Origin of the sequence: Actinomycetospora flava, from assembly GCF_037400335.1 — a bacterium.
GTDB lineage: Bacteria > Actinomycetota > Actinomycetes > Mycobacteriales > Pseudonocardiaceae > Actinomycetospora > Actinomycetospora flava.
Window position 1 is genome coordinate 1 of the sequence record NZ_JBBEGM010000014.1, and the last position, 112654, is coordinate 112654.

The 112654-nt window shown below is 74.6% G+C and carries 115 protein-coding genes and 2 pseudogenes (1 of these 117 cut by a window edge); 42 read left to right on the top strand and 75 right to left on the bottom strand.

Annotated features, from left to right (window positions below; translation table 11 throughout):
* Positions 1 to 37: 37 nt before the first annotated feature.
* The 6 genes from WCD58_RS26960 to WCD58_RS26985 all read right to left on the bottom strand — a co-directional run bounded on the left by WCD58_RS26960 (position 38) and on the right by WCD58_RS26985 (position 6168).
* A complete protein-coding gene (locus tag WCD58_RS26960) occupies positions 38 to 1162 on the bottom strand; it encodes an MSMEG_0565 family glycosyltransferase (RefSeq protein WP_337706198.1) in 1125 nt (374 codons plus the stop codon).
* Between the two features lie 51 nt (positions 1163 to 1213).
* On the bottom strand, positions 1214 to 2053 hold the full coding sequence (locus WCD58_RS26965; RefSeq protein ID WP_337706199.1) for a carbon-nitrogen hydrolase family protein: 840 nt from the start codon (positions 2051 to 2053) through the stop codon (positions 1214 to 1216).
* Positions 2054 to 2062: 9 nt separating this feature from the next.
* Positions 2063 to 2947 (bottom strand): carbon-nitrogen hydrolase family protein, encoded by an 885-nt coding sequence (locus WCD58_RS26970; RefSeq protein WP_337706200.1) that lies wholly within the window; start codon positions 2945 to 2947, stop codon positions 2063 to 2065.
* Positions 2944 to 4470, bottom strand: coding sequence for an MSMEG_0567/sll0787 family protein (locus tag WCD58_RS26975; RefSeq protein ID WP_337706201.1), 1527 nt, complete (start codon positions 4468 to 4470; stop codon positions 2944 to 2946). The genes WCD58_RS26970 and WCD58_RS26975 overlap by 4 nt, the downstream gene beginning before the upstream one ends.
* Complete coding sequence (locus WCD58_RS26980; protein WP_337706202.1) at positions 4431 to 5537, bottom strand: MSMEG_0568 family radical SAM protein; 1107 nt, start codon at positions 5535 to 5537, stop codon at positions 4431 to 4433. Before WCD58_RS26980 ends, WCD58_RS26975 begins: the two co-directional genes overlap by 40 nt.
* 112 nt (positions 5538 to 5649) lie before the next feature.
* Positions 5650 to 6168, bottom strand: coding sequence for an MSMEG_0572/Sll0783 family nitrogen starvation response protein (locus tag WCD58_RS26985; RefSeq protein ID WP_337706203.1), 519 nt, complete (start codon positions 6166 to 6168; stop codon positions 5650 to 5652).
* Between the two features lie 349 nt (positions 6169 to 6517).
* On the opposite strand from WCD58_RS26985, the gene WCD58_RS26990 reads away from it, so the two are divergent.
* Positions 6518 to 7489, top strand: coding sequence for a hypothetical protein (locus tag WCD58_RS26990; RefSeq protein WP_337706204.1), 972 nt, complete (start codon positions 6518 to 6520; stop codon positions 7487 to 7489).
* Positions 7490 to 7596: 107 nt separating this feature from the next.
* Here WCD58_RS26990 and WCD58_RS26995 read toward each other — a convergent pair whose 3' ends face one another.
* From WCD58_RS26995 to WCD58_RS27040, 10 genes are all read right to left on the bottom strand, one after another.
* Positions 7597 to 7854: a hypothetical protein gene (locus WCD58_RS26995; protein ID WP_337706205.1), complete on the bottom strand. Its 258-nt coding sequence runs from the start codon at positions 7852 to 7854 to the stop codon at positions 7597 to 7599.
* Between the two features lie 49 nt (positions 7855 to 7903).
* On the bottom strand, positions 7904 to 8254 hold the full coding sequence (locus WCD58_RS27000) for a hypothetical protein (protein WP_337706206.1): 351 nt from the start codon (positions 8252 to 8254) through the stop codon (positions 7904 to 7906).
* The gene (locus WCD58_RS27005; protein ID WP_337706207.1) at positions 8251 to 8934 is read right to left on the bottom strand and encodes a sirohydrochlorin chelatase; all 684 of its coding nucleotides are present in this window, start codon (positions 8932 to 8934) and stop codon (positions 8251 to 8253) included. Before WCD58_RS27005 ends, WCD58_RS27000 begins: the two co-directional genes overlap by 4 nt.
* The gene (locus tag WCD58_RS27010) at positions 8931 to 9767 is read right to left on the bottom strand and encodes a uroporphyrinogen-III synthase (protein WP_337706208.1); all 837 of its coding nucleotides are present in this window, start codon (positions 9765 to 9767) and stop codon (positions 8931 to 8933) included. Before WCD58_RS27010 ends, WCD58_RS27005 begins: the two co-directional genes overlap by 4 nt.
* A complete protein-coding gene (gene nirD, locus WCD58_RS27015) occupies positions 9764 to 10105 on the bottom strand; it encodes a nitrite reductase small subunit NirD (RefSeq protein ID WP_337706209.1) in 342 nt (113 codons plus the stop codon). Before nirD ends, WCD58_RS27010 begins: the two co-directional genes overlap by 4 nt.
* A complete protein-coding gene (gene nirB, locus WCD58_RS27020; RefSeq protein WP_337706210.1) occupies positions 10102 to 12738 on the bottom strand; it encodes a nitrite reductase large subunit NirB in 2637 nt (878 codons plus the stop codon). Before nirB ends, nirD begins: the two co-directional genes overlap by 4 nt.
* Positions 12739 to 12740: 2 nt before the next feature.
* The gene (locus WCD58_RS27025; protein WP_337706211.1) at positions 12741 to 14123 is read right to left on the bottom strand and encodes a nitrate/nitrite transporter; all 1383 of its coding nucleotides are present in this window, start codon (positions 14121 to 14123) and stop codon (positions 12741 to 12743) included.
* A 214-nt stretch (positions 14124 to 14337) separates the two neighbouring features.
* A complete protein-coding gene (locus WCD58_RS27030) occupies positions 14338 to 15258 on the bottom strand; it encodes a TIGR02569 family protein (RefSeq protein ID WP_337706212.1) in 921 nt (306 codons plus the stop codon).
* 76 nt (positions 15259 to 15334) lie between these two features.
* Positions 15335 to 15787, bottom strand: a complete 453-nt coding sequence (gene cynS / locus WCD58_RS27035; RefSeq protein ID WP_337706213.1) for a cyanase — start codon at positions 15785 to 15787, stop codon at positions 15335 to 15337.
* Positions 15784 to 16761 (bottom strand): o-succinylbenzoate synthase, encoded by a 978-nt coding sequence (locus WCD58_RS27040; protein WP_373696298.1) that lies wholly within the window; start codon positions 16759 to 16761, stop codon positions 15784 to 15786. The genes cynS and WCD58_RS27040 overlap by 4 nt, the downstream gene beginning before the upstream one ends.
* Positions 16762 to 16798: 37 nt before the next feature.
* Between WCD58_RS27040 and menE the strand changes: the two genes are divergently transcribed.
* Both menE and WCD58_RS27050 read left to right on the top strand, forming a co-directional pair.
* Positions 16799 to 17926: an o-succinylbenzoate--CoA ligase gene (menE, locus tag WCD58_RS27045; protein ID WP_337706373.1), complete on the top strand. Its 1128-nt coding sequence runs from the start codon at positions 16799 to 16801 to the stop codon at positions 17924 to 17926.
* Complete coding sequence (locus WCD58_RS27050) at positions 17923 to 19059, top strand: FAD-dependent oxidoreductase (RefSeq protein WP_337706215.1); 1137 nt, start codon at positions 17923 to 17925, stop codon at positions 19057 to 19059. The genes menE and WCD58_RS27050 overlap by 4 nt, the downstream gene beginning before the upstream one ends.
* Here WCD58_RS27050 and WCD58_RS27055 read toward each other — a convergent pair.
* Both WCD58_RS27055 and WCD58_RS27060 read right to left on the bottom strand, forming a co-directional pair.
* The gene (locus WCD58_RS27055) at positions 19045 to 19374 is read right to left on the bottom strand and encodes a TfoX/Sxy family protein (protein WP_337706216.1); all 330 of its coding nucleotides are present in this window, start codon (positions 19372 to 19374) and stop codon (positions 19045 to 19047) included. The two genes, WCD58_RS27050 and WCD58_RS27055, sit on opposite strands and share 15 nt — an antisense overlap.
* A 72-nt stretch (positions 19375 to 19446) precedes the next feature.
* Positions 19447 to 20976, bottom strand: a complete 1530-nt coding sequence (locus WCD58_RS27060) for an HNH endonuclease signature motif containing protein (protein ID WP_337706217.1) — start codon at positions 20974 to 20976, stop codon at positions 19447 to 19449.
* Between the two features lie 253 nt (positions 20977 to 21229).
* On the opposite strand from WCD58_RS27060, the gene WCD58_RS27065 reads away from it, so the two are divergent.
* The 3 genes from WCD58_RS27065 to WCD58_RS27075 all read left to right on the top strand — a co-directional run bounded on the left by WCD58_RS27065 (position 21230) and on the right by WCD58_RS27075 (position 23412).
* Positions 21230 to 22141: a 1,4-dihydroxy-2-naphthoyl-CoA synthase gene (locus WCD58_RS27065; protein WP_337706218.1), complete on the top strand. Its 912-nt coding sequence runs from the start codon at positions 21230 to 21232 to the stop codon at positions 22139 to 22141.
* Between the two features lie 4 nt (positions 22142 to 22145).
* The gene (locus WCD58_RS27070) at positions 22146 to 22988 is read left to right on the top strand and encodes an SDR family oxidoreductase (protein WP_337706219.1); all 843 of its coding nucleotides are present in this window, start codon (positions 22146 to 22148) and stop codon (positions 22986 to 22988) included.
* Between the two features lie 70 nt (positions 22989 to 23058).
* Positions 23059 to 23412, top strand: a complete 354-nt coding sequence (locus WCD58_RS27075; protein WP_337706220.1) for an iron chaperone — start codon at positions 23059 to 23061, stop codon at positions 23410 to 23412.
* 6 nt (positions 23413 to 23418) lie between these two features.
* On the opposite strand, the gene WCD58_RS27080 is transcribed toward WCD58_RS27075, so the two are convergent.
* Positions 23419 to 27378, bottom strand: a complete 3960-nt coding sequence (locus tag WCD58_RS27080) for a glycosyltransferase (protein WP_337706221.1) — start codon at positions 27376 to 27378, stop codon at positions 23419 to 23421.
* Between the two features lie 449 nt (positions 27379 to 27827).
* Here WCD58_RS27080 and WCD58_RS27085 point away from each other — a divergent pair, with 449 nt between their 5' ends.
* Complete coding sequence (locus tag WCD58_RS27085) at positions 27828 to 29483, top strand: sensor histidine kinase (RefSeq protein WP_337706222.1); 1656 nt, start codon at positions 27828 to 27830, stop codon at positions 29481 to 29483.
* Here the strand turns inward: WCD58_RS27085 and WCD58_RS27090 are convergent.
* Complete coding sequence (locus WCD58_RS27090; protein WP_337706223.1) at positions 29456 to 30154, bottom strand: response regulator transcription factor; 699 nt, start codon at positions 30152 to 30154, stop codon at positions 29456 to 29458. The genes WCD58_RS27085 and WCD58_RS27090 overlap by 28 nt on opposite strands.
* A 142-nt stretch (positions 30155 to 30296) precedes the next feature.
* Here WCD58_RS27090 and WCD58_RS27095 point away from each other — a divergent pair, with 142 nt between their 5' ends.
* Positions 30297 to 31733: a cation:dicarboxylate symporter family transporter gene (locus WCD58_RS27095; protein WP_337706224.1), complete on the top strand. Its 1437-nt coding sequence runs from the start codon at positions 30297 to 30299 to the stop codon at positions 31731 to 31733.
* Positions 31734 to 31848: 115 nt separating this feature from the next.
* Here WCD58_RS27095 and moeZ read toward each other — a convergent pair whose 3' ends face one another.
* The 3 genes from moeZ to WCD58_RS27110 form a co-directional block, all read right to left on the bottom strand.
* Positions 31849 to 33024 (bottom strand): adenylyltransferase/sulfurtransferase MoeZ, encoded by a 1176-nt coding sequence (moeZ, locus tag WCD58_RS27100; RefSeq protein ID WP_337706225.1) that lies wholly within the window; start codon positions 33022 to 33024, stop codon positions 31849 to 31851.
* Between the two features lie 93 nt (positions 33025 to 33117).
* The gene (locus WCD58_RS27105) at positions 33118 to 33957 is read right to left on the bottom strand and encodes a DUF3152 domain-containing protein (protein ID WP_337706226.1); all 840 of its coding nucleotides are present in this window, start codon (positions 33955 to 33957) and stop codon (positions 33118 to 33120) included.
* Between the two features lie 264 nt (positions 33958 to 34221).
* Complete coding sequence (locus WCD58_RS27110; protein WP_373696295.1) at positions 34222 to 35394, bottom strand: alpha/beta fold hydrolase; 1173 nt, start codon at positions 35392 to 35394, stop codon at positions 34222 to 34224.
* A gap of 176 nt (positions 35395 to 35570) precedes the next feature.
* Here WCD58_RS27110 and WCD58_RS27115 point away from each other — a divergent pair, with 176 nt between their 5' ends.
* On the top strand, positions 35571 to 36209 hold the full coding sequence (locus tag WCD58_RS27115; protein ID WP_337706228.1) for a TetR/AcrR family transcriptional regulator: 639 nt from the start codon (positions 35571 to 35573) through the stop codon (positions 36207 to 36209).
* 64 nt (positions 36210 to 36273) lie between these two features.
* Here WCD58_RS27115 and WCD58_RS27120 read toward each other — a convergent pair whose 3' ends face one another.
* Both WCD58_RS27120 and WCD58_RS27125 read right to left on the bottom strand, forming a co-directional pair.
* Positions 36274 to 36504 carry a DUF3107 domain-containing protein gene (locus WCD58_RS27120; protein WP_337706229.1) on the bottom strand — a complete coding sequence of 77 codons (231 nt, stop codon included), beginning with the start codon at positions 36502 to 36504 and terminating at the stop codon, positions 36274 to 36276.
* Between the two features lie 69 nt (positions 36505 to 36573).
* Positions 36574 to 37233, bottom strand: coding sequence for a ferritin-like fold-containing protein (locus WCD58_RS27125; protein ID WP_337706230.1), 660 nt, complete (start codon positions 37231 to 37233; stop codon positions 36574 to 36576).
* Between the two features lie 393 nt (positions 37234 to 37626).
* Here WCD58_RS27125 and WCD58_RS27130 point away from each other — a divergent pair, with 393 nt between their 5' ends.
* The 4 genes from WCD58_RS27130 to WCD58_RS27145 are packed head-to-tail and all read left to right on the top strand — an operon-like array spanning position 37627 to position 42564.
* The gene (locus tag WCD58_RS27130) at positions 37627 to 39300 is read left to right on the top strand and encodes a DEAD/DEAH box helicase (RefSeq protein WP_373696296.1); all 1674 of its coding nucleotides are present in this window, start codon (positions 37627 to 37629) and stop codon (positions 39298 to 39300) included.
* Between the two features lie 10 nt (positions 39301 to 39310).
* On the top strand, positions 39311 to 40675 hold the full coding sequence (locus tag WCD58_RS27135) for an Rv3212 family protein (protein WP_337706231.1): 1365 nt from the start codon (positions 39311 to 39313) through the stop codon (positions 40673 to 40675).
* Between the two features lie 57 nt (positions 40676 to 40732).
* Positions 40733 to 41743: an alpha/beta hydrolase gene (locus WCD58_RS27140; RefSeq protein WP_337706232.1), complete on the top strand. Its 1011-nt coding sequence runs from the start codon at positions 40733 to 40735 to the stop codon at positions 41741 to 41743.
* A 50-nt stretch (positions 41744 to 41793) separates the two neighbouring features.
* On the top strand, positions 41794 to 42564 hold the full coding sequence (locus WCD58_RS27145) for an oxygenase MpaB family protein (protein WP_337706233.1): 771 nt from the start codon (positions 41794 to 41796) through the stop codon (positions 42562 to 42564).
* Between the two features lie 127 nt (positions 42565 to 42691).
* On the opposite strand, the gene WCD58_RS27150 is transcribed toward WCD58_RS27145, so the two are convergent.
* The 6 genes from WCD58_RS27150 to WCD58_RS27175 all read right to left on the bottom strand — a co-directional run bounded on the left by WCD58_RS27150 (position 42692) and on the right by WCD58_RS27175 (position 46643).
* Complete coding sequence (locus WCD58_RS27150; protein ID WP_337706234.1) at positions 42692 to 43357, bottom strand: hypothetical protein; 666 nt, start codon at positions 43355 to 43357, stop codon at positions 42692 to 42694.
* Positions 43358 to 43613: 256 nt separating this feature from the next.
* Positions 43614 to 44168, bottom strand: a complete 555-nt coding sequence (locus tag WCD58_RS27155; protein WP_337706235.1) for a hypothetical protein — start codon at positions 44166 to 44168, stop codon at positions 43614 to 43616.
* A complete protein-coding gene (locus WCD58_RS27160) occupies positions 44165 to 45019 on the bottom strand; it encodes a RecB family exonuclease (protein ID WP_337706236.1) in 855 nt (284 codons plus the stop codon). The genes WCD58_RS27155 and WCD58_RS27160 overlap by 4 nt, the downstream gene beginning before the upstream one ends.
* Positions 45020 to 45048: 29 nt before the next feature.
* Positions 45049 to 45906 (bottom strand): PHP domain-containing protein, encoded by an 858-nt coding sequence (locus WCD58_RS27165; RefSeq protein ID WP_337706237.1) that lies wholly within the window; start codon positions 45904 to 45906, stop codon positions 45049 to 45051.
* A gap of 10 nt (positions 45907 to 45916) precedes the next feature.
* Entirely contained in the window at positions 45917 to 46468 is a 552-nt protein-coding gene (locus WCD58_RS27170) for a PH domain-containing protein (protein WP_133827329.1), read from the bottom strand.
* Positions 46469 to 46484: 16 nt separating this feature from the next.
* Complete coding sequence (locus WCD58_RS27175) at positions 46485 to 46643, bottom strand: hypothetical protein (RefSeq protein ID WP_337706238.1); 159 nt, start codon at positions 46641 to 46643, stop codon at positions 46485 to 46487.
* Positions 46644 to 46750: 107 nt separating this feature from the next.
* Between WCD58_RS27175 and WCD58_RS27180 the strand changes: the two genes are divergently transcribed.
* Positions 46751 to 47221 (top strand): NUDIX domain-containing protein, encoded by a 471-nt coding sequence (locus tag WCD58_RS27180; RefSeq protein WP_337706239.1) that lies wholly within the window; start codon positions 46751 to 46753, stop codon positions 47219 to 47221.
* Here WCD58_RS27180 and WCD58_RS27185 read toward each other — a convergent pair.
* Positions 47218 to 47733: a MaoC family dehydratase gene (locus WCD58_RS27185; RefSeq protein WP_337706240.1), complete on the bottom strand. Its 516-nt coding sequence runs from the start codon at positions 47731 to 47733 to the stop codon at positions 47218 to 47220. The genes WCD58_RS27180 and WCD58_RS27185 overlap by 4 nt on opposite strands.
* A gap of 313 nt (positions 47734 to 48046) precedes the next feature.
* Here WCD58_RS27185 and WCD58_RS27190 point away from each other — a divergent pair, with 313 nt between their 5' ends.
* The 3 genes from WCD58_RS27190 to WCD58_RS27200 all read left to right on the top strand — a co-directional run bounded on the left by WCD58_RS27190 (position 48047) and on the right by WCD58_RS27200 (position 50878).
* A complete protein-coding gene (locus WCD58_RS27190; RefSeq protein ID WP_337706241.1) occupies positions 48047 to 49168 on the top strand; it encodes a magnesium and cobalt transport protein CorA in 1122 nt (373 codons plus the stop codon).
* Positions 49169 to 49232: 64 nt separating this feature from the next.
* Positions 49233 to 49835 (top strand): hypothetical protein, encoded by a 603-nt coding sequence (locus WCD58_RS27195; protein WP_337706242.1) that lies wholly within the window; start codon positions 49233 to 49235, stop codon positions 49833 to 49835.
* Positions 49832 to 50878 carry a helix-turn-helix domain-containing protein gene (locus tag WCD58_RS27200; protein ID WP_337706243.1) on the top strand — a complete coding sequence of 349 codons (1047 nt, stop codon included), beginning with the start codon at positions 49832 to 49834 and terminating at the stop codon, positions 50876 to 50878. Before WCD58_RS27195 ends, WCD58_RS27200 begins: the two co-directional genes overlap by 4 nt.
* Positions 50879 to 51219: 341 nt before the next feature.
* Here WCD58_RS27200 and WCD58_RS27205 read toward each other — a convergent pair whose 3' ends face one another.
* The 3 genes from WCD58_RS27205 to WCD58_RS27215 form a co-directional block, all read right to left on the bottom strand.
* On the bottom strand, positions 51220 to 51750 hold the full coding sequence (locus tag WCD58_RS27205) for a YflT domain-containing protein (protein ID WP_337706375.1): 531 nt from the start codon (positions 51748 to 51750) through the stop codon (positions 51220 to 51222).
* Between the two features lie 102 nt (positions 51751 to 51852).
* Positions 51853 to 53046 carry an acyl-CoA dehydrogenase family protein gene (locus WCD58_RS27210; protein ID WP_337706244.1) on the bottom strand — a complete coding sequence of 398 codons (1194 nt, stop codon included), beginning with the start codon at positions 53044 to 53046 and terminating at the stop codon, positions 51853 to 51855.
* A 44-nt stretch (positions 53047 to 53090) separates the two neighbouring features.
* Positions 53091 to 54050, bottom strand: a complete 960-nt coding sequence (locus WCD58_RS27215) for an HpcH/HpaI aldolase/citrate lyase family protein (protein ID WP_337706245.1) — start codon at positions 54048 to 54050, stop codon at positions 53091 to 53093.
* Between the two features lie 148 nt (positions 54051 to 54198).
* Between WCD58_RS27215 and WCD58_RS27220 the strand changes: the two genes are divergently transcribed.
* The 3 genes and pseudogenes from WCD58_RS27220 to WCD58_RS27230 all read left to right on the top strand — a co-directional run bounded on the left by WCD58_RS27220 (position 54199) and on the right by WCD58_RS27230 (position 57442).
* On the top strand, positions 54199 to 55485 hold the full coding sequence (locus tag WCD58_RS27220; protein ID WP_337706376.1) for a magnesium transporter MgtE N-terminal domain-containing protein: 1287 nt from the start codon (positions 54199 to 54201) through the stop codon (positions 55483 to 55485).
* Positions 55478 to 55927, top strand: a pseudogene (locus WCD58_RS27225) (DUF1003 domain-containing protein); the annotation flags it as partial. The gene WCD58_RS27220 and the pseudogene WCD58_RS27225, both read left to right, overlap by 8 nt.
* A gap of 378 nt (positions 55928 to 56305) precedes the next feature.
* The gene (locus WCD58_RS27230) at positions 56306 to 57442 is read left to right on the top strand and encodes an Mrp/NBP35 family ATP-binding protein (protein ID WP_337706247.1); all 1137 of its coding nucleotides are present in this window, start codon (positions 56306 to 56308) and stop codon (positions 57440 to 57442) included.
* A 10-nt stretch (positions 57443 to 57452) separates the two neighbouring features.
* Here WCD58_RS27230 and rsgA read toward each other — a convergent pair whose 3' ends face one another.
* Positions 57453 to 58508, bottom strand: coding sequence for a ribosome small subunit-dependent GTPase A (gene rsgA / locus WCD58_RS27235; RefSeq protein WP_337706248.1), 1056 nt, complete (start codon positions 58506 to 58508; stop codon positions 57453 to 57455).
* A 205-nt stretch (positions 58509 to 58713) separates the two neighbouring features.
* Positions 58714 to 59586, bottom strand: coding sequence for a dioxygenase family protein (locus tag WCD58_RS27240; protein ID WP_337706249.1), 873 nt, complete (start codon positions 59584 to 59586; stop codon positions 58714 to 58716).
* 81 nt (positions 59587 to 59667) lie between these two features.
* On the opposite strand from WCD58_RS27240, the gene WCD58_RS27245 reads away from it, so the two are divergent.
* Positions 59668 to 60195 (top strand): MarR family winged helix-turn-helix transcriptional regulator, encoded by a 528-nt coding sequence (locus WCD58_RS27245; protein WP_337706250.1) that lies wholly within the window; start codon positions 59668 to 59670, stop codon positions 60193 to 60195.
* Here the strand turns inward: WCD58_RS27245 and WCD58_RS27250 are convergent.
* From WCD58_RS27250 to sigE, 5 genes are all read right to left on the bottom strand, one after another.
* The gene (locus tag WCD58_RS27250; RefSeq protein WP_337706251.1) at positions 60146 to 60919 is read right to left on the bottom strand and encodes an adenylate/guanylate cyclase domain-containing protein; all 774 of its coding nucleotides are present in this window, start codon (positions 60917 to 60919) and stop codon (positions 60146 to 60148) included. The genes WCD58_RS27245 and WCD58_RS27250 overlap by 50 nt on opposite strands.
* 97 nt (positions 60920 to 61016) lie before the next feature.
* Entirely contained in the window at positions 61017 to 61445 is a 429-nt protein-coding gene (gene tatB / locus WCD58_RS27255) for a Sec-independent protein translocase protein TatB (RefSeq protein ID WP_337706252.1), read from the bottom strand.
* A gap of 10 nt (positions 61446 to 61455) precedes the next feature.
* Complete coding sequence (locus tag WCD58_RS27260; protein ID WP_337706253.1) at positions 61456 to 63126, bottom strand: S1C family serine protease; 1671 nt, start codon at positions 63124 to 63126, stop codon at positions 61456 to 61458.
* Positions 63127 to 63255: 129 nt separating this feature from the next.
* Entirely contained in the window at positions 63256 to 63870 is a 615-nt protein-coding gene (locus WCD58_RS27265) for a zf-HC2 domain-containing protein (RefSeq protein WP_337706254.1), read from the bottom strand.
* On the bottom strand, positions 63867 to 64547 hold the full coding sequence (gene sigE / locus WCD58_RS27270) for an RNA polymerase sigma factor SigE (RefSeq protein ID WP_337706255.1): 681 nt from the start codon (positions 64545 to 64547) through the stop codon (positions 63867 to 63869). Before sigE ends, WCD58_RS27265 begins: the two co-directional genes overlap by 4 nt.
* Positions 64548 to 64765: 218 nt before the next feature.
* Here sigE and WCD58_RS27275 point away from each other — a divergent pair, with 218 nt between their 5' ends.
* The gene (locus tag WCD58_RS27275) at positions 64766 to 65557 is read left to right on the top strand and encodes an O-methyltransferase (RefSeq protein WP_337706256.1); all 792 of its coding nucleotides are present in this window, start codon (positions 64766 to 64768) and stop codon (positions 65555 to 65557) included.
* Here the strand turns inward: WCD58_RS27275 and WCD58_RS27280 are convergent.
* The 6 genes and pseudogenes from WCD58_RS27280 to WCD58_RS27305 form a co-directional block, all read right to left on the bottom strand.
* Positions 65546 to 67123 (bottom strand): leucyl aminopeptidase family protein, encoded by a 1578-nt coding sequence (locus WCD58_RS27280; protein ID WP_337706257.1) that lies wholly within the window; start codon positions 67121 to 67123, stop codon positions 65546 to 65548. The two genes, WCD58_RS27275 and WCD58_RS27280, sit on opposite strands and share 12 nt — an antisense overlap.
* 14 nt (positions 67124 to 67137) lie before the next feature.
* Complete coding sequence (locus WCD58_RS27285) at positions 67138 to 67305, bottom strand: DUF3117 domain-containing protein (RefSeq protein ID WP_133827309.1); 168 nt, start codon at positions 67303 to 67305, stop codon at positions 67138 to 67140.
* 152 nt (positions 67306 to 67457) lie between these two features.
* Positions 67458 to 68075: a DNA-3-methyladenine glycosylase I gene (locus WCD58_RS27290; protein ID WP_337706258.1), complete on the bottom strand. Its 618-nt coding sequence runs from the start codon at positions 68073 to 68075 to the stop codon at positions 67458 to 67460.
* Complete coding sequence (locus WCD58_RS27295; RefSeq protein WP_337706259.1) at positions 68072 to 68533, bottom strand: SRPBCC family protein; 462 nt, start codon at positions 68531 to 68533, stop codon at positions 68072 to 68074. The genes WCD58_RS27290 and WCD58_RS27295 overlap by 4 nt, the downstream gene beginning before the upstream one ends.
* A gap of 239 nt (positions 68534 to 68772) precedes the next feature.
* Positions 68773 to 69051 (bottom strand): annotated as a pseudogene (locus WCD58_RS27300) (DivIVA domain-containing protein); the annotation flags it as partial.
* 36 nt (positions 69052 to 69087) lie between these two features.
* On the bottom strand, positions 69088 to 70020 hold the full coding sequence (locus WCD58_RS27305; RefSeq protein ID WP_337706260.1) for a glucosyl-3-phosphoglycerate synthase: 933 nt from the start codon (positions 70018 to 70020) through the stop codon (positions 69088 to 69090).
* 53 nt (positions 70021 to 70073) lie between these two features.
* Between WCD58_RS27305 and folP the strand changes: the two genes are divergently transcribed.
* Both folP and WCD58_RS27315 read left to right on the top strand, forming a co-directional pair.
* The gene (gene folP / locus WCD58_RS27310) at positions 70074 to 70964 is read left to right on the top strand and encodes a dihydropteroate synthase (RefSeq protein WP_337706261.1); all 891 of its coding nucleotides are present in this window, start codon (positions 70074 to 70076) and stop codon (positions 70962 to 70964) included.
* Positions 70964 to 71716, top strand: coding sequence for a dihydrofolate reductase family protein (locus WCD58_RS27315; RefSeq protein ID WP_337706262.1), 753 nt, complete (start codon positions 70964 to 70966; stop codon positions 71714 to 71716). The genes folP and WCD58_RS27315 overlap by 1 nt, the downstream gene beginning before the upstream one ends.
* Here the strand turns inward: WCD58_RS27315 and WCD58_RS27320 are convergent.
* Positions 71663 to 72244, bottom strand: coding sequence for an LOG family protein (locus WCD58_RS27320; RefSeq protein WP_337706263.1), 582 nt, complete (start codon positions 72242 to 72244; stop codon positions 71663 to 71665). The genes WCD58_RS27315 and WCD58_RS27320 overlap by 54 nt on opposite strands.
* Complete coding sequence (locus WCD58_RS27325; RefSeq protein WP_337706264.1) at positions 72241 to 73020, bottom strand: LOG family protein; 780 nt, start codon at positions 73018 to 73020, stop codon at positions 72241 to 72243. Before WCD58_RS27325 ends, WCD58_RS27320 begins: the two co-directional genes overlap by 4 nt.
* A 123-nt stretch (positions 73021 to 73143) precedes the next feature.
* Here WCD58_RS27325 and wrbA point away from each other — a divergent pair, with 123 nt between their 5' ends.
* A complete protein-coding gene (gene wrbA, locus WCD58_RS27330) occupies positions 73144 to 73776 on the top strand; it encodes an NAD(P)H:quinone oxidoreductase (RefSeq protein ID WP_337706265.1) in 633 nt (210 codons plus the stop codon).
* A gap of 52 nt (positions 73777 to 73828) precedes the next feature.
* Here wrbA and dapE read toward each other — a convergent pair whose 3' ends face one another.
* Both dapE and WCD58_RS27340 read right to left on the bottom strand, forming a co-directional pair.
* Complete coding sequence (gene dapE, locus WCD58_RS27335) at positions 73829 to 74908, bottom strand: succinyl-diaminopimelate desuccinylase (RefSeq protein ID WP_337706266.1); 1080 nt, start codon at positions 74906 to 74908, stop codon at positions 73829 to 73831.
* A 49-nt stretch (positions 74909 to 74957) separates the two neighbouring features.
* Positions 74958 to 75593 (bottom strand): DUF1275 family protein, encoded by a 636-nt coding sequence (locus WCD58_RS27340; RefSeq protein ID WP_337706267.1) that lies wholly within the window; start codon positions 75591 to 75593, stop codon positions 74958 to 74960.
* Positions 75594 to 75633: 40 nt separating this feature from the next.
* Between WCD58_RS27340 and dapD the strand changes: the two genes are divergently transcribed.
* Entirely contained in the window at positions 75634 to 76620 is a 987-nt protein-coding gene (dapD, locus tag WCD58_RS27345; protein ID WP_337706268.1) for a 2,3,4,5-tetrahydropyridine-2,6-dicarboxylate N-succinyltransferase, read from the top strand.
* 209 nt (positions 76621 to 76829) lie between these two features.
* On the opposite strand, the gene WCD58_RS27350 is transcribed toward dapD, so the two are convergent.
* Positions 76830 to 79010, bottom strand: a complete 2181-nt coding sequence (locus tag WCD58_RS27350; protein WP_337706269.1) for an HNH endonuclease signature motif containing protein — start codon at positions 79008 to 79010, stop codon at positions 76830 to 76832.
* 366 nt (positions 79011 to 79376) lie between these two features.
* Here WCD58_RS27350 and WCD58_RS27355 point away from each other — a divergent pair, with 366 nt between their 5' ends.
* Together WCD58_RS27355 and WCD58_RS27360 are read left to right on the top strand one after the other, a co-directional pair.
* On the top strand, positions 79377 to 79859 hold the full coding sequence (locus WCD58_RS27355; RefSeq protein WP_337706270.1) for a cation:proton antiporter regulatory subunit: 483 nt from the start codon (positions 79377 to 79379) through the stop codon (positions 79857 to 79859).
* A 7-nt stretch (positions 79860 to 79866) separates the two neighbouring features.
* On the top strand, positions 79867 to 81045 hold the full coding sequence (locus tag WCD58_RS27360; RefSeq protein WP_337706271.1) for a cation:proton antiporter: 1179 nt from the start codon (positions 79867 to 79869) through the stop codon (positions 81043 to 81045).
* On the opposite strand, the gene WCD58_RS27365 is transcribed toward WCD58_RS27360, so the two are convergent.
* Together WCD58_RS27365 and WCD58_RS27370 are read right to left on the bottom strand one after the other, a co-directional pair.
* Complete coding sequence (locus tag WCD58_RS27365) at positions 81014 to 82636, bottom strand: AMP-binding protein (RefSeq protein ID WP_337706272.1); 1623 nt, start codon at positions 82634 to 82636, stop codon at positions 81014 to 81016. The genes WCD58_RS27360 and WCD58_RS27365 overlap by 32 nt on opposite strands.
* Before the next feature lie 100 nt (positions 82637 to 82736).
* Positions 82737 to 83426, bottom strand: a complete 690-nt coding sequence (locus tag WCD58_RS27370; protein WP_337706273.1) for a hypothetical protein — start codon at positions 83424 to 83426, stop codon at positions 82737 to 82739.
* Positions 83427 to 83558: 132 nt separating this feature from the next.
* Here WCD58_RS27370 and WCD58_RS27375 point away from each other — a divergent pair, with 132 nt between their 5' ends.
* Entirely contained in the window at positions 83559 to 85541 is a 1983-nt protein-coding gene (locus WCD58_RS27375) for a sensor histidine kinase (RefSeq protein WP_337706274.1), read from the top strand.
* A 10-nt stretch (positions 85542 to 85551) separates the two neighbouring features.
* The gene (locus WCD58_RS27380; RefSeq protein ID WP_337706276.1) at positions 85552 to 86199 is read left to right on the top strand and encodes a response regulator; all 648 of its coding nucleotides are present in this window, start codon (positions 85552 to 85554) and stop codon (positions 86197 to 86199) included.
* Positions 86200 to 86302: 103 nt separating this feature from the next.
* Here the strand turns inward: WCD58_RS27380 and dapC are convergent, their stop codons facing one another.
* The 5 genes from dapC to mshB form a co-directional block, all read right to left on the bottom strand.
* Positions 86303 to 87409, bottom strand: coding sequence for a succinyldiaminopimelate transaminase (dapC, locus tag WCD58_RS27385; RefSeq protein WP_337706377.1), 1107 nt, complete (start codon positions 87407 to 87409; stop codon positions 86303 to 86305).
* A 14-nt stretch (positions 87410 to 87423) separates the two neighbouring features.
* Positions 87424 to 87744 (bottom strand): ferredoxin, encoded by a 321-nt coding sequence (gene fdxA, locus WCD58_RS27390; protein WP_133827292.1) that lies wholly within the window; start codon positions 87742 to 87744, stop codon positions 87424 to 87426.
* 195 nt (positions 87745 to 87939) lie between these two features.
* Positions 87940 to 88764: a hypothetical protein gene (locus WCD58_RS27395; RefSeq protein ID WP_337706277.1), complete on the bottom strand. Its 825-nt coding sequence runs from the start codon at positions 88762 to 88764 to the stop codon at positions 87940 to 87942.
* A 29-nt stretch (positions 88765 to 88793) separates the two neighbouring features.
* Complete coding sequence (locus WCD58_RS27400; protein ID WP_337706278.1) at positions 88794 to 89258, bottom strand: hypothetical protein; 465 nt, start codon at positions 89256 to 89258, stop codon at positions 88794 to 88796.
* Positions 89255 to 90115 (bottom strand): N-acetyl-1-D-myo-inositol-2-amino-2-deoxy-alpha-D-glucopyranoside deacetylase, encoded by an 861-nt coding sequence (mshB, locus tag WCD58_RS27405; RefSeq protein ID WP_337706279.1) that lies wholly within the window; start codon positions 90113 to 90115, stop codon positions 89255 to 89257. The genes WCD58_RS27400 and mshB overlap by 4 nt, the downstream gene beginning before the upstream one ends.
* A 57-nt stretch (positions 90116 to 90172) precedes the next feature.
* Here mshB and WCD58_RS27410 point away from each other — a divergent pair, with 57 nt between their 5' ends.
* On the top strand, positions 90173 to 90730 hold the full coding sequence (locus WCD58_RS27410) for a GNAT family N-acetyltransferase (protein ID WP_337706280.1): 558 nt from the start codon (positions 90173 to 90175) through the stop codon (positions 90728 to 90730).
* A gap of 79 nt (positions 90731 to 90809) precedes the next feature.
* On the opposite strand, the gene WCD58_RS27415 is transcribed toward WCD58_RS27410, so the two are convergent.
* The 6 genes from WCD58_RS27415 to WCD58_RS27440 all read right to left on the bottom strand — a co-directional run bounded on the left by WCD58_RS27415 (position 90810) and on the right by WCD58_RS27440 (position 98727).
* A complete protein-coding gene (locus WCD58_RS27415) occupies positions 90810 to 91817 on the bottom strand; it encodes an ABC transporter ATP-binding protein (RefSeq protein WP_337706281.1) in 1008 nt (335 codons plus the stop codon).
* Positions 91814 to 92845 (bottom strand): ABC transporter ATP-binding protein, encoded by a 1032-nt coding sequence (locus WCD58_RS27420; RefSeq protein ID WP_337706282.1) that lies wholly within the window; start codon positions 92843 to 92845, stop codon positions 91814 to 91816. The genes WCD58_RS27415 and WCD58_RS27420 overlap by 4 nt, the downstream gene beginning before the upstream one ends.
* Positions 92845 to 93783, bottom strand: a complete 939-nt coding sequence (locus tag WCD58_RS27425; protein WP_337706283.1) for an ABC transporter permease — start codon at positions 93781 to 93783, stop codon at positions 92845 to 92847. The genes WCD58_RS27420 and WCD58_RS27425 overlap by 1 nt, the downstream gene beginning before the upstream one ends.
* Positions 93776 to 94702, bottom strand: coding sequence for an ABC transporter permease (locus tag WCD58_RS27430; protein ID WP_337706284.1), 927 nt, complete (start codon positions 94700 to 94702; stop codon positions 93776 to 93778). The genes WCD58_RS27425 and WCD58_RS27430 overlap by 8 nt, the downstream gene beginning before the upstream one ends.
* A gap of 108 nt (positions 94703 to 94810) precedes the next feature.
* Entirely contained in the window at positions 94811 to 96400 is a 1590-nt protein-coding gene (locus WCD58_RS27435) for a peptide ABC transporter substrate-binding protein (RefSeq protein ID WP_337706285.1), read from the bottom strand.
* Positions 96401 to 96597: 197 nt separating this feature from the next.
* Positions 96598 to 98727 (bottom strand): ABC transporter family substrate-binding protein, encoded by a 2130-nt coding sequence (locus WCD58_RS27440; RefSeq protein ID WP_337706286.1) that lies wholly within the window; start codon positions 98725 to 98727, stop codon positions 96598 to 96600.
* A gap of 213 nt (positions 98728 to 98940) precedes the next feature.
* Between WCD58_RS27440 and WCD58_RS27445 the strand changes: the two genes are divergently transcribed.
* On the top strand, positions 98941 to 99201 hold the full coding sequence (locus WCD58_RS27445) for a hypothetical protein (protein WP_337706287.1): 261 nt from the start codon (positions 98941 to 98943) through the stop codon (positions 99199 to 99201).
* Here WCD58_RS27445 and WCD58_RS27450 read toward each other — a convergent pair.
* Positions 99167 to 99577, bottom strand: a complete 411-nt coding sequence (locus tag WCD58_RS27450; protein WP_337706288.1) for a (deoxy)nucleoside triphosphate pyrophosphohydrolase — start codon at positions 99575 to 99577, stop codon at positions 99167 to 99169. The two genes, WCD58_RS27445 and WCD58_RS27450, sit on opposite strands and share 35 nt — an antisense overlap.
* Positions 99578 to 99620: 43 nt before the next feature.
* Here WCD58_RS27450 and WCD58_RS27455 point away from each other — a divergent pair, with 43 nt between their 5' ends.
* From WCD58_RS27455 to WCD58_RS27465, 3 genes are all read left to right on the top strand, one after another.
* Positions 99621 to 99923, top strand: coding sequence for a 4a-hydroxytetrahydrobiopterin dehydratase (locus tag WCD58_RS27455; protein ID WP_337706289.1), 303 nt, complete (start codon positions 99621 to 99623; stop codon positions 99921 to 99923).
* Entirely contained in the window at positions 99920 to 101092 is a 1173-nt protein-coding gene (locus WCD58_RS27460; protein ID WP_337706378.1) for an MFS transporter, read from the top strand. Before WCD58_RS27455 ends, WCD58_RS27460 begins: the two co-directional genes overlap by 4 nt.
* A 450-nt stretch (positions 101093 to 101542) precedes the next feature.
* Complete coding sequence (locus WCD58_RS27465; protein ID WP_337706290.1) at positions 101543 to 102094, top strand: hypothetical protein; 552 nt, start codon at positions 101543 to 101545, stop codon at positions 102092 to 102094.
* A gap of 3 nt (positions 102095 to 102097) precedes the next feature.
* Here the strand turns inward: WCD58_RS27465 and WCD58_RS27470 are convergent, their stop codons facing one another.
* On the bottom strand, positions 102098 to 102709 hold the full coding sequence (locus WCD58_RS27470) for a hypothetical protein (protein ID WP_337706291.1): 612 nt from the start codon (positions 102707 to 102709) through the stop codon (positions 102098 to 102100).
* A 126-nt stretch (positions 102710 to 102835) separates the two neighbouring features.
* The gene (locus tag WCD58_RS27475) at positions 102836 to 103546 is read right to left on the bottom strand and encodes a GPP34 family phosphoprotein (RefSeq protein ID WP_337706292.1); all 711 of its coding nucleotides are present in this window, start codon (positions 103544 to 103546) and stop codon (positions 102836 to 102838) included.
* A gap of 222 nt (positions 103547 to 103768) precedes the next feature.
* On the opposite strand from WCD58_RS27475, the gene WCD58_RS27480 reads away from it, so the two are divergent.
* Positions 103769 to 104809, top strand: coding sequence for a sigma-70 family RNA polymerase sigma factor (locus tag WCD58_RS27480; protein WP_337706293.1), 1041 nt, complete (start codon positions 103769 to 103771; stop codon positions 104807 to 104809).
* Here WCD58_RS27480 and WCD58_RS27485 read toward each other — a convergent pair.
* Positions 104793 to 105227 (bottom strand): MarR family winged helix-turn-helix transcriptional regulator, encoded by a 435-nt coding sequence (locus WCD58_RS27485; RefSeq protein WP_337706294.1) that lies wholly within the window; start codon positions 105225 to 105227, stop codon positions 104793 to 104795. The genes WCD58_RS27480 and WCD58_RS27485 overlap by 17 nt on opposite strands.
* Before the next feature lie 55 nt (positions 105228 to 105282).
* Here WCD58_RS27485 and WCD58_RS27490 point away from each other — a divergent pair, with 55 nt between their 5' ends.
* A complete protein-coding gene (locus WCD58_RS27490; protein WP_337706295.1) occupies positions 105283 to 106419 on the top strand; it encodes a cytochrome P450 family protein in 1137 nt (378 codons plus the stop codon).
* A gap of 36 nt (positions 106420 to 106455) precedes the next feature.
* Here WCD58_RS27490 and WCD58_RS27495 read toward each other — a convergent pair whose 3' ends face one another.
* On the bottom strand, positions 106456 to 107349 hold the full coding sequence (locus tag WCD58_RS27495; protein ID WP_337706296.1) for an SMP-30/gluconolactonase/LRE family protein: 894 nt from the start codon (positions 107347 to 107349) through the stop codon (positions 106456 to 106458).
* Positions 107350 to 107426: 77 nt separating this feature from the next.
* Between WCD58_RS27495 and WCD58_RS27500 the strand changes: the two genes are divergently transcribed.
* Genes WCD58_RS27500 through WCD58_RS27515 form a run of 4 tightly spaced genes read left to right on the top strand, consistent with a single transcriptional unit; the run spans position 107427 to position 110354 of the window.
* The gene (locus WCD58_RS27500; RefSeq protein WP_337706297.1) at positions 107427 to 107882 is read left to right on the top strand and encodes a hypothetical protein; all 456 of its coding nucleotides are present in this window, start codon (positions 107427 to 107429) and stop codon (positions 107880 to 107882) included.
* Entirely contained in the window at positions 107879 to 108319 is a 441-nt protein-coding gene (locus tag WCD58_RS27505; protein ID WP_337706298.1) for a VOC family protein, read from the top strand. Before WCD58_RS27500 ends, WCD58_RS27505 begins: the two co-directional genes overlap by 4 nt.
* Positions 108320 to 108376: 57 nt before the next feature.
* The gene (locus WCD58_RS27510; RefSeq protein ID WP_337706299.1) at positions 108377 to 109297 is read left to right on the top strand and encodes an alpha/beta fold hydrolase; all 921 of its coding nucleotides are present in this window, start codon (positions 108377 to 108379) and stop codon (positions 109295 to 109297) included.
* Between the two features lie 37 nt (positions 109298 to 109334).
* Positions 109335 to 110354: an LLM class flavin-dependent oxidoreductase gene (locus tag WCD58_RS27515; RefSeq protein ID WP_337706300.1), complete on the top strand. Its 1020-nt coding sequence runs from the start codon at positions 109335 to 109337 to the stop codon at positions 110352 to 110354.
* A 3-nt stretch (positions 110355 to 110357) separates the two neighbouring features.
* Here the strand turns inward: WCD58_RS27515 and WCD58_RS27520 are convergent, their stop codons facing one another.
* A complete protein-coding gene (locus tag WCD58_RS27520; protein ID WP_337706301.1) occupies positions 110358 to 110672 on the bottom strand; it encodes a muconolactone Delta-isomerase in 315 nt (104 codons plus the stop codon).
* Positions 110673 to 110784: 112 nt separating this feature from the next.
* Between WCD58_RS27520 and WCD58_RS27525 the strand changes: the two genes are divergently transcribed.
* Positions 110785 to 111072: a putative quinol monooxygenase gene (locus WCD58_RS27525; protein WP_337706302.1), complete on the top strand. Its 288-nt coding sequence runs from the start codon at positions 110785 to 110787 to the stop codon at positions 111070 to 111072.
* Between the two features lie 198 nt (positions 111073 to 111270).
* On the opposite strand, the gene WCD58_RS27530 is transcribed toward WCD58_RS27525, so the two are convergent.
* The 3 genes from WCD58_RS27530 to ychF form a co-directional block, all read right to left on the bottom strand.
* Positions 111271 to 111696, bottom strand: coding sequence for a TA system VapC family ribonuclease toxin (locus WCD58_RS27530; protein ID WP_337706303.1), 426 nt, complete (start codon positions 111694 to 111696; stop codon positions 111271 to 111273).
* Positions 111693 to 111923 carry an antitoxin gene (locus WCD58_RS27535; protein WP_337706304.1) on the bottom strand — a complete coding sequence of 77 codons (231 nt, stop codon included), beginning with the start codon at positions 111921 to 111923 and terminating at the stop codon, positions 111693 to 111695. Before WCD58_RS27535 ends, WCD58_RS27530 begins: the two co-directional genes overlap by 4 nt.
* 69 nt (positions 111924 to 111992) lie before the next feature.
* Positions 111993 to 112654, bottom strand: partial view of a redox-regulated ATPase YchF gene (ychF, locus tag WCD58_RS27540; RefSeq protein WP_337706305.1) — the 3' portion only. The gene runs 412 nt beyond the window's last position; only the last 662 of its 1074 coding nucleotides appear in the window; its start codon lies beyond the right edge, outside the window; it ends in the stop codon at positions 111993 to 111995.

Genomic DNA, 112654 nt, shown 5'->3' on the forward strand with positions numbered 1-112654 from the left:
CGTCCGACGCCAGCGATGCCGCATCGCTGGCACCACCTCAGCCGCCCGGCGCACCTCGGGAGTAGAGGTCGAGGTGCGCAGCGGCTGCCGCGTCCCAGGTGTGCGACGCCGCCAGCGCCCGGCCCACCGTCGCGCGCGCCGCCACGTCGGCACCGGACCCCTCGAGCACGCCCGCGATCTCGCGCGCGAAGCCCTCCGGCCCGTCGGCGAAGCGTGCCGCGCCCGCGAACACCTCGCGCAGGACCGGCAGATCCCGCGTCACCAGCGGCACGCCCGCCGCGAGCGCCTCCATCGCCGCGAGCCCGAAGCCCTCCTTCGTCGACGGGAACGCGAACACCGCCGCCCCCGCGACCAGCCCCGGCAGGTCCGGGTCGTCGACCGGACCGAGCACGACCGGCTCCACGCCCAGCTCCGCGGCCCGCGCGAAGACCTCCTCGCGGTATCCCCGGTAGTCGAACAGCGTGTCCCCGCCCGCCACGAGCAGCGGCACGCCCGGGAGCAGCGCCATCGCCTCGACCAGCTCCAACGTCCCCTTGCGCGGCTCGATCCCCCCGACGGCGAGCACGTAGCGCCCGTACCTTGCGCGCCACGGCTCCCCCGCCCCCGACGACGCCGCCGCCGCGAAGCGCGCCGCGTCCACCCCGTTGCCGATCACCGCCGGCGCCCGTCCCCACCCCGCGCGCACCTCGCCGGCCACCGCCTCCGACACGCACACCAACGCCGCCGGCTCCACCAGGGCCCGCTCGTGACACGCCGCGAGCTCGGGCGTCGTGAACTGGTCGAGGTGGTGCACCGTCCGCCACAACGAGCGGTAGCCCCGGGCGCGGCCCACCGCGTTCGCCGTCAGGCAGTCCTGCGCGTGCACGACGTCGTACGCGCCCTCGAACGACTCCGCGAGCAGCGCGATCGACCGCAGGATCCGCTGCCCCACCGTCTCGCCGTCGATCTCGGGCACCGGCACCAGCCGCACGTCCACGCCGGACGACACCGCCCGGAAGAACCCCGTGTCGCCGCCCCGCGCGAGCGCCCACACCGTCACCGCGTGCCCGGCCCGGGCGAACGCCTCCGCCAGCGCGAGGGTGTGCACCACGCCCCCGCGCGGCTTCGTCGAGTACGTCAGCAACGCGATCCGCAGGCTCGTCCGCGCCGAGGAGGTGCGCACCTCAGCGCTCCTTCGTCGCGCTGACGTACGCACGCCGGCGCCATGACTCCGTCATGGGGCCCCGTACGTCTCGGGCCGCCGCTCGGACAGGTGGTGCAGCACCGACCGGGCCGCGCCGACGACGCCCGGCAGGTCGACCTCGGCCACCGCGAGCCCGCCCTTCGACCACGTGCGCGCGAGGATCTCCCCGCCCGGCCCGACGACCTTCGCGCGCCCCAGGAAGTGCAGCGCCCCGTGCCGCCCGCTCTGGTTCGACGACAGCCACACCACCTGGTTCTCCGCCGCCCGCGCCTGGTCGTAGAGGTCGAACAGGCGCGCCTGCCGGTCCTGCGCCATCCGCGGCGCCCGGTTGGTCAGCGACGTCGGCCACGCGGACAGGCACGCGATGATCTCCGCGCCGTCGAGGGCGAGCCGCCGCGACGCCTCCGGGAACGTCTTGTCGTGGTCGATGAGCAGGCCCATCCGCCCGACCGGGGTGTCGAACGCCGAGAACCCGTCGCCGGCGCGGAACAGCGAGGCGACGCCCGCGGGGATGTGCACCTTGCGGTGCCGCCCGAGGATCCCGTCCCCCGACAGGCACACCCCCGCGTCGTAGCGCACGGGCCCGCCCGCCTCGTCGGCACCCAGCTCGCTGTAGCCCAGGCAGACCACCATCTCTCCGGCGATGTCGATCACCGACCGCACCTCGTCGCCGTTCGGCTCGAGCAGCGGCGGCAGGCACTCCTCGTCGGGGCGGCGCAGGTCGGTGAGGTACCCCCCGAGGGCCCCGTCGGGCAGCGCGAGCAGGGCGACCCCGGCGTCCCGCGCGTGCGAGATGATCATCTTGATGCGGTCGAGGTCGAACCCGATGTCGCGCGTGAAGTGGGCCGCGGCGGCGGCGAGGCGGACCACGCGTCGGGCCTAGCCGGCCCGCGCGACGACGGGCACGGGCGGCGCGGTCGCGTACGACGCGGGACGCCGGTCGCGCAGGTGCCCCATGAAACGCCGCGCGGCGTCCACCGCGTCGTCGACGTCGACGGACGCGACGGCCAGGCCGGCCTGCGTGCCCGTGGTGTCGAGCACCTCGCCGCCCGGGTCGACGATCTTCGCGCTCGCCACGAGCTGCATGTCCCCGAACGTCCCGGCCTGGTTCGCCGAGACCCACACGATCTGGTTCTCCAGCGCCCGCGCGCGGTCGAAGAGGTCGAAGCGGCGGGTCCAGCGGTCGTCGGCGAGCACGGGCGCCGGGTCGGTGCGCGCGGCCGGCCACGCCGACATGCACACGACGACCCGGGCCCCGTCGACCGCCAGCGCCCGCGCGGCCTCGGGGAACGCCTTGTCGTAACAGATCATCATGCCGAGCCGCCCGACCGGCGTGTCGAACGCCGTGAAGCGGTCGCCCGCCGCGTACGAGGCGTCCTCGTTGAGCGGCTGGTGGACCTTGCGGTGGTGCCCGAGCACGCCGTCGCCGGTGACCGCGACGCAGCTGTTGTACGGACGCCCGCCCGACGCCGTGTCGCCGCGCTCGCAGAAGCCCGCGGTGACGACGGTGTCGCCGGCCAGGTCGATCAGCCGGCGGATCTCGGGGCCGTCGACCTCCAGCTGCGGCGGCACGTCCACCGGCTCCCCCGACCCGCCCGAGTCGTGCAGCGACGACAGGTACCCGCCGAGCGCGGCCTCGGGCAGCGCGAGCAGGTCCGCGCCCGCGGCCCGCGCCTGCGCGAGCAGCCGGGAGATCGTCGCGAAGCCCTCGTCGAGGTCACGGCCGAAGCCCGCGGCCGCGGCCGCGAACGTCCTCACGGTCATGGGTGGTTCCCTTCGGTGGTCGGCGCGGACGTGACGGCCGCGCCCAGCCCGGTGACGCCGCCGGCGACGGCCTCGGTCAGCTCGCCGTCGGGCCAGCGCAGCGCGACCCCGGCGGTGGTCGTCAGCTCCCCGCACACGGCGCTCGTCGCCGGTCCGGCCGACGGGGCGGGCGCGCCCGGCTCGTCGGCGGTGAGCAGCGCGAAGCCGGGGAAGCAGGTCAGCCAGTCGGCGACGGTCGCTCCGGCCGGACGGGGCACGGCGGCGACGTCGAGCACAGCGCCGGTGCCCGACGCCTCGGCGAGCATCCCGAGCGTGCCGACGACCCCGGCCATCGAGACGTCCTTCGCCGCCGCCGGGCGGTGGGCCGCGTCGGGGCCGATCGCGGCGACCATCGCGCGCAGGTCCGCCGGCGCGCGCATCGACGTCGAGTCCCACTGCCGGCCCGTGTAGCCGGGGCGCCAGGTGCCGCCGAGGTCGGCGGTCAGGCGCACGGCCATGCCGGGACGCCCGCCGGCGGCCGGCACCGGCGTCGACGTGCGGCCCAGCGCGGTGACGGCGAGCGACGCGGGCACCTCGAGCTGGGTGTGCCCGCCGATCACCGGCACGCCGTAGGCGTCGGCGGCGGCCCGCAGACCGGTGAGCACGCGGTGGGCGAACGAGGCGTCGCGCGCGCCGACGGCGTCGAGCAGCGCGGTCGGCGCGGCGCCCATGGCGGCGAGGTCGTTGACGTTGACCAGCACCCCGCACCACCCGGCCCACTCCGGGTCGCGCTCGACCATCGCCGGCAGGATCGCGTCGCACGCGGCGACGACGTCGCTGCCGGGCACGGGCGCCCCGTCGTCGCCGACGTGCACGCCCGAGCCGGCCAGCCCGGCGACGAGCTCGCCGAGCGGGGCCTTCGTCGCCGCGACGAGGTCGGCGAAGCGCCCCATCGGCCGGCGCATGCGCACGTGCGGGCGCCCGGCGACCGTCGTGTCGCGGACCCGCAGCCAGCCCAGCCGCCGGAAGAGCGTCTCGTTGGCCGCCTGCACGTCGGCCTCGAACCGCAGCACCCCGGCCGCCTCGGCGCGGGCGACGGCCGCGCGGACCAGCGCGGCCCCGACGCGGACGCCGGTGCGGCGGCGCGCGGTCGGGGCGACGACGAGGCGGCTGCCGGTCCACCAGCCGAGGTCGGGGCGCGCGACGTCCGGGTCGACGGGCGCGAGGCGGACGCCGCCCAGCACCTCGCCGGCGCCGTCACGGGCGACGAGGACGACGGCGCGCGGGTCGTGGTCGTGCGCGTCGAGGTCACCAGCGGCGTCGTCGCGGAACAGGCCCTGGTCGTCGACGAACACCGCGCGGCGCAGGGCCCGGTGGGCGGCGACGTCGGGGTGCCGGGCGTCGACCGCGGGCGCCTCGGCGATCGCGACGTCGCGCGGGGGCCGGGGGGTGCGGCCGCCGAGGATCTCGTCGGCGGCCCCGAGGTCGAGCAGCGACATCGCGCTCAGCCCCCCGCCGCGGACAGCGCCGAGCACGCGCCGCACGCCGCGCAGCCTGCGGCCTGGTCGGCGCCGCGCATCCCGGCGGCGACGAGGACCTTGGCGACGCGCGCGGTGACCTCGGCGAGCAGCTCGGGGTCGGGCGCCGGGTCGCCGTCGGCGAACGCGAGCGTGCCGGGGATCGGGCGGTAGGGGACGACGAAGGGGTAGACGCCGCGCTCGACGAGGTCGGCGGCGCCCGCGACGAGCTCGTCGGGGTCCTCGCCGAGGCCGACGATGAGGTAGGTCGACACGGCGTTCGCGCCGAACAGGCGCACGCTCTCGTCCCAGGCGAGCCAGTACTGGCTCAGTGGCACCGTGGCCTTGCCCGGCATCCAGCGCGCGCGCACGGCGTCGTCGAGGGACTCGACGTGGATGCCGATGGCGTCGGCGCCGGCGTCCTTCAGCTCCTGGAGGGCCGCGAGGTCCTCGGGCGCCGGGGGCTCGCACTGCACCTGGATCGGCAGGCCGGGCACCGCCGCCCTGATCGCGCGGACGCAGCGGGCGAGGTGGCGGGCGCCGCGGTCGCGGCCGTTGCTCGTGCCCGTGGTGAGGACCATCTGCCGGACACCGTCGAGGCGGACAGCGGCCTCGGCGACCTCCGCGAGCTCGGCGGGCGTCTTCACCGCGGTCGTCGCGCCGCTGCGCAGCGACTGCTCGATGGCGCAGAAGCGGCAGCGGTCCTGCTCGCCGTAGCGCACGCAGGTCTGGACCACGGTCGTCGCGAGCACGTCGTTCCCGTGCAGGCGGGCGATCTTCTCGTAGGGGACGCCGTCGGCGGTCGTGAGGTCGTAGAACGCGGGGCGGGCGACGGTGTCGACCTCGACGCCGAGGTCGGTGACCCCGCCGTCGGGGCCGGTGCGCACGAGGCGGCCGCCGCGCAGGCGGTAGGGGCTCGCCGGGTTGATCGGGATCGTGGTCTTGAGACCGTCGACGAGCACGTGGCCGTCGGCGGACGGGCCGGCGCCGCCGGGGCGGCGCAGGGGGATCGAGGCACCGAGATCCACGGTGCTGCTGTCGGAGGGGAGGTCGAGCGCGACGCCGCGGACGGCCACTTCGGAGCGGGCGGCCACATTCGAACGGAGTGGCGACCCGAGATCGTGCGGGGACATCAGCTGACCTCCTGTGCTCTGCGTCGGGGGTGTCGCCGGCCGGCGCGGGTCGCCCCGCGCCGGCCGCGGCACGTCAGAGCTGGTAGGTCGAGTTGATGATCGCGCCCTTGCGGGCGTAGTAGATGAGCGCGTCCTGGACGTCGAGCGGGTGCGTCGGGATGACGCCCTCGATGAGGTCCTCCTCGCGGGCGCCGTGCAGCGACAGCCCGAAGCGGCAGCAGTAGACCTTGCCGCCCTCGCTCATGAACGTCTTGAGCTGGTCGTTGATGTTGTGCTCACCGGGGAACGCCGAGGTGCCCGTGGTGGGGAAACCGCGCGTGGCCAGGCAGTTCAGCGAGCCGGGGCCGTAGAAGTACATCGCCGACTCGAAGCCCTTGCGCAGCGCGCGGGTGGCCTGGAGGACGGCGACGAAGCTGACCGACGACTCGTGCGCGATGCCGTGCACGAGCGTGAAGTAGGACTCGCCGCCCTCGGCCTGCAGGTCGGGGAAGACCTTCGTCCCGCCGTAGATGCTCGAGCCCTCGGGCAGCGAGGGGTGCGGGATCTCCTCGAGGCTCTTCTTCTCGACGTCGGAGAGCTCGGTGCTCGTCATGCTGGTTCTCCTCGAGTGGTGTTTCTTCGGAACGGCAGCGACCGGCGCCACGGCCGGGGAAGCGGGGATCAGCGGGGTCCTCGCCGACCTCGCGCTGGGATCGAGCACACCAACCGGCCATTTCCGAAGTGTTTCCTCGTGACTACGAGAGCGGGTCGTCCTCCGCCCCGTGTTTCACGGCGGTGACTCGTGGCCCGGGGTGTTTCAGCGTGGCGGCCACGCTGACGTTCAACGTCAGGAAATCCGCCCGCTCAGTTCAGGCGTGAGTTGTCCCCATCGGCCGGTTGCGTCCACAGCCATCGGGGCGATCGTTCACGCTCCTGCCTCGGCAACGCGCACCGTGGCGTACATGCGCAGGGGTGAGTGGGCGCTCGCGCCCGAACTGTTGTGGGCGGCCAGCCGGGAGGGCGTGATCGCGGTCAAGGAGCTCGAGCTCCTCGGCGTCCCCGAGGGCACGGCCTACCGGCGTTGCCGGGACGGCGAACCGTGGCAGCGCCTCGGTCCGGGCATCGTCGGCCTGCACAACGGCGAGCCGACCTGGCGTCAGACGATGATCGCGGGCCTGCTCCACGCCGGCGACCACGCGATGATCACCGGACGGGCGGCGCTCCGCCTCCACGGCCTTCGCAGTGGGCCAGCCCCCGAGCGGGTGCACCTGCTGGTCGCCCACGCCCGTCAGGTGCGCAGCTGGGGCCGCTTCCAGGTCGAACGGACCTCGCGCCTGCCGCGACCCGTGGAACGCGACGGTCTGCCCGTGGCGCCGCTCGCTCGCGCACTGACGGACGAGGCCCGGCTGATGACCGATCCGTCGGCGATCGCGGAGCTGTTCGCCGAGCCCGTCCGACGGTGGCGGGTGACGCCGCAGCAGCTGCTCGAGGAGCTCGACGCCGGCTGCCGCAAGGGCACCTCCGCGCCGCGGGCCGTCCTCCGCGCGTTGATCGACGGCGTCCGCTCGGCGGCGGAGTTCGACGCCCGCGCGTGGTGGCTCGCGCAGCCCGATCTGCCGACGGCGCGCTTCAACGTCCCGGTGCGCGACCTGTCGGGGCGGCCCATCGGCGTCGTCGACGTGCTCGTCGAGGAGCTCGGCTTCGCGTGGGAGATCGACTCGGTCGAGCACCACTTCTCCACGCCGGAGCAGGTCGAGGCGACGGCCCGCCGGGCCCGGGCGCTGCGCGCCGTGGGGCTCTACCTGCTGAGCACCCGGCCGTCGCAACGACGCGACGACCCGGACGGCGTCCTCCAGGACGTGAAGGACGGGCTCGCGATCGCCGCAAAGCTGCCGCCGCCGCGAGCGCTCTACGACCTTCCCCAGCTCACCTGAGCCGACCCGAGGCCGAGCTGGGGGCTTTCCTGACGTTCAACGTCAGCGTGGCCGCCACGCTGACACAGCCCGTGCACCGCTCACCGCCCGCCCAGGGCCCCAGAAGGTCAGCGGACGGTGGGGGTGGAGCCGTCGCCCGTCTCCACGCCGCCGTTCGGGTAGTAGGTCGTCGTTCCCACCGGAGTCGAGCCCGTGCTGACGGCCACGCTGTTGACGACGCTCGTCAGGAACACGGTGATCGAGGAGCCCACGTCGCCGAGCGCTTCGACACCGTTGCGGGTGGTCGCGGCGGAGTCCTGGGGGTTCGAGATGATCGCGAACAGCACAAGGATGATCACGATCGTGCCGATCACGCGGGCGAGCATGGAGACAGCATCACCCCATCGTGACGGTTCGTAAACACCGGGGTGGCGCTCAGTCGCCGAACAGCCGCCGGGTGTCGACGTCGACGAACCCGATCGGGGGAGCGATGGCCTGCGCGCGGTCCACATCCGGCGGGCCGACCGGACGTTGCGGTTCGGGGACCCGCGACGGGAACGCGCGCGGTCGGCGCACGACGCGGGCGAGCAGGCGGTCACCGACGACCGTGCCGAGGTAGGTGTCGGCGGGGTCGAGGACGTCGTCGCGCGGCTCGGGCGTCGGTTCGCGGGACCACGGGAACCAGCCGATCCAGCGGTCGCGCGTGCTCCACAGGTACGGCAGCCCCGGCCGGTACCAGGCGATCCAGCGCCCGTCGGACGCGTACAGGTGGACCGGTGCCGTCACGCCGCCGCCCGGTACCGCTCGACGACGACGGAGACGACGTCCGGGTGGTCGCCCAGCGGCTCGGCGACGACGGTGGCGCCCGCGTCGGCGAGCCACCGGTGGAACGCGCCGGGCGCGAGCAGCCAGGTCGCGAGCACGACGCGGGGCCCGCGCGCCGACGTCGACGCGACCACCGACGCCACGCGCGGCTCGCCGCCCGCGATGTAGCCGACCGGCACCTCGTGACCCACCCGCGCGGTCAGCAGCGCGGCGGCCGTGCGCAGGTCCTCCTGCGCGGCGGGGTCGGTGGAGCCCGCCGCGGCGAGCACCACCGTGTCGCCCGGCTGCGACCCGGCCTCGGCGAGGCGGTCGAGCAGCGCGCCGATCAGCTCCGGGTCGGGGCCGAGGGGTTCGGCGACGACGACGTCGTCGCGCCCGATCGCCGCGATCTGCTCGGGCACGTCGACCCGCACGTGGTACCCGGACGCCAGGAACGCGGGCACGACGACCACCGGCCCCGGCAACTGCGCCAGCACGTCGGACAGCGACGGTCCCACGACCCCCGCGTAGCCGAGGCGCACGTCCACCGCGGGCAGCGCGCGGGCGACCGCGGCATGGAGCCGCGAGATCGTCGCCCACCCCGCGGCGTCGTTGGTCCCGTGCGCGAGCAGCACGAGTGCAGGAGCTCGGGGAGCGCTCACCCGCCCGCCGCCGACCCCACCGAGCGCGCGTGCTCCTCCAGCCGCTTCACCATCGCCCCGAGCCGGAAGCGCTCCGGGCTGATGCCGACCACCCCGAGACGTTCCAGCGGCGCGGCCGTCACCGGCCCCACGCAGCACGCCAGCACGTCGCCCGACCGCAGCGCGGCGAGCACCTCCTCGCGCAGCCCCCGCGCCTCGGCCCGGTGCACGAGCCCCTCGACCGACGGCGCGCTGGTGAACGTCACGGTGTCGACGTCGCGCTCGACGATGGCGTCGATCAGCGCGTCGACCGCGGGCAGGTCCGGCGGCGGCTCCCACCGGTACACGGGCACGGTGACGACGTCGGCGCCCTCCGCGCGCAGCGTCGCGAGGAAGTCGGTCATCGGGTCGCCGTGCAGCTGCACCGCGATCCGGATGCCGGCGACACCCTCGGCCAGCAGGTGCGCCAGCACCTCCGGCGACGACTCCGTCTCGTCCGCCGACCACGCCTCGCGCAGCCCGGCGCCGCGGATCGCCCCGCGCGCCTTCGGACCCCGCGCGAGCAGCGTCGCCGCCGCCAGCACCTCGTGCAGCCCGGAGGCCAGCCCCCAGGACGCGGCCACCTCCAGCCACCCCCGGAAGCCCTGCCCGGTGGTGGCCACGACGACCGCCGGCGGGTCCGCCAGCAGCCCACGCGTGATCTCCGCGAGCTGCGCGTCGTCCTCCAGCGGCACGATCCGCATCGTCGGGCCGTGCACGACCTCGGCGCCCTTGCGGCGCAGCAGGTCGACCTGGTCGTCGGCGCGCCGGTCGGCCGTGACCCCGATGCGCCACCCCGACAGCGGGGCGGTCACGGATGCCCGATCTGTACGACGCCGTCCACCACCCGCACAGGATAGGTCGCGACCGCCACGTCGGCGTCCTCGAGACACCGGCCGTCCTCCAGCGCGAAGTGCTGCTTGAACAGCGGCGAGGCGATGACGGGCCGTCCGCCGAGGTCGCCGACGATGCCGCGCGAGAGCACCGACGCCCCCGAGAAGGGGTCGACGTTGTGCAGCGCGAACACCCGGTCGTCGTGCGTGCGCACCACGGCGACGGGCTCCCCCGCCACCAGCGCCCCGACGGCCCGCTCGCGCTGGATGCCGTCCCACGGGCACACGGCGGTCCAGGTCCGGTCGGCCAGCTCGGTCACACGCCCACCTCCAGCTCCGATCGCAGGGGGATCCGCGGCCCGAAACCCAGCTCCGCCACGGACGTCGGCTGCCCGTCCTTCATCCCCGCCGGCACGCGGTGCCCACGGTGGTCGACGAACTCGACGCTCGGGTCGGGCGTGCCGGGGGCGTTGACGAACGAGGTGAACCGCGCCAGCTTCTCCGGGTCCTCGAGCACCGCCGCCCACTCGTCGCCGTAGCTCGCGACGTGCCGCGCCATCTGCTCGTCGAGCGAGGCGCAGATGCCCAGCGAGTCCTCCATGATCACCTCGCGGAGGTGGTCGAGCCCGCCCTCGAGCCCCTCGACCCACGGCGCCGTGCGCTGCAGCCGGTCGGCGGTGCGCACGTAGAACATGAGGAACCGGTCGATCGTGCGCACCAGCGTCGCGGTGTCCAGGTCCGCCGCGAGCAGCTCGGCGTGCCGCGGCGTGAACCCGCCGTTGCCGCCGACGTAGAGGTTCCAGCCGGTCTCGGTGGCGATCACCCCGAAGTCCTTCGACCGGGCCTCCGCGCACTCGCGGGCACATCCGCTGACCCCGGACTTCAGCTTGTGCGGCGACCGCAGGCCCCGGTAGCGCAGCTCCAGCGCGACCGCGAGCGACACGGAGTCCTGCACCCCGTAGCGGCACCAGTCGGTCCCGACGCACGACTTCACCGTGCGCAGCGATTTGCCGTACGCGTGCCCCGACTCGAACCCCGCGTCGACGAGCCGGCGCCAGATCGCGGGCAGCTGCTCGACGCGCGCGCCGAACATGTCGATGCGCTGCCCGCCGGTGATCTTCGTGTAGAGCCCGAAGTCGCGGGCGATCTCGCCGATGACGATGAGGCCCTCGCCGCTGACCTCGCCGCCGGGCAGCCGCGGCACCACCGAGTAGGTGCCGTTGCGCTGCAGGTTCGCGAGGAAGTGGTCGTTGGTGTCCTGCAGCACGGCCTGCTCGCCGTCCAGGACGTGCCCGCCCCGGCCAGAAATCGATCCGAGCGTGGCGAGCATCGACGCGACCGCGGGCTTGCAGACGTCGCAGCCCCGCCCGCGCCCGTAGGACTCGACGATCGACGAGAACGTCGTCAGCCCGGTCGCCATGACGATCTCGTAGAGCTCCGCGCGCGACTGGGAGAAGTGCTCGCACAGGGCCCGCGAGACCTCGACGCCGCAGGCGGTGAGCACCTTGCCCAGCGTCGGCACGCACGACCCGCACGTCGCCCCGGCGCGCGTGCACGCCTTGAGCTCGGGCACCGTCGACGCCTCGCCGGACCGGATCGCCTCGACCAGCGCGCCCTTGGTCACCGCGTTGCACGAGCAGATCTGGGCGGTGTCGGGCAGGGCGTCGATCCCGACGGCCGCCAGACCCCCACCAGCCCCCTCCCCGGCCGGCGCGATCAGCGCCATCGGGTCCCCGGGCAGCGTCTCGCCGAGGAACCCGCGCAGCGTCTCGTAGCTCGACGCGTCGCCGACGAGCACGCCACCGAGCAGCGTGCGCCCGTCGTCCGTGACCACCAGCTTGGAGTACGTGCCGGCCACCGGGTCGTCCAGACGCACCTCGAGCGCCCCGGACGTCGCCGCGTGCGCGTCCCCGAAGCTCGCCACGTCGACGCCGAGCAGCTTGAGCTTGGTCGACAGGTCCGCCTCGGTGAACCGGGACTCACCGCCGGTGAGCCGATCGGCGACGACCTCGGCCATCGCGTACCCGGGCGCCACGAGCCCGTAGGTCCGTGCTGCTGCCCCCCTCTGGCTGACGGCCGCGACCTCGCCGATGGCCCAGATGTGCTCGTCCTGCGTGCGGCACCGCCCGTCCACCAGCACCCCGCCGCGCTCGGCCACCGGGAGACCGATGTCCCGCGCGAGCTGGTCGGCGGGCCGGATGCCAGCGGAGAACACGACCACCGACGCGTCGAGCTCGGTGCCGTCGGAGAGCGTCACGGTCAGCCCGCCGCGGTGGTCCCGCGCGATCTCCGACGTCGAGAGCCCCGTGTGCACGCGCAGCCCGAGGTCGCCGACGAGCCGGCGCAGCAACGCTCCCCCGCCCTCGTCGACCTGCACGGGCATCAGCCGCGGCGCCATCTCCACCACGTGCGGGACGAGGCCGAGGGTCCGCAGCGCGTCCGCCGCCTCCAGCCCGAGCAGCCCGCCGCCGACGACGACGCCCGCGCGCCGTCCGGCCCCGGCCCCGCCCCGCGCGGTCGCCCGCCCGGCGGCCTCGCGCAGCGCGTCGAGGTCGTCGAGGGTCCGGTAGACGAAGACGTCGTCGAGGTCGCGCCCGGGCACGGGAGGCACGAACGGCACCGAGCCGGTGGCGAGCACGAGCTCGTCGTAGGGCACCCGCCGCCCACCCGCGGTCGTCACGACGCGGGCGGTGCGGTCGACGTCGACGGCGCGGTCGTCGAGGTGGAGGTCGACGAGGTCGTCGGCGAGGAACTGCTCGTCGGCGAGCGCCAGGTCGTCCTCCGACGCGTCGCCGAGGTAGGACGACAGCGCCACGCGGTCGTACGCGGGCCGGGACTCCTCGGCCAGCAGCACGACCCGGTACGAGCCTGCGGAGTCGCGCCGGCGCAGGCTCTCGACGAACCGGTGGCCGACCATCCCGTGGCCGACCACGACGACGGTGCGGGACGTCATGATCAGACCTCCGCGTACGACAGCCGCGTGCCGGTCTTCGGGTCGGTCGCCGCCTTCGCCCGCCGCAGGTAGACGACGTAGGTGACGACGAAACAGACCGCGTAGAAGGCGAGGAACGCCCAGAACGCCGGGACGCCGCTCTGCACGTTCAGGAACGACTGACGGAACGCGAGGTTGATCAGCAGGCCGCCGAAGGCGCCGATCGCGCCGGCGATGCCGATCACCGCGCCGGACACGCGCCGCGCCCAGAGCAGGGCCTCCTCCTGCTGCCAGCCCTTGCTCTCCGAGGCCGCGAGCGCCTTGGTCCGGAAGACCGCCGGGATCATCTTGTAGGTCGAGCCGTTGCCGATGCCCGAGGTGATGAACAGCAGCACGAAGCCGGCGACGAACACCGGCAGCGACTCGATGCTCGACGCCCAGATGCAGATCAGCGCGGCGACGGCCATCGCGACGAAGTTCCAGAACGTCACCCTGGTGCCGCCGAGGCGGTCGGACAGCCACCCGCCGACCGGCCGGATCAGCGACCCGAGCAGCGGCCCGATCCAGGTCAGCGCGGCAGCACCGACCGGGTCGCGCCCGAACTGGTTCTGCAGCACGAGCCCGAACGCGAAGCTGTAGCCGATGAACGACCCGAACGTCCCGATGTAGAGGAACGACAGGATCCATGTCTGCGCGTCGCGCGTGGCCTCCTTCAGCGCGCCGGTGTCGTTGCGCACCGAGGAGAGGTTGTCCATGAACAGCGCGGACAGCAGCGTCGCGACGACGATGAGCGGGATGTAGATCCCGAGCAGGATGCGGATGCCGGTGACGCCGGGGCCCGCCGTCGCCAGGATCAGCAGCCCGAGGAGCTGGATCACCGCCACGCCGAGGTTGCCCCCGCCGGCGTTGATCCCGAGCGCCGCGCCCTTCGCCTTCTCCGGGAAGAACGCGTTGATGTTCGTCATCGACGACGCGAAGTTGCCGCCGCCGACGCCCGCGATCGCGGCCAGGATCATCAGCGTCGTGTAGCTGACGCCCGGCTCGACGATCACCGCGGCGAGGATCGTCGGCACCAGCAGCAGCGCCGCCGAGATGATCGTCCAGTTCCGGCCGCCGAACACCGCGACCGCCATCGTGTACGGCAGGCGCAGCACGGACCCGACGAGCGTGGGCATGGCGACGAGGAAGAACTTGCCGGCCACGTCCAGCCCGAACGCCGCGTTCGGCATGAACAGGACGAGGACCGACCACAGCGTCCAGATCGAGAACCCGATGTGCTCGGAGAACACCGAGAACCACAGGTTCTTGTTCGCGATCTTCTTGCCGGTGCTCTGCCAGAACGACTCGTCCTCGGGACGCCAGTCGTCGATCCAGCGTCCGTGCAGCACTCCCGCCGCAGCGGTCATGGTCTCGCCTCCTCACCCGGCGCCCCGCGGGGAGGCTCCGGTGGTGGTGGGGAGCGACGGCGGAGAACGGGCTCCGGCCGCGCCGCACAGGGGCCTTCGGCGTCGACCCCTCGTTCGCGGCGGACGTTAGGAAGCGCGTGTTACGCCGGGATGACCACGTGTTGCGGGGACGCGAACCCCGGGTGCGGGACGCGTCACGCCGGGGCGCGGGTGCTCAGGCGGGCGGCAGGAGGCTGCCGACGAGACGCGCCGCGTGCTCGAGGCCCTGCAGGGACTCGCGGGTGCACGACGGGTGCTGCGCGTGCACGGCGAGGCGGAAGAGCAGCGCGTGCAGCAGCATCTGCGGCCACGCCGCGAGGTGCGCCCAGCGCGTGATGATCCCCGGGTCGGCGCCGCCCCAGGCCAGCGCGTCGATCACCACGACCGCCGCCGCCCACTCCGTCGGCCGCCAGAACGGCACGAGGTCGAGCACGGCCGGCGCGGCGCCGGGGTCGGACGGGTCGAACAGCACGGTGCCGAACAGGTCGCCGTGCACGAGCTGCGACGGGCGCTCCAGCGGGCGCCGCCGGCGCGCGAGCTCGGTGAACAGGGTGCCGCCGGTCTCGGCGTCGAGCGCGATCGTGCGCTCGCCGAACGCGGCCCGGTCGGCGCGGGCGAGCAGGTCGTCGCGGTCGTCGACGAGGCGCGGACGCTCCAGGCGCGCGGTGGCCCGGTGCAGCCGCAGCGAGGCGGCGACGACGTCGTCGTGACGCGGTTCGACACGGCCGGCGACGTCGTGGCTCGCGGCCCACCCGGCCACCACCCGGCGGCCGTCGCTGGCACGCACCGGTCGCGCGAGGCGCAGGCCGTCGACGCCGATCGCGGCGAGGTCCTCGATCGCGCCCGCCGACCACGCGGCGAGCACGGTGTCGGCGACCGGGCGCAGCACGATCCCGTCGCAGCGCCAGGCGGGCCCCGGGAGGTCGGGGCGCGGGCGCGGCACCGACTCGCGCACACCGAAGGCGGTGCGGACGTGCTCCGGCGGCCCGTGCTCGAGGCGCGGGTCGGGTCCGGACGCGCCCGCTCCGGCGTCCTCGTCCTTCCCGGCCGACGAGCCGGACGAGGGCGCCGAGTTCTGCGTGGGCGCGGCGGTCACGCTGCGCACGCTACTCGCGCGCAGGGAGCGACCTGTTCACCCGCGACCGGCGTGTCCGGGTGTTGTCACCACCGTGTCACCAGACCTTGTAGGGCAGGAACTTGCCGTTGAACGTCAGCTTCACGCGGTCGCCCTTCGGGTCCTCGACGCGCTCGAAGTCCAGCGTGAAGTCGATGGCGCTCATGATGCCGTCGCCGAACTCCTCGCGGATGAGCTCGTGGAGGCTCGACCCGTACACCTGCAGCGCCTCCTGCAGGCGGTAGGTCACGGGCTCGGTCGGGTCGAGCGCGGCGTCGCCGCGCACCGGCGGGAAGGTCAGCGCCTCCACGGTCTCCTCGTCGAGGTCGAGCAGCTCGGCGACCTTCCCCGCCTGCTCCGCGTCGAGGGGCTGCTGGCCGAGCAGCGCCGACGTCGTCCACACCAGGGACCGGTCGAGGGCCTTCGCGAGCTCCGCCCAGCTGACACCGTGCGCCTCCTTCGCGCGCACGATCTCGCGGCCGGCCTCGAGACGGTCGTCCTTGTCGCTCATGCGAGTCCCTGTACCCGGGCCAGGCGGGCGGTCCACCAGTCGCGGGTGGACGGATCCGCGGCGTAACGCGCGAGCAACGCGGGGTCGGGGGCCGGCGGGTGTCGCGGGACGTCGAGGACGCCCCGGTCCGGGTGCAGGGGGGCGTCGACGACGTCGGCGGCGAGCAGGTCCGCCGTCCCGAGCCCGCACGCGAACGGCAGCTCCGGCAGCGCCCCGGCGAGCGCGAGGCCCGCGGCCAGGCCGACCGAGCTCTCGACCGCCGACGACACCACGCACGGCAGCCCGATCGCCTCGGCGATGCGCAGCGACGCCCGCACCCCGCCCAGCGGCGCCACCTTGAGCACCGCGACGTCGGCGGCCTCGGCGCGCACGACGCGCAGGGGATCCTCGGCGCGGCGGATCGACTCGTCGGCGGCCACGGGCACGTCCACCCGTCGGCGGACCGCGGCGAGCTCGTCGACCGACGCGCACGGCTGCTCGACGTACTCCAGCCCGCCGGCGGCCCGGGCCAGCGCGCCGATCGCCGCAACCGCCCCGTCGACGTCCCAGCCGCCGTTCGCGTCCACGCGCACGCGCCCGTCGGGACCCAGCGCGTCGCGGACGGCCTCGACGCGGGCGAGGTCCTCGGCCGGGTCGCGGCCCTTCTCGGCGACCTTGACCTTGGCGGTGCGGGCACGCGAGTCGGTGACGATCCGGTGCGCGTGCTCCGGGCCGACGGCCGGGACGGTGACGTTGACCTCGACGCGGTCGCGCACCGGCGCCGGCCAGCCGTCGTGCGCGGCCTCGCGGGCGCAGCGCCACCAGGCGAGCGCCTCGGCGTCGTCGTACTCGGGGAACGGACAGAACTCGCCCCACCCGGCCGGGCCCTCCACCAGCGCGAGCTCGCGCACGGTGATGCCCCGGAAGCGGGTGCGCAGCGGCAGCGCGGCCACGGCCACGTCCGTCACCTCGGTCGTCCCCGGCGTCTCGGCCATCCCTGCCATCGCGCCTAGCCTAGATCGGGTGCGCGCAGTGCAGACGGTCCCGACCGACGGGAGCCCCGCGTCGGCGTCCGCGCTCGGCGCCGCGGCCCTGGCGGCGCTCGAGGGCCGCGGACCCGCCGTGCTCTCCACCGGGCCCGGCGACCCCGCGCCCCCCGCCGAGCTGCTGGACCCGGTCGACGACGACGTCGCAGCGGTGGTCACGACGACCGGGTCGACCGGCGCGCCGAAGGCCGTCCTGCTGCCGGCCGCGGCGTTGCTCGCGTCGGCGGATGCGACCTACGCGCGCCTCGGACCGCCGGGGCGCTGGCTGCTCGCGCTGCCGGCGCACCACATCGCCGGCCTGCAGGTGCTCCTGCGCTCGGCGCGCGCCGGGCAGCCCGCGGTGGCGATGGACCTGCGCCCCGGCTTCCGCCCGGAGGCGTTCGCGGCCCTCGCCCCGGGCGTCACGTACACCTCGCTCGTCCCCACCCAGCTGCGGCGGCTCCTCGATGCGGGTGGCGCGGCGCTCGACGCCCTGCGCGGGCTCCGGGCCGTCCTGCTCGGCGGGGCGGCGGCGGACGCGGACCTGCTGACCCGCGCCGCGGCCGAGGGAGTGCCGGTGGTGACGACCTACGGCATGAGCGAGACCTGCGGCGGCTGCGTCTACGACGGCCGCCCGCTCGACGGGGTCACGGTGACCCTGGAGCCCGACGGACGCATCGTGCTGGGTGGGGCGACGGTCGCGGCCGGCTACCGGGGGGCCGTGTCGGCGGTCGACACGGCGGCCTTCGTCGGCGGCGCCTTCCGCACCAACGATCTGGGTGCCTGGCGCGCCGACGGACGCCTCGAGGTGCTCGGCCGCGCCGACGACGTGATCGTCACCGGCGGGGAGAAGGTGGCGCCGGCGACGGTGGAGCGCGCCCTGCTGTCGCAGGCCGGGGTGCGCGAGGCGTGCGTGGTGGGGGTGCCCGACCCCGAGTGGGGCGCGCGGGTCGTCGCGGCGGTGGTCGGCGACGGCGTCGACGCGGATGCGCTGCGCGCGGCCGTCGCGCCCGGTCTCGGCCGGGCGGCGCCGCGCGTGGTGACCGTGGTCGACGCCCTGCCGCTGCGCGGGATCGGCAAGCCCGACCGCGCCGCGGTGCGCGCCCTGCTCGCCGACGGGGCGGCCCCGTCGTGACGGGGCTGCGCGTGGCCGTCGTGGGCGGCGGGATCGGGGGCGCCACCGCCGCCCTCGCGCTGCGGCGCCAGGGCGTCGACGTCGCGGTGTACGAGCGGCGGGAGACCGTGCCGCCGGTGGGGTCCGGGCTCGGGCTCGCCGGCAACGGGTACCGGGTCCTGGCCGGTCTCGGGCTCGGGCCGGCCCTCGACGCGACGGGCGCGCCGATCTCCACGATGCGCATGCTCGGCGCGGACGGCACCGAGTTCGCGCTCTACGACACCGGCCGGCTGCTCGGGATGCGCCGCGCCGACCTGATCCGCGTCGTCCTCGACGGCCTCGGGCCGGGCGTGGTGCACCACGGCCGGGAGTGCGTCGGAGTGGATCCCGATGCCGGCCGGCCCATTGTCCGCTTCGCCGACGGGTCCTCCGCGGTGGCCGACGTCGTGGTCGTCGCCGACGGTCTCCGCTCGCGGACCGCCGCGGTGGTCGCGACCCCGCCGGCGCTGCGACCGTCGGGGATGTCGGCGCTGCGCGGCTTCGTCGACGGCGACGGCCTGCCCGAGCACCTGGCCACCGGCCAGAACGCCTGGCTGGGCGCCGACCGCCACCTGCTCTGCTACCCCGTCGACCGCCACGGGACGCTGAACTTCGCGGCCTTCGTGCCCCGGCCCGCCGGGAACGCGGACGAATGGTCGTTCCGCGTCGACCCCGGGATGGTGCGCGACGCGTACGCGGGCTGGGACCACGACGCCGCCGCGATCCTGGCGCGGGCGACCGACGTCTACCGCTACGACTTGGCCGATCGGGACCCGTCCGCTCCCTGGACGCGAGCCGGTGTCGTCCTGCTCGGAGACGCCGCGCACCCGATGCTGCCGCACATGGGGCAGGGCGCCAACCAGGCGATCGAGGACGCCGCGGTGCTCGCGGCGCTGCTCGGCGGGTCCGGCGCTGCCGCGGGCCTCGCCGAGCGTCTCGCCGCCTACGAGGCCGCGCGCAAGCCGCGCACCGACCGGATCCAGGAGCAGTCCCGCCGCAACGGCGAACGCTTCTCCGGAGGCGACAGCAGCCCCGTCGGGGACCTGTCGTGGGTCTACGGCTACGACGCGCCCGCGGCCGGACGGGCCGCGGCGGGCCGGCTACTCGACCGGTAGCGACTCCACGAACGACACGCCCTCCTCGACCCACTCCGGCAGGCTCGCGTCGTCCAGCACGGCCCGGTCGACGAGCAGCCAGCCCTTCATCGGGCGCCCGCGCATCACCATGCGCTCGACGCCGTCCTGCGCGAGGAGGGTGTCGGCGCGCGCCGGGTCGATGCGGACCATGAGCGCGCCGCCGCTGCCGGCACAGACGGCCATGTTGCCGTGCAGCAGGAACGCGAGCCCGCCGAACATCCGCTTCTCGGTGATCCCGTCGCGCCCGGTGAGGACGTCGCGCAGCCGCTCCGCCAGCTCCTCGTCGTAGGTCACGCGCGGAGTATGACCGAGATCCCGCCGTGGGTGGACGAGCGTCGTCCGCCGCGCCCCGGGGTGGGGTGCGGGTCAGGTGTCGATGCGGGCTCGTCCTCCGAGCCGGGGTTGTCGTTCGGTGTCGATGTACCAGGGTGGGGTGAACCAGGGTTGGCCGTTGATCATCTCGATGGTCCAGTGGCCGTGGTGGACGAGCTGGTGGTGATACCGGCAGAGCAGGCACATGTTGTCCAGGGCCGTGTCGCCGTCGGGGTACCAGTGGCGCACGTGGTGGGCCTGGCAGCGGCGGGGTCGGCGGTCGCAGCCGGGGAAGGCGCAGCCCCCGTCGCGGTGGTTGAGGGCGCGGCGGATGGCGTCGGGGGCGGTGCGTTGCCGTCTTCCGACGTCGAGGGGTTCGGACTTGCTACCGAGGATCATGGGGATGATCTCGGCGTCGCAGGCCCAGCGGCGGATGGTGGCGGCGTCGACGTGGTGTCCGGAGTCGAGGGTGCCGTAGCCGCCGTTCTGTTGGAGGGCTTCGCAGAGCCAGCGGTGGTCGATGGTGACGGTGAGCAGGACCCGCCCGGGTCGTTCGGTCCAGCCCCGGCCTGCCGGTGAGGGCGCGTCGGGCTCGGGGCGGCGTGGTTCGGGGATCAACGCCAGCGGCGCCTGGCCCTCGGCGTCGTCCGAAGCGTCATCCGAGGCGTCGTCCGGCTCGTCGTCCGCGGCGAGGCCCGGCTCGCCGCCGCCGACGTGCTCGTCGTCCGGGTCGGGCTCGGCGTCAGCGGCCGGCTCCTCGGCGGGCTCGGCGCCCGGTTCGTGGGCGGCCGGTTCGTCGGTGTCGGTGTCGGTGCGCGCGGGGTCGGTGGTGTCGTTCTCCCCGCGTGCGGTGGTGGCGATGCCGTGGGGGCCGCGGGCGTCGTCGATGAGGTCTTTGAGCGCGTCGGCCTGGCGTCGGGCCAGGGATCGTTGGTCCTCGCTGCCCGCGCGGGCCGAGAGCACCCCGACCACCTCGACCATCTTCTCCGCCTCGAGCGGATCCCCGAACCGGCCCTTGAACACCAGCGACCCGTCCCGGCGGCGCAGCATGTGCATCTCGTCGCCGGCGTCCTCCCCGTCAGAAGGTGCTGCCCCGTCGGGGTCGTAGAAGTCCACGAACGCTTTCGCGAGCCGGCGCAGCATCTTCGGCGGCAGCAGCTGCGCCTTGTCCGCCAGCGTCTGCTCGACCCCGGCGAGCTCGTCGGGCGGTGGCGGGGTCATCAACCCGGCCAGATGCCGCACCGTGTCCCGGACGATCCGCACGTGCGCCGGGTCCACCAACCCCTCGGCCAGCGCGTCCGCGGTGGCCGGCAGCCGGGCGGGCAGCACCTCGCCCGACATCGAGGTCCGCGCGCACAGGTCGCCGGCCTCGTCCACCAGCCGCTTCGCCTCGGGATGATCCACGTTGTCGAGATCGGCGACCAGGTTCGGCAGACTGCGATACCCCGTGGAACTGACCGCGCCGAGCTCGTCGAGCGCGGCGATGTCCTGCAACCGCTGGTAGTAGCCGCGCCGCTGAGCGATCACGTGGGCGCGGGCACGGTCGAACACCTCCCGCTCCGCACCACCCAACGACTCGCTCATGTGTTCGATCCTACCGCACATCGGCGACATAGGCGACACCCGCGTCAGTGGCATCGAGGGCGTTGCGACTACTCGCGAGAGGCACCTTTCCGCAGCTCAACCGTCAGATGATCATGCGGAACGTGCCCGTCGCGTCCGGCGTTCGCACCGTTCCGGCGAAGGGTGCCCCTCGCCGATCCATCCGACCGACGGTGCCCTTCGGTCAGAACCCACAGCGCGGCCGCCGCGTCGGGCACCTCCTAGGCTCGCGGCCATGGTCGACACCGACGCTCCGCTGTTCGATCCGGCCCAGTGGCGTGAGGTGCCCGGTCAGGACTTCACCGACATCACCTACCACCGCCACGTCGAGCTGGGCTGCGTGCGGATCGCGTTCGACCGCCCCGAGGTCCGCAACGCCTTCCGCCCCCACACCGTCGACGAGCTCGCCGCCGCCCTCGAGCACGCCCGCACCAGCGCCGATGTCGGCGCCGTGCTGCTGACCGGCAACGGCCCCTCGTCCAGGGACGGCGGGCACGCCTTCTGCTCCGGCGGCGACCAGCGCATCCGCGGGCGCACGGGCTACCAGTACGCGGAGTCGGAGACCGAGGTGTCGGCGGACGAGAAGGGCCGCGCCGGGCGCCTGCACATCCTCGAGTGCCAACGCCTGATCCGGTTCATGCCCAAGGTCGTCATCGCCGTCGTCAACGGGTGGGCCGCGGGGGGCGGGCACTCGCTGCACGCGGTGGCCGACCTGACCCTCGCCAGCGCCGAGCACGCCCGCTTCAAGCAGACCGACGCCGACGTCGGCAGCTTCGACGCCGCCTTCGGATCGGCCTACCTCGCCCGCGCGGTCGGGCAGAAGTTCGCCCGCGAGATCTTCTTCCTCGGCCGGACCTACACCGCCGAGCAGATGCACCACATGGGCGCGGTGAACGAGGCCGTCCCGCACGTCGAGCTCGAGACGACGGCGATCCAGTGGGCCCGCGAAATCCTCGGGAAGTCGCCGCAGGCGCAGCGGATGCTGAAGTACGCCTTCAACCTCCCCGACGACGGCCTGGTCGGCCAGCAGCTCTTCGCCGGCGAGACGACCCGGCTGGCGTACATGACCGACGAGGCCGTGGAGGGCAAGGATGCCTTCCTCCAGAAGCGCGCCCCCGACTGGAGCCCGTTCCCCTGGTACTACTGACCCCGTGGCCCCGTCGATCGCCGTCACCGGAGCGACCGGCCGCCTCGGCGGCCGGGTCGCCCGCATCCTCACCGGGCGCGGTGTGGCCCAGCGTCTCGCCGTCCGGAGCCCGGAGCGCGCCCCGCAGCTGCCGAACGCCGACGCCGTGCCGTGCGCCTACCACGACCCCGAGCAGGTCAGGACCGCGCTCGACGGCGTCGACACCGTCCTCATGGTCTCCGGCTCCGAGACCCCGGACCGGGTCGACCAGCACCGCACGTTCATCGACGCCGCCGCGGCCGCGGGCGTGCGCCGGCTCGTCTACATCTCCTTCTTCGGAGCCTCCCCGCACGCGACGTTCACGCTCGCGCGCGACCACTGGGCCACCGAGGAGCACCTGCGTGCGAGCGGGCTGACCCCGGTGATCCTGCGCGACAACTTCTACCTCGACTTCCTGCCCGAGCTCGTCGAGGACGACGGCGTCATCCGCGGCCCGGCCGGCGACGGGCGCGTCGCCGCCGTCGCCCAGGACGACATCGCCGAGGCCGCCGCCGCGGTCCTCGAGCACCCCGACGACCACGACGGCGCGACCTACAGCCTCACCGGTCCCGAGGCGATCACCCTGGACGAGGCCGCGGGCGTCATCGCCCGGCACACCGGGCGTCCGGTGACGTTCCGGAACCAGACCGTCGACGAGGCCTACGCCTCCCGCGCCGGGCAGGCGCCGGACTGGCAGCTCGACGCCTGGGTCAGCACCTACACCGCGATCGCCGCGGGCGAGCTCGACGGGGTCACCGACGCCGTCCCGACGCTCACGGGACACCGAGCGCTGTCCCTCGACGACCTCCTGGCCCGAGCCGCGGGGTGAGCCCCACGGGGCACGCGTTCACCCCGCTGCCGCTGGTCCGGTTCGTCACGATCCTGTAGGACCGTCAGCCATGCACCAGGACGTCGACGCCTACATCGCCGCCGCCGCGCCCGGCCGGCAGGACGCGCTGCGCACCCTGCGCCGAGACTGCCTGGAGCTCCTGCCCGGCTTCACCGAGGAGATCCGGCACGGCATGCCGACCTACGTGCGCGACGGGGAGCCGGAGCTGGCCTTCGCGAGCCAGAAGCAGTACCTCTCGCTCTACGTCCAGCGCCCCGACGTGCTCGACCGGCACCGCGACGAGCTCGCGCACCTCGACGTCGGGCAGTCGTGCGTCCGCTACCGGCGCGTGGAGCAGATCGACCACGACCTGGTGCGCGCGATGCTCACCGAGACCGCGGCGCCCCGACGCGACGCCCCCTGACCCGCGTCAGTCGCTCCGGTGGTGACGACCGCGGGGCCGCGGCGCGCCCTCGGCGAACGACAGGACCGGCTCGTCGGGAGCCCGCGTCGGCTCCGGACGACCCTGGCCCCGCGGCGGCGTGGCGGGCTGGGCGGGCCCGCCGGGACGGGCCGGACGGGCGGGCCGGGGCGGCGTGGGTGTCGGCGACGGCAGCGGGGGCGGCGGAGCAGGCACGGGCGCCGGCACCGACGCGGGCCTCGAGGGAGTCACCGACGCAGGCCCCGGCGCGGCACCGGGCGACGGCACCCGTCCCCCGGCCCACCTCCCCGTCGCCGGCCCGGGACCGGCACCAGGACCGGGAGCAGAGCCGGGACCGGCACCAGGACCGGCACCAGGACCGGGATGACCGCCCGGCGCGGCCTCCGCGGGGACGCGCGTGTAGCGGCCGGTGCCGGGGTTCATGGGCACCCCGGTCGGCGGTGACGTCGGCACCGGGGGGCGTCCCGCCGGCCGCGGCGGGAGCACCGCCGCGACGCGGTCGGCGTGCGGCCCGGGTACCGGCGCCGCTCCCGTGAACCGCGCGAAGCGCGCCCGCAGCGAGCCCTGCGACAGCGCCGAGGTCTCCCCGTTCTCGACGTCGGTGGGGATCACCGGCGGCTTCGGCCCCTCGGCGACCCGACGGGCGGGGCGCGCCTTCCCGCGGCCGTCGGGCAGCAGCGACAGCGAGCGCCCCGCGGCCAGGTCCTCGACCCAGCCGAACGCGAGCACCGCCACGATCACCAGCCAGACGGCGATGAGGAAGTGCTGGCCCTCGGAGTCCCAGCCGAACAGGTCGCCGATCGAGGGCGCGAACGCGATCGCCACGTTGTGCCAGAGGTAGATCGTGATCGCCCGCGCGTTGACGACCGTCACCAGGCGCCCGAGCAGCGGGACGCGCTCGAGCCAGGCGACCTGCGGGTTCAGGCGCAGCACGAGCAGCACGGCGCCGAACGACACGAGCGCCTGGGCGAACGGGATGTCGTTGAGGTCGACGCCGTCGTCCCCGGCGGGGTGGGTGAACGCCCAGTACAGGCCGCCCGCGACGAGCACCGCCGCCGCGCCCCACGCCGCGAGCACCGGGATGCGGCGCAGCGTGCCGTCGCGGTGGGCGAAGCCCAGCATCCAGCACGCCGCGAACGTCGCGCCGTCCACGAGCACGGGGCCGATCGCGCCCCACTCGCCCAGCGGCGACCCGAGGATCGCGTCCAGCCCGACGACCACCAGCGGCACGGCCAGCGCCACCACCGGCCGGCGGCGGAACGCCCACAGCATCAGCGGGGTGAGCAGCACGAACCACAGGTAGGCGCGGATGTACCAGAGGCCGACGACGGCGTCGGCGCCCCAGTCGCTGCCCGGCGGGTCGACCAGCGGGAAGAGCCAGTACAGGAGGTTCGACCACACCAGCGGCGACTCGACGGTGCCGTCGGCGTCCTGCGCGGCCCACCCGTGCCACAGCATCACCGGCACGGCGAGCAGCCCGAAGAACCACAGCGGGGGCAGCAGGCGGCGCAGGCGGTGCCCGATGACGTCGAGGGCCTCGCCGCGGCGCAGCGACTGGACCATGAGCGACCCGCCGAGCGCGAACATCACGCCCATCGACGGGAAGACCATGCTCATCCAGCCGCCGCCGAACGCGTGGTAGGTCACGACGCGCAGCAGGGCGATCGCGCGCAGCAGGTCGAGCCAGCGCTCGCGCCCGCCGCCCTTCGGCTTCGCGACCGGGACCTCGGCGGACACCGGCGCGTCGTCCGGCGCCGGCCCGCGCGTCACGGCGGGTGCGGGCAGCCGGTCGGCGGCCGGGCGGGACCGGCCGTCGGCGACCTGCGGCGTCGCGAGGTGCTCGGCCACCGCGCCGGTGCGCTGCAGCTTCTGCCAGCGCACGCCGGCGCCGGTCAGCGCGCTGATCACCGCCTGGACGAGCACGACGTACATCAGCTGGCGGTACATCAGCTGCTGCACCGGCAGCGCCCACAGCGGGCCGAGCGGTTCCCCGTCCATCCGGAACGCGAGCACGCCCGCGATCAGCTGGAGCAGCAGCATCGAGCCCCACAGCATCAGCGCCACCGCGGGGTCGCCGAAGAGCAGGCCGTAGACGAACAGCAGGTCGACCAGGGGCGCGGCCAGCGGCAGGCCGACATGGAAGATCCCGATGTGGGCCAGGCCGAGCCGGCCCATCCGCCCGGAGGCGCCGCGCTCGCGCAGCGCGCGGCGGTGCTTCCACAGCGCCTGCATCGTCCCGTAGCTCCAGCGGAACCGCTGGCGCCACAGCTGCCCAGCGCTCACCGGCGCCTCGGTCCACGCGAGCGCGCGCTCGTTGTAGACGACGCGCCAGCCCGCGCGGCCGAGCGCGATGGTGAGGTCGGTGTCCTCGGCGAGGGTGTCCGAGGACAGCCCGCCGACCTCCTGCACCGCCTCGCGGCGGAACGCGCCGGCGGCGCCCGGGATCGTCGAGATCGAGCCCCACGCGTCCTGCACGCGCCGGTCGACGTTGAAGCCGACCACGTACTCGAGGTGCTGCATCCGCGGGATCAGCCGGTCGCGGTTGGCGATCTTGACGTTGCCGGCGACGGCGCCGACGTCCGGGTCGGCGAACGGCGCGACCAGCTGCGCGACGGTGTCCGGCTGGAAGATCGTGTCGCCGTCGATCATGACGATGAGGTCGTTCTTCGCGGCCGCGACGCCGCGGTTGAGCGCCGCGGACTTGCCGGCGTTGACCTGCCGGATGACGCGCACGCGGGGCAGGGCGAGGTCCTCGAGCAGGTCGGCGGTGCCGTCGGTGGAGCCGTCGTCGACCACCACGACCTCGAGCGGGTGGTCGTTCGCGAGGATCGACCGGACGGTCGCCTCGATGTTCTCCGCCTCGTTGTACGCCGGGACGATCACGGACACCGGGTCGGTCACCGGATCGCCCCAGGTGAACGCGGGGTCCTTGCGGCGCCGGGCGTGGCGCCGGGCCACGACGACCATGACGACCAGCCGCAGGATCACCAGCCCGCCGACGCCGATGAGCGCGACCTGCATGAGCGTCACGAGACCCTGGGCGACGCCGACGGTCGCGAGCAGCGCCTGGCCGACGAAGCGGTCGCGCGGGGGTGCGGGCTGTCCGTGCGGTCCGAGGCCGGCGGCGGCGGAGACCGTCGTGAAGCGGTAGCCCTGGGCCTGGAGCTGCGGGATGAGCTTGTCGAGGGCGGCGACGGTCTGCGCGCGGTCGCCACCGGCGTCGTGGAGCAGGACCGTGGCGCCGGCGCCGTTCTGCGGCGTCGCGTTGCGCACGATCGCGTCGACGCCCGGGCGCTGCCAGTCCTCGCCGTCGACGTCGGTGAGCACCGTGACGTAGCCCTGACGCCCGGCGGCGACGACGGTGCCGTAGCCCGGGTCGTCGAGCGCGTCGGAGGTGGACGAGAACGGCGGGCGCACGAGGTGGGTCGAGATGCCCGTGGCGCCAGCGATCGCCAGCTCGGTGTCGGCGATCTCCCGGTCGCGGCGCCACTCCGAGACGCCCGCGAGGTCGGGGTGGGTGAACGTGTGGACGCCGATCTCGGAGCCCGACGTGACGACCCGCTGCGCGAGGTCGGGGTGGCGGGCGACCATCGAGCCGACGACGAAGAACGTCCCGGGCACGCGGTGGCGCGCGAGCACCGCGAGGATCTCGGGCGTCCACGTGGGGTCGGGGCCGTCGTCGAACGTCAGCGCGACCGTGCGCTCGGGCAGGCGCGCCGAGCGCACCGGGTCGGTGCGGGCGTCGATGATCGGGCCGCCGGTGCTGACGCTCGACGGCACCGCGTCGTGGCCCTCGGGGGCGCGGGCGTGCGCGTCGTTGCCGATGCTCGCGTTCACGAGGCCCGACACCGTGAGCACGGTGAGCACCATGACCGCGAGGACGCCGGTCATCGTCCAGATGCCCCAGCGTCGTGGTGGTCGACTCGTCTGCGTCCCCGTCGTCGTCACCGAGCGTTGCCCCCTCCCCGCCCACGGCGGCGAGACCGTGTCCTGGCCGTCACCTCGTCGTGTGCTCGACGATATCTCCGGGGGTCGTCCGGTCACGCGGCGTGGGTGCCACGACGCGCTCCGGCAGGCCCGTTCCACGCCGGGTCCGTGCCGTGCCGTCCCCCGGCGTCCGATTCGTCCCGGGCGCCTCGCCACCCGATCGCCCGCACCGCCCGCGAGCAGGGAGGCGACGGCCACAGCGACGCCGCGGGGGACGCCCGTGACCGGCACCCCGCACGCCCCGCCGAGCCCGCCGCGACACGCCGGGGACGGCACCCTCCGGCGGTCTGCCCCAGACCCTCGCACCGGCCCCGGCGGTGGCGCAGCGTGATCGTCGCGCTCTGCGACGAGGACGGGACGCGAGCTCGTTCCTGCTTGCGCCGCGGGGGCGGGGAGGCGACGGTCGGCGGGTGCGCTCTGCCTTCCGTGGGATCCGTGGGGGCTCGTCCCTGGTGCGCCGGCTGCTCGCGCTGGAGATCGCGACGGTCGTGCTCGCCGCGGTGATCGCGGGCGGCGTGAGCGCCTGGAACACGCGGGAGACCATCGAGCACGACGCCGCCGACAAGATGGTCGCGGTGGCCGTGGCGCTCGCGTCCTCGCCGGGCCTCGCCGACGCGGTGGCCGCCCGCGACGTCGCGCGGGTGCAGGCGGCGGCCGAGGACACACGGGCCGGCACGGGCGTCTCGTTCGTGACGGTCATGGACCCGGCCGGCACGCGGCTGAGCCACCCGGAGCCCGCGCGGATCGGCGAGACCTACCAGGGCACTTTCCTGCCCGCGGCCGCCGGCGAGACGCTCGTCGAGACGTTCCCGGGGACCCTCGGGCTCTCGGTGCGGGCGATCGTGCCGGTGCGGGGAGGCGACGGGGCGGTCGTCGGCATGGTCGCCGTCGGCCAGCTTCGGGTGCAGGTGGCCGACCGGATCGCCCGCGAGCTCGGCATCCTCGCGCTCGCCGCGGCGGTGGCGATCGCGCTGGGGGTGGGGCTCGCGGTGGTCGCCGCGCGACGGGTCAAGCGCGACACCCTGGGCCTCGAGCCCCGCGAGATCACCGCGCTGCACCGCCACCACCAGGCCGTCATGGCGGCGATGCGCGAGGGCCTGCTCGTCCTCGGCGCCGACTCGGGACGGGTGGTCGTGCTCAACGCCGAGGCCGCGCGCCTGCTGGGGCTCCCCGCCGCCCTCGAGGCCTCGCACGCCGCCGGGCCGACCCTCGACGAGCTCGGCGTCGACCCCGCCCTGCGCGAACGCCTCGCCGACCCCTCCCCCATCACCGACGAGACGATCCTGGTCGGCGAGCGCCTGCTGCTGCTGAACCGCACGGAGCTCGCCGGCCCCGCGCCGGACGTCGTCCTGACCCTGCGCGACCGCACCGAGCTCGAGGCCATGACCCGCGAGCTCGACGACGCGCGCTCCGTGACCCGCGCCCTGCGCTTCGCCGCGCACGAGCACGCGAACCACCTGCAGGCGGTGTCCACGCTCATCGAGCTCGGCGCCCAGGACGACGCCCGCGAGCTCGCCCAGCGCTGGAGCCGCGACCTGCTCGCCACGGGCGACGGCGAGCTCCGCGACCGGCTCGCCGACCCGGCGCTCGCGGCCCTGGTGCTCGACAAGGCCGCCGACGCCCGCGACCGCGGCCTCGAGCTGCGCGTCGGCGAGGAGACCGCGCTGACGGCGGCGGAGGCCGGCGACGGGCAGGCGTCGACCGACCGCGTCACCGTCGTCGGCAACCTCGTCGACAACGCCCTCGACGCCGCCCTGGAGAGCGCGCACGCGGGCACGGGCGGCCTGGTGGAGCTCGACCTGCACGCGGCCGCGGGGTCCGAGGTGATCCGGGTCGCCGACGACGGCCCGGGGCTCGCCGACCCGGACGCGGCGTTCCGGCCGGGGTGGTCGACGAAGTCGCGCGGCTCGGGCGAGCGGGGGCTCGGGCTGGCGCTCGTGCGGCGGGTCGTCGACCGGCGCGGCGGCACGATCGAGGTGCACCCGGGCGGATCCGGCGGGACCGTCGTCACGGTCACCCTGCCCCTGGTGACGGCCGCTCAGCCCTCGCCGGCCGCCAGCCGGTAGCCGACCCCGCGCACGGTGACCACCACGCCCGGGGCGTCGAGCTTGCTGCGCAGCGCGGCGACGTGGACCTCGAGCGAGTGCAGTCCTGCCTCGAGCCCGGGGTCGTCGGGGGCGAGGCCCCAGACGTCGTCGAGCAGGTCGGCGCGCGAGACGACCGCGCCGTCGCGGCGGGCGAGGGCCGCGAGCAGGTCGAACTCCTTGCGCCGCAGGCTGACCTCGCGCCCCGACACCTCGACGACCCGGCGGGAGAGGTCGATGCGCAGCGGCCCGGCCTCCACGACGGGCGCCACGACGTGCCCGGCGCTGCGGCGCAGGACCGCCTCGATGCGAGCGGTCAGCTCGTCGATCGCGAACGGCTTGACGACGTAGTCGTCGGCGCCGCTGCGCAGGCCCAGCACCCGGGCCTGCTGGTGGCCGCGCGCGGTGACGGCGATGATCGGCACGGTCGAGCGGGCGCGCAGGCGCCGGCACACCTCGACGCCGTCGAGATCGGGCAGGCCGAGGTCGAGCAGGACGATGTCGGGCGGGTCGGCGGCGGCGTCGGGACCCGTGACCGCCGCGAGGGCGGCGGCCCCGGTGCCGACGGGCGTGACGCGGTAGCCGGCCGCGCGCAGCGCCGCGGCCAGGGCGTCGCGGACCGCCTCGCTGTCCTCGACCAGCACGACCCTCACACCGACCCCGGTCCTTTCCTCAACTCATCCCCAACTCCGTGCCATCGATGTCGCACGGAGGGTGATGCGCGCTTAACCTCACCGCCCAGGTGAGACCCACGCCACCCCACGGCGGGGAACCGCGGGCCGGAAGGAGACATCGATGTCGACCCAGGAAGCGACCGCTCCCCCGCCGGGTGGTGCCACCCCGCCGAGACGGGCCCCGGTCTGGACCCAGCTGTGGTTCTGGGTGGTGATCGGGATCGCCGCCGGCGTCGTCGTCGGCCTGGCCGCGCCGAGCTTCGCCTCGGACCTGAAGTTCCTGCCCGACATCTTCATCCAGCTCATCAAGATGATCACGGCGCCGGTCATCTTCTGCACCGTCATCGTCGGGATCGCGTCGATCGGGAGCCTCGCCACCGCGGGCGGCATCGCGGTCCGCGCGCTGGCGTACTTCCTGCTGATGACCCTGGTCGCGCTCGGCCTCGGCCTGATCGTGGTCAACATCGTCCAGCCCGGCGCCGGCTTCCCGCCCATCCCGCCCGACCCCGAGACGCTCGCCGAGGCCCAGGCCGACGTCGCCAGCGGTTCCGAGGGCGGCGGCGCGCTCGAGTTCATCGAGAACACCCTGCTGCCCGACAGCTTCGTGGGCCCGTTCGTCGAGAACGAGATCCTGCGCGTGCTGGTGCTGGCGATCCTCGTCGCCGCGGCGACGTCGATGCTGGCCCCGGCGCTGCGCAAGCGCGTCGTCGGCGGCATCGACCTGTTCGCCAAGGTCATCTTCGGCATGATCCGCCTGATCATGTTCCTGGCGCCGCTCGCGGCGTTCGGCGGCATCGCGTACACGGTCGGCGCCCTCGGCGGCGAGAGCCTCGGCAACCTGCTCGCGCTCATGCTGACGTTCTGGGGCACGTGCGTGATCTTCGTGGTCGTCGTGCTCGGCGCCGTCTGCGCGATCTCCGGGTTCAACGTCTTCAAGCTGATCCGGATGATCAAGGACGAGATCCTCATCATCGTGGGCACGTCCTCGTCGGAGACCGTCCTGCCGCGGCTGCTGGCCAAGCTCGAGTCGGCGGGCGCGTCCCGCTCGACGGTGAGCATGGTGCTGCCCACGGGGTACTCGTTCAACCTCGACGGCACCTGCATCTACCTGACCATGGCGGCGCTGTTCATCGCCCAGGCCGGCGGGCAGGACCTGCCCTGGGGCGTGCAGCTCGGCCTCGTCGCGCTGATGCTGCTCACGTCGAAGGGCGCCGCGGGCGTCTCCGGCGCCGGGCTCGTCACGCTGGCCGCCTCCCTGCAGGCGTTCGGCGGGGAGTTCTACACCACCGAGTCGATCGCGATCGGCATCGCGATCATTGCCGGCATCGACCGCATCATGAGCGAGGGCCGCGCGCTCACCAACGTCATCGGCAACTCCGTCGCCACCATGGTGATCGCGGGCTGGTGCGGCGAGCGCGACGACGAGCGCTTCCAGGCCGCCCTGAACGACCCGTCGCTGGTCCGCGACGCGATCGAGCAGGAGACCCACCGCGGGGACGACGAGGAGGACGACACCACCTCGGCCGACCGCACCCCGGCCGCCGCCGGCGCGCACTAGCTCGTCCGGTCGGCGGCGCCCGCTCCTGCGATCGCCACCGCCCCCGAGAAACGAACGGCGCTTTCGCTGCTTGCGTAGCAGCGAAAGCGCCGTTCGTTCGTTCTGGGGTGAAGCGTCAGTAGGTCGGCAGCGAGGTGTCGACCTGCTGCGCCCACCCGGTGACGCCGCCGCCGACGTGGACGGCGTTGGAGAACCCGGCGTTGTGCAGCGCGGACAGCGCCTCGGCGGAGCGCACGCCCGACTTGCAGTACAGGATCGCCTGGCGGTCCTGCGGGATCTCGGCGAACGCCTCGCCCGAGAGGATCTTGTCCTTCGGGATGAGCTTCGCCCCGGGGATCTTGACGATCTCCCACTCGTGCGGCTCGCGGACGTCGATCAGCTCGAACTTGTCGCCCGCGTCGATCTTCTCCTTGAGCTCGACCGCGGTGATGGTGTGCCCGGCCGCGGCGGACTGCGCCTCGTCGGAGACGGTGCCGCAGAAGGCCTCGTAGTCGATGAGCTCGGTGATCTCCGTGGCGTTCGGGTCGCGACGGATCTTCACCTCGCGGTACTCCATGTCGAGGGCGTCGTAGACCTTGAGCCGGCCCAGCAGCGTGTCGCCGATGCCGCAGATCAGCTTGATGGCCTCGGTGACCATGATCGACCCGATCGACGCGCACAGGACGCCCAGCACGCCGCCCTCGGCGCACGACGGGACCATGCCCGGCGGCGGGGGCTCGGGGTAGAGGTGCCGGTAGTTGAGTCCCTGCCCGTTCGGGGCGTCCTCCCAGAACACGGAGACCTGGCCCTCGAACCGGAAGATCGAGCCCCAGACGTACGGCTTGCCCAGCAGCACGGCCGCGTCGTTGACGAGGTAGCGCGTGGCGAAGTTGTCGGTGCCGTCGAGGATCAGGTCGTAGTCGCGGAAGATGTCCAGCGCGTTCGACGAGTCCAGCGGCGTCTCGTGCAGGTTGACCGTCACGAACGGGTTGATCTCGGCGACCGACTCCTTGGCCGACTGCGCCTTCGACTTCCCGATGTCCGACTGGCCGTGGATGACCTGGCGCTGCAGGTTGGACTCGTCGACGACGTCGAAGTCGACGATCCCGAGGGTGCCCACGCCGGCGGCGGCCAGGTAGAGCAGCGCCGGGCTGCCGAGGCCCCCGGCGCCGACGACGAGCACCCTGGCGTTCTTCAGACGCTTCTGGCCGTCGACACCGACGTCGGGGATGATCAGGTGGCGGCTGTACCGGGCGACCTCGTCCTTGGTCAGCTCCGCGGCCGGCTCCACCAGGGGCGGCAGGGATGCCATGACGGCACTCAACTCCCTATCGGTTTCGTTCCTCGGTCTCACGACGCACAACCGCCGCAGAGCCCTCCATGTTCCCCGCCGGGCCCGGAGACGTCACCCGGCGGGCGCCACCGCACCCTGTGGATAGGGCCACGCGTTCGGGCGGCAGACCTTCCCGTCGCGCGGGATCTCGCGGCCCTGCGGGTTCTCCTCGGTGAGCTGCGCGAGGTAGTCGTTCGCCGTCCCGAAGCTCTGCTGCATCATGATCGGCGCGAGGCCGCCGTTCTCGGGGCACGGCACGTGCGGGTTGTCGAAGACGTGCCCGACCTCGTGGTTGATGGCGTACTGGCGGTACAGGCCGAGCTGGCCCTCGAACGCCGCGGCGCCGCGCACCCAGCGGGACCCGTTGATGAGCACGCGCCCGATGTCGGACTTCCAGCACGACGCCTCGTAGCGCAGCGAGTAGCCGCACAGCCCGCGGATGGTCATCTGGGCCGAGAGGCTGACGCGGAAGTCGGGCACGCCGGTGTCGATGCGCCGGACCGCGATCTGCCCGGAGCCGACCCAGCTGCGCGGGTCGGTGAGGGTCGCGTCGACGGCGGTGGCGTAGGCCTGCTCGCCCTCGGGGACGACGATGCCGTCCTCGACCTCCACGGTGTAGGTGTAGACGCGCCCGGTGCCGGCCTGCGGCGTCGTGCCGGGGACGACGTGCCACGTGCCGTTGCCCGTCACCGGGAAGGCGCCGCCCGCGGGCAGCTCCGCCGACGGGATGTCCGCGTTCTCCCCGGCACCGCGCGGGGCCTCGGTGACCACCGGCGACGGGCTCGCGGTCGGCGGCGTGAGCAGCGGCGACGCCGTGCCCGCGTCGCCGTCGGGCGACACCGCCTCCACGACGGCGAGGACGGTGAGCACCACGAGCGCCGGGATCACCCAGGTGCGCCACGAGCGCAGCACCGACGAGCCGCCGCCGCGCCCCCCGCGCGAGGGTCCCGTCCGGCCCCAGCCGGGCCCGGGGGCACCCCGGCCACGCGGCGGCCCGCTCCCACGGGACGGGGACCGGGGACGGTCGCGGACCCCGGTGCGGGCCGGGGATTCGGGACGCCCGGGACGATTCGCCCGGCCCTCGCCGCTCACCGGGGAGGCGTCAGGAGAGGAGTCGGCCGGTGCCTCCTCCCCGTCGGCGGGACGCCTGGCCGGCCGGGTCACACGGGCACTGTTTCACACCAGGACGGCGCCCCGTGCTCCCGTCCGGGCGACACCCAGCGGCAGCCGGGGGCGCCACCGGTGCGGGACGGCGTCGGCCCGTGCCGGGACGGGGTCGGGAGCGGCGCCGGGCCAGGACCCGTCGGCGGCGGCGTCGACGAGCCCCAGGACGGCCCGGGCGACGGTGTGCGGGCGCTCGATCTGCGCGACGTGCCCGACGTCGGGCAGCCGCAGCAGGCGCCCGGCGGGCAGCGCGGCCGCGGTCCGGGACGCGCGGTACACGCCGACGAGACGGTCGAGCTCGCCCCACACGACCAGCGTCGGGACGCTGACCTGCGCGGCCGCCGCCCAGAGCGAGTGCGGCGCGGGCGAGAGCCAGGTGCCGAGGAGCCCGAGGAAGGAGTGGTGCAGGGCCTCGGGGGCCCAGGCGAGCGCGGCGCGTTCCTCGGCCTCCTCCGCGGCCATGGCGAAGGCGCGGTCGCCGACGCGGTGCGGGTCGGCGTGGCAGAGCGCCATCGTGCGGGCGAGGCGCTCGCGCGGCGTGCGCGCGTCCTGCTCGGCCCGCGCCCCGGCGCCCAGGAACGGCAGGAGGGCCAGCGCGGCGCGCCGCCCGCCGAGCCGCGAGGGCAGCGGGCGCAGGTCGGGCATCGCGGGGCTGACGAGGGTCAGCGTGCGCACCAGGTCGGGGCGCGCCGCGGCCGCGAGCAGCGAAACCGCCCCGCCGAGGGAGTTGCCGAGCAGGTGGACCGGGCCGCTGCCCCGGCGCCGCAGGTCGTCGAGGTAGGCCGTGAGCGTCGCGGCGTGCGCGGCGGGCCGGTAGTCGCCGGACGCCGGGGGCGGCGTGCGCCCGAAGCCGGGCAGGTCGACCGCAAGGCCGCGGCAGCGCCCGGACAGGGCGCCGGCGAGCTCGGTCCAGTTGTTCGAGGAGCCGCCCAGGCCGTGCACGTACACCGCGGTCTCGTGCGCGGGCCCCGGGGTCTCGCGGACGTGGAGGGTCGCCCCGCCGACCGCCACCTCGCGCCCCGGCCAGTACGGCGTCGGGTCGGCGGCGGTCCCCGTCGGACCCAGGGCCGTCGCGGGCGCCAGCGGGGGCGCGGGCGTGGCGGTCGACGAGAGGATGTCGTCGCGGCGTACGGACCGGGACACACCGGTGGACGGCACGGGGCGGCGGACGATCACGGGGACCATGATGCGGTGTCCCGCGGATGACGTCACGGTGACGTCGCGCTGAACACGGGGCATCACCGACCGTCGCCGACGCCCCGGGCGTGGCGACGCCCGCACGGATGTCACCCGATGGGTAGGGTCGTGCGTTCGAGGCGGCCGAGACCGGTGCCGCCGGAGCCGGAGCGGGGGCGGGGGCCATGAGCGGGCAGGCGCGACTTCCGGACAGCCCCGGGATCGCCGCGGGCCGCCCGCGCATGACCCGGTCGGCACGGCGGGCCCAGCTGCTCGAGGCGGCCCGCGAGGTCTTCGGCAACCGCGGGTACCACGCGGCCGCCATGGACGAGATCGCCGAGCGGGCCGGCGTCAGCAAGCCGGTGCTCTACCAGCACTTCCCCGGCAAGCTCGACCTCTACCGCGCGCTCGTGCAGGGGGCCGCGGACGACATGGTGCGCACCGTCCGCGCCGCCATCCGCTCGACCACCGACAACAAGGCGCGCGTGCAGGCCACCATCCAGGCCTACTTCGACGTCGTGTCGTCCCGGGACGGCGCGATGCGCCTGGTGTTCGAGACCGACACGCGCGCGACGCCCGAGATCGCCGGGCTGGTCGACCGCGCCACGTCGGACTGCATCGACGCGGTCACCGAGGCGGTCACCACCGACGCAGGCCTCGAGCCCGAGCGGGCGCGCCTGCTGGCCGTGGGCCTGGTGGGCCTGTCGACCACGGCGGCGCGCTACTGGCTCGACGCCGAGTCGCCGCCGCGCGAGGACGCGATCACGCTGATGTCGCAGCTCGCGTGGCGCGGCATCGGCGGGTTCCCCCGGCAAGAGGGATAGCAGCCGGGAGGGATGCGCGCCGGGGCCCTGTCGTCTCGGCAGGCCCCCGGCGCCCGGTCGCTCCCTAGCTACCGACCCCGAACCCCACGCGCCGGCCCTCCTGGGGCGCGATCTCCACGTAGGCGATGCGGGCAGCGGGGATGACGTACCGGCGGCCCTTGTCGTCGGAGAGCACGAGCGTGCCGCCGTTCGAGGCCAGGGCCTCGTCGACGAGCCCCTGCACCTCGTCGGGCGTCTGGTCGCTCGCGACCACCAGCTCGCGTGGGCTCTCCGCCACGCCGATCTTGACCTCCACGCGTTCCTCCGCTCGGCCCGGTGCTTGTGCCCGCGCGAGGCTAGTCCACCGGGCGGCGCGGGGTCGGCGTCACAGCCCGAGCGCCGCCAACCGCTTGGAGTGACGCGACTTCAGCGCCTTGAACACCGCCGCCCGCGACGTGCCCCCCAGCAGCGCGGACGCGGCCTGCGGGTGCGCGTCGAGGACCTCGGCGGCCGCGGCGAGGGTCTCCCCCAGCAGCCGCCGGCCCCACATCGCGAGGCGGCCGCGCGTCTGCTCGTCGACGGCGACGTCGCGCACGGCGCGCTCGGCGAAGGCGTCGAACCCGCTCTCCCCGCTGGCCTCCCGACCCGCGTCGGGACCGCGCAGGAGCTCGCCGCCGAGGTCGTCGGCCGCGCCGTCCGCCGCGCCGGTGGCCGCCACCAGGTCGACCGCCAGGGTCCGCCCGACGTACGCGCCGACGAGCGCCTCGCCCCACTCGCGGGACGCGGTCCGGGCCGCGAACGAGTCGAGCACCGGGGCGAACGGCGCCATGGACGTGACGAGGTCCACACCGCGCGTGTCGAGGTGGGCGCGGATGCGCTCGACGTGCGCCATCTCGACCGCGGCGAGCGCGGCCATCTCGGCGCGCCCGGCGATGTCGGGGGCCAGCGCGGCGTCGGCCGCGAGCCTGGTGAAAGCGGTCAGGGCGCCGTAGGCGACCGCTCCGAGCAGGTCGACGGCCGGCGCAGCGGGGTCCTGGTCGGTCACGGGCGACCACCCTAGGGCCACCCGGGGACCCCGGCGGTGACGCGGCGGTGAAGGGTCGACCGGTACCATGTGGTCGTCCCGCGGTGGCATGCACCGTCGCCGACCGTCCCGGTCGCCGTCGTGCGCCGCGGAACGCACCCGAGCGTGCGGGCGCCTCTGCCGGCTCTCCCGCGTCCGGTGACGTGGGGCGGTGCTCCGACGAGGGAGCGCGCCCCGGCATCAACCGTGCACCGTCGCCGACCCCGGACGCGGTCGAGCAGCTAGCAAGCCTCGCGCGCGAGACGCGAGAGAGGCAGACCCCTGACCATCGTCACCGACACCCGTTCCGATTCCGGTCCCGACTCCGGACCCGACCCCGAGCCCGTCGCCGAGCCGCTCCAGGCCGGCGCCCCCGTGGCCGAGGACTCCCCCACCTTCGCCGAGCTGGGCGTCGACCCGGCCATCGTCAGCGCCCTGCAGAAGGTGGGCATCGAGCGCACCTTCGCCATCCAGGAGCTGACCCTGCCGCTGGCGCTGGCCGGCGAGGACGTCATCGGCCAGGCCCGCACGGGCACCGGCAAGACCCTCGGCTTCGGCGTCCCGCTGCTGCAGCGGCTCGGCACGCCCAGCGACGGCACGCCCAAGGCGCTCGTCGTCGTGCCGACCCGCGAGCTGTGCGTGCAGGTCGCCAAGGACATCGAGGGCGCGGCCGCCAACCTCGGCACCCGCGTCGCCTCGATCTACGGCGGCCGTCCCTACGAGCCGCAGATCGCGGCGCTGCAGCGCGGCGTCGACTTCGTCGTCGGCACGCCGGGCCGCCTGCTCGACCTGGCCCAGCAGGGCCACCTCGTGCTCGCCAAGGTCGGCGGCCTCGTGCTCGACGAGGCCGACGAGATGCTCGACCTGGGCTTCCTGCCCGACGTCGAGCGCATCCTCGGCATGCTGCCCGAGCGCCGCCAGACGATGCTGTTCTCGGCCACGATGCCGGGACCGATCATCACGCTGGCCCGGACGTTCCTGACGCAGCCGACGCACATCCGCGCCGAGCAGGTCGACGCCAGCGCCATCGGCGAGAAGACCGCGCAGTTCGTCTACCGCGCCCACGCGCTCGACAAGGTCGAGCTGCTCGCCCGCACCCTCCAGGCCACCGACCGCGGCCCGACGATGGTGTTCACCCGCACCAAGCGCACCGCGAGCAAGGTCTCCGAGGAGCTCGCCGAGCGCGGCTTCGCCGTCGGCGCCGTCCACGGCGACCTCGGCCAGGGCGCCCGCGAGCACGCCCTGCGCGCCTTCCGTGAGGGCCGCATCGACGTGCTGGTGTGCACCGACGTCGCCGCCCGCGGCATCGACGTCACCGGCGTCACGCACGTCATCAACTACCAGTGCCCGGACGACGCCAAGACCTACATCCACCGCATCGGCCGCACCGGCCGGGCGGGGCGCACCGGCGTCGCGGTCACGCTCGTCGACTGGGACGAGCTGCCGAAGTGGAAGATGATCTCCGACGACCTGGGCCTCGGGGCCCCGGAGCCGCCGGAGACCTACTCCAGCTCGCCGCACCTCTTCGCCGACCTCGGCATCCCCGAGGGCGCCACCGGCCGCGTCGCCCGGCGCCGCCGCCCGGCGGAGGAGGAGGCCGAGGACGGCCCCAAGCGCGACAGCGGGCGGGACCGGTCGCGGGGTCGCTCGCGGGGCGGCCGGAACGGGTCCTCCGGGAGCACCGACGAAGCCACCGAGGCCGGCGAGGCCGGCGGAGCCACCGACGGCGACGCCGGCGAGGGCTCCGGTCGCAAGCGCCGCTCGCGCTCGCGCACCCGGCGCCGCAACGGCGAGGTCGTCTCGGGGCCCGAGGGCGGCGAGGGCTCCTCCGAGGCCACCGACGCCGCCGAGGCCGTCGAGAGCACCGACGCCGACGCCGAGCGCCTCGAGGAGGCCTCCGGCGAGTCGTCCGAGAACGGCGGCCGCCGTCGGCGCCGCCGCCGCGGTGGCCGCGGGTCCGGCGCGTCGCGCGGTGCGGACAAGGGCGCCGACACCAGCACCGACACCGGTGCGGAGACCACCGCCGACGCGGCCTCCACGACCGAGTAGCTTCCCCTCGGTGAGCTCGCCGACGTCGGCGCGTGCGTCCGGGTCCCCGCCTCCGGGCCGGGATCCGGACGGACCTCCCGAGGAACCGTCGGGGCGACCGCCCCGGCGCCGGCTGCCGCGCCCGGAGCGCCGCAGCCGCGGCGACCTCGTCGCGATCGCGATGCTGGCGGTGGCCGCGGTGGTGGGCACGCTGCTCGTCCTCGCCTCCGGGGACGCGCGGGACACCGAGCTGCAGGTCGCCGGGCCCCCGCTGCAGCCGGGCGGCGACGGCCCGGTGCCCACGGCGCTGACCGAGGCGTGGCGCGCGGAGAGCCCGGCCACCCCGGCGCCGCTCGCGGTGGGCCCGGCGGTGGTCACCGGCGGGCCGGACGGGGTCGTCGGCCACGACCCGGTCACCGGCCGGGAGGCGTGGCGCTACGCGCGCCCGGAGGCACCGTGCACGGTCGGCACCGGCTTCGGCGACGTCCTCGCCGTGTACCGCACCGACGGGGCGCTGGGCACCTGGTGCTCCGACGTCGCCGCCCTCGAGCCCGCCTCGGGCGCCCGGGGCCCGTCCCGCAACGCCGACCTGCGCGAGGGTACCCGCCTGCTCGCCGACCGCGACCATGTCACCGGCACCGGCGCCGACCACGTCGAGACCTGGCGGTCCGACCTCGTGCTCACCACCGAGGTGGGCCGGATCCCGACGCCCGTGCAGCCGCCCGACGCCCAGCCCCGCGCCGACTGCACCAACGGCTCGATCGCCGTCGGCGGCGGCACGATCGGGATGATCCAGCGCTGCCCCGGCGACGACTCCGACCGCCTCACGGTCCTCGACGCCGACCCGCAGAGCTCGGAGAAGCCCGAGGAGCGCTCCAGCACGCTGCTGGGCGTGCGCGGCGCCCGGCTCGTCGCGCTGACCGACCAGCGCGCCGCCTGGGCCGCGCCGGACGGGACGCTGCACGTCGTCGGGACCTCGCCGGACGCCGAGACGATCGTCCCCGAGACGGTCTTCCCCCTGGGCCCCGCGGCGGGCCCCACCACCGACCCGCCCGACCTCGCGGCCACCGTCCGCCCCGTCGGGCCGGTGCTCCTGTGGTGGACGGGCACGGCGACCGTCGGGCTCGACGCCGGCGACCTGCGGCCCCGCTGGACGGCGCAGGGCACGCTCGGGGCCGGCGCCGCCTGGCCCGGGACCGCCCCGGCCGCGGTCGCGCTCGTGCCGGTGCCCGACGGGCTCGCCGTCCTCGACGCGGCCACCGGCGCCCCGCGCGGGGCCGTCATCCCGGTGCGGCGCGACGTCGCGCCCGGCACCCCCGTCGCCGTCGCCGCGACGGGCACGACGCTCGTCGAGCTGCGCGGCTCGACGGTGGTGGCGCTCCGGCCGCCCGGCTGATCCGCGTCACCTCGCGCACACGCCCGGATCCGCGCTGGATACGGCAGACTGACCGAGGTGGCCCGCCCCGAGACCCCCGGCACCGCCGCTGATCACGCCGGTGATCACGCCGGTGGCTCGTCGGACGGCGCGGGGGCCCGGCCGCCCGACGCCACCCCGGCCGCCGTGCACGCCGGTCCGGGCGAGGCCCAGCGCCACCCCCACGCCGCCTACCCGGTCACCGTCGCGTCGCCCCTGGGGCCGCTCGCGGGCCTGCGCGCCGACGCCGACGAGTCGGCCTCGGTGGGCGGCCCGCCCGCCACGGCCCTGCTGCTGCCCGGGTACTCCGGCTCGAAGGAGGACTTCGCGCCGCTGATCGACCCGATCGCCGCCGCGGGGATCGGCGTGCTGGCGCTCGACCTGCCGGGCCAGTACGAGTCGCCCGGCCCCGAGAGCGAGACCGAGTACCGGCCCGGTGCGCTGGGCCCCGTGGTCGCGGAGGTCGTCGCCGCGGAGTCCGGGGCCGGACGCCGGGTGCTGCTGCTCGGCCACTCCTACGGCGGCCTCGTCGCCCGCGCGGCCGTCCTCGCCGGGGCGCCGGTCCGCGGGCTGACGCTCATGGACTCCGGGCCCGGCGAGCTGCCGATGGGCCGGCGGCGCACCGACCTCGACGTGCTCGAGCCCGTGCTGCGCCGCCGCGGCATCGACGAGGTGATCGCCCTGCGCGACGCGTCGGGCCAGTGGTCGTCGACCCACCCGCACGTCGTCGAGCTGCTGCGCGAGCGCCTGCGCCGGTCCGCCGTCGCGGGCCTGCTGGGGATGGGCGACGCGCTGCGCTCAGAGGACGACCGCACCGCCGAGCTCGTCGCCGCCGTGCGCGCGCGGCGGGTGCCCTGCCTCGTCGTCTGCGGCATCGACGACGACGCCTGGCCGGTGAGCATGCAGCGCACCATGGCCGACCGGCTCGAGGCGGAGTTCGCCGCGGTGCCGCACGCCGCGCACGCCCCGAACGTCGAGAACCCGGCGGCGCTGCTCGACGTCCTCGTCCCGACGTGGCGGACCTGGCTGCGGGACGACATCCTCGGCTAGTGGGCCATTCTCCTGCCGATCCGGCTGACGGGTACTTCGGTCCGGGGAGCGTGACCTGGCGGGTGCTCGCCGACCCGGCCGCCGGCGCGGGCGGGGTGTCCGCGCTGTTCCTGCAGGCCCTGCACCCGCTGGCGATGGCCGGGGTCTCGGAGCACTCGGACTTCGACACCGCCTTCTGGCCCCGCCTCCAGCGCACCGCCGAGTACGTGATGACGGTGACGTTCGCGCCGCGCGACACCGTGGACGCCGCCGCGGCCCGGGTGCGCCGCGCCCACGAGTTCGTGCGGGGCACCGACCCCGTCACCGGGCGGTCCTACGCCGCGGGCGACGAGGAGCTGCTGCGCTGGGTGCACGTCACCGAGGTCAGCTCGTTCCTCGAGGCGGTCCGCCGCGCCGGGGCCCCGATCAGCGACGCCGAGGCGGACGCGTTCTACCGCGAGCAGGTCGTCGCAGCCCGGCTGCTCGGGGCGGGCGACGTGCCGGCGAGCCGCGCCGAGGTCGCCGACTACGTCGCCGACGTCCGCCGCGACCTGCGCGCCTCGGCCACCAGCCGCGCCGCCGCCCTGCGCCTGCTCGTGCCGCCGATGTCGCTGCGGACCACGCTGACCACCCCCGCCCGCCCGGCGTGGACCGCGGTCGCCGCCCTGGGCTTCGCGCTCCAGCCGCGCTGGGCGCGCCGGATGCACGGTGTCCCCACCGTGCCGACCACGGACCTCGGCGCGACCCTCACCCTGCGCGCACTGCGCACGGCCGTCCTCGCCCTGCCCGAGCACTGGCGCCACGGCCCCATCGCCCGCGAGGCCCTGGCCCGCGAGCAATAGCACCCATCTCAGTAGGGCACATCGCTGGCTGCGCCTCTCCTTCCAGTGAATGCCTAGCAGTTCGGACACTCGCCGGGACCCCCGCACGCGACAGGCTTCCACGAGCCACCAGAGGCCGTGAGACCCATCACTTTTTCGAGAGATCGACCCAACAGAAAGTTCGCCCGTTCTTTCGATCACTGGCGATCTTCGTGACCTCGAAGACCCCTCTGATGTAGACGTCTCCTTGCGCGCGATGACCGACGTAGCGCGCGTCAACGTCATAGAGATAGATCCGACTGACCGTCGGGCGGCCCTCCGCATCGGGGCAGGTAGTAGTCATCATTTCCACGGAAGCAGGCTCTCCACCCTGCTCGTGCTCGTCAGCTGCCTGCGCCTTCTTCAGCAGGTCGCTCGCGATGACCACATCCACGTCCAGCCAGGGGGCCGACAGTGCGCCGCCAGGAACGGGACTTGAGTGAGAGGTTAGGGCCGAGAACATGGAATCCAGCTCCGCCTCTGTCCGGATCTCATTGTGGAACGGAACCGCTCCGGCCGCCCAGGTATTGTCTGCAACGATCAACGCGGTCCCACTGAAGATAACCCCGACAATGCCTGCGATCGCACCGACGATCCCCGGCCACTGCCTAGCCTTCTTCTGGGCACCCGCGAACTCCGAACCGCCCCGCTCCGAAGCGCGATCTTGATTGAGAGTAGGCCAGTCCTCGCTTGAGGGACGGAAATGACCAAGACCCGGTTCCCGACTGCACCTGCATCGACCATTGCCACCTGGACGGCGCTTCATAGCGCTCACCCCATCTCGTTCAACCCGGATGAGAGGAGCTGGTTTCGCCCGAGGAACCTCGGAGGTACGACGCCTGCTCCGATCACCAGAGTGAGGGCGGTCTAATGATCGACACAACAGTCATCGGCGTCTGATATATGATGCGACCATCACAAGGTCTTATGTAGCGCAGGTCACACACGCGTACCTGTCGACGTCGCCGCGCGAGGCCACACAGTCATGACTCGAGCCATCAGTCGGCCCCGCACTGTTCGCGACGCCGGACCTAGCGCCACCACACGATCGCGAGCACCAGGAAGAGGATCACCGGCACCGAGGCGGCCGCGACGACGGCCACGACGGGCGAGGTGCGGCGGTGGGCGGCGATCGCGGTGCCGGCGACCGCGGCGGCGGCGCCGACGAGGTGCCCGATGACGGTGTCCACGCCCGGCCCGGGACCGCCGAGGAACCACGGCGCCACCACGACCACCACCGCGAGCACGACCAGCCCGCCCGCGAGCACCCGGGCCAGGGCCACGAGGCGTCGCCGGGTGCCGACCAGCCGCTCGGGGGGCTCAGCCCGGCGGGGGAACGAGCCGGTGGCGAACCCGCCCGGCGGCGTCGGGCGCCCGGCACCGCGGGAGCGCTCGCGGCGGGTCGCGGCGCGGGGCACCCCGGCCGGCGAGGTCCAGCGGTCGGGAGAGACCCACGAGCCGGTCGAGGTCACGCCGGGCCGCTCGCCCCCGTGGGGCGGGGTCGGCGCGTGCGGGGACCAGGACCGGGGAGGGGTCTCGCCCTCGTCGTCGGGGTCGTGCTGGTCGGCGCGCTCGGCGGAGCTCACGGGGCGAGCCCCGACCACGCCGGCTCGGCGGGGGCCGCGGCGCGCCCCTCGGGGCAGTGGCGCCGGACGTCGCAGGCACCGCAGCGCGGGCCGGGGGCGGGCGGGAAGAGGTCCTCGGCGCGCCGCGGGTCCTCCTCGAGCGCGTCGGCGGCGGCGCCGAGAGCGACCGCGGTGGCCTCGGCGCGCTCGCGGTGCGCCGCGAGACCGGCGTCGTCGTGGTCGGCGGCCGCGACGGTGCCGCTCGGCAGGTGGTGCAGCTCGACGCGGTGGCACGGGCGGCGCAGCGTGCGCCGGGCGGCGAGCGCGTAGAGCGCCAGCGCGGGTGAGCGGCGGGCGTCGTCGGCGTCGGGGACGCGGCGGCCGGTCTTGTAGTCGACGACCACGACCTCGCCCCCGCGCTGGTCGAGGCGGTCCGCGCGCCCCTCGGCGACCATCGCGCCGGCCGGGGCGGACAGCCAGCGCTCGAGCCCGACGACCTCGCCCATCGGCTCCGGAGCATCGGGGACGGCGTGGCGCTCGACGTAGTCGGCGACCCAGGCTCGGGCCCGCTCGCGGTGGACGGCCGCCTGCTCGTCGTCGCGGAAGCCCTCCGACGACCAGCGGCGGTCGACCTCGACCGCGGCGCGCGCCCCGCTGCGCCGGGCGGGCGGCTCGCCGAACACCGCGTGCAGCGCGTTGTGCACCACCGCGCCGAGCGTGCTCGCCGCCCGCGCACCGCCCCGCGGCGGCGCCGGGCGGTCCAGGTAGGTCAGGCGGTACCGGCGCCGGCAGTCCTCCCACGTGGCGAGCCGCGACGGGGTCACGCGGACCAGGCGGGCGGGCATGCCGTCCAGACCCAGCTGCATGCTCATCGCCTCCCACCCTAGGGGCCGGGCCGTGCTCAGCCCGCGAGCACCTCGACGCCCGTCGCGCGCGTCGCGAGGGCCTCGAACATCACCGGGTGCGTCCTCTCCACGGCGATCCCCGTCGTCTTGTTCGCCCCGTGGTAGTCGCTCGATCCCGTGACCAGCAGACCCGTCTCCGTCGCGAGGTCGCGCAGCACCGCACGGTCCTCGGGGACGTGGTCGGAGTGGTCGACCTCGACGCCGTCCAGCCCCGCGGCCGCCAGATCGCGGATCACCGAGGGTTCCACGACCGCACCGCGCTTGCGGGCGAACGGGTGCGCGAAGACCGCCACCCCGCCCGCGGCGTGGATCATCGCGATCGCCCGCGTCATCGGAGTGTTGTACTTCTCCACGTAGTACGGGCCGTCCTTGCGCAGCAGCTCCTCGAACGCCTCCGGCACCGAGCCCACCACCCCGGCGTCGACGAGCGCCTGCCCGATGTGCGGCCGGCCCGCGGGCGAGTCGTCCGGCAGCCGCGCCAGCAGGGCCTCGCCGTCGATCGGCAGGCCGCCGGCCGCCATCCGGTCACCCATCGCCCGGACCCGCTCGCGGCGCGCGCCCCGCACCCGCTCCTGCTCGGCGACGACTTCCGGGTCGTCGGGGCGGAACAGGTAGCCGAGCAGGTGCGCGGTGACCGTGCCGCCGCGCCCGTCGTCGCTCTCCGTCGAGAACTCGGCGCCGCGGACCAGCGTCAGCCCGGACGGGCGCGCGGAGGCCGCCTCGTCCCACCCCGCGGTGGTGTCGTGGTCGGTCAGCGCGAGCACGGTCACCTCTGCCGCGACGGCCTTCTCGATCAAGCGAGTCGGGCTGTCGGTGCCGTCGGAGACCGAGGAATGGGTGTGGAGGTCGATCACGCGGTGAGTATCAGCGCCGCCGCGCCCGCGCACCGCCGAAGCCGCTCCCCGGCAGCGTGTACGAGCGGGTCTGGCGCTTGTCGCCGAACACGAGCTCGGAGATCGCCTCGTAGACCTCCTCGGGGTCGGGGAGGAAGTCGATGCGGTTGAGCGCCTGGATCTGACCGGCGGACTCGATGACCATCGTCCCGTAGCCGAGCATGCGGCCGTTGAGGGTGCGCTCGAACGTCAGGTCGGTGACCTTGGTCAGCGGCATCATGCCGACCTGGTGGGTGAAGATCCCCTTGGTCAGCATCACGCGCTTGTCGGTGACGACGACCTTCTCGACCCACCACTCGCTGACCTTGTAGCTGGTCTTGAGCAGCACGAGCAGCGCGCCGTACCAGAAGAGGTTGTCCAGCACGACGTTCTGGGGCAGGAACGCCGCCCCGAGCGCGAGCAGGACGAACAGGATGACGGCCTGCAGCACCTCGCTGACGATGACCGCCCAGTGGCGCCGGAACCGGATCACCCGCCGCTCGGTGGGCAGGACGTACTCGTCGACCTCGCGGGGTGCCAGCACGTCGGGACCTCCGGACCTAGAACAGCGCTCGGATGAATTCCACCACCGATGCCGCCGCGTCGCCCAGGATCGTGAGGATGCTGAGCACCAGATCCGCGGAGCCCTGGGGTTGGGAGATCACGAAGAAGAGCGCGAACGCGACGCCCGCGATGATGCCGATCTTCTTCGCGTTCACCAGATGTCCCTCGCGATGGTCGTCGCAGTGTCGTGGGCAGTATGGATCGTCCGAGCCGAGACGGTCATCCGACGTCCCGGGTGATACTAGTGTGATCTCGTGTGACGATGGGTGATCCCCGCACCGTTCCGGGCGCGTCGCGGGATCACGCCATCCCCCGGCCCGGCGACGTCCTGTGCGTCGGAGGGATCGTCACCGACCCGCGCGGCCGTCTCCTGCTGATCCGCCGCGCCCACGACCCCGAGGCCGGACGCTGGTCGCTGCCGGGCGGCAAGGTCGAGCCGGGCGAGTCCGTGCGCGACGCCACGGCGCGCGAGGTGGCCGAGGAGACCGGGCTCGACGTCGTCGTCGGCGAGGAGGTCGGTCACGTGCGCCGGCCCGCGCCGGGCGGGCGCACGTTCGTGATCCACGACTTCCGGTGCCGGCTGCGTCGGTCCGGGGCGGAGCCGCGCGCGGGTGACGACGCCGCCGACGCCCGGTGGGTCGACGGCGCCGCCTACGCCGCGATGGACGCGGCCGGCGAGCTCGTCACCGGGCTCACCGTCGCGCTGCGCGGGTGGGACTGCCTGCCGTCCTAATCCCGCTGCGGGACGGGGCGGCGGGGCTGCTCGGCCTCGAACGCCTCGTCGCTGCCCTCGGCCGCCGGGCGCTTCGGCACCATCACCTTGCGGCGGTAGATGCACACGACGACGCCGTCCTGGTTGTAGCCGATCGTCTCGACCTGGACCACGCCGCGGTCGTTCTTCGACGACGACTCCTTCTTGTCCAGCACCGTCGACTCGCCGTAGATCGTGTCGCCGTGGAACACCGGCTTGACGTGGCGCAGCGACTCGACCTCGAGGTTCGCGATCGCCTTGCCCGACACGTCGGCGACCGACATCCCGAGCAGCAGCGAGTAGACGTAGTTCCCGACGACGACGTTGCGCCCCTGCTGGGTGCCCTCGGCGTAGTGGGAGTCGAGGTGCAGCGGGTGGTGGTTCATCGTGATCAGGCAGAAGAGGTGGTCGTCGTACTCGGTGACCGTCTTGCCCGGCCAGTGCTTGTACGTCGCTCCGACCTCGAACTCCTCGAAGTACCGGCCGAACTGCACGTCGAACGCCTCCTGAACGTCGGTGGTCGCGGCGGCGGCGCGCCCGGGACGAGTGACTCCTCGTTCCGACGGCGCCGACGGCGGCCGTTAGGATGGCGGATCGTCCGAGGTCGTGTCGCGCGAGACCAGGGAGGTGAGACGTGGACGACTCCTACACCAGGGCCGACGCCCTGCCCCCGAGTACGGGCCGCGTCCCCTTTCCGGTGACGACCGCGCGCTGAGCGTCCGCGGGGTACTCCGGGAGGGACGCGGTGGCACACGCCAGCACGGTGCCAACAGCCCCCGTCACACCGTCCGGTCCCCGGAGGTCGCCATGCCTTCCCTGCCCACGCTGCGCAACGCCGGATCCCGCGTGATCCGCCCGGGTCGTCCCCGCGCGCAGGAGACGCGGGTCCCCCACGTGCCGCTCGCGGCGTTCGTCGTCGACTGCGCCGTGTACGTCGACGGCAAGCGCCTCGAGGGCCGCTGGAACCACCGCGACGCCATCGCGGAGGTCCGCCGGCGCGAGGAGGGCTTCGTGTGGATCGGGCTGCACGAGCCCGACGCCGAGCAGATCCAGGACATCGCCGAGGTGTTCGGGCTCCACCCGCTGGCCGTCGAGGACGCCGTGCACGCCCACCAGCGCCCGAAGATGGAGCGCTACAGCGGGGCGAACGCCTCGGGGTGCGCCGACGACATGCTGTTCTCGGTGTTCAAGACCATGCGCTACGTCGCGCACGCGTCGCCGACCACCGCCAACGAGATCGTCGAGTCCGGCGAGCTCATGGTCTTCCTCGGCAAGGACTTCGTCGTCACCGTGCGGCACGGTCAGCACTCCGGGCTGCGCCGGGTGCGCCACCTGCTCGAGGCCGACCCCGAGCACCTCGCCCAGGGCCCCGCGGTCGTGCTGCACGCCGTCGCCGACCACATCGTCGACGCCTACCTCGACGTCGCCCACGGCGTCGAGGGCGACATCGACACCATGGAGACCGAGGTCTTCGCGCCCTACTCGGAGGTCGGCGCCGAGCAGATCTACCTGATGAAGCGCGAGGTGCTCGAGCTGCGGCGCGCGGTGACCCCGCTCGTCACCCCGATGCGCCGGCTCACCGAGGGCTACTCGCCGCTCGTGCCGTCGGAGGTGCGCAGCTACTTCCGCGACGTCGACGACCACCTCGCGACCGTGGCCGAGCGCGTCGCCTCGTTCGACGAGCTGCTCACGACGCTGGTCGACGCCGTGCTCGCCAAGATCACGCTGCGCCAGAACAACGACATGCGCAAGATCACCGCCTACGCCGCGCTGCTCGCCGTGCCGACCATGCTCGCCGGCATCTACGGCATGAACTTCGACTACATGCCCGAGCTGCACTGGGAGTTCGGCTACCCGGCCGTCCTGCTCGCGATCCTCACGATCTGCGCGGTCCTCTGGCGGACGTTCCGCAAGAACCGCTGGCTGTAGGGCGGACGGTCTCTCCGGCATGTTCGTGAGGTCAACGTCGGCAGGGGGCGGTATATTTGCCGGCATGTTGTCCGAGTTTCCGTCGTTCGACGAGGTCAGAGCTGGTCTCGGCGACAAGGTCATCGGGGCGGTGTCGCTCAGCGTCGCGGACGCCAAGGAGCGACTTGCGGTCTACAGGCAGACCCTGCCTGACCACGCCGCTGAACACTCCCAGCGGGGCCTGGCGAACATGATCAACGACTGGCTCTGGGCTTCGATCCGGCGGAGCCTCGACCCAGTGGCGAGCGTTGCGTTGAACGACCGAGAACCGACGCACGAGATCGGGGTCGGGCTGGAGTACCGGCTTCGCGTGAAGCGGCACCGCGACGGCCGCGTGCGGAGCTACCCGACCCAGACCTTCCTCGACTTTCAGCTGCAGGGGCAGCAGCTCGCCTTCCCGTCCATGAGCGAGGTCCGCCTCAATGTGGGCTACCGATGGGACGAAGAGACACGGAGCATCTCGGCGCCGGTCATCTCGTTGCCCCATGGTGCCGACGTCATCTGGCACGAGACGCTGGAATCTGTGGCACCCAACATCAAACCGCTCCGTCCGGACGCCGACGGTCCACAGCTTCCGGTCATCGAGGTCGTCGAAGACGACGACGCCGAGGGCACCGAGGACCGATGACCGCGCTTGGTGAGGTCATTTTGACTCTCCGACGAGCGCGCGGGCTGACGCAGGTCGAACTGGCCGCTCGAGCCGGCGTGACCCAGGCGGCGCTCTCGCGGTACGAGCAAGATCTCCGGCACCCCGACGACGAGACTCTCGAGGCACTTGCGGCAGCGCTCGGCGTAACGCAGCGCTTCCTGAGCACCGCAGGGCGGGAACGTGGCGCCATGGCGATCGATGCGCACATGCGTCGCCGCGCGACGGCGAAAGCGACAGACTGGCGCATGCTCGAGGCTCGCTTGAACGAGCTGCGCTTCCACGCCCGTCAACTGTTCGAGGAAGTCTCACTCCGCTCCTCGGATCTCGTGCCGACGTTCGATCCACTTGAGACGACGCCTTCGGACGCGGCGCGCATGGTGCGGATGCAGTGGAAGTTGCCTTCCGGTCCCGTGCGCCGTCTCCTCGCATGGCTCGAGGCAGCGGGCTGTCTGGTCGTCCAGGAACCGTTCCCCACCCGCCGAGTCGACGGCCTGTCTCAGTGGATCGGCGATCATCCGGTCCTCCTCCTCAATAGCAGTGCTCCTCTCGACCGCCTGCGCCTCACCGCCGCTCACGAACTCGGACATCTTTGTCTGCACGCCAACGGTCCGGGCGATGATGTCGAGCGGGAGGCGAACGAGTTCGCGGCGGAGTTCCTCATGCCGGCCGCCGTCATCGAGAGCCAGCTGCGTCACCTCTCCATAGGCGACTTGATGGACCTCAAGAGACAGTGGGGCGTGAGCGTGCAGGCCCTGATCGAACGCGCTCATGCGCTTGGAACGCTCCGCCCTGCAGACCGGACGAGCCTCTACAAGCAGCTGAGCGCGAAGGGCTGGCGGACGCGGGAGCCGGGCAGCGACGAAATCGCACCCGAAGAGACTCGATTGACAACTGCGATTGCCGACTCGCTGCATCAACGCGGTCTCGATGACGACGAGGTGGCGTTGGTCGCCGGCTTCGCGTCCGCGGACACCAACCATGTCTTCGTCGGCTCACACGTTCGGCCACTGCGCGCACTTTGACGCCCATGCGGCGGTGCCAGCGACTCACCGGGCTGCTGCGCAGCGTCGAGGAATCCGCCGCCGCGGACGAGGGGAGAGCCGACGTCGAGGCCGGGCGACGCGAAGATCGCTGAGTCGGTGACGGACGCCGTCAGATCTGACGGCGATCGTCACCCGGACCGCGATCAGGGGCGCCGCGTCCGCCGAGGATCGAGCGGGCGGCTTTCCTGTCGTTGGACGTCAGCGTGGCCGCCACGCTGGCACACCCTGTGCCTCGAGCGGGCCCGGCGTGTCGCGCGGCGAGGATGTGGCGATCCTGGCGTCACATGCCAGCGATGCCGCATCGCTCGTACCGGGGACCCTCAGCCGTCGGTGCCCATCGCGAGCTTGCCGAGCATGTCGCGCGCCTTTTCGGCGTTGCGGGGCTGGCAGAGCACGTCGTAGCGCCCGGCCACGAGCTGGCTCTGCGACGTGAAGTCGCGCCGGCCGCGGGAGGCGCCGTAGGTGATCGCCCCGGAGACGACGCCGAACACGATGCCGATGACGAGGCCGGTGAGGATCGCGCCGAGGCCGCCGATCCCGCCCGCCGGCGACAGCAGGGAGAGCACCAGGCCGACGAACAGGCCCAGCCACGCGCCGGACGCGGCGCCGGTGGCGAGCACGCGACCCCAGGTCAGGCGGGCGATGACCCGCTCGACGAGCATGAGGTCGACGCCGACGATGGTGACGTCGGCGACGGGGAACTCGTTGTCGGCGAGGTGGTCGACCGCGCGCTGCGCCTCCTCGTACTTCGCGTAGGAGCCCACCGGCCAGCCGGACGGCGGCTCGGGGAGGTTGGGCAGCCCCGGCTGGGCGCCCGGGCGGTTCCCGGTGAACGGCGCAGTCACGACGATCCCTCGCTGTCCTTCGCAATCGGTCCCACTACAGACGTCAACGCCCGCCCCCGCCCGGGAGTGCCGGGCGAGGGTGAGCTGTGACGAAGGACCGTACCGCTGTCAGCGCAGCTTGTAGTCCTTCAGGAGGCCCCGGCTGATGATCGTCTTCTGGATCTCCGAGGTGCCCTCGCCGATGAGCAGGAACGGCGCCTCCCGCATGAGGCGCTCGATCTCGTACTCCTTCGAGTAGCCGTAGCCGCCGTGGATGCGGAACGACTCCTCGGTGACCTCCTTGCAGTACTCGGAGGCGATCATCTTGGCCATCCCGGCCTCGACGTCGTTGCGCTCGCCGCGGTCCTTGAGGCGGGCGGCGTTGACCATCATGTGGTGCGCCGCCTCGACCTTGGTGGCCATCTCGGCGAGCTTGAAGCTGATCGCCTGGTGCTGCGCGATCGGCTTGCCGAACGTGGAGCGCTGCTGGGCGTACTCGATGCCGAGCTCGAAGGCGCGGATCGCGATGCCGCAGGCGCGGGCGGCGACGTTGACGCGGCCGACCTCGACGCCGTCCATCATCTGCGCGAAGCCCTTGCCGGGCGCCGCGCCGAGCACCTGCGACTGCGGGATCCGGAAGCCGTCGAACACCATCTCGGTGGTGTCGACGCCCTTGTAGCCCATCTTGTCGATCTTGCCGGGGATGCTGAGGCCCTCGGCGACCTTGCCGAAGCCCCGCTCCTTGTCGACGAGGATCGTCGTCAGGTTCTGGTAGGGCTTCTCGGCGCCCTCGTCGGTCTTGACGAGCACCGCCGACAGGTTCGACGACCCGCCGTTGGTCAGCCACATCTTGGCGCCGTTGACGACGTAGTCGTCGCCGTCGGCCTTCGCGCTGGTCTTGATGGCCGCGACGTCGGAGCCGAGGTCGGGCTCGGACATCGAGAACGAGCCGGTGATCTCGCCGGTCGCCATCTTCGGCAGGTAGTGCGCCTTCTGCTCCGGCGTGCCGTGCTGGCGCAGCATGTAGGCGACGATGAAGTGGGTGTTGATGACGCCCGAGACGCTCATCCACCCGCGGGCGATCTGCTCGACCACCAGCGCGTAGGTCAGGAGCGACTCGCCCAGACCGTCGAACTCCTCCGGGATCATGAGCCCGAACAGGCCCATCTCCTTCATCCCGTCGACGATGTCCTGCGGGTAGACGTCGTCGTGCTCGAGCTGCTGCGCGTGCGGGATGATCTCCTTGTCCACGAAGTCGCGGACGGTGGAGAGGATCTCCTGCTGCACATCGGTCAGGCCGGCGGTCTGGGCGAGGCGTGCCATGCGTGGTGCTCCTGCTGTCCTAGAAGTTACCGACGAGTATCGGGTCAGCTCTCCGGCGGCGTCCAGCGCTCGCCGCGCGACAGGCCCGCGGCGCGACCCTTGCCCGCGACCACCAGCGCCATCTTGCGCGAGGCCTCGTCGATCATCTCGTCGCCGAGCATCGCGGAGCCCTTGGCGCCGCCGGCCTCCGAGGTGAACCACTCGTAGGCGTCGAGGATGTTCTCGGCGTGGTCGTAGTCCTCCTGCGACGGCGAGAACGTCTCGTTCGCGGCGTCGATCTGGCCGGGGTGCAGCACCCACTTGCCGTCGTAGCCCAGCGCCGCCGCCCGGTTCGCGACGCGGCGGAAGCCGTCGACGTCGCGGATCTGCAGGTAGGGGCCGTCGATGGCCTGCAGGTCGTTGGCCCGCGCCGCCATGAGGATCTGCATGAGGATGTAGTGGTAGGCGTCGCCCTCGGTGTAGCCGGGGGGCTGCTCGCCGACGACCAGCGACTTCATGTTGATCGAGGCCATGAAGTCGGCCGGGCCGAAGACGATGGTCTCCAGGCGCGGCGACGACTCGGCGATCGCGACGACGTTGTTGAGGCCGCGGGCGTTCTCGATCTGCGCCTCGATGCCGATGCGGCCGACCTCGTAGCCCATGGTCTTCTCGATCTGGGTGAGCAGGAAGTCCAGCGCGTGGACCTGCTCGGGGGTCTGCACCTTCGGCAGCATGATCGCGTCGAGGTTGGCCCCGGCGCCCTCCACGACCTCGGTGACGTCGCGGTAGGTCCACTCGGTGGTCCAGTCGTTGACGCGCACGACGCGCGTCTTGCCCTCCCAGCCGCCCTCGTTGAGCGCCGCCACGATCGTCTTGCGGGCCTCGGGCTTCACCAGCGGCGCGCAGGCGTCCTCGAGGTCCAGGAAGATCTGGTCGGCGGGCAGCGTCCGGGCCTTGTCGATGAACTTCTGGCTCGACCCGGGCACCGCCAGACACGACCGGCGGGGGCGGTTCTCCACACTCACGAGCTGTTGACCTCCACGTCGACGGAGCCGGCGGCCGATGCTGGCATGAGGTCCCCACACCTCATCGGCCGTGGTGAGGACCCTCTCAGAGGTGACTCGATCCAGCTCGGCACCCACGGGCGGTTAGCCTTCTGCCGTGACTACCGCCATGGCCAGGGTGTTCGTGGCCCGCATGGTCGGGCTGCCCGTCCTCGGGCCGGACGGCGAGCGGATCGGGCGCGTGCGCGACGCGGTGTGCGCGGTGTCGGTCGGCCCGCGGCCGCCCCGGGTGCTCGGTCTCGTCGTCATGGTCGGCTCCCGGCGGCGCATCTTCGTGCCGATGCTGCGGGTCACCGCCGTGGACGCGGCCGCGGTCACGCTCGCCACCGGTCAGGTCAACCTGCGGGCGTTCGCCCAGCGCCCCAACGAGGTGCTCGTCGTCGGCGAGATGCTCGACGCGCGGGTCCGGGTGGTCGACCACGACGCGGACGCGCAGGTCGTCGACGTGCTGATGGAGCACCAGCGCAGCCGCGACTGGCTCGTCACCCGCGTCGCCGTGCGGGAGCTCGTGGGCCGGCTCGGCCGGCGCGGCCCCATCCAGGTGCTGCCGTGGCCGGCGATCTCGGGGCTCTCGCTCGACGAGACCGGGCAGGGCACCGAGCAGCTGCTCTCCACGTTCGAGGACATGCGCCCGGCCGACATCGCGCACGCGCTGATGGACCTCCCCCAGCGCCGGCGCCACGACGTCGCCGACGGCCTCGGCGACGACCGCCTCGCCGACGTGCTCGAGGAGCTCCCGTCCTCCGAGCAGCAGGACCTCCTGCGCCACCTCTCCGCCGAGCGCGCCGCCGACGTCCTCGAGGAGATGGACCCCGACGACGCCGCCGACCTGCTCGCCGACCTCCCCGGCGCCGAGTCCGAGGAGCTCCTCGGGCTGATGGAGCCCGAGGAGTCGGAGCCGGTCCGGCGCCTGCTGACGTACTCGTCGAACACCGCGGGCGGGCTCATGACGCCCGAGCCGATCGTGCTCCAGCCCGGCGCGACGATCGCCGAGGCGCTCGCCCACGTCCGCAACCCGGACATCACGCCGGCGCTGGCGTCGATGGTGTTCGTCTGCCGCCCGCCGACGGCCACGCCGACCGGGCGCTACCTGGGCTGCGTGCACTCCCAGCGCCTGCTGCGCGAGGCACCGTCGGACCTCGTCGCCGGCGTCCTGGACTCCGAGCTCACGCGCATCGGCCCGGAGGCGACGCTCGCCGAGGTCACCCGCTACTTCGCGACCTACAACCTCGTCTGCGGCCCGGTGATCGACGAGGCCGGGCACCTGGTGGGCGCGGTGACCGTCGACGACGTCCTCGACCACCTGCTCCCCGAGGACTGGCGCTCGCAGCCGGACCCCGAACCCGCGCCCGCACCCGTCCCCGCCGCGCCGGTGACAGGAGGCGGCCGTGCCTGAGGCAACCCCGCGCCGCCGGCTCGACCAGCCCGCCGGGTCGCGCCGCCTGCGCCTGACCGTCGACACCGAGTGGTTCGCGCGCGTCGCCGAGAGCCTCGCGCGCTTCCTCGGGACGGGCACCTTCCTGCTGTGGCAGTCGGTCATCGTCGCCACCTGGATCGCCCTGAACGTCTTCGCGATCAGCCTGCAGTGGGACCCCTACCCGTTCATCCTGCTGAACCTGGCGTTCTCGACCCAGGCCGCCTACGCCGCGCCGCTGATCCTGCTCGCGCAGAACCGCCAGGACGACCGCGACCGCGTGTCCCTCGAGGAGGACCGCACGCGCGCCTCGCGGCTCTCGGCCGAGACCGAGTACCTCGCCCGCGAGCTGGCGTCGATGCGCCTGCAGCTCGGCGAGGTCGTCACCCGCGACTACCTGCGCGGCGAGCTCGAGCAGGACCGCGGCGTGCGGGACGGCACTCGCGACCCCGACCGCGCCGACAAGACCGACAAGGCGCTGGAGAAGGTCGTCGCCAAGGCCGTCGACCGGGCCGTCGCCCGCAACCTCGAACAGGCGCTGGCCCGGGTGCTCGACCAGGCCCGTGCGGGCAGCTCGCCGGACCCGGACCCGCACCGCAACGGCTACTGACGGGTACGCGTGCACGCCGCGTGACGTGCCCGTGAGCCCGGGGTGACGGGCGACGCTCCGCGTGCCCGCCGGTGCGCGGGGAGCGGCACGTAGCATGGGCTCCAGTCGGCGGGGCTCCGATGCGCCCGCCCCGGTCCCGGCGCGGGGCGCCGACTCCCCGGGACCGACCCAGCCGAGTCCGAGAAGGGTCCGATGGCCGCAGCACCATCCGTCGACGCGATCCGGTCCGCTCTGGCCGGCGTCGAGGATCCCGAGATCCACAAGCCGATCACCGAGCTGGGCATGGTCAAGGACATCAACGTCCTCGACCACGGCAAGGTGGAGGTGGCCGTCTACCTGACCGTCGCCGGCTGCCCGATGAAGGAGACCATCACCCGGCGGGTCACCGACGCGGTGTCCGCGGTCTCCGGGGTGACGACCGTGTCGGTCGAGCTCGACGTCATGGACGACGAGCAGCGCCGTGAGCTGCGCAAGACCGTGCGCGGAGACGCCGACGAACCGGTCATCCCGTTCGCCCAGCCGGGCTCGCTGACCCGCGTGTACGCGGTGGCGTCCGGCAAGGGCGGGGTCGGCAAGTCGTCGGTGACGGTGAACCTCGCCGCCGCGATGGCCGACAAGGGCCTGAAGGTCGGCGTGGTCGACGCCGACATCTACGGCCACTCGGTGCCGCGCATGCTCGGCACCGAGGAGAAGCCGACCAAGGTCGACGACATGATCATGCCGCCGCAGAGCCACGGCGTGAAGCTGATCTCGATCGGCATGTTCACCCCGGGCAACACCCCCGTGGTCTGGCGCGGCCCGATGCTGCACCGCGCGCTGCAGCAGTTCCTCGCCGACGTGTTCTGGGGCGACCTCGACATCCTGCTGCTCGACCTGCCCCCGGGCACCGGCGACATCGCCATCTCCGTCGCGCAGCTGATCCCGAACGCCGAGCTGCTCGTGGTCACCACGCCGCAGCAGGCGGCCTCCGAGGTCGCCGAGCGCGCGGGCGCGATCTCGCTGCAGACCCGCCAGCGGCTGGCCGGGGTCATCGAGAACATGTCGTGGATGGACATGCCCGACGGCTCCAGGCTCGACCTCTTCGGTTCCGGCGGGGGGCAGGTCGTCGCCGACTCGCTCGCGAAGTCCGTGGGCGGCAACGTCCCGCTCCTGGGCCAGATCCCGATCGACACCCGCCTGCGCGAGGGCGGCGACGCCGGCATGCCGCTGGTGCTCACCCAGCCGGAGTCCGCCGCCGGCGCCGCCCTGCGCGCGGTCGCCGAGAAGCTCTCCGTGCGCTCCCGCGGCCTCGCGGGGATGTCGCTGAACATCTCGCCGACCGGCCGCTGACGACCGGGGCTCAGCGCCCGCGTGCCCGGTACGCGGCGCGCTGGTCCCTGGTGATCCGCTTCCACCTCCCGCGCCGTTCCGCGGCGAGGCGGGCGTCGGTGCGCGCCGCCGCCCACTCGTCCTCGCGCTGGAGCTTGCGGTAGGCCTCCCGGCGCCGCTCCGGGAGCTCGCCGCCCTCCACGGCCGCGCGCACCGCGCAGCCGGGTTCGCTCTCGTGGGCGCAGTCGGTGAACCGGCACCCGTCGGCGAGGTCGACGACGTCGGCGAAGGCGCGGTCGATGCCCTCGGCGGCGTCGCGGAGGCCCACCGCCCGCAGGCCCGGGGTGTCCACCAGGACCCCGCCGGTGGGCAGGGGTATCAGCTCCCGGTGCACCGTGGTGTGCCGGCCCTTGCCGTCGACGGCGCGGACCTCGCCGACGGCGAGCACGTCGTCGCCGAGCAGGGCGTTGGCCAGCGTCGACTTGCCCGCGCCCGACGGGCCGACGAGCACCGTGGTGCCCCGGGCCGCGGCGGCGACGTCGTCGACGCCGTCACCGGTCACGACGCTGACCGCGACGACCTCGACACCGGGCGCCGAGAGCGCCAGGTCCTCGAGGACGGCGGCGACGTCCGGGCACCGGTCGGTCTTGGTCACGACGACCACCGGCGTCGCCCCGCTCTCCCAGGCCAGGGCGACGAGGCGCTCGACGCGCCCGGCGCGCGCCGCGGACTCGGCGGGGACGGTGACGAGAACGGTGTCGACGTTGGCCGCCAGCACCTGGGCCTCCGAGCGCCCGGAGGTGGCGGCGCGGGCGAGGGTGGTGCGCCGGGGCAGGACGGCGGCCACCGAGGTGCCGTCGAGCAGCACCCAGTCGCCGACCGCGAGGGCGTGGGGGCGGGAGTCGGCCCGGACACGCCCGGTGCCGGTGAGGACGTCGACGCGACCGCGGTCGACGCGGGCGACGCGGCCGGGCACGGCGCCGGGCGCCGCGAGCGGGCCGGCGAGGGCGGACCAGGAGTCGTCCCAGCCGTAGGAGGCCAGGACGGTGGTGTCAGGAGACGTGTCGTGCGAGAGAGACGGGAACACTGCGGGGTACGACCCTTCGAGCAGGACGCCGCGCCGCGTTCACACGGCCGGCGTCACCGAGAGGTGGCGTGACGGCGCCTCACCTGGCGCCCGTGGCGGGCGGCCATGGCGTTCACTCCTCGAAGTCGTCCCCGGGGCACTCGCCCCGGTCACCGACCAGGATGGCGCGCGGGGTCGGCGCGCACCAGCCCGTTTCCCGTGACCGTCAGGCCACCTGGAGCGACCGGCGGGACAGGCCCCACATGTTCCCGTCGATCGTCGTCGTCACCGGGCCCTCGGGGTCCGTGGCCGCGCCGAGGGTGACGAACAGCGGCACGAAGTGCTCCGCGGTCGGGTGCGCGTAGGGCATGCCCGGGGCGTCGCGGAAGCGGTGCAGGGTCTCGAGGTCGCCGCGGTCGAGGGCCTCGGCGGCCCAGGTGTCGAAGTCGCCGGTCCAGCCCGGGGTGTCCTGCCCGGCGAGCATCTCGCGGGTGAGGAACGGCAGCCCGTGGGTCATGAACCCGGAGCCGATGACGAGCACGCCCTCGCTGCGCAGCTCGCGCAGGCGCGCGCCGATGGCGAGCAGGCGGTCCGGGTCCTCGGTCGGCAGGCTCATCTGCAGCACGGGCACGTCGCCCAGCGGGTACATGACCTTCAGCGGCACCCAGGCGCCGTGGTCGAGCCCGCGCCGCGAGGTGTGGGCCGGCTGCCCGTCGGGCAGCGTCGCGGCCACCCGCTCGGCGAGCGCCGTGGCGTCGGGGGTCGCGTAGGTCATCCGGTAGAAGCGCTCGGCGAAGCCCCCGAAGTCGTACACCAGCGGGGTGCCGGCCTCGGCGCTCGACAGCGTCAGCGGCGCCGACTCCCAGTGCGCCGAGACGATGAGGATCGCCTTCGGGGTCGGCAGCCGGTCGGCCCACTCGCCGAGGCGGGTCATCCACTCCGCGTCGTCGAACAGCGGCGGCGCCCCGTGGCTGACGTACAGCGCGGGCAGCGGGCCGTCCTCGGGCCGCCAGGGCGTGCGCAGCGCGGCGCGCTCGCGCGCGCCCGGCTCGTAGGCGTCGAACGCCGCTCCCGGGTGGGCGGTGGCGAACGGGTCCATGGCGACTCCCTGGTCACAGGTTGATCCTTCAACTCCGGACGGTACCTGACATAAGTTGAAGCATCAAGTAATGTGGGGCCCATGCACGAGGGGCCCTGGCTGGACGACGACGAGCAGCGCGCCTGGCGGCGCACCGCCGCGGTGATGACGCTCCTCCCCGCGGCACTGGACGCACAACTGCAGCGCGACGCCGGGCTGACCCAGTTCTCCTACCTCACGCTGGCGATGCTCTCCGAGACGCCGGACCGCACGCTGCCCATGAGCGCGCTCGCGGCCACCGTGAACTCCTCGCTCTCCCGGCTCTCGCACGTCGTCGCGCGCCTGGAGCAGCAGGGCTGGGTGACACGCGAGCCGTCCCCGGAGAGCGGGCGCGTCACCGTCGCGCGGCTCACCGACGCGGGCCTGGAGAAGGTCCGCGAGACCGCGCCCGGCCACGCCGCCGAGGTGCGCCGGCTCATCTTCGACGCGCTCGACGACGACGGCGTCTCGTCGCTGGCCTGCGTCACCGCGGCGATCCTGGGCCGCCTCGACCCCGCCGGGGGCATGCGGGCCAACCCGCTCAGCCGGGAAGCCCCTCCGGAGCCCGACGCCCGACCCGCCACGGGGTGATGTCCGGGGGCACGCCCTTGCCGCGGCGCCGGCTCAGCGGGAACGTCGCGAACCGCCCGCCGTCGAGCAGCGCCCGGGTCGGGCTCGACACGCAGACCTCGCCCGGCCCGGCCGCGTCGGTGATCCGGGCCGCGATGTTGACGTCGCGCCCGTAGTAGTCGCCGCCGAGCTGCTGCGGGGTGCCGACGTGCACCCCGGCGCGCAGGTGCAGGCGGTACCCGTCGACGTCGAGCTCGCCGACCGCGTCGCGCGCGGCCAGCGCCACCTCGACGGCGTCCTCGACGCTCGGGTGCACGGCCATGAGCCCGTCGCCGAGGCGCTTGACCACGCGGCCGCGGCGGCGCACGAGCGGCTCCACGGCCGCGCCGACGCGGCGCAGCGCGTGCACGGCGACGTCGTCGCCGACCTCGAGGGTCCAGTCGGAGAAGCCGGCCAGGTCGGTGAACAGCACCACCACGTGCTCGTCGCTGGGGCGCTCCTCGACGCCCGCGTGCGCCTGCCAGACCTGCAGGGCGGTGAGCCCGACCTCGCGCAGCACGCTCGGGCGGGTCGCGGCCAGCGGGGCGAGCTGGGCCGCGAGCCGGCCGACGGCGTCGTCACCGGTCGAGAGCGGGTCGCCGTACGCGGGGTCGCCGGGGAGGCGGGAGCGGGCCCACTCGAGCGCGGCGAGCAGGCGCGGGTCGCTGTCGATCCGCCCGGCCGCCTCGAGCATCCGACGGCGCACCGGGTCACGCTGATGCGCAAGCACGTTACCGAAAGTAACAGTCAGCCCGGACGGTGATCGAGCCGCGAGCCTCCGTCGTGAGCAGTGACACGGGGGGTCAGGTCGCGTCCGGGTCGACCGGGGCGATCTCGCCGGGGCCGAGGGGCTTGCCGGGGGCCCGGGGCGCGGCCGGGGCGGAGGTGCCGTTCGTCGGCGGCGCCGGCGTGGCGGCCGCGGCCGTCCCGGGCGTCGCGGACCCGCTCCACGTGCCGTCGGCCGGGGGCTCGGCGAACAGGTTCTGCCGCACGGCGCGGCGCGGGTCGAGGTCGCGCACCGAGCGCAGGTCCTCGAGCGGCTTGCGCAGCTCGTCGAACTCGGGCCCGAGCTCCTGGCGCAGCTGGTCGCGGGCGCCGGTGGCGTAGTCGCGGATCGTGCGCACGGTGTTCGCGACCCACGACGCCGCCGCCGGCAGCCGCTCCGGGCCGAGCACGAACAGCCCGACCAGCGCGAGCACGAGCAGCTCGGGCCAGCCGATGTTGTCGAACACCCCGGCCCCCTTAGAGCGTGACCTGCAGCGTCAGCGGTCGGCCCTCGCGGACGACGCCCAGGCTGATCGTCTGGCCGGGGGCGTGCTCGCGCACGGCCACGACGAGCTCGTCGGCGGACGCGATCGGGCGGTCGTCGACGCGCAGCACCACGTCGCCCTCCTGCAGCCCGGCGCGCGACGCCGGTCCGCCGCCGCGGACGTTGAGGACCTGCGCGCCGTCCGCGGTGCCGTCGGTGACCGACTTGGCGTTCACCCCGAGGTCGCTGTGGGTGTAGCCGCCGGTGCGGATGATCGACTGGGCGATGGTGCGGACGTCGTCGATCGGGATGGCGAAGCCCAGGCCGATCGACCCGCCCTCGCCCCCGCCCAGCGTGCGGATCGCGGTGTTGATCCCGACCACGGCGCCGGAGGTGTCGACGAGCGCGCCGCCGGAGTTGCCGGGGTTGATCGCCGCGTCGGTCTGGATGGCGTCGATGACGGGGTTGGCCTCGGCCGACTCGGCGTCGAGGCGCACCGGGCGGTCGACCGAGCTGACGATGCCCTCGGTGACGGTGCCGGCGAGGCCGAGCGGCGACCCGATGGCGATGACGCCGTCGCCGACACGCAGGTCCGACGAGCGCCCGAGCTGGGCGACGACCGGGTTGGCGACGTCGACCTTCACCACGGCGACATCGGTCTGCGGGTCGCGCCCCACGACGCGGGCGGGCGCCCGCATCCCCGAGGCGAAGACGGCCTCGAGGCTCGCGCGCGGGTCGTTGGCGGCCAGCTCGACGACGTGGTTGTTGGTGACGATGTAGCCGTCGGGCGTCAGCACCACGCCGGAGCCGGTGCCGCCGCTGCTGCCGGCCTGCAGCTCGAGCGAGACCACGGCCGGGGCGACGCGCCCGGCGACGTCGGCCACCGAGCCCGGCGGGCGCTCCCGCCCCGTCTCGACCGGGGTCAGCGTCGCGCCCGGGTCGACGAGGCTGTCGGCGCCGCCCGCGACGGCCCAGCCGACGACACCGCCGACCGCGCCGAGCAGCAGCGCCACCGCGGCCAGCAGCGCGAGCGCGGTGGGCGCCACCCGCCGGCCGAGCACGAGCTCGCGGGCCGAGAGCCGCGGACCCACCGGGCGCACGGCCTCGCCGCGCCGCGACTCCCCCAGCGCCGGCCCGCCCAGCTCCGCGCCCGCATCGGGGTCGCGCCACGGGTCGGTGGTGGCGGTCTCGTTCTCCCAGAAGTCGTCGGGACCGTCCTCGTCGACGTCGGCACGGCGCTCGGGGCGCTGCAGCGACGACGCGCCCGGCCCTTCCGGCCGGCCGAACGCCGCGACCAGGGCCGGTGCGGGCGGCTCGCCCCGGCCCGACGGGCGCGGGCGTCCGCGCTCGCGGTCGGAGAACCCGCCCTCGACGCCCGAGGGGCGGCCGAAGACCGCGGCCAGCTCGCGCTCGTCGGCGGCGCGGTGGCCGCTCGAGTGGCCGTTGCCCTGCCCGTTGCCCTGCCCGTTCGCGTGCCCGTTCGCGTGCCCGTTGGTCGAGCCGTGGCCGTTCGCGTGGGGGGCGCCCTGACCGTTGCTCTGGCCGTTGGTCTGGCCGTTGGTCTGGCCGTTGGTCTGGCCGTTGGTGTGGCCGTTCGCCTGCTCGTGGCCGGTCTCGGACCGGGAGCCGTGCGGCGACCCGTGCGGGTCGGTGGGTCCGGTCATCGCGGGTCCCGGGTGGGCAGGCGGGCGGGCCGCTCGAGGGTGCTGCTCATCGCCCCACCACCGTAGAGCCTCGGGGCGCGGCACGCGTCGACACCGTCACAGCGTGCGACCGTGGTGGTGAAGGTCCGGTCAGGGGGCGCCGGGACCCGGCAGGCCGGGGGTCGCACCCGCCCGGTCGCGGACGGCCAGGTCGGCGGCCGCGGCGGTCGGGGTGACCTGGGGCGCGACGCTCCGCAGCGCGGGGACGGTCGCTGCCGAGGACGGCGCGGTGCCGGACACGGCCGCCGGCCCGGCGAACGCCGCGAGCGCGGCGGCGCCGACGACGACCCCGGAGCTCACGGCCACGGGCAGGCCCAGCGTGCGGCGGCGGGGCCAGCGGCGACCCCGGGGGCCGGAGTCGTCACCGGCCGGTTCGGCGGCGACGACGATCTCGCCGTCGGGACCCACCGCGAGGCCCGCGGGTGCCTGCGGGACGGGCGCGGCGTCGGGGATGTTGCAGAGGGCGCTGATCAGCGAGCTCGGCACGGCGGGGCCGCCGGCGGCGCGGACCCGGCGACGGGCCTGCCGCTGGGCGCCGACCTCGGCGGCGCAGGACAGGCACCGGTCGACGTGGGCGGCGGCGCGGTGCGCGGGCCCGGGCGGCAGCTCGTCGTCGACGAACGCGACGACGGCGTCGAGCGCGAGGTGGCCGGCGTCGGTGAACCGCCGCGACCAGCCCGCGCCCCCGGGGCGCCCGGAGATCATGCCGAGCTCCGTGGTGAGGCGGAGTCGACGGCACGGGACTCGAGCGCTGCGCGCAGGGCCTGACGCCCGCGGTGGATGCGGCTTCGCACGGTTCCCAGTTTGACACCCAGGGTCGCCGCGATCTCCTCGTACGAGAGACCTTCCACATCGCAGAGCACGACCGCGGCGCGGAACTCGGGGGCGAGCGCGTCGAGGGCGGCCTGCAGGTCGGGGTCGAGGTGGGCCTCGGACCAGACCTGCTCGGGGTCGGGGCCGCCGCCGGGCAGGCGGTCGGTGTCGTCGGGGAGGCCCTCCATCCGCAGGCGGGCGCGGCGGCGGACCATGTCGAGGAAGAGGTTGGTCGTGATGCGGTGCAGCCAGCCCTCGAACGTGCCGGGCTTGTAGCCCGCGAGCGAGCGGAACACGCGGATGAAGGTCTCCTGCGTGAGGTCCTCGGCGTCGTGGGCGTCGCCGGTGAGGCGGTAGGCCAGGCGGTAGACCCGGTCGGCGTGCTGGCGCACGACGTCGTCCCAGGTCGGCGGCACCCAGGCCTCGGCCTCCGCGGCGAAGGCGTCGTCGGTGCCCGTCACGTTCTCGGGACGCTCGAGGAGGGCCGTGCCGCCCGAGGACGGTCGGTGACCGTCGGACACCGGACCGGGGGAGACGGTGTCGGCGGCGGGGGCGGGTCGGTCGGGCATCGGGGTGCGTGCTCCTCGGCTCGGCTGACGGCGGCCGGTCGGGGTTCCGGCGACGTGGGCACCACTCTGGCGGCCCGTCATGTCACAGGGGTGAGGTCGAGCTGAGAGGGCCCTGAGTTTCCGCAGGTGGGCGTGATCCCGCCCTCACCCCGACCGTGTGGTCGGCGTGTCGGCGCGGCACGCCGCGCCCCGGGGTCCGGGCGATCTAGCCTGCTCGAATGGCGACGGGACGCCCCGGTGGGCGTGATGGCGGGCGCGGGGGCGTGCGCGGCACGTCGCGGCCGCTGCGCGCCGTCCGCAAGCCGGAGGCGAGCGCCCCGGTGGGCGCCGGCGGTCCCGACGGTCCCGACGAGTCCGAGGCGGCGGCCCGTGCCCGGACCCGCGTCGCCGAGCGGGCGGAGGCCTTCCTCGTCGAGGACGAGCTGCTCGCCGGGCTGCGCGAGCGCTGCACCGCGGAGGGCGTCGTCCCGGTCGCGCCCGCCACCGCGGCGGCCCTGACGTTCCTGGCCGCCTCGACGCGCGCCCGCGCGGTCGTCGAGATCGGCACCGGGCTCGGGCTGAGCACGGTGGCGCTCCTGCGCGGGATGCCCGCCGACGGCCTGCTCACCAGCATCGACCCCGACGGCGAGCGCCAGGTGCGGGCCCGCGCGGCGTGCGCCGAGGCCGGCTTCGCCCCCGGTCGCGTCCGCATGATCAAAGGGACGTCGCGGCAGGTGCTGCCGAAGCTCTCCGACGCCGGCTACGACCTCGTGCTCGTCGACGGCGTGACCACCGAGTTCCCCCGCGACCTCGAGGCGTCGCTGCGCCTGCTGCGCCCGGGCGGCGTGGTGGTCGTCGACGACGTGCTGTGGCAGGGCCGGCTCGCCGATCCTGTGCGCCGCGAGGCCGTCGCGGGCGCGTTGCGCGAGACCGTGCGCCGGGTCCGCGAGGACGAGCGCCTCGTGCCGCTCGTGCTGCCGATCGCCGAGGGCCTGCTCTGCGCGACCCTGCGGGACACGTCAGCGTCCTGAGGCGCGCCCGGCGCAGAACTCGACGAGCGTGCGGGCCGCGAAGCCCGTGGCGCCCTTGGCGACCTCCTCGTGCGGGCTGTCGCAGCGCGCCGGGCCGGCGATGTCGAGGTGGGCCCACGGCCGCCCGTCGGTGAAGCGGCGCAGGAACAGGGCCGCCGCGATGCCGCCCGGCCCGCCCGGGGCCTGGCGGACGTCGGCGATCGTGGAGTCGACGTCCGGGTCGAGGTCGGCGCTCAGCGGCATCGGCCACCACGCCTCCCCCGTCGCCTCGCCGGCCGCGGCGATCGCCGCGCGCAGGCCCGGGTCGCTGGCGAAGACGCCGCCGGTGCGGACGCCGAGGGCGACCTTCATCGCCCCGGTGAGCGTGGCGACGTCGACGACCACGTCGGGCGCGAGCTCCTCGAGCGCGTAGGCGATCGCGTCGGCGAGCACCATGCGCCCCTCGGCGTCGGTGTTGGTGACCTCGGTGGTGGTGCCGCCGCGGTGGCGCACGATGTCGCCGGGCCGGTACGCCGAGCCGGAGACGTGGTTCTCGGCGAGCGGGACGAGGCCGGTGACCCGCACCGGCACGCCGAGCCGGGCGAGCGAGCGCAGGGCGGCCACGACCGCGGCGCCGCCGGCGCAGTCGGTGCGCATGTCCGCCATGCCGGCGTTCGGCTTGATCGAGATGCCGCCGGTGTCGAACGTGATGCCCTTGCCGACGAGGACGACGTGGTCTCCTGCGCCGAGCGGCGACCAGCGGAGCTCGAGGAACCGCGGCGGGCGGGACGACCCGCCGCCGACGGCGAGGACGCCGCCGAAGCCCTCCGCGGCGAGCCAGTGCTCGTCCCGGACGGTGACCTCGAGGCCGTCGGCGTCGCCGACCAGCGCGACCGCGGTGTCCGCGAACCAGGCGGGCGACTTCGCGCCCGAGGGCGTGTCCGCGAGGTCGCGGGCGCGGGCGGTGGCCGAGGCGAGCTCGATCGCCCGCTCGACGTCCGCGCGGTGCTCGGCGGGGACGTCGACGTGCACCCGCAGCCGGGCCGGGGTCGCGTCGGACCGCAGCGTGAACCGGTGGGAGCCGAGGACGACGCCGAGGGCGAGCGACGCCCAGTCGCCGGCGGAGTCCGGGGTGTCCTCGGGCCGGTCGGGGCGCAGGACGGCGACGCGCTCGTCACCCTCGTCGCCGCTGCTCACGGCGCTCGCCGGGGCGTCGCGCAGGGCGCGGACCGCCGCGGCGCCCGCGGCCCGCCAGTCCTGCGCGCGGCCCTCCCCGACGCCGACGAGCCAGCCCACCGGGGCCGCCCCGGGCAGCGCGGCGACCGACCCCGCCGACGGCCGCCACCCCGGCGGAGCACCCTCGACGGCACCGTGGCCGGCGTCGTCGGTGGCGTCCGCGGGAGCGGCGGGGTCGGTGTCGGTGTCGGCCCGGGTGTCCGTGGGGTGGTCGCGACGCCGCCACCTCACGGTGGCCGCGGCGTCGTCGTCACCGGGAGGGACGTCGGTGGTGAGGACGGCGAGCGGGGTGGGCAGCGCCGGAGCCGCGTACGGCACGGCGACCGCGGGGCCGGCGCCCTCCCGCCCCACGGAGGTCGGGGTGCTCAGCCGACCACGCCCTGCAGAGCCTCTCGCAGGTCGCCCGCCTCGTCCGCCGTCATCTCGACGACGAGGCGCCCCCCACCCTCGAGCGGCACGCGCATCACGATGCCGCGCCCCTCCTTGGTGACCTCGAGGGGACCGTCACCGGTCCGGGGCTTCATGGCCGCCATAGCGTGCTCCCTCCGCGAGCTTGGTCGTCTTCGTTCCCCGTGTCGCCCGCGAGGGGGACCGGGGAGCGAGCGCCGTGTGACAAGCGACGATTCTTCCCTATGGACCCGACAGGCACGACACCGGAGCGATCATCCGGGCGTGTCCGCCCCGGTCAGGCGCCTTCCGCGGCCCCCGCGGCGTCCCCCGCGGCCCCGATCGCGCGGAAGCAGCCGGCGACGTGGTCGTCGACCATCCCGGTCGCCTGCATCATCGCGTAGCACGTCGTCGGCCCCACGAACCGGAAGCCGCGGGCGCGCAGGGCCTTGGCCATCGCGGTCGACTCCGGGGTGGTGGCGGGGACGTCCTCGAAGCCCGCCGGCGGCGCCTCCCGCGCGGGCGGGGCGAACGACCAGAGCAGGGTGTCGAGGTCCTCGCCGCGCTCGGCGAGCTCCAGGACGGCGCGGGCGTTGGCGATCGTCGCCTCGATCTTGGCGCGGTTGCGGACGATCCCGGCGTCGGCGAGCAGGCGCGCGACGTCGTCGTCGCCGAACCGGGCCACCGCCTCCGGGTCGAAGCCGGCGAACGCGGCGCGGAACGCCGGCCGCTTGCGCAGCACGATCAGCCACGACAGCCCCGACTGGAACGCCTCGAGGCTGATCCGCTCGTAGAGCGGGTCGCGTCCGCGCAGCTCGCGGCCCCACTCGGTGTCGTGGTACCCGGCGAGCAGGCCGTCCCCCGCGCCCCAGGGGCAGCGGCCGACGCCGTCGGTGCCGACGACCGCGACGGTCACGTCCGGCTCTCGCACCGCCGGGCCAGGTCGTCCAGCGAGCGCTGGAGGCCCCAGGCGAAGGCGGGCCTGACGACCGGCCAGCCCAGCGCCCCGAGGGGGCCCAGCGGCAGGTCGAGCTGCTCGCTCATCGTGAACGTGGAGCCCTCGCGGCCGTCGTCACCCCGGCGCTCGACGACGGTGAAGACTCCGCTGCCGCGCACCAGGCTGCCGGTGTGGCGCATGGTCGCCCGGTGCGGCGGGTCCCAGCCGACCAGCTCCATCGTGTCCGTGAACCCCACCGGCCCGACGCCGGTGAACGCGGCGATCCGCGTCCCGAGGCTCACGCCGTCGCCGTGGGTGACCTTCACCGACGTCCCGAGCATCCAGTCGCCCTGGTTCTCCCAGTCGGTGACCTCACGCCACACCGTCTCGACGGGGGCGTCGACGTCCACCGACACCGTGATCTCGCGCCGCGCCATGCCTCTCCTCGCGATGTGTCAGCGGCGTGGCGTCGCAGACACTCGACGTCCGCAACGCCACGCGCTCGAACCTGCTGGGTGCCCGCTCAGTGCCGCCGGTCGGCGTCGTGCGTCGTGCCGGCGCCCGCCGGCACGGTCGGGTCGGTGGGTGACGGGTCGGCGAGGCCGTCCCCGCTCGCGTGCCCGTTCGTCCGCAGCACCGCCGCCGGTTCCACGGCCGGGCGCGCCTCCCCGCCACCCTCCATCGCGTCCACGCGCGCCCGCAGCGCGTCGACCTCCGCGGCGAGGCGTTCGAGCGCCCAGTCGACCTCACTGCACTTGTAGCCGCGCAGTGTCTGCTGGAAGCGCAGGTCGCGCACGTCGCCGCCGGTGAGGTCGCGCGCGGGCAGCCGCGTCGGCGTCGCGCCGGGCGGCATCGGGGCCAGCTCCTCGCCGCGGCCGAAGACGAACGCAGCGAGCAGGTAGACCGCGGCGGCCACGAGGCCGACCACGATGACGTACACCAGCGCACTGCCCATGGGCCCGATCGTAGGTGCCGACCCCGAACGTCTCCGTCAGCTCCCGGTCGCCCGCAGTGTCGCGAGCGGCGGGCGGTCGGTGGTGGCGACGGTCTGCTCGTCGGGGAGCCAGTCGCCGTCGACGGGGACGAACTGCGTGAGCGGGTCCGCGCCCGGGTGCCCCGGCACGCACCGGCGCACCACCGCGTCGAGCACCTCGGCGGCCGTCGCCCCGAGCGCGCGGAGCGTGCGGTGGCGGTGCTTGCGGACGCCGAGGTCGACCTGGGCGATCGCGTCGAGCCCGCGCTCGCGGTGGGTGTCGAGCAGCAGCCCGATCTCGACGCCGTAGCCGGCGGCGAACGGCAGCGACTCGAGCAGCTCGCGGGTCGCGGCGTACTCGCCGCCGAGCGGCTGCACCACCCCGGCGAGCTCGGGGCGCAGCGAGGCGAGCGCCGGGCGCGCGGTGAGCTCGGTGACCCGCCCGCCGCCGGTCAGCACGGCGTCGTGGTCCGCCATGCGCAGCGGCCGCGCGTAGAAGCCCTTGACCAGCGCGACGCCGTCCACGGTCAGCAGCGGCCCGAGCAGGTTCACGACGAAGTCGGGGCCGAGGTCGACGAGGTCGGAGTCGAGGAACACGACGAGGTCGCCCGACGTCGCGGCGAGCGAGCGCCACAGCACCTCGCCCTTCCCCGGTCGCACGGGCACACCGGGCAGCACCGCGTCGCGGGACACCACGCGCGCCCCGGCCTCCCGGGCGCGCGCCACCGTCGCGTCCGTGGAGCCCGAGTCGACGACGACGATCTCGTCGACGAGCGTCCCCAGCAGCGGGCGCACGGCGGCGACGACCCCGCCGACGGTGGCCTCCTCGTCGAGCGCCGGCAGCACCACCGACACCGTCCGGCCCGCCTTCGCGGCGACCAGTCCGCCGGCGGTCCAGGGCGGCCGTGACCAGGTCCGGCGGGCGAACCAGTCCTCGGTCCCCGCTCTCACCCTGCGTCGCTCCTCGTCTCTGGGGGACCCTGGAGATCGTGTATCAAGACGGCATGGCGAGCGCCGCGGCCGATCCCACCCTGACGCACATGGTGCTCCGCGGGCGGCACCTGCGCCGTGACCGCGCCCTCATCATGGCGATCGTCAACCGCACGCCCGACTCGTTCTACGACCAGGGCAGCACCTGGGCCCCGGAGGACGCCCGCAAGGCGATCGACGACGCGGTCGCCGCGGGCGCCGACGTCGTCGACCTCGGCGGCGTGCCCGCGAGCCCCGGCCCCGACGTGTCGGTCGCCGAGGAGCTGGACCGGCTGCTGCCCACCCTGACCTGGACCCGCGAGCAGCACCCCGAGCTCGCGATCAGCATCGACACCTACCGCGCCGAGGTCGCGCGGGCCTGCCTCGAGGCGGGCGCGGACCTCGTCAACGACAGCTGGGCGGGCTGGGACCCGGACATCCTGCCGGTCACCGCCGCCTACGGGGCGGGCTATGTCTGCGCCCACACCGGCGGGCTCACCCCGCGCACCGACCCGGTCCGCCCGACGTACGACGACGTCGTCGGCGACGTCGTCGAGGTCACCACGGCGCTGGCCGAGCGGGCGGTCGCGGCGGGCGTCCCCCGCGAGGGCCTCCTGCTCGACCCGACCATCGACTTCGGCAAGAACACGCTGCAGAGCCTCGAGGTGCTCCGCGGGCTGCCGCGTCTCGTCGCGACCGGGACGCCGGTGCTGCTCGCGATGTCCAACAAGGGCGTCGTCGGCGAGACGCTGGACGTGCCGCTGCACGGGCGCCTCACGGGCACGCTCGCGGCGACGGCGCTCGCCGCGGCGGCCGGGGTGACGATGGTGCGCGCCCACCAGGTCGAGGAGACCCGCCAGACCCTGGAGATGGTGGCGAGCGTGCTCGGCGACCGGCCGCCGTCGCGCGCGGAGCGCTGGATGTGATGCAACAGGTCTGGCCGCCGCCCGTGGCGGAACTGGACGACGCCGCGCTCGAGGAGCTCTACACCTACCCCGCTGGTTCTGCGCTCCGGGACTCCTGGCTCGCGGTGAACTTCGTCAGCTCGCTCGACGGCGGCATCGAGGTCGAGGGGCGCTCGGCGGGCCTGTCGACGCCGGCCGACCGGCGGGTCTTCGCGCTGGCGCACGACCTCGCCGACGTCGTGCTGCTCGGCGCGGGCACCGCCGTCGCCGAGGACTACCCGGGCCTGCGCCCCGACGCCACGACCGCCGCGCGGCGCGCGCGGCACGGCCTGGCCCCGGTCGCGCCGCTCGCGCTGGTCACCTCGGGGTCGTCGCTGCCGGCGGACGCCACGAGCATCGTCGACGTCGCGGTCCCCTCGATCGTGGTGACGAGCGCCGCCGGCGCCGGGAAGCGGCAGGCCTGGGAGGACGCGGGCGCGGAGGTGATCGTCGCCGGTGAGGGGGACGTCGACCTCGCCGACGCGGTCGCGCAGCTCGCCGCCCGCGGCCTGCGCCGGATCGACTGCGAGGGCGGGCCGGGGCTCGTCGGCACCCTGCTCGCGTGCGACCTCGTCGACGAGATCCGCGTGAGCTACGCGCCGTTCGCGGTCGCGGGGCACGCCGCGCGCATGGCCCGCAGCGCCGAGGCCCTCAGCCCACCGGCGCGGTTCGACGTCGGGTCACTGCTGGTCGACGACGGCACGCTGCTGGTCCGCTACCTGCGGCGTCGCTAGGGCGTCGAGCGCCTCCGCGACGGTCGTGGTGCGCACGACGCCGGCCATGCCGCGCGCCGACACGAACCCGCTGCCGACCAGGCTCTCGAGCCAGCTGAACAGCGGGTCGTAGAAGCCGTCGGGGTCGAGCACGACCACCGGCTTGTCGTGCATCCGCAGGTAGCCCGACGTCCAGGCCTCGAACAGCTCCTCGAGCGTGCCGAGCCCGCCGGGCAGGGCGAGCACCGCGTCGCTGCGCGCGTCCATCTCGCCCTTGCGGGTGCGCATGTCGGCGACGACGACGAGCTCGTCGGACTGGTCGTCGGCGACCTCGTGGGCCACCAGCGCCTCGGGGATGACGCCGACGGTGCGCGCGCCGCCCTCGCGCGCGGCCCGGGCGACCGCGCCCATCATCGACACCCGTCCGCCGCCGGAGACGAGGCTCCACCCGCGCGCGGCGATCGCGGCGCCGACCTCGCCGGCCAGGGCGATGAAGGGCTCGGGGACCGGCCCCGACGCACAGAACACGCAGACCGCGAACGGCCTCATGAACCGACGACCTCGCGGAAGCCCTCCTCGACGATCTTCACGACCTCGTCGATGTCGTCGGTGAGGTGCACGAGGTCGACGTCGCGCTCGCTGATCGTCCCGGCCTCGACGGCGGGGCCCTTCAGCCACTCCAGGAGCCCGCCCCAGTAGCGGGTCCCGAGCAGGACCACCGGGAACCGCGTGACCTTGCCGGTCTGCACGAGCACCAGCGCCTCGAACAGCTCGTCGAGCGTGCCGAACCCGCCGGGCAGGCACACGAACGCCTGGGCGTACTTGACGAACATCGTCTTGCGGGCGAAGAAGTAGCGGAACCCGACGCCGAGGTCGACCCACGGGTTCAGGCCCTGCTCGAACGGCAGCTCGATGCCCAGGCCGACCGAGAGCCCGCCGGCCTCGGACGCGCCGCGGTTGGCGGCCTCCATCGCGCCCGGACCGCCGCCGGTGATGACGGCGTAGCCGGCGCGCACCAGCGCCCCGCCAAGCTCCATGCCGAGGGCGTAGTCGGGGTGCTCGCGGGGGGTGCGGGCCGACCCGAACACCGTGACCGCGCGCGGGATCTCGGCGAGGACGCTGAAGCCCTCGACGAACTCGGCCTGGATGCGCTGGAGGCGCCAGGCGTCGGAGTGCACCCAGTCGACGGGACCGCGCGAGTCGAGCAGGCGCTGGTCGGTCGTGGAGCTCAGTCGGGCCGGGTCGCGGTGCTCCGGGCGACGGCGGTCGATGGTCGTCGGGCGGGGCGCCGTCGCGTCCTGGCCCGCCGGGTCGTCGTGGAGCATGCCGCCGAGCGTAGGAGCACCACCCGAACGGGGCCGGGCCGCGGGGCCAACGGTTTGCGCCGGGCCGCCGCGTGGCACGCCTGTGGTTGAAAGACGAACTTCTTCTCGAGGGAGGCATGCACCGTGGCGACGGTCACGCCGAAGGTCGCGATCATCTACTACAGCTCCACCGGCACGATCCACTCGCTGGCCCAGGACTACGCCAAGGGGCTCGAGGGCGCGGGCGCCGAGGTGCGCCTGCGCAAGGTGCACGAGCTGGCGCCGCCGGAGGCCATCGCGTCGAACGAGGCCTGGGCGCAGCACGCCGAGGCAACCGCGGACGTCCCCGAGGCCACCGCCGACGACGTGCTCTGGGCCGACGCGGTCGTGTTCGGCACGCCGACGCGCTACGGCAACGTGGCCGCGCAGCTCAAGCAGTTCATCGACACGCTCGGGCCGCAGTGGGCGCAGGGCCAGCTCGCCGACAAGGTCTACTCGGGCTTCACCTCGACCGCGACCGCCCACGGCGGTCAGGAGTCGACGCTGCTCGCGCTCTACAACACGATCCACCACTTCGGCGGCGTGCTCGTGACCCCGGGCTACACCGACCCGATCCAGTTCCAGGTCGGCAACCCCTACGGCCCGTCGCACGTCGACGGGCAGGGCTCGATCCCGATCTCCGAGGAGACGCGCCGGGCCACGCAGTACGCGGGCCAGCGCATCGCGACCGTGACGCGCCAGCTCGTCGCGGGCCGCAGCGAGGTCGCCGCGATCTGACCGAGGGACTCCCCGGGTGCGTCGGGGGCAGCGAGGGTGACCCTCGCTGCCCCTACGCGCGCGTCAGGTAGGTGCGCAGGGTGTCGCAGGCGTCCGAGATCGCCCCGACGGGCACCGACTCCTCGCGGGTGTGGGCGAGGTTCGGGTCGCCGGGGCCGAAGTTCAGCGCCGGGATCCCGAGCGCGGCGAAGCGGGCGACGTCGGTCCAGCCGTACTTGGCGACGGGGGTCGTGCCGGTCGCGCGGACGAAGTCGCCGGCCGCCGGGGCGCTCAACCCCGGCAGGGCGCCCGGGGCGGCGTCGGTCTCGGTGAGCGCGAAGCCCGCGAGGACGTCGGCGACGTGCGCGCGGGCGTCGTCGAGGCTGCGGTCGGGCGCGAAGCGGAAGTTGACGGTCACCTCGCACGCGTCGGGCACGACGTTGCCGGCCACGCCCCCGGCGATCTTCACCGCCTGCAGGCCCTCGCGGTAGCGGCAGCCGTCGATGTCGACCTCGCGCGCCGTGTACTCCGCCAGCCGGGCGAGCACCGGCGCGGCGGCGTGGATCGCGTTCTCCCCCAGCCACGACCGCGCCGAGTGCGCCCGCCGCCCGCTGGTGCGCACCACCACGCGCAGCGTGCCCTGGCAGCCCGCCTCCACCTGCCCGGAGGTGGGCTCGCCGAGGAGGGCGAGGTCGGCGTCGAGCCAGTCGCGGTGCTCGCGCTCGAGGCGCCCCAGGCCGTTGCGGGAGGACTCGATCTCCTCGCAGTCGTAGAGCACCAGCGTCACGTCGTGCGCGGGCTCGGTCAGCGCAGCGGCGAGGTGCGTCATCACCGCGACCCCGGACTTCATGTCGCTCGTGCCGCAGCCGTAGAGCGTGGCGCCGTCGCGCCGCGAGGGGACGTTGTCGGCGATCGGCACAGTGTCGAGGTGCCCGGCGAGCAGGACCCGGCGCGGGCGCCCCAGCCGGGTGCGGGCGAGCAGGGCCTGCCCCGAGCGCAGCAGCTCCAGGTGCGGCGCCTGGGCGGCCAGCGCGGCCTGCACGGCGTCGGCGAGCGCCTCCTCGTTCCCGGACACGCTCGGCACGTCGACGAGAGCGGCGGTCAGCGACACGGGATCGGCCAGCAGGTCGAGGGTGACGGGAGGAGCGCTCACGCGGCCCGAGGCTAACCGGGTGGTCGGTCTGCTGGAGTGAGCCGTCGTCTCATCGAGCGGTGGGCCGACGTCCGAGAACGACGAGCGCAACGACGACGAGGACGATCGCCAGCACCGGTACCGCCGACCGGAGCAGGGCCAGCAGGAGTGCCGCGGCGGCCGCTCCGACCACCACCGCCGCCAGTTGCTTCAGGGCCGCCACCGGTCCGCGCGGGCCGCCGGTGACGAGCGCCGCGACGGCGCCGGTCAGCGTGCCGGTCAGGTAGGTCGTCGACTCCCCCAGCCGCAGCGCGATGCTGCTCTGCCCGCCCATCGCGACTGCGGCGCCGGCGAGGAGGACCAGCGCTGGGGCGGCGAGGACCCACCCCACCGCCAGGGCGGCGAGCACCGCGAGCTCCGCCCCCAGCGGCCACCCGACGGCCTGCGTCCGCCGCCGCCACGCGAACGACCACACCGCCACCCCGGCCGCGAACCCGAGCACCGCGACGAGCGGCGGCCACAGCGCGGTCGCGTCGCCCCGCCCGGCGGCGCCGCCGACGGTGACGAGGTTGCCGGTGACGACCCCGGCGAACGGCCCGCCCAGGCTCGTCACGGCCCACAGGTCGACGACGCCGGACGCCGCCGCGAGCAGCGTCGAGGCCGTCGCGACCCGGGAGGCCGCGCGCCCGGCGACGAGCTCGGTCACGTGCGCCTCCTCGGGTGTCGGCCGGATAGCCTGGCGCACGATGAGCACTCCCGCTGCCCCGCGTTCCTCCCGCGCCGTCGGCGTCGGCCTCGCCACCGTGGCCCTCGACGGCACCGTCCTCGACACCTGGTATCCGCTGCCCGAGCTCTCGGACGCCGCGGACGGGATGGCCGAGGAGCCGGGCACGGTCGTCGTGCCCGCCGGCGAGCTCGAGCCCTCGCTGGTCGAGGCGCTGGGCCCCGACGAGGCGCGTGGCGTCGAGGTGGTCGCGGTGCGCACGGTCGCCGACCTCACCGGCCCGCCCGCGTCGGCCTACGACGTCTACCTGCGCCTGCACCTGCTGTCCCACCGGCTGGTCACCCCGCACGGCGTCGACCTCTCGGGCATGTTCGGCCTGCTCGCCAACGTCGTGTGGACCAACCACGGCCCGTGCCCGGTGCCCGAGTTCGAGCGGGTCCGCGCCCGGCTGCGCGCCCGCGGGCCGGTCACCGTCTACTCGGTGGACAAGTTCCCGCGCATGGTCGACTACGTGATCCCGTCGGGGGTGCGGATCGGCGACGCCGACCGGGTGCGCCTCGGCGCCCACCTGGCCAGCGGCACCACGGTCATGCACGAGGGCTTCGTCAACTTCAACGCCGGCACGCTCGGCACCTCGATGGTCGAGGGTCGCATCTCCGGCGGGGTCGTTGTCGGCGACGGCTCCGACGTCGGCGGCGGTGCCTCGATCATGGGGACGCTCTCGGGCGGCGGCAAGGAGGTCATCTCGATCGGCGAGCGCTGCCTGCTCGGCGCCAACGCCGGCATCGGGATCTCGCTCGGCGACGACTGCGTCGTCGAGGCGGGCCTCTACGTCACCGCGGGCACGCGGGTGACGCTGGACGACGGCAGCGTGGTCAAGGCGGCCGAGCTCTCCGGGCGCTCGGGGCTCCTGCTGCGCCGCGACTCGGTCACCGGTGCCGTGCACGCCCTGCCGCGCACCGAAGGCGCGAAGGTGGAACTGAACGCGGCGCTGCACGCGAACGACTGATCCCGCCGTGGCGGGTGGCGACTGATCCCGCCGTGGCGGGTGGCGACTGATCCCGCCGTGGCGGGTGGCGACTGATCCCGCCGTGACGGGTGGCGACTGATCCCACCTTGACGGGTGGCGACCGATCCCGCCCGAGCGGATGGCGGCTGCGCCGGGGCGGCCGCGCGGCGATGGGCGACTGATCCCGCCGCGCCGGGGCGGGCGCGCCCTCAGAAGGGCGGCGGGTCGTCGGGGTCGTGGCGGGCCGGCGGTTCAGGGGCGGGTGGGGTGCTGGCCTTGCCGAACTTGGCGGCGAAGCGTCGTCGCCAGTCGTCGAGGTACTCGCCGTCGGTGTCGGCCCGGCCGTCGTCGGGGAGTGGTCGCGGGCGCTGCGCCGGGCTGGGTGTCGGGAGTGGTCGCAGGATGCGTGGTGGCCGGGTGGTGTGGGTGATCCCGGCGCGGGTGCGGATGACGAACCAGCCGGGTAGGGGTTGGCGCACGTGCCAGCCGGCGTGGTGTTTGGCGCGGTGGTCGTGGCTGCACCAGGCGCCGAGGTTCCAGGTCACGGTCGGGCCGCTGTGGGCGTGGTCGCGGGTGTGGTCGATCTCGGCGCGGTGCGCGGCGCGGCGACACCACGGGACGATGCAGTGCCGGTCGCGGGCGCGGGTCCAGCGCTCGGCCTCGGCACCCGGCCGCCGACGCAACCAGTCGGCGGGCCCGCTGTCGGCGTCCGGGGGCAGCCCGAGCCGCCCGGTGGTCTCGAGGTCGGTGAGCCGGGCGTGGAGTTCGCGCAGCAGCGGACCCCACAGGCCGTGATCGTCGGGGTCCAGGGCGGCCAGGAGTGTCGTCGGAACGTGGAGTTCGACGATGGCCCCGGTCCGGGTCGCGCCCGGTGCCCGCCCCCGCACCCGTGCGTGGTTGCGGGGGCGGGTTGGTCGGCTGCGGGCGAGCAGGACGTGCTGGAGGTGCCCGTCGTCGTCGACGAGCACGACCCGCCACTCCCCGCGGTGGCGTTGAGCGATCAGGTCGCGGGCGATCTGGGCGGTGACCGCCCCGAAGCCGGGCACGGTGGCGGGGTGTTGGTCGAGTCCGAGCGCGGTGGTCAGCCGGAGGCGGATCTCGACGGTGCCGTGGCGCACCCGCCCGGCCCGTGGCACCACCGGCTCGGGCTCGACCGGCTCGGGCTCGACCACCGGATCGGGTAGTCCGTTGAGGTCGAGGACACCCTGCGCGGCGGGTGAGCCCGGCGCGGGCAGCGCGAGGTCGAGGTCGTGGCGGCCGCCCGGCCCGTCCTCGTCGGAGTCCTCGTCGGAGTCCTCGTCGGAGTCCTCGTCGGAGTCCTCGTCGGAGTCCTCGTCGGAGTCCTCGTCGGAGTCCTCGTCGGAGTCCTCGCCGGAGTCCTCGCCGGAGCCCCCGTCGGAGCCCCCGTCGGAGCCCCCGTCGGGGCTGGGCCCGCGGTCCTCCGGCCCGTCGCCAGGGTCGCCGGTGTCCGGGCCATCGTCGTCGGGCCCGTCGTCGGGCCCGTCGTCCGGTCCGTCGTTCGGCCCGTCTTCGGGGCCCTCGCCATCGGAGTCGGGACCGTTCGCGGCGTGGTACTCCGCGGTGAGCAGGGCGACCACTTCCGGGTCGGTCATCCCGGCGGTGGACCCGTTCAACAGCCGCATCCCGACCTGCATCCGCAGCCGGTTGATCGGGGTCAGCACCCCCGCCGCCCGAAGCTGCGCCGCCACCGCCTCCACCCGCGAGGTCGACGCGATCCCCTCCAGAGACGGGGCGTCGACGAACGACAAGGTCGCTGTCCCCGACGGGTTCGCCCGCAGCTCCAACCGCCCGCGCGCCTCCGCGCGCCGGCGGCGCCGCTCGGCCCACTCCGGGTCGAGCGCCAGCGCAATCTCGGTGACCCGTTCGCGCAGCGCCATCACCGGCAACCCGCCGGCCTCGTCGAGCACCTCGGCCACCGCGAGGCGGGCGTGGTCGGCGGACAGATCAGCCACACACTCGCTGATCGCGCGCACCTTGGACTCGTCCAACACGCCGCGCCACAACGCCGCCCCCAGCGCCGGCAACCGCGAGAACAGATCCTCGGCCAGCTCCAGGCGCCGCGAGGCCATGGTGCGTGAACAGCCCAGCACCCCGGCGACCTCGTCGCCGGAGAACTCATCCGAGCTCGGCAACCGCCGCGGGCGCCCGTCGGGGTCCTCCACCGCCAGGCCGAGCTCGCGCAGCCCGGCGAGTAGCTGGGCCTCGGCGCGGTTGTGCACCGCGAACCGCGCCCGCACGTAGGCGGCGAGGTCCTCACCCGTGAGCGAGGTGGGATCGACGCCGTCGAGCACCCCCACCAGATCGGCATCCGGCGCACGACCCGACAGCCGGGCCGCCAGCCCAGGCCGCTGATCCTGCTCCACGCTCACGGGAAGAACGCTAGAACCGACCCCCGACAACGTCGCCCGAGAAAGCGCAGGTCACCGCAAGGGTGCAGGTCACGGATTGGTAACGATGGAGGAGGTGGCCCCCGCCGCGGCGAGCGCGTGGCGTTACGGACACCCAACGTCTGCAGCGCCACGCCGCTGACACTCCGCGCGCCCCGGGGCCCGACAGCGAGCGGGTGGACCGGGGACAGGGCGCCGCCGCGGCGCAGGGTCCGCGACAGGCGCGCACTGCCGGCGCGCTCATCAGCGCCATCGCCCGGCTCCGCGGGCAGGCCGCCCTCACCCCGTGCCGACCACCTCCCGGAGGTGATCGCGAGCGCGGTGTGGAACGACTCGTAAACTGGGCGTGTGGACGTCGAGGTGACCCGGCTGCCCGGCATCGGCACCAAGCAGGAGTTCGACACCGCGTCCGGGCGGCGGATCGGGGTGCTGACCCACCGCGACGGCCACCGCGAGCTGCTCGTCTCGGCGCGCGAGGACCCGGACGCCTGCAGCGCCTCGGTGGCGCTGTCGGACGCGGAGGGCCAGGCACTCGGCACCCTGCTCGGCGCGCCCAACCTCGTCGCCCAGCTGCAGGACCAGCAGCGCGAGGTCGAGGGCATCAGCACCGCCCAGTTCCCGGTCGGCGTCGGCTCGCCCTACGACGGCCGCACGCTGGGCGACACGGCGATGCGCACGCGCACCAGCACCTCGATCGTCGCCGTCGTCCGCGACCACGTCGTGTCGCCGTCGCCCGGGCCGGACTTCGTGTTCCGCGCCGGCGACCTCGTCGTCGTCGTCGGCACCGGCGAGGGGCTCGGGCAGGCGGCGGCGATCCTCGAGGGCGGCTGACCGGCGCGTGCACTCCTCCGCCCTCTCGCTGATCGAGCTGGGCGCGCTGTTCTTCGGTCTCGGCGTGCTCGGGCGGCTGGCGGGGCGCCTGGGCATCTCCCCGGTCCCGCTCTACCTGCTCGGCGGGCTCGCGTTCGGCACCGGCGGCCTCGTCCCCCTCGAGGGCATCGAGCCGTTCACGGGCATCGCCAGCGAGGTCGGGGTGGTGCTGCTGCTCCTGCTGCTCGGGCTCGAGTACTCGGCGTCCGACCTGGTCGGGGGCCTGCGACGGTCGTGGCTCGCCGGGCTCGTCGACATGGTGCTCAACGCCGCGCCGGGCGCGATCACCGCGCTGATCCTCGGGTGGGGCCCGCTCGGCGCGCTCGCGATGGCCGGCGTCACGTGGGTGTCTTCGTCGGGCATCGTCGCGAAGCTGCTCGAGGAGCTGGGGCGGCTCGGCAACCGCGAGACGCCCGCCGTACTCTCGGTCCTCGTCATGGAGGACCTCGCGATGGCCCTCTACCTGCCGATCACCACGGCGGCCCTGGCCGCGCTCGGCCTGGCCGCCGGGCTGCGCACGGTCGGGATCGCGCTGGCGCTGCTCGTCGTCGTGCTCGTCGTCGCGCTGCGGTTCGGGCGGGTGGTGTCGGCGGTCGTCGAGTCGCCGAGCTCCGAGGTGTTCCTGCTGCGGGTGTTCGGCATCGCGCTGCTGGTCGCCGGGATCGCCTCGCAGCTGCAGGTCTCGGCGGGCGTCGGCGCGTTCCTGCTGGGCATCGCGATCTCCGAGGACACCGCCGAGAGCGCCACGCGGGTGCTCGCGCCGCTGCGCGACCTGTTCGCCGCGGTGTTCTTCGTGGTGTTCGGGCTCAACACCGACCCGCGGCAGATCCCGGCGGTGCTGCCGGCCGCGATCGCGCTAGCGGTGGTGTCGACGGCGACGAAGATCGCCGCCGGGTGGTTCGCCGCGCGTCAGATCGGCGTCGGGCGTCTCGGACGATGGCGCGCGGGGGCCGTGCTCGTCGCACGCGGGGAGTTCTCGATCGTCATCGCGGGGCTCGCGCTGACCACCGGGTCCGTCGACCCCGGCCTGGCCCCGCTGGCGACGACCTACGTGTTGCTCATGGCCGTCCTGGGTCCGGTCGCCGCGCGCGTCGTCGAGCCCGTGCACGGCGCGGTCATGCGCCGCCTGCGTCCGTCCCCGCCGTGACCAGGCGCTCCCGCAGCACGTTCTTGCGGATCTTCCCCGACGCCGTCACGGGCATGACGTCGACGACGTGCCAGCTCGCGGGCGTCTTGAACGCCGCCAGATGGGCGCGGCACCAGGCGTGCAGCTCCTCGGCCGTCGGCGCCGTGTCCCCCGCGGGCCGGACGAACGCGGCGACGGTCTCCCCCCAGTGCGGATCGGGGCACCCGACGACGGCGACCTCGGCGACGCCGGGGTGGCGCTGCAGGAGCTCCTCGATCTCGCGCGGGTAGACGTTCTCGCCACCCCGGATGATCATGTCCTTGATCCGGCCCTCGACCCGCAGCGTGCCCTGCGCGTCCATCGAGGCGAGGTCGCCGGTGTGGTACCAGCCGGCCGCGTCGAGCACGGCCGCGGTGGCCTCGGGCCGGGCGTAGTAGCCCTCCATGACGCAGTAGCCGCGCACGCACAGCTCGCCCACGGTGCCGACGGGCACGGCCTCGCCGTCGACGGGGTCGGCGATCTTCACCTCGGTGTGCGGCAGCGGCGCCCCGAGCGTCCCCGTGCGGACGTCCTCGGGGTCGTCGGGCGACGTGGCGGTGACGATCGGCGCGGTCTCCGTGGTCCCGAACACGATCGACATCCGGCCGCCCAGCCGCTCCTCGACGGCGCGCGCCACCTCCTGCGGCACCGGCGAGCCGCCGGAGAACGTGCACCGCAGCGACGACGTGTCGCGCGTCGCGAGGTCGGGGTGGGCGAGGATCGCGATGAGCATCGTCGGCACGCCGCCGGAGATCGTCGCGCGCTCCGCCTCGATCAGCTCGAGCTGGCGGGCCGGGTCGAACACCGTCAGGTAGACGATCGTGGCCCCCGTCGTGAGCGCGCCGAGCACGCCCATCCCGCAGCCGGCGGTGTGGAACAGGGGCATCGGCCAGACGCAGACGTCGTCGGGGCCCACGCCCATGCGCTGCAGGGTCAGGCGCGCGTTCTCGAGCATCGCGTGGTGGCGCAGCAGCACGCCCTTCGGGAACCCGGTGGTGCCCGACGTGTACTGGATCTGGACCCGGTCGTCGGGGCGCACCGACGGCAGCTCCGCGTCCGGGTCGCCGGTCGCGACGAACTCGTCGAGCTCCGCGAGGTCGACGACCTCGCGCAGGTCGGGCAGGTCGTCACGGATCTCCGCGACGATGTCGGCCATCGGGTTCCCGCGGTAGCTCGCGACGTGGAACAGCCCCGCGGTGCGCGACTGCCGCAGCACGTAGGCGAGCTCGGAGGCCTGGTAGGCCGGGTTGGCGGTGACGAGCACGAGCCCCGCGAGCGCGGCCCCGTACTCGAGCTCGATCCACGCCAGCGAGTTGCCCGACCACACCGCCACGTGCTCGCCCGGCCGGAAGCGGGTCAGCAGCGCGCGGGCCACCGCCTCGGCGCGGATCAGCAGCTCGCCGTAGGTCAGCGTGCGCAGCGGGCCGGGTCCCGGCGCGCCCTCGACGACCGCACGCCGGTCGGGACCGGCCGCGGCCGCCTCCCGCAGCGCGTCCCCGATCGTCTGCTCGGACAGCGGCGCCGAGGTGTCCCCGCTGCGGTACGACGCCTCGTCGACACCGGTCGTGGCCATCGTGGTCCCCTTCGCTCGTCCGCCCGGGCACCACGGTGCTCGCTGACGTGAGCCGTGTCACGGGACGTGGCCGGCGACCGACCGATCGGCCTATACGTGGTCAGCGGGTCGTCGCCCCGACCGGGTCCGTCGACCGTGTGCCGGTCCGGGCCGGCCCGAGCCCCACGGCGGCGGTCACCGCGAACGCGACCGTGGTGAGCAGCCAGGCGAGCCCGTCGAGCACGTGGTTCGGCACGATGACGGCCACCATGAAGTGCAACGGCTGGGAGACGATCAGCGCGACCGCCGCCCACGTCGGGATCGTGCGCCAGAGCGCCGCGCCGAGCAGGACCAGGCCGAGGATGTGGCCGGCGACCCAGAGTGTCGTCGCGGCCGCGCTCACGGGGTGGGCGGCCGCCGCGTCCAGCACCGCGGCCGTCGCGGGCGTCGGGAGCCCGGCCTCGACGCCGGCGAGGGCGATCTGGTCGGGGCTGACGAGGAACGGCAGCGTCGCGAAGGAGCACCAGGCGAGGACGGCGGCGACCGTCCCCAGCACGGGGCGGGCCCGCACGGCGACCGCGCCGACGACGAGGATCCCGAGCGGCAGGGCGAGCAGCGCGACGAGGCTCAGCCACAGCACGGCGGACTCCGCGCCCGGGTGCGAGGCGACCTTCGCGACGAGGGTCGTGTGGTCGTCGGTGGTGTCGTAGGGCAGCAGCCAGCGCAGCGCGGCGACCACGAGCGGTCCGAGCGGGGTGACGACCAGGGCGGCACGCCGCCAGGCCGGTGACGGGAACAGTGGTGTGGTCATGGCGGTCACGGTCGGCCCGCGCCGTCCCCGGTCGACAGGGCCGCACTCCTGGTCCCGGCCGGGCGCACGCCCGGGTCGGACCGGGACGCCGACCGGGGACAACGGGGTGCCCGGTCGGTCAGACTCCCTGTCGTGACCACGACGCCCGTGACCAGGACCGACGGGCCGGGCCGGCGCTCGGCCGTCGCCGCCTGGGCTCTCTTCGCGGTCGTCGTCCTCGAGGTGGCGACCGCGGTCGTCGGCGCGGCCGTCGCCGGCGTCTCCCTCGCCGAGGCGGTGGACGGGTTCGTCGTCACCAACATCGCCATCGGGCTCTCGTGCGCGACGGCAGGGGTCCTCATCGCCTGGCAGCGTCCTCGTCGCGCTCTCGGCTGGCTGCTCCTCGCGGCCGGGGTCAGCCAGGCAGCGACCGCGGCCGTGGCCCCGCTGCTCGACCTCGGGTCGCAGCGGGCCTGGGCCGAGCCGGTCCTGCGGACGCTCGACACCGTCTTCGTCCTCGCCTGGCCGTGGTCGATCGCGCTGTTCCTGCCGCTCGCGCTCTTCGTCTTCCCCGACGGGCTGCTCCCCGGACGTCCCTGGCGGGCGATCGCGGCCGCCACGGTGCCGGCCTCGGTCCTGTTCGCGCTCAACGTGGGCACCGAGCCCGGCCAGACCGTGGGCCCGCGGACCCTGCGCCCCTGGCTGGTCATCGAGGACTACGCGACGCTCCAGCCGCTGTGGACGATCTCGGAGATCCTCCAGGTGCTGACGCTGATCGCCGCCGTGACGGGGCTGGTCGTGCGCTACCGCCGCGGCGACGAGCAGCAGCGCCGCCAGCTGCTGTGGCTGGTGCTCGCGTTGCTCGGGATGATCGCGATCGTCGTGCCGTGGGGGATCTTCGACGCCGGCCCGATTCTGCAGCTGCTGGCCATCGCGCTCGTTCCCGCCGCGATGACGATCGCCGTGCTGCGCCACCAGCTGCTCGACATCCGCCTCGTGCTCTCCCGCACGGTCCTCTACGCCCTGCTGACCGTCGGCGTCGTCGGCGTCTACCTCGCGCTCGTCGCCGTCGCGGATGCCGTCCTGCGCCGCGAGGGCGCGAACGTGCTGGTCACGCTGCTGATCGCCGTCGGCTTCAACCCGGTGCGAGTGCGCCTGCAGCGCGTCGTCGACCGGGCCCTCTACGGCGACCGGAACGACCCGGTGCGGGCGCTCTCGCTCATGGGCGACCGACTCCGCACGGGCACCGGGCCCGACGACGTGCTCGTCGCGGTCGCCGAGGCGCTGCGTCTGCCGCACGTCGCGGTGCGGCGCGAGGGCGTCGTGACCGCGGCCCACGGCACCGAGCCCTCGACGACGGAGGTCCTCCCCCTGCGCTACCGCGACGAGCACGTCGGCGACCTCGTCGTGGGCGTCCGGCGTGGTCAGGGCACCCTCCACCAGGCCGACCGCGCGGCCCTGGAGCTGCTCGCCGTGCCGCTCGCCGTCGCCGTCCACGCGACGGAGCTGTCCGCGCAGGTGCAGCGGTCGCGCGCGGAGCTCGTCGGCGCCCGCGAGGAGGAACGGCGCCGCCTGCGCCGCGACCTCCATGACGGTCTCGGACCGGCGCTGACCGGCATCGCCTTCGCCGCCGACGCCGCCGGCAACGTGCTGACCACCGACCCGCCGCGCGCCGAGGCGCTGCTCCGCGGGCTCCGGGCCGCGGCCGGCGAGGCGATCGACGACATCCGCCGCCTCGTCCACGCCCTGCGCCCGCCCGCGCTCGACGAGCTCGGGCTGGTCGGGGCGCTGCGCCGCCACGTCGACGGGCTGGGCGGGGACGCCGTCACGGTGACCGTCCACGACGACGGCGAGCTGCCCGCCCTCTCCGCCGCGGTGGAGGTGGCGGCGTACCGGATCGCGGTCGAGGCGGTCACCAACGCCGTCCGGCATGCCGGCCCGTCCCGGGTGGACGTCCGGATCGAGGACAACGGCGCGCTCGAGCTGGCGATCACCGACGACGGCCGTTCCGCGACGACCTGGGACTCGGGGGTGGGGCTGGCGTCGATGCGCGAGCGGGTGGCCGAGCTGGGCGGCACGCTCGTCGCCGGTCCGCAGGCCGGGGGCGGACGGGTCAGCGCGAGGCTGCCGCTATGAGGTCGGCGCCGTGAGCCCGGTGCGCGTTGTCATCGCCGACGACCACCCCGTCATCCGGGACGGGCTCTCCGCGCTGCTGTCGTCCGTGGTGGGGATCGAGGTCGTCGCGACGGCGGCGACCGGCCGCGAGGCCGTGCGGGCCGCGGTGACCGAGGCCCCCGAGGTCCTCGTGCTCGACGTGCAGATGCCCGACCTCGACGGGGTCGCGGCCGCGACGGAGGTCCTGCGCGCGGCGCCGTCGGTCGCCATCCTCATGCTGACGATGTTCGACGACGACGACACCGTCTTCGCCGCCATGCGCGCCGGCGCCCACGGCTACCTGCTCAAGGGCGCCAACCAGGAGGAGATCGTGCGCGGCATCCACGCCGTCGCCGCCGGGGAGGCCATCTTCGGCCCGGGCGTCGCCCGCCGCGTCCTGGGCCTCGTCGCCGGCCCCGACCGCTCCGCCGAGCCGTTCGCCGAGCTCACCGCCCGCGAGCGCCAGGTGCTCGAGCTGCTCGCCACGGGGCTGACCACCACGGCCGTCGGCACCCGGCTCGGGCTAGCGCCGAAGACGGTCACCAACCACGCGTCGTCGGTGTTCGCGAAGCTCGGGGTCAGCGGGCGGGCCGAGGCGGTCGCGCGGGCACGCCGGGCAGGGCTCGGGGGCGCGGGCTGAGGGCGTGTCCGGGTCGAGGCGGGCGACTCTTCGGTGAGAATGCTCCGATCCTCGAAGCGTTCTCGTCGGAGCGAGGACGCTCCGTCGGACGCCCTGGTGCTCGTCAGTCCGCCAGGCGTTCCGCCGCCGCCGCGATGCGCTCGTCGGACGCGGTGAGGGCGACGCGGACGTGCGCGCCGCCCGCGGGACCGTAGAACTCGCCGGGCGCGACGAGGATGCCGCGCGCGGCGAGGCGGTCGACCGTCGTGCGGCACGGCTCGTCGGCGGTGGCCCAGAGGTACAGGCCGGCCTCGGAGTGCTCGACGCGCAGGCCCGCGGCCTCGAGGGCGGGGCGCAGGACGCGGCGGCGCCCGTCGTAGCGCGCGCGGGTCTCGGCGGCGTGGGCGTCGTCGCGCAGGGCCACGGTCATGGCCTCCTGCACGGGGCGCGGGACGATCATCCCGGCGTGCTTGCGGACCTGGAGCAGGCCCGCGACCAGCGCGGGGTCGCCGACGACGAGGCCGGCGCGGTAGCCCGCGAGGTTCGAGGTCTTCGACAGCGAGTGCACCGCGAGGAGCCCGTCGACGCCGCCGCCGTGCACGACGGGGTCGAGCACCGAGGTCGTCCGCACCCCCGGTCCGGGCAGCGCGAGGTAGCACTCGTCGGCGGCGACGACCGCGCCCATCGCGCGGGCCTCGGCGACCCGGTCGGTGAGCGCGGCGGCGTCGAGCACCCGCCCGGTGGGGTTGGACGGCGAGTTCAGCCAGACCAGCCGCGTGCCCGCGGGCAGCGGCTCGTCGTCGGCCACCCGGGCCGGCCGCGCGCCCGCCAGCTGCGCGCCGACCTCGTAGGTCGGGTAGGCCAGGTCCGGGAACGCGACGACGTCGTCGGCACCCAGCCCGAGCAGCGTCGGCAGCCACGCCACCAGCTCCTTGGAGCCGATCGTTGGCAGCACCGCGTCCGGGTCCAGGCCCTCCGTGGCCGACAGGCCGGCGCCGTGGCGACGCGCGAGCGCCTCCACGGCGGCCTCCCGCAGCGCGGGGGTGCCCCACGTCTGCGGGTAGCCCGGGGAGTCCCACGCGGCGCACAGCGCCTCGCCGACCGCCGCCGGCACCGGGTCGACCGGCGTGCCGACGGACAGGTCGACGACCCCGTCGGGGTGGCCGCGGGCGACCGCGGCGGCCCCGGCGAGGCTGTCCCACGGGAAGTCCGGGAGCGCGGGGAACCGCACTCCCGAGCCGGTGGTCACTCCCCCTGCGGCGGCAGGTCGGGCACGGGGCCCGCGTCGCGCTCGACCTTCCCGACCTTGGACGCGCCGCCCGGCGAGCCCAGCTCGTCGAAGAAGTCGACGTTCGCCTGGGTGTAGACGGACCACTGGTCCGGCACGTCGTCCTCGTAGTAGATGGCCTCGACCGGGCAGACCGGCTCGCACGCCCCGCAGTCGACGCACTCGTCGGGGTGGATGTACATCATCCGGCCCCCTTCGTAGATGCAGTCGACAGGGCACTCTTCGATGCACGCCTTGTCGAGCACGTCGACACACGGTTCGGCGATCACGTACGTCACGTCTGCTCCTGCTCCTCACTCGCGTCGTCCGGCGTCCCCGGACCCTCGCGTGGTGGTGTCACGCGGCCTCAGGGAACGCCTGCGGCGAGTATTCCGGTCGTCGTCGCGTCACGCCCGTGCGGGGGCGTCCCGATTGCTCCGCAGCGGCATGTCAGCCGTCACACCCTCGTCACACCATGCACCCGCAGCGTGCCGTCAGCGCTGCTCGCGGGCCACCCAGCGTGCCGCGGACCGGGCGGCGCGCTTGAGGCCCGACCGCTCGCTGCGGTAGCTCGCCAGCGCCCCCACCACCGGCAGGTTGGCCAGCAGGCGCCAGAAACGGTTGCCCTGCGGGCGCCGGTCGAGCTCGCCCTGCAGGCCCCACAGCGTCCTGCCCATCCGCCACACCGCGCTGGCCAGGGCCCCGAGCCGGCCGTGCTCCTCGCGCTCGGTGCCGACCGTGCCGGTGAGCTCGCCGGCCTCGCGCTCGACGTCGGCGTGATGCGGGTCACCGTGCTTGCGGGGGTCGACGTCACGCCCGAAGAGCACGGAGGCGAGGAGGCGGACCTGCTGGTCGCGGCCGTCCATCCCGTGCTCGCTGGCGATGGCGCACACGACGAGGCCCTGCGCGCCGAGCCCGAGGATGTCCGAGACGGGCAGCCGGCGCGCCAGGGCGCCGCCGATGCCGGGGATCGACGCGACCACCGAGGTGAAGCGCCCCACCCGCGACACCCACCACTGGTCGCGCTCCTCGGGACTCATCGCCTGCCAGCGCGGCGTGCCGGGGAGCTTCGAGGTGGCGAGCCGGTCGAGGACGCGGGCCCGCACGGTGCGCAGCGCCCGGCGGAGCCTGCCGATGCGGGAGGTGGGCGCGGGCTCGGGCGCACGCCCGTCGCTCGCCTGCAGCTCGAGCGCGCGGCGCTGCGCGAGGCGTCCGAGGCGGAAGGGGTCGGCGTCACGCAGACCGCGCAGCACCGGGCCGGTGGCGGCCACGAAGGGGCGCAGGACGCGGACGACGTGCTCGTCGGGGATGGCGGGCATGGCGGCACGTTTCCCGACCAGGTCGCCGCTCAACCGTCCAGGGTGTGCACGCGCCTCTTCGCGGACGTCCACGAGAGCGCCAGCGCGCCGGGCAGCACGCCGGCGGCGAGCAGGAGGATCGCGCGCCAGTCGGGCGGCAGCACCCCGCCGCCCGCCGGGCTCCACAGGCCCGCGACGAGGACGGTCAGCGTCCACGCCGCGAGCGGGACCAGCGCGGCGCGGCTCCCGGGCCACGCGGCGTCGGCGGCGAGCACGAGCACCGGGGTCGTGACCAGCGCGACCGCCGCGGAGAGGGGCAGTGGGACGCCGTCGCCGGCCGTGCGCAGGGTCAGCCACGCCATCTCGGTCCACGCGAGCATCACCGCGTCGAGGGCGAGGAGCACCACGACGACCACGGGGAGCACCCGGCGGCGGGGTGCCGGCTCCGGGGAGCGAGGGTCACCCTCGCTGCTCTCCACGCAGTCGGGGCGTCCCTCGGTGCTCGCGTCGCTCACGACGGGGGGAACAGGTCGTCGGGGGCGCTGGCCGGGCCGCGCAGGTGCACGAAGCACTCGGCGGGCAGGACGGGCTGGGCGAGGTCGTTGGAGAGCGCGTACGCCGGGGGCTCGCTGCCGTCGTCGAAGACGGTGATCTGGGTGGCGTGCGCGCGCAGCGCCGCGAGCTTGGCGATGCGGGCGGCGCCGAGCGGCACCCGGGTGGTGATGGTCGCGTCGGGGACCGTGGGCAGGTCGTCCACCGGCGGCACCGGCACCGGCAGCCACGACCGGCGGCGCAGGGCGGCCAGGCCCGCCTCGACCTCGTCGTGCGCGGCGGCGGTGGCCACCACGGTGATCGTCGAGGCGTCGGGGTCGACGCGCTCGACCGCGGCGAGCGTGATGTCGTGTGCCCGCACGTGGTCGGGGTGGCCGTAGCCGCCGCGCTCGTCGTAGGTGACGACGACCCGCGGGCGGACCTCGCGCAGCACCGCCACCAGCGCCTCGACCTGCTCGTCGAACCCGTCGGGGGCGGCGAACGCCTCGGCGCCGATCGTGGCGGGCGCGGCGGCATGGATGCCCGCGCCGGCGCGCACCATGCCCGAGTCCTGCCAGGCGCCGACCCTGGCGAGCCAGCGGTGGTCGGTGACGCCGACGGCCGCGCAGGCCCGCGCGAGCTCGCCCTCGCGGTACTCGCCCAGCGCGTCGCCGGAGAGGTGCTGGAGCCCGGGCGGGATCACCTCGCCCTGCTCCCCGCGGTTGCACGTCACGAGCGTGACCGGGATGCCGGCCCGGGTGGCGAGCGCCATCACGCCGCCGCAGGTGATCGTCTCGTCGTCCGGGTGGGCGTGGACGAGCAGCAGCGGACCGGAACTCACCCGGGGCACGGTAGGCCGTCCGGGCGCGCGCGACCGGTCGGGGTGGACCGTGTCCCCATGACGGATCCGCGTTGGACGGTGTCGTGGGAGACCGATCTGGACGCCGCGGCGCACGCCGACGTGGCGGCGCTGCTGTCACGGGCCTACGCCCGGCAGTCCGCACGGTTCTCCGACGGGCGGAGCTGGGCGGGCGCGCGCCCGGAGCTGCGGGTGGTCGGGCGGGTCGGCGGGGTGGCGGTCGCCCACGCCGGCGTGGTGCGGCGGTTCCTGCGGGCGCTGCCCGACGGCGGGGACGTGCTCGTCGGCGACGTCGGGCTCGTCGCCGTGGACCCCGGGCACCAGGGACGGGGCCTCGGGGCGGCGCTGACGGCGCGCGTGGTGGACGTGCTCGTCGACCTCGACGTGCCGTTCGGGTTCGTGTCGTGCGGGCCTGCCGTCGAGGGCTTCTACCGCGCCGCGGGGTGGACGCGCCTGCCCGGCGTGACCGTGCGCCTCGTCGACACGCACCACCGCACGCGCGTCGACACCGACCCGGCGATGGTGCACGCGGCGGGCCGCCCGCTGTCGGCGTGGCCGCCCGCGCGGGAGCTCGCCCGGGACGGGCAGCTCGTCTGACCGGACCAAGCCCCGGAATCGAGCGCGTGGCGATACGGACGTTGAGTGTCAGCGACGCCACGTCGCTGACAGAACCCGGCTACTCCGCGCGGACGAGGTGCGGGGGTTCGGCGAAGTGGCACGCCGCGGGGTGGTCGGTCGACGCGCGGACCTCGAGGGCCGGGGGGTCCTCCGCGCAGATCGCCGCCGCCTTGGGGCAGCGGGTGCGGAACCGGCACCCCGAGGGCGGGTCGGCGGGGCTCGGGACGTCGCCCTCCAGCCGGATCGCCTCCCGCCGCCCGCGCAGGGACGGGTCGGGCACCGGGACCGACGACAGCAGCGCCTGGGTGTAGGGGTGGGCCGCGCGCCCGTAGATCTCCTCCGCGGTCCCCGTCTCCACGATCGACCCGAGGTACATCACCGCCACGCGGTCGCACAGGTGGCGGACCACCCCGAGGTCGTGGGCGATGAACAGGTACGCCAGGTCGAACTCGCGCTGCAGGTCCGACAGCAGGTTGAGCACCTGCGCCTGGATCGACACGTCGAGCGCCGACACCGGCTCGTCGCAGACGATCACCTTGGGGCGCAGGGCCAGCGCGCGGGCGATGCCGATGCGCTGGCGCTGCCCGCCGGAGAACTGGTGCGGGTAGCGCCGGATGTGCTCGGGGTTGAGCCCGACCACCTCGAGCAGCTCCTGCACCCGGCGCCGCCGGTCGCTCTTCGGCGCCACCTCGGGGTGGATGTCGAACGGCTCGCCCACGATGTCGCCGACGGTCTTGCGCGGGTTCAGCGACGTGTAGGGGTCCTGCAGGACGATCTGCATGTCGCGGCGCCACGCGGTGAGCGCCGACCCGCGCTTGGCGAACAGGTCCTCGCCCTCGAAGGTCGCGGTCCCGCTCGTCGGCGGGGTCAGGCGCATGAGCACCTGCGCGAGGGTCGACTTCCCGCAGCCCGACTCCCCGACCACCCCGAGCGTCTCGCCGGGGTGCAGGTCGAGCGAGACGCCGTCGACGGCGCGCACCTGCCCGACGGTCTTGCGGAACACCACGCCCCGGGTCACCGGGTAGTGCTTGACCAGGTCGCGGACCGACAGGATCGGCTGGGTCACCGGGAGACCACCTCGTGCGTCGTCGGTCGGTCGGGGTCCTGCGCGACGAACTGCTCGGCGAAGTGGCACGCCGCCTGGTGGGCCTGGTGCGCCGAGCCCACCTCGCGCAGCGCGGGCACCTCGTCGGTGCACACGTCCTGCGCGTGGGCGCAGCGCGGGTGGAACGGGCAGCCGTTCGGGATCGCCGACAGGCTCGGCGGCAGCCCCGGGATCGGGCGCAGCGGGGCGCCCGAGACGTCGTCGACGCGCGGCACCGAGTCCATGAGCCCGCGCGTGTACGGGTGCGCCGGGTGCGCGTAGAGCGAGGCGGCGTCGGTGTGCTCGACGATCCGCCCGGCGTACATCACCGCGATCCGGTCGGCGACCTCGGCGACCACGCCGAGGTCGTGGGTGATGAGGACCAGGCCCATCCCCCGCTCGCGCCGCAGCTCGTCGAGCAGCTCCATGATCTGCGCCTGCACCGTGACGTCGAGCGCGGTGGTCGGCTCGTCGGCGATGAGCAGCTCCGGGTCGAGCGCCAGCGCCATCGCGATCATGGCGCGCTGGCGCATGCCCCCGGAGAACTGGTGCGGGTACTCCCGCACGCGCTGCTTCGCGTTCGGGATCTTCACGAGGTCGAGCATCTCGGCGGCCCGGACCATCGCGTCCTTGCGCGACATCCCGCGCCGGAACCGGAACTGCTCGGCGATCTGGAAGCCCACCGAGTAGACGGGGTTCAGCGCCGACAGCGCGTCCTGGAAAATCATCGCCATCGACTCGCCGCGCAGCAGGCGACGGCGCTCCGGGTCGGCGCCGAGCAGCTCCTCGCCGCGGAAGCGCACCGAGCCGCCGGTGATCCGCCCCGGCGGGGTGTCGAGGATGCCCATCACCGTCTGCGCGGTGACGCTCTTGCCGGAGCCGGACTCGCCCAGCACGGCGAGGGTCTCGCCCTCGTCGACGTGGTAGCTCACGCCGTTGAGCACCGAGGCCGTGTCGGGGCCGCGGCCGAACTCGACGCGGAGGTCGTCGACCTCCAGGAGTGGACTCATCAACGCCCCCGCGGGTCGAGGGCGTCGCGCACGGCGTCGCCCATCATCACGAAGGCCAGCACCGTGATCACCAGGAAGCCGGCCGGGAAGAACAGCGCCCAGGGGATGTCCTGCACGCGGTCGCGCGCCTCGGAGATCATCACGCCCCAGGAGACCACGGGGTCGCGCAGCCCGATGCCGAGGAACGACAGCGTCGCCTCGGCGCCGATGAACACCCCGAACTGGATGGCGCCGTACACGAGGACCGGGGCCAGCGTGTTGGGCAGGATGTGCCGCAGCACCACCCGGAACGGGCCCGCGCCCAGCGCCTTCGCCGCCTTGACGTAGTCCTGCTGCGAGGTCTCGATCGCCGCCGCGCGCATGATGCGCATGGCCACCGGCCAGGTCAGCACGACGATCGTGAGCACCACCTGGAACACCAGCTGGCCGGCGCCGACGATCTCGCCCGGCCGGTTGAACGAGGTCAGGATGACGATGCCGCCGAGGATGAACGGCAGGCCCGCGAAGATCTCGCCGACCCGCGAGAGCAGCGAGTCCGTCCAGCCCTGCGCGTAGCCGGCCAGCAGCCCGGCGAGCGAGCCGACGACCACCGTGCCGAACGTCGCGAGGAAGCCCACCGCGAGCGACGGCGCCGCCCCGTAGATGGTGCGGGCGTAGACGTCGCGGCCCTGGAGATCAGTGCCGAAGATCCCGCCCGGTCCCGGGGGCAGGCGCGAGCGCTCGAGCAGCCCGACCGTGGGGTCGACCGACGTGAACAGCGACGGCACGACCGCCATGAGCAGCAGCAGGACGATCAGCGCGGCGGCGATCCAGAAGCGCGGCCGGCGGCGCAGGTCGTTCCAGCCGTCGGCCCACAGGCCCCGCGTCGCCTCGGCGCCCGCGCTCGGGGCGGCCTCGGCGGCGGTGGGCGGCGGGGCCGTGGTCAGCGGCTCAGTCATAGCGGATCCTCGGGTCGAGCACGGCGTAGAGCAGGTCCACGACGAGGTTCGCGATCAGGTAGACGATCACCAGCAGCGCGACGATGCCGACGACGGTGGCGGTGTCCTGCTGCTGGAGCCCGCGGTAGACGAGCCCGCCGATCCCGCGGATGTTGAACACGCCCTCGGTGACGATCGCGCCGCCCATGAGGGCGCCGACGTCGGTGCCGAGGAACGTGACCACGGGGATCAGCGAGTTGCGCAGCATGTGCACCCCGACGACGCGGCGCCGCGTGAGGCCCTTGGCGACGGCAGTGCGCACGAAGTCGGCGCGGGTGTTCTCCATGAGGCTCGTGCGGGTCAGGCGCGCGACGTAGGCCATCGACAGGCTGGCCAGCACGAAGCCGGGCACGATGAGCTCGCCGATCGACGGGTCGCCCGGCACCGAGGTGCGGATGATCCCGAGCTCGACGCCGAGGATCTGGCGCACCACGAGACCGGTGACGAACACCGGCAGCGCGATGAGGAAGAGCGTCGAGACCAGGACGAGCGAGTCGACGAACCCGCGCCCGCTCAGCCCCGAGACGACGCCGGCGAGGATGCCGATGATCGCCTCGATCACGATCGCGACGAGCGCGAGCTTCACGGTGATCGGGTAGGCGTCGGCGATGAGCGTCGAGACCTCGGTGCCCGAGAACGTCTGGCCGAAGTCGCCGGTCAGCAGGTTCCCGAGGTACTTGAGGTACTGCAGGATCAGCGGGTCGTCGAGGTTGTACCGCTCGGTGATGGCGGCCTTGAAGGACGCTGAGCACTCGCGCTGGCCGCACTTGCCGGCGAACGGGTCGTCGCGCAGGCCCCAGACGAGGGCGTAGACGATGAAGGTGGTCCCCAGGAAGACGGGGATCAGCTGCAGCAGGCGCCGCAGGGTGTAGCGGCCCACGGGGGCACTCCTCGGTCGTTCCGACCCGCCGTGCGGGACGCGGACCTCCCCATGAGAACAGGGAGTGCCCGGCCCCGCACGGACGGTGGTGGTGGTCGGGGACGAAGGTCAGTTCTGCGGGTTGAGCTGGAACGACGTCGTCACGAGCCGGTCCAGCGGGTTGCGCTCACCGGAGGCGAGGCGCGACGAGTCGCCGTAGATGATCTGCCGCGTGAACAGCGGGATCGACGGCATGTCGGTGAGGATCAGCCGCTCGGCCTCCTGGTACCCCGCCTCGGCCGCCTGCTCGTTCGCGGCCTGGTCGGCCCGGTCGAGCGCGGCGTCGACCGCCGGGTTGGAGTACTTGTAGTCGTTCGAGGACGCGTCGGTGCGGTAGAGCTGCGTCAGGAACGTCTCGATGTTCGGGTAGTCCCCGATCCACGCGGCGCGGAACAGGCCCGTGAACCGGAACGCGTTGGCCTGCTGGCGGACCTCGGAGAACGAGGGCAGCGGGGTGTACTGCGCGTCGACGCCGAGGTTCTGGCGCAGCTGGTTGGTCACCGCCTGCATCCACTCGCCGTGCCCGCCGTCGGCGTTCGCGGTGAGGGTCAGCGGGCCCTGGAAGCCGCCGGCCTGGGCGAGCAGCTCGCGCGCCCGCTGCGGGTTGAACTGGCAGTTCTCGCCGCACTGGTTGGGCAGGTAGCCCTGCGCCGCCGGGGTCGCGAGGCCGTCGGCCGGACGATAGGTGCCGCCGAAGATCTGGTCGACGATCGCCTGGCGGTCGATCGCCATCGACATCGCCCGGCGCACCAGCGGGTTACCGAACCGCGGGTCGTAGAGCGGGAAGCCCAGCGCCGTGGTCTGCAGGCCGTCCTTGGCGTGCGCGCCGGCGCCGAGGTCCTGGCGCCACCGGCCGCCGGTCAGCGCGGAGGCCGGGATCGCCTTGATGTGGTCGAGGTTGCCGGAGACGACGTCGTCGTAGGCGGTCTGCAGGTCCGAGTAGACGCGGAACTCCAGGCGCGGGACCTGCGGCCTGTCGGTGCCGGCGTACTGGTCGTTGCGGACCAGCGTCAGGTTCTGGTTCGGGGTGCGGGACTCGAAGCGGTACTCGCCGTTGCCCACCGGGGCGGCCTCGTAGCCCGCGCGGTCGGTGAAGAACTTCTGCGGCAGCGGGTAGTACGCCGAGTACCCGAGCGTCGTCGGGAAGATGACGAACGGCGCCTTGAGGGTGACCTCGAAGGTCTGGGGGTCGACCACGCGCAGCCCGCGCATGGTCTGGGCGGTCGGCGTCTCGCTGGAGACCTCGTCGTACCCGTCGATCTTCTCCATGAACGACGAGGCCTGCGCGGCGTTCGGGCCGTAGGCGACCCAGTTCCACGCGTCGACGTAGTTCTGCGCGGTGACCGGCGTGCCGTCGTGGAACGTCCAGCCCGGCTTGAGCCGGATCGTCCAGACGCGGTTGTCGGCCGAGGTGATCGACTCCGCCGCCTCGTTCGAGGGGGCCGCGGTGTTCACGTCGTACTTGACGAGCCCGGCGAACAGGGCGTCGAGGACGTCGCCGCCGTTCTGCTCGGTGTTGTTGCCCGGGATCAGCGCGTTCTCCGGCTCGCCCCAGTCGAGGCTCACGGTCTGGGCGGCCTGGTCGTCGCCGCCCCCTCCCCCGCCGCACGCCGTGACGACCAGCGCCACGGCGAGCGTTGCGGCCACGAGCGTGGCCAACCGACGCAACGGCAACGTTCCTCCTCGTGTGGTGGTACCCCGACCCGACTCCCTCGCGCGGGGCAACCAACCGATCACCGCGCGTGACTTCGCCGCGTGAAACCTAGGGAAAGCGTTTGCGTTCGGCAAGATGTTGACCCACGAGTAACGAACACGCCTCGTGGGAGTCACGAGATCGTCGGGTCGTGGTAATCCGACTAGTTGACGCCGTCGTCCCCGCGCTGGGTCGCCGGCGGCGGGGTCCAGCGGTCGGCGCCCGCGAACGGGCTCTCGGTGAGCGGGCCGACGACGACGTCGGTCCGGGCGGTCGGGCTGACGAGCACCGAGGCGGCCTGGAAGAGCGGGATCGTCGGCAGCGAGTTCCACAGCGAGGGCTCGGCGAGCGCGAGCGCCGTGTCGGTCGAGACGGTGCCCGCGGAGGCGCCGTCGAGCAGCGACTGCAGGGCGGGGTCGCAGAACCCGGTGGGCGTCAGCGCCTCGGAGGCCTGGGGGTCCGCGAGGTCCTCGGCGAGCTCGTCGACCTCGTCCGCGTTCGGCGTCGTCGCGGCCGTCGCGGGTCCGGCGGCGTCGGTGGAGGTCGGCGCCGCGCCGGTGGTCGTCTCCGGCGGTGCGGCGCTCGTCGGCGGGGAGGTGCTCGTCGGGGCGGCGGGCGAGCTCGCCGCGGGCGCGCCCGGGGCGTTCGGCGAGGTCGGCGCCGTGCCTGCCTCCTCGGCGGCCAGGGCGACGCCGGGTTCGGCGCTCGTGCGGCCCGAGGTCGTCGGGGCCCGGCCGCCGGGGCAGCCGACCACCGAGGCGAGGTCGGCGATCGGGTCGCCGCCGACGGGCAGGGACTCCACGGCGATGTCGGCGACGACGAGGTCCGACGCCGAGTTGGGCGTGGGGGGCACGGTGGTCGTGGTGGTGCTCGTGCTCGAGCTGGTCGTCCCCCCGCCCGGGCTCGGGGTGGGGGTGGTCGCGAGCAGCGCGCCGCCGGTCGGGGTGCTGGTGCGGGTCGGCGGCGCGGGGGTCGGGATCGGCGGGCCGGTGGTCGTCGTCGACGACGGCCCGCGGCCCGGCGCGAACCCGGAGGTGCCGCCGTCGGCCACGACGACCGAGGCGATGCCCGCCGCGCGCAGCTGCGTGCCGAGCGTCGCGATGAGACGTCCGTACGGCGCGACCTGGGGCGGGGCCGCGAGACGCAGGATCAGCGGCTGCCCGCCGCGCTCCCACGTGCCGTCGGCGCCGCGCGTGTACCCGGCGTCGGTGAGCAGCCGGGCCGTCTCGTCCAGGTCCTGGCGGGCCGCGGGCGAGTCGGCCGGCAGGGTCGGGCGGTAGTCCTCCTCGGACGGCGCGCGGCCGAACGCGTCCGCCGGCAGCTGCGCCGACGGGCCCCCGTTGGTGCCGACCGAGCGCAGCGCCGACCGGTCCATCGCCGACGCCACGGCGCGCCGGACCCGCAGGTCGGCGAGCGGGCCGTCGTCGCTGCGCAGGGCGAGCTGCACGAGCGCGGGCTCGGGCAGGGCGCGGACGGTCAGCTGCGAGCCGACCGCCCGGAGCGCGGCCAGGTCGTCGGCGTCGGCGCGGAACTGGGTGGCCTGCACGTCGCCGGAGCGGACCCGGTCGATCAGCGACGGCGCCTCCGCCGCCTGGAAGACGACCTCGTCGGGGACCGCCGGGGTGCCCCAGAACCGGTCGTTGCGGGCGAGGGTGACCTGGCCCCGGATCCGGTCGACGACACGGACGGTGAACGGGCCGGCCGACACCGGGATGCTGTCGGTGAGCCCGCCGCCCCAGGAGCCGGGGGCGTCCTTGAGCAGGTGCGCGGGCAGCATGTGGTCGAACAGCGTCTGCCACGCCGGGTACGGCCGGTCGAACACCACGTCGACGGCCTTGCCGCCCGCGCGCGAGCGGACGTCGGTGATCGCCCGGTAGCCGGCCGCGCCGACCACCCCGGGCTGGCTGCGCATCTGCTGCCAGAGGTAGACGAAGTCCTCGGCGGCCACCGGGGCGTTGTCCGACCAGCTCGCCGCGGGGGCGATCTCGTAGGACACGGTGAAGGGCTCGGTCGAGGTCACGCGCGCCGAGGTCACCACCGCCGTGTCGAGCCGCGGCTCCCCGTCGGGGCCGGGGCGGAACGCCGACGGGAGCACCAGCGAGGCCATCGCGCGCGACAGGGGTGTCTCGTCGGCGACCCGGTGCGGGTTGAAGCCGACGCCGAGGTCGTCGACACCGATGCGCAGCTCGGTCGGGTCGGGCTCGAGCTGGGGGGTCGGGGCCGGCGCGGGGACGGGCACCTGGCCGACGACCGGCGGGGGCGCTCCGGAGCAGGCCCCCAGGACCGCGAGCACGAGCGCCAGGGCGGGGAGGACACGGGCGACTCCGACAGCACGTCGGGGACCGCTCACGCCGTCGTCCGGCCCTTCTCGTCGGGAGACCGCTCCGTGGCCCGATCGGCGGTCGGCAGCACCGGCCGCACCGGGGATCGTCATCGTGACACGGTCACCGCGGGTGGGGACCGATGGGTCTGGTCCTCGCCCCCGAGTGGAGGTTAGCCTCACCTCATGGGCAAGGGCGGCAAGAAGAAGGGCAAGGAGCCCAAGAAGATCAAGGAGGCGAAGTCTCCGAAGGTCCCGCTGCACCTCGTCCAGTACGCCGACGCCATGCCGCTCACCGGCGCCAAGAAGATCAAGAAGAAGTGCTGCCGGTCGCGCCCGCGCTGCAAGAGCTGTCCGGTCCTGCTGATGCGCGCGTCGCGGTTGAACGAGGCCGGCGTCACCGGCAAGGACCTCAAGAAGGCGCTGAAGAAGGCCCGGGCGGCCTGAGCAGGGCCCCCAGGGCCGGCAGCACCGCGCGGTCGGCGTCCAGCCAGTCGATCCCGTCCAGCTCCTCGGGGCCGAGCCACGCCAGCGCGTCGTGCTCGAGCGCCGTCGGTTCCCCCGCGGCCGCGCACACCCGGATGCGCAGCACGCGCTCGCCGGGCAGCGGCACCTCCGGCCCGACGCGCTCGCCGACGCCCACGTCGTGCAGCGCCAGCTCCTCGCGCAGCTCCCGGGCCAGCGCCGTGGCCTCGTCCTCCCCCGGCTCGACCGCGCCACCGGGCAGCTCCCAGCGACCCGCGGCGGACGCGGGCCGGGTGCGCCGCGCGGCGAGCACCCGCCCGTCGCGGACGAGGGCGGCGCCGACCACGACCCTGCTCACGACGATCAGTGTGGGCCCCGCCGCGACGTGTCAGGATCCGGGCATGGCTGAACTCCTGACCGAGGACGCGATCGCCGACGCTCTGAAGGGCCTGCCCGGCTGGGAGCGCGAGGACGACGCCACCATCGTGCGGTTCGCGAAGCTGCCGAGCTTCCCGGAGGCGATCGCCGCCGTCGACGCGGTGGCCGAGCTCGCCGAGGCCGACAACCACCACCCCGACATGGACATCCGCTACAACAGCCTGAAGTTCAAGCTGTCGACGCACTCCGAGGGCGGGCTGACGGCCAAGGACACGGACCTGGCCGCGAAGATCTCCTCGGAGCTCGACGCGCGCGGCGCGTCCTGAGCGACTCCCGACTCCGGTCGGCGCCGTTCGTCGCGGTCCTCGTCGCGACGGTCCTCGCCTTCGGCGGCTACGCGCTGCTGCTGCCCGTGGTCCCGGTGCACGCCGCCGCGGGCGGGGCGAGCCCGGCCGCGGCGGGCGCCACGACGGGCGTGTTCATGGCGGCGACCGTCGCCGCCCAGCTCACGGTGCCCGCGGTGCTCCGGCGCATCGGTCCGCGGGCCGCGCTCGTCACCGGCGCCCTGGCGCTCGGGGCACCGGCGGCGCTGCTCGTCGCCACGTCGGCGCTGCCCGTGCTGTTCGCGGTGGCCGTGGTGCGCGGGATCGGGTTCGGCCTGGTCACGGTGACCGGGGCCGCGCTCGTCGCCGACCTCGCCCCCGCGTCGCGGCGGGGGCGTGCCGTCGGCCTCTACGGGGTCGCGGTCGGGCTCCCGCAGCTCCTCCTGCTCAGCGGCGGCGTCTGGGCCTACGAGGTGCTCGACGCCGCGGTGGTGCTGGCGGCCGGGGCCCTGCTGCCCCTGGTGGCGGCGCTGTGCTGCACGCGGCTGCCAACGGCGCGCGCCGCGCCCCGCGACCGCTCCGGCTCGCTCCTCCTCGGCGTGGCGATGCCGCCGTGGACGGCGATGGTCGTCTCGGCGGCCGCCGCCGGCGGGGTGATCACGGTGCTGCCGCTGTGGGCGTCGTCCGGTCTCGCGGGCGGGACCTCGGTAGCGGCCGTCGCGCTCGCCGTCCTCACCGCGGGCCAGCTCGCGGGGCGCGGGCTCGGCGGGGAGCTCGCCGACCGGGCCCGCGTGCGCAGCCCCGCGCTGACGCTCGCCGGGCTCGCCGTCGTCGTCCTCGGGGCCGTGGTGGTGGCGGTGGGCGGCTCCTCGGCGGCGCTCGCCGTGCTCGCGGGCGCCGCGCTCGTCGGCCTGGGCTTCGGCGCCGTGCAGAGCGACACGCTGCTCGCGCTCTTCGCCCGCGCCGGGCCGAGTCGGTCGGGCGCCGCGAGCACCTGGTGGAACACCGCCTACGACGCGGGCACCGGGCTCGGCGCGGCGGTGCTGTCGGCGGTGCTCGGCGCGGCGGGCGGTGGCGCGGCGTTCCTCGTCGCCGCCCTCGCCGCCGGACTCGCGGCGCCGGTGGTGCTGGTGGCGCGGGGTTCTGACCGAAGGGCCCCTTCGGTCGACTAGATCGGCGAGGGGCGCCCTCGGCCGGAACGGTCGGCGGCGCCCGGGGTTCGGCAGCGACCGTGCTGTTCGCTGCTTCTCGGCGTCGGGAGTCCGCGTTCGCGGTGCCGGGCGGGGCCGGTGCAGGGTCCTCCGCGCCGTGCTCGCTGCCGGTGCTCCTCCGGGGCGACGTCGTCGCCCCCGCGGAGCACCCGTGGCGATCATGACCGCCGCATCGCGCCGAGGAGCACCTCCCGCATGATCGTCGGGCCTCGCCGGCTGCCGCACGCGCCGGTCGCCACTGCTCCATCGGCGAGATCCGGATCGCCCGTCCGGGCTGCGCCGATCAGCGCAGCGTCGAGGTGACGCGTCCCCGAGGGTGATCTCTCGGCGCGATCGGGCGAGACGACGTCATCGCAGGTCACGCGCCCGGTGTCGCCCGCGATGTCCGGCTGCCCAGGGAGGGAGGCCGGCGTGCTGAAGAAGGTGCTGTTCGCGACGCTGTTCGGTGCCGTCGTGATGCTCGGCTCCGCGCAGGCGGGCTACCTCGCGCCCGGCACGCTCACCGACGCCAGCGGCCCCGTCGATCCGGCCGCCCCGGACCGCGCGCCCGCGCTGTCGGGCTCGGCCACCACACCGGCCACGCCCCCGCCCGGGCCGGCCGGGCCACCGGCACCCGGCGTCGCCCCGGCCCCCGGCGCGCCCACCCCGGTCGAGGCCGCGGCGAGCGCGCGGGACACCGCCACGCCCACCCGCGGCAGCGCGCCGAGCGCCCGGCGCGCCCCGTCGCGGGAGCCGTCCGGGGGCGCGTCGGGCGGCGGCCCGTCCGGCACCGGCGGCGGCGCGAGCAGCTCCGGGGGCGGCTCGGGCAACGGCTCGGGCAACGGCTCCGGGGGCGGCTCGAGCGGCGGTGGCGCGAGCGGGGGCGGCAGCGCGCACGACGGCGGCGGCTCCCAGGGCGGGATCGGCGTGCAGGTCTGTCTCAAGCGGGTGCTCGGGACCTGCGTGGAGGTCGGGCTGCGCTGACCGTCAGGTCGCGGTGACCGCCGCCCGCACGTCGCGCTCGGCGCGGAGTGCGCGCTCCGCCGACTGCACGGCCGCGATGGTGTCGTCGAGCAGCGCGACGAGCATCCGGTCGCGGGCGTCGGCGTCGAGGTCGGCCACGCGGGCGGCCACGAGCAGGTGGGCGCAGGCGTGGTTGACCGGGCCGACGTGCAGCAACGTCGCCAGGCGCCCGCCGTCGCCCTCCTCGCCGCGGCCCCGGCGCGGGGGCCGGGTCTCGGCGCGACGCTCGAGGCGGCGCTGCAGACGGGGGAAGAAGCGGTTGGCGGGGTCGATCGCGAGGCCGGCGCGCGCGATCACCGCGAGGACGATCGGCCGGACCTCGACGCCGGCCTCCCGCCCGAGCCCGATCAGCGTCACCGCGCGCACGCCCAGCTGCTGGCGCGCCGTGGACGACACGGCGTCGTTGACCTGCCACGCCACCGCCGCGAGCGCGGGATGGGTGCAGCGTGGTCGGTCGGTGAAGCGTTCACCGGCCAGCACGGAGACGTACTCCATGAGACAGCTGCCGGCTTCCGCGTCGCGGTGCGCGCCGGCCTCGAGGACGGGCAGGCCCTCAGGAGGGCGGGTGGACGTCATGGGAAGCTCCCCTCCCCGGCCCCGGGCCCTCGCGCCCGGTTCGGATGCCCTACCGTAATCCGTTTCGCGCCCCGCGACAGGGGGTCCGGTCGAGGGATTCGTCCGAGTGCAGCCACCCGGACGCGATCAGTGGTCCGAACCGATCACGGTGGTCGCGGTGAGGGCGGCGAGGACGGCTCCGACGGTCGGCGAGACGAGCCGGCGGATGTCCTGGGCGACGCCGAGCGTGACGTGCCGGCCGTCCGCGATCGCCCGCGCGCGGCGGGCCGCCGTCGTGGGGTCGGACGGGCTGAGCTCGCGGACGCGGCGCCCGTGGTGGAGCAGCACGACGAGCATCGCGACGGCCTCGTCGGGCTCCTCCTCGCCCTCGAGGACGGCGCGGACGGCGGCGCGGTCGTGGTGCAGCGCGTCGACGTCGTGGACGCGCAGCGCGGACCCGAACACCGGCATCGTCAGGTAGCCGAACACCCGCCGGGGCTCGCGCGCCGCGAGCCCCCGCTCGACGAGGCGGTCCATGGTCCGGCGGATCATCTGCGCCCCGCGGTGACCCGTGACGGCGTGCTGCAGGTCGGCCTTGGCGCCGCCGTGGGCGACGAGCCCCTCGCCGACCCAGCGCAGCAGCGGATCGGTGACCTCCACCGGCCCGCGCCGGTACGCCGTCCCGGCGTCGAGCAGGGAGGCGTCGAGCAGCAGCTCCACCATCGCGGCCGCGACGAGCAGCCCCGCGGGCTCGGTGAGCGTGGACAGCGGGCGGCCCTCGTCGTCACCGAGGACCCACGCCACCCGCTCGGGGAGCGTCAGGTCCGCGGTCCGGGACGACCACCGCTCCGAGCGCACGGAGACAGACTAGGCACGAACGTCCCCCACCCGAGTCAGCAGTCCCCGGATGACAGCACGCCGCGTCGAGCGGTGCGTCCGGGCGGGTCAGGCGCGTCCGCCGAGCGGCCCGACGACGGTTGCGGCGGGTGACGTCGTGCCTGGTGGGACGGGCGGTCGGGTCGGCGGCCCGATCGACAGACGGGTCGGCACCGTCGGTCCCACGCGGCAGACTCCACGGACATGAGCACGACGAGCGTGGACCCGGCGCCGGACCCCGATCTCGCCCGCGCGCGGGCGGGCGACGACGCGGCGTTCGCCCGGCTGGTCGCGCCGCTGCGCCGCGAGCTCCACGCCCACTGCTACCGCATGCTCGGCTCGGTCCACGACGCCGACGACGCGCTGCAGGACGCCCTGCTGCGCGCCTGGCGGGCGATCGACCGCTTCGAGGACCGTCCCGGGCGCCCCGGCGCGCTGCGCTCGTGGCTGTACACGGTGGCCACCAACACCAGCCTCGACACCGCGGGACGGCGCGGGCGGCGGGCGCTGCCGATGGACCTCGGACCGTCGAGCGAGCACCCCGGCGACGACCCGCCGCGCACCGAGGTGGCCTGGCTCGGGCCGTACCCCGACGACCCGGACGCGACGGTCGAGGAGCGCGAGAGCGTCGAGCTCGCCTTCGTCGCCGCCCTGCAGCACCTGCCGGGCAATCAGCGCGCCGCCCTGCTGCTCATGGAGGTGCTGGGGTTCTCGGCCGCCGAGGTCGCGACGATGATGGCGACGTCCACGGCGTCGGTGAACAGCGCCGTGCAGCGCGCCCGGGCCACGCTGGCCAGCAAGGTCACCGGGCCGAGCCAGCAGCGCACGCTGCGCACGCTGCCCGACGCGCAGCTCGCCGCCACCGTCGCGCGCTACACCGCCGCGCTCGAGGCGGGCGACGCCGAGGCGCTGGTCGGGCTGCTCACCGCCGACGTCACGTGGGCGATGCCGCCGAACGCCGAGTGGTACCGCGGCACCGCGGCGGTCACCGCGTTCCTGCACGCGGGCCCGCTGGTCACCCCCTGGCGCCACGTGCCCGCGCGCGCCAACGGCCAGCTCGCCGTCGGGTGCTACACGTGGGACGAGGAGGCGCAGGAGTGGCGGGGCATGGTGCTCGACGTGCTGACGCTCGCGCCCGACGGGCGGATCGCCGAGGTCACGGCGTTCATCGGTCCCGAGCACCTGGCCGGCGCCGGGCTGCCCGCGACCCTGCCGGCGGGCACCCCGCTCACAGCTCCCGGATGAGCGCGTCGGTGCGCTCCTCGGCCGCCGCGAGGAACGCGCCCATGCGCGCCAGCTCCGCAGGGTCCGCCTCCTCCAGCAGCGCGGCCAGCCGGTGGTTGAGCGGCTCGTAGACCGCCCCGATCCGCGCGAGCGACGCCGGGTCGGCCTCGACGAGCACGCGGCGGCGGTCGGACGGGTCGGGCACGCGATGCACGTGCCCGCCCGCGTGCAGGCGCTCGACCATCCGCGACGCCGACCCTGTCGTCAGGTTCAGCCGGGCGGCCAGCGCGCCGGGCGTGGCCGGGCCGTGCTGCGCGAGCTCGTAGAGGCACTGCAGCTCCGTGGCCCCGACGCCCAGGCGCGCGGCGACGATCCCGTTGAACTGGACGAGCCGCACGCTCCACGCCGCCAGTGCCGCCACGACCTCCTCGGGCTCCACCGCCGCCTCCTCGATTTCGCTGCAGGATGCAGCGAATGTGTGTCACAGTATCTGCATGACGCAGCAATCGTCGCACGGCGCCTGCCCGTTCACCGGCGGGACCCGCCGACCCGACGAGCCCTACCCCGGCCGCGACGCGCTGCGGGCCGCCGGTCCCCTCGTCGTCACCGAGGCCCCGGCGGGCGGGCCGGTCGCCGTGGTGACCACCGCCGCCCTCGCCCGCGCGGTCCTCGGCGACCCGCGGATCGTCAAGGACACCGCCCTCGCCCCGACGCACTGGGAGCCGCGGGCCGCCGGCCTCGAGCCCACCGCCGCCGACGCCCTTTCGCTGACCACCGCCGAGGGCGCGCCCCACGCGGCGCTGCGCCGGGCGCACGCACCGATGCTCTCGCCGCGCGCCATGCGCGCCCGGGCCGGCGCGATGCGTGACGCCGCGCGGGAGCTGCTCACCGGGCTGGGCGACACCGCGGACCTCACCGCCGACTTCACCACCCGCTACCCCCTCACGGTCGTCGGCGACCTGCTCGGCGTGCCGCGCGCGATGACCGACGACGCCGTCGACGCCTGCCGGCGGATGTTCGGCGACGCCGCCGACGGCGCGGCCGCGATGGGCGCCTTCGCCCGCCTCGGCGCCGCGGCGATGGAGCACGACGGTCTGGCCCGCGAGCTGCGCGGGCGCCTCCCGGCGTCGGTGACCGACGAGCAGGTGCACTACCTGCTCTTCGCCCTGATCTTCGCCGGGCAGCTGACCACCGACATCGCGCTGGGCTTCCTGCTCGCCCGGGTGATGATCGAGGGTCTGCCCGACGACGTCCCCGCGCTCGTCGACGACGTCCTGCGCCGCGACCCGCCCGCCCCGTTCTCGCTGTGGCGCTTCACCGCCGAGGAGGTCGAGCTCGCGGGCGTCGTGCTCGCGCCCCGCACGCCCGTGCTCGTCGACCTCGCCGGGATGGCCGACGACCCTGACGCCGCGGCGGGCAGCGGGCTCGCGTTCGGGGCCGGCCCGCACGTCTGCGCGGGCATCCACCTGGCGCGCGCCGAGCTCGCCGCCGCCGTCGACGTCCTGGTCACCGACTTCCCGGACGCGCGCCTCGCCGTGCCCGCCGCCGACCTGCGCCGCGTCGACCCCGGCGGCGTCGAGGGCAGCCGTCTCGCCGCCCTGCCCGTCGAGGGCCTGCGGCCTCGTGAGTGAACTGGGTCGCCCCGGCGACCCATCTCGCTCACCTGCCTAGGGCATCCCCCCGTGCGGCACGTCGACGCGGGTCGAGAGCAGCACGGCCTCGCGCACCGGGCGGCGCTCGTGCTCGGCGAACGAGGGCGCCGCGCAGGCGTAGAGGGTGCGCCCGTCGTCGCCGCCGAGCATGCAGGCGTAGACGCCGAGGCCGCCGGTCGGGCGCTCCTCGAGGATCGTGCCGCCCTCGGCCACGCGCAGGACCCGCGAGTGCAGGGCGTCGGCCACCCAGATCGCGCCCTCGGCGTCGCCCCCCATCCCGTCGGGCGCGACGGTGAGGCCGCCGAGGGCCTCGCCGACGTCGTCGGTCGCCGGCGGCGGCGCGAAGCGCGCCCAGTCGCGGCGCCGCGCCAGCCCACCGTCCTCGGCGACGTCGAACGCGGTCAGTCGCGCACCGAAGGTCTCGGCGACGACGAGCACGCGGCCGAACAGCACCATCCCGTTCGGGAAGAGGAGGTCGTCGGCGATGGTGCGGGGCGTGCCGTCGGGGTCGACGTAGGTCAGCGTCGTGCGGGAGATCGGCGCGCCGCCCATGAGGTCGAAGCCGAAGTTGCCGACGTAGGCGCCGCCGCGGGCGTCGACGAGCATGTCGTTGAGGTGGTTGCTCACCAGCCCCGACAGATCGGCGTGCTCGACCAGCGACCCGTCGTTCTCGCGACGCAGGATGCGGTGGTCCCGCATCGAGACGATCAGCAGGCGTCCGTCGGGCAGGAACCCGAGGCCGGACGGCTGATGGGGCACCTCGGCGATCACCTCGTGGCCGCCGTCGGGCTCGATCGCGACCACGCGCTCGGTGTAGAAGTCCGAGACCCAGAGCCGCCCGTCGTGCCATCGCGGGCACTCCAGGTACGACCAGCCGTCGGACACCACGTCGAAGTCCTGCGCTCCCACGTCACTCCTCCTCGAGCCCACGATGATCGGTGCACGATCGGGCGCGCGGGACGGGCCGTCAAGGGCAGGATGGCTCCGTGCCGACAGCGGCCGAGCTCGCCCGGGCGAGGGTGGAGCGCGTCCGCGACGACCCGGAGGCCCGGCTCGCGCTGATGCACGGGCTCTACCGGGGGGACGACAGCACCTTCCTGCCCTACCGTCGCGGCGCGGTCGCGTTCACGCGCTGGCAGGTCCGCCGCGGCCTGCTGCGGCCGCCGGGCGGTCCGGAGGGAGGCAGTCCCTGGTGGCGCGCGGTGAACGAGCGGCTGCTGCGCGACGGGTGGGAGGCGCGCGCCCTCGACGACGGGCACGACCCGACCGGCGCCACCGGCGAGCGCGCGGCCGTGGTCCCCGCCGCCCACGGTCCTGACGCGGCTGGCGCGCCGCGTCGTGCCGCACCGGTGACGTGTCAAGACCCGGGATCTGCGAATCCCCGGCGGCGTCCCCGGCGCCCGACACTGCGCATCTCCCGATCTCTGCGAGGTGCGCCATGACCACGACCGACAGCCGCCCTGCCTTCGGCGGCTTCCACCACGTCGCCGTCACGGCGAGCGACGTCGAGGCCAGCGTCGCCTGGTACCAGCGGGTGTTCGGCATGGACCGGCTCCCGCCGCGCTTCCCCCACCACGGCCCCGACGCGAAGGGCTACGCGACCGTGCTCGTCGAGCCGGAGACGGGCATGTGCATCGGCGTCGAGCACCACCCCGACAACGACGGCGCCGGGGCCGACGAGCGCCGGTGCGGGCTCGACCACATCGCCTTCGCGATGCTCTCCCGCGACCACCTCGACACCTGGGCGGCGTGGCTGGACTCGCTGGGCATCGCGCACTCCGGCGTCGTCGACGCCGGCGACCCGGTGCCGTACTCGGCGCTCGTCTTCCGCGACCCCGACAACGTGCAGCTCGAGCTCTTCTTCATGGACCAGGGCTGACCGCGCGGTCACGACGGTGACTGCGCCGTCGCCCACCGAGGCGCCAGAGTGACTCCCGTGCGGCGGTCGACGGTGCGGGTCGGGGTCCTGACGATCGCGCTCGCGCTCGTCGTCGCGGCGTGCTCGACCGCGCGCGGCGAGAGTCCGCCGCCGGGCGACGTCGCCGGGCTCTTCGCGGTGGACGGCCGCGAGCTGTACCTCGAGTGTCACGGCAGCGGCAGCCCGACCGTCGTCCTCCAGTCCGGGTTCGGGAACGCGGCGGACATCTGGTCGGTCGGGGCCGAGCGGCCGCCCTCGGTCATGGCGGGCGTCGCCGGGTTCACCCGCGTCTGCGCCTACGACCGGCCCGGCGCGACGCGCGTGTCGACCGACGACGGACAGATCTCCGAGACGCCCCTGCCCGGGCGCAGCCAGCAGGCGCCGATGCCGCGCACGGCGGCGGACGTGGTCGCCGAGCTGCACGCCCTCCTGGCGGCGGCCGGCGTCCCCGGCCCGTACGTGCTGGTCGGGCACTCGCTCGGCGGGCCGTTCACGCAGCTGTACTCCCGGACCTTCCCGGCCGACGTCGCCGGGATCGTGCTCGTGGACCCGACGCCGCCGGCGCTGCGCGACCTCATCGCGCCCGCGCAGTGGGACGCGTTCGCCGCGGGCGTCCTGCATCCGCCCGAACCGATCCCCGGCTACGCCATGGAGGCCTACGACCTCACGGCGAGTATGGACCAGCTCCGGAACGCCCCGGCGCCGCCGCAGGTGCCCGCGACCGTGCTGATGGCGCAGGACGTGGATCAGGTCCCGCCGGGCGACCCGTCGGCCGAGGCCGTCGCCGCCATCGGCCGCGTGCGACCCGAGGCGTTCACCCGCCTCGCCGCCGACATCCCGGGTGCGGCGCTCGTCACGGTGCCGGACACCTCGCACTACATCCAGATCCAGCGGCCCGACGCCGTGATCGAGGCGGTGCGGTCGGTGGCGGGTCGCTGACCGGAATGAGGTTCGCCGCACCGTCGTTGGTTGAAGCGTGAAGAAGATTGGGTTCCTCTCCTTCGGGCACTGGTCGCCGTCCTCGCAGTCGATGGTCCGGTCCGCGCAGGACGCGCTCCTGCAGTCGATCGACCTGGCCGTGGCCGCCGAGGAGGCGGGCGCCGACGGGGCGTACTTCCGCGTCCACCACTTCGCGCGCCAGCTCGCCTCGCCGTTCCCGCTGCTCTCGGCGGCCGCGGCGAAGACGAGCCGCATCGAGCTCGGCACCGGCGTGATCGACATGCGCTACGAGAACCCGCTCTACATGGCCGAGGACGCCGGCGCCGCCGACCTCATCTCCGGCGGACGCCTCCAGCTGGGCATCAGCCGCGGCTCCCCCGAGCAGGTCATCGACGGCTACCGCTACTTCGGCTACGTGCCGCAGGACGGCTCGACCGACGCCGAGATGGCGCGCAACCACACCCAGCTCTTCCTGGACGTACTGAAGGGCGAGGGCTTCGCGCAGCCCAACCCGCGGCCGATGTTCGCGAACCCGCCCGGCCTGCTGCGCCTCGAGCCGTACGCGCCGGGCCTGCGCGACCGGATCTGGTGGGGCGCCGGCAGCCGCGCGACCGCCGAGTGGACGGCCGAGCAGGGCATGAACCTCATGAGCTCGACGCTGCTCACCGAGGACACCGGCGTGCCGTTCCACCGCCTGCAGGCCGAGCAGATCCAGCGCTACCGCGACGCGTGGACGAAGGCCGGGCACGAGCGCGAGCCGCGCGTGTCGGTCAGCCGCAGCATCTTCCCGATCGTCAGCGACCTCGACCGCCAGCTCTTCTGGCGCGAGCGGCACTCGACCGACCAGGTCGGCCACCTCGACGGCGGCGACGCCCGCTTCGGGAAGACCTACGCCGGCGAGCCCGACAAGCTGATCGCCGAGCTCGCCGAGGACGAGGCGATCGCCGCCGCGGACACGCTGCTGCTCACGGTGCCCAACCAGCTCGGCGTCGACTACAACGCCCACGTCGTCGAGAGCGTCCTGACCCACCTCGCCCCGGAGCTGGGCTGGCGCTGACGATCAGCTCTCGAGCAGCTTGTTGACGGTGCCGGCGAAGTCCTCGTAGCGGCGCAGCGCGCTCACGTTGATCGTCACGTACTGGCCCATCTCGACCATGATCGGGAGGGTCAGCGAGATCTCGTCGAGCGTGTCGTGGCTGTCCACGTCGACGATCGCGATGACGCGCCGCTCGCCGGCGACCTTCCAGAGGTCGACCACCACGCCGGCCTTCTTGGCGCCGAGCGCCGCCTCGGCCTCGCGAGACCACGTGGAGAACAGGTCCTGCTGACTCATCGCGGCGCCGTACTCCACGTGGAAGTCGAGGTGGAAGAGCATCGGTGGCCTCCGCAGGAGTGTCGACGGTGATCGCCCGGAACGTACAACCGACGATGACACCCGAGCACGGGAATCTTTCCAGGATCCCTTGGTCCTGTTGTAGGATCGCCCGATGCTCATCATCGCCGGGCACGTCCGCGTCGATCCGGAGCGCCGTGACGCGCTGGTCGCGGAGTTCGCCGACCTCGTGCGGCGGGCGCGCGCCGCGCCCGGATGCCTCGACGTCGCCATCACCGCCGACTCCGTCGACCCCGGGCGGATCAACAACGTCGAGCGCTGGGCCTCGCAGGCCGACCTCGACCACTGGCGCTCGGTCGCCCAGGCGCCCGACGTCGACGACGTGTTCCTCCAGACCGAGGTCAGCCTCTTCGACGCCTCGAACGAACGGCCGCCGTTCTGAGCTACTTCCGGGTCTGGCGGTAGGCAATGACCGCGATGACCGCGATCGCGGCGAGGATCGGGAGGATCCACCCGACGGAGGTCAGGGTGCTGCTGCCGCCGGCCTCGGCAAGAACGATCACTGCGCCCCCTCGTCGACGTAATTTGCGCAGAGTATCCGGTTCGTGACGGACCGGAAGGCGCTTCCGAACTGTGCGCGTCACCGCCGCTGGGGCGGGACGGGGTCGCCGGGCGGCACGAGCGTCGTCAGCTCGGGCAGCTCCTGCGCCAGGCCCTCGTCCAGGGTGGCGAGTGTCGACGCCGGCCGACCGGCCGCGAGGCTCGCGAGGTAGGCGTCCGTGACCTGTCGGTGGCCCCTCACGTGGTCCACGCCCGCGTCCGCGTAGGACAGCGAGTCCGGCCAGAAGTCGCACCCGGGCAGGGCGTGGATCGCGCGCAACAGGGCCGTCGCCACTGCCGGAGCCTCACCGGTCCGGACGAGGAAGCGCACGAGCGCACCCTCGACCAGCGGGCAGACCGCGAAGCTCTCGACCCCGGCGGCCCACGCCGACGTCCGCTCGTGGTGCTCGTGCTCGGCGACGGTGAGAGCGATGAGCACGTTCGCGTCCAGGAGGTAGGTCGTCACTCCTCGTCCAGCGCGTTCGCGACGTCGTCCGCGGTGACCCGGCGACCGATGCTGACGACGGGGAACCCCGATCGCTCGTCGATACCGATCACGGGCGGCTCACCGAGCTGGATCAGTCCGCGTGCCGTCAGTTCCGCGACGACGGCCGAGAGCGACAGCCCTCGACGCTCGGCGATCTCCCGGACCTGCCGGTGCACGGCCGGCGGGAGGTCCACGGTGGTGCGCACACGTGAACCGTACCCGCATCAGCCCTGATGCAGAGCTGGTTCACCAGGGACGGCTCCGCTTCGGACCGATCAGACGTTGAACCGGAACTCGACGACGTCGCCGTCCTGCATGACGTAGTCCTTGCCCTCCATGCGGACCTTGCCCGCCGTCTTCGCGGCGTTCATCGAGCCCGCGGCGACGAGGTCGTCGTAGGAGACGATCTCGGCCTTGATGAAGCCCTTCTGGAAGTCCGTGTGGATCACGCCGGCGGCCTCGGGGGCCGTGGCGCCGATCCGGATCGTCCAGGCGCGGGACTCCTTGGGGCCCGCGGTGAGGTAGGTCTGCAGGCCGAGCGTGCGGAACCCGGCGCGGGCCAGGGCGTCGAGACCCGGCTCGGGCTGGCCGATCGACTCGAGCAGCTCCAGGGCGGACTCGTCGTCGAGCTCCAGGAGCTCCTGCTCGACCTTCGCGTCGAGGAACACGGCCTCGGCCGGCGCGACCAGCTCCGCGAGCTCCTTGCGCCGCGCGTCGTCGGTGAGCACCGGCTCGTCGGCGTTGAAGACGTAGAGGAACGGCTTGACGGTCATGAGGTTCAGCTCGCGCAGCCGCGGCGAGTCGAGCCCCGCCGAGAACAGGGTGCGGCCCTCGTTGAGCACCGACTGCGCGTGCGCGATCTCGTCGACCGCGGCCTTGGTCTCCTTCTTGACCCGCGCCTCCTTCTCCAGGCGCGGCAGGGCCTTCTCGATCGTCT

Coding starts and splice junctions, on each gene's coding strand:
- WCD58_RS26970 (WP_337706200.1), bottom strand. CDS start 2,947: ATGACCGTGAGGACGTTCGCGGCCGCGGCCGCGGGCTTCGGCCGTGAC.
- WCD58_RS26985 (WP_337706203.1), bottom strand. CDS start 6,168: ATGACGAGCACCGAGCTCTCCGACGTCGAGAAGAAGAGCCTCGAGGAG.
- WCD58_RS26990 (WP_337706204.1), top strand. CDS start 6,518: ATGCGCAGGGGTGAGTGGGCGCTCGCGCCCGAACTGTTGTGGGCGGCC.
- WCD58_RS26995 (WP_337706205.1), bottom strand. CDS start 7,854: ATGCTCGCCCGCGTGATCGGCACGATCGTGATCATCCTTGTGCTGTTC.
- nirB (WP_337706210.1), bottom strand. CDS start 12,738: ATGACGTCCCGCACCGTCGTCGTGGTCGGCCACGGGATGGTCGGCCAC.
- WCD58_RS27025 (WP_337706211.1), bottom strand. CDS start 14,123: ATGACCGCTGCGGCGGGAGTGCTGCACGGACGCTGGATCGACGACTGG.
- cynS (WP_337706213.1), bottom strand. CDS start 15,787: ATGAGCGACAAGGACGACCGTCTCGAGGCCGGCCGCGAGATCGTGCGC.
- WCD58_RS27040 (WP_373696298.1), bottom strand. CDS start 16,761: ATGGCCGAGACGCCGGGGACGACCGAGGTGACGGACGTGGCCGTGGCC.
- WCD58_RS27060 (WP_337706217.1), bottom strand. CDS start 20,976: ATGAGCGAGTCGTTGGGTGGTGCGGAGCGGGAGGTGTTCGACCGTGCC.
- WCD58_RS27065 (WP_337706218.1), top strand. CDS start 21,230: ATGGTCGACACCGACGCTCCGCTGTTCGATCCGGCCCAGTGGCGTGAG.
- WCD58_RS27075 (WP_337706220.1), top strand. CDS start 23,059: ATGCACCAGGACGTCGACGCCTACATCGCCGCCGCCGCGCCCGGCCGG.
- WCD58_RS27095 (WP_337706224.1), top strand. CDS start 30,297: ATGTCGACCCAGGAAGCGACCGCTCCCCCGCCGGGTGGTGCCACCCCG.
- moeZ (WP_337706225.1), bottom strand. CDS start 33,024: ATGGCATCCCTGCCGCCCCTGGTGGAGCCGGCCGCGGAGCTGACCAAG.
- WCD58_RS27110 (WP_373696295.1), bottom strand. CDS start 35,394: ATGGTCCCCGTGATCGTCCGCCGCCCCGTGCCGTCCACCGGTGTGTCC.
- WCD58_RS27115 (WP_337706228.1), top strand. CDS start 35,571: ATGAGCGGGCAGGCGCGACTTCCGGACAGCCCCGGGATCGCCGCGGGC.
- WCD58_RS27160 (WP_337706236.1), bottom strand. CDS start 45,019: ATGAGCATGCAGCTGGGTCTGGACGGCATGCCCGCCCGCCTGGTCCGC.
- WCD58_RS27180 (WP_337706239.1), top strand. CDS start 46,751: ATGGGTGATCCCCGCACCGTTCCGGGCGCGTCGCGGGATCACGCCATC.
- WCD58_RS27190 (WP_337706241.1), top strand. CDS start 48,047: ATGCCTTCCCTGCCCACGCTGCGCAACGCCGGATCCCGCGTGATCCGC.
- WCD58_RS27195 (WP_337706242.1), top strand. CDS start 49,233: ATGTTGTCCGAGTTTCCGTCGTTCGACGAGGTCAGAGCTGGTCTCGGC.
- WCD58_RS27200 (WP_337706243.1), top strand. CDS start 49,832: ATGACCGCGCTTGGTGAGGTCATTTTGACTCTCCGACGAGCGCGCGGG.
- WCD58_RS27210 (WP_337706244.1), bottom strand. CDS start 53,046: ATGGCACGCCTCGCCCAGACCGCCGGCCTGACCGATGTGCAGCAGGAG.
- WCD58_RS27220 (WP_337706376.1), top strand. CDS start 54,199: ATGGCCAGGGTGTTCGTGGCCCGCATGGTCGGGCTGCCCGTCCTCGGG.
- WCD58_RS27230 (WP_337706247.1), top strand. CDS start 56,306: ATGGCCGCAGCACCATCCGTCGACGCGATCCGGTCCGCTCTGGCCGGC.
- WCD58_RS27240 (WP_337706249.1), bottom strand. CDS start 59,586: ATGGACCCGTTCGCCACCGCCCACCCGGGAGCGGCGTTCGACGCCTAC.
- WCD58_RS27245 (WP_337706250.1), top strand. CDS start 59,668: ATGCACGAGGGGCCCTGGCTGGACGACGACGAGCAGCGCGCCTGGCGG.
- WCD58_RS27260 (WP_337706253.1), bottom strand. CDS start 63,126: ATGACCGGACCCACCGACCCGCACGGGTCGCCGCACGGCTCCCGGTCC.
- WCD58_RS27265 (WP_337706254.1), bottom strand. CDS start 63,870: ATGATCTCCGGGCGCCCCGGGGGCGCGGGCTGGTCGCGGCGGTTCACC.
- sigE (WP_337706255.1), bottom strand. CDS start 64,547: ATGCCCGACCGACCCGCCCCCGCCGCCGACACCGTCTCCCCCGGTCCG.
- WCD58_RS27275 (WP_337706256.1), top strand. CDS start 64,766: ATGGCGACGGGACGCCCCGGTGGGCGTGATGGCGGGCGCGGGGGCGTG.
- WCD58_RS27285 (WP_133827309.1), bottom strand. CDS start 67,305: ATGGCGGCCATGAAGCCCCGGACCGGTGACGGTCCCCTCGAGGTCACC.
- WCD58_RS27295 (WP_337706259.1), bottom strand. CDS start 68,533: ATGGCGCGGCGCGAGATCACGGTGTCGGTGGACGTCGACGCCCCCGTC.
- folP (WP_337706261.1), top strand. CDS start 70,074: ATGGCGAGCGCCGCGGCCGATCCCACCCTGACGCACATGGTGCTCCGC.
- WCD58_RS27315 (WP_337706262.1), top strand. CDS start 70,964: ATGCAACAGGTCTGGCCGCCGCCCGTGGCGGAACTGGACGACGCCGCG.
- WCD58_RS27320 (WP_337706263.1), bottom strand. CDS start 72,244: ATGAGGCCGTTCGCGGTCTGCGTGTTCTGTGCGTCGGGGCCGGTCCCC.
- WCD58_RS27325 (WP_337706264.1), bottom strand. CDS start 73,020: ATGCTCCACGACGACCCGGCGGGCCAGGACGCGACGGCGCCCCGCCCG.
- dapD (WP_337706268.1), top strand. CDS start 75,634: ATGAGCACTCCCGCTGCCCCGCGTTCCTCCCGCGCCGTCGGCGTCGGC.
- WCD58_RS27365 (WP_337706272.1), bottom strand. CDS start 82,636: ATGGCCACGACCGGTGTCGACGAGGCGTCGTACCGCAGCGGGGACACC.
- WCD58_RS27370 (WP_337706273.1), bottom strand. CDS start 83,426: ATGACCACACCACTGTTCCCGTCACCGGCCTGGCGGCGTGCCGCCCTG.
- WCD58_RS27395 (WP_337706277.1), bottom strand. CDS start 88,764: ATGCCCGCCATCCCCGACGAGCACGTCGTCCGCGTCCTGCGCCCCTTC.
- WCD58_RS27410 (WP_337706280.1), top strand. CDS start 90,173: ATGACGGATCCGCGTTGGACGGTGTCGTGGGAGACCGATCTGGACGCC.
- WCD58_RS27420 (WP_337706282.1), bottom strand. CDS start 92,845: ATGAGTCCACTCCTGGAGGTCGACGACCTCCGCGTCGAGTTCGGCCGC.
- WCD58_RS27425 (WP_337706283.1), bottom strand. CDS start 93,783: ATGACTGAGCCGCTGACCACGGCCCCGCCGCCCACCGCCGCCGAGGCC.
- WCD58_RS27445 (WP_337706287.1), top strand. CDS start 98,941: ATGGGCAAGGGCGGCAAGAAGAAGGGCAAGGAGCCCAAGAAGATCAAG.
- WCD58_RS27455 (WP_337706289.1), top strand. CDS start 99,621: ATGGCTGAACTCCTGACCGAGGACGCGATCGCCGACGCTCTGAAGGGC.
- WCD58_RS27470 (WP_337706291.1), bottom strand. CDS start 102,709: ATGACGTCCACCCGCCCTCCTGAGGGCCTGCCCGTCCTCGAGGCCGGC.
- WCD58_RS27480 (WP_337706293.1), top strand. CDS start 103,769: ATGAGCACGACGAGCGTGGACCCGGCGCCGGACCCCGATCTCGCCCGC.
- WCD58_RS27490 (WP_337706295.1), top strand. CDS start 105,283: ATGACGCAGCAATCGTCGCACGGCGCCTGCCCGTTCACCGGCGGGACC.
- WCD58_RS27505 (WP_337706298.1), top strand. CDS start 107,879: ATGACCACGACCGACAGCCGCCCTGCCTTCGGCGGCTTCCACCACGTC.
- WCD58_RS27520 (WP_337706301.1), bottom strand. CDS start 110,672: ATGCTCTTCCACCTCGACTTCCACGTGGAGTACGGCGCCGCGATGAGT.
- WCD58_RS27525 (WP_337706302.1), top strand. CDS start 110,785: ATGCTCATCATCGCCGGGCACGTCCGCGTCGATCCGGAGCGCCGTGAC.